Here is a 109,499-nt window from a genome sequence, read left to right as displayed (position 1 = left end):
AGGCTGATGGCCAGCGCTGACAGGGCGGGCGCCCGGCTTGTCCTAGTCGGTGACGTTAAGCAGCTCGGATCAGTTGGTGCTGGCGCGGCCTTCGCGCAGTTGCAGGCCGCCGGAATGGCAACGACCAAACTGGCCGAAGTCGTTCGCCAGACCAATGCCGGGACCCGCGAAGCGGTCATGGCATCGATTGAGGGCCATGCCGGGAAGGCGCTCGCCGCGCTGGATCGCGGCGGTGGGCGGGTGATCGAAGCCACCACGCAAAATGATCGCTTCGCGGCCATGGCGCGGCATTACCTGGCGCTGTCACCCGCCGAGCGGGCGCGGACGCTGGCCATCGAGCCTTCGCGCGAAGGCCGTGACACTCTCACCGGCATGATCCGCGAGCACCTGGCTTCGCGCGGCGAGTTGTCGGCAGACCGCCTGCAATTTGCCGCGTTGGAGGCCAAGGGCATGACCCGCGCAGAAGCGCGCGAAGCGGCCAGCTATGCCATCGGCGATCTGGTCCGCTTCAACCGCGACTATGTCGCCAAAGACGTTCGCCGTGGAGAGTCCCTGACCGTCAGCAGCGTCGAGCCTGAACGGGGCCGTATTGCCCTTGCGAGCCGCGATGGCCGGTCGATTGACTGGCATCCCCGGCAATGGGGTGCAGGCAAGGCCGAGGTGTTCGAGGCCAAACCCATGGAACTGCGCACAGGTGACCGAGTGCAGTTTACCCGCAACGACCGCGAGATGGGACGGATTAACGGGCTCGGCGGCACCGTGACCGGCATCGATCCTGCTACCCGTCAGGCCGCCCTGAAACTGGCGAACGGGCGCGAGCAGCGGCTTGACCTCTCTGATCCCCGCGACACCCATTTGCGCCACGCCTATGTGCAGACCGCACACGCCGCCCAAGGCCAGACCGCCGATCGGGTCCTGATCCACGCCGACAGCAGCTCGACCAATCTGGTCGACCAGAAGATGCTCTATGTCGCGCTGTCGCGGGCAAGAGGCGAGGCCGTCGTTGTCACCGATGACCGGGAGCGGCTCGTCCGGGCGATCACCGAGCGGGCGGGTGAGAAGCAGACCGCCATGGCAGCGACGCTGCCCGATGCTGGCAAGTCCAGGGCGATGGGGGCAGGTATAGGGTAAGCGCGGCCATAGCAGACGATAGGCGTATCCTCATTTTGCTTCGGCTATTTACGCCAAGTTTCTCTTTAAAATCAGTAGATATGGAACCCATACTCAACAACATTTCACTAATTTATTGCATATTGCACAAATGTGTGCGATATATGGCGCATATGGAGGCTTCTGTGGATAAGAAACGCGAAAATTTTGTCCGTCTTGTGGAGCAACGAGTGAATCGTGCGCTCAGAGAGATTCGACTGATCGGAAATCTTTCCAACCGATCGGCATATTCTTCGACAGATGAGGACGTGAAGAAGATCTTCCGTGCTCTCCAAAAGGAACTGGACACAGCGAAAGCGCGGTTCGGCGAAGGCGAAGGCGCTGGAGAATCTCTTTTCAAGCTCTGAAATCAGCCAAAGGCAGGAGGCCGAAATGACTAAAGGCGTATTGGAATTTCTGCCCAACCAGGCCGGTGAGAGCGAGGGGTTGGGCGATGCCGGAATTGAAACGTTTCGTGACAATCCATACGCCAGCTGCGGACGTGAGGCCGGGCAGAACAGTGCGGATGCAGCTGTCAGCCATCCGGTTCGGATGACCTTCGATGTCCTTGACGTGGAAACTTCCCAGGTCCCTGGCGTTGAGGTTCTGAGCCAGACAGTTGACAGGTGCCTGGCTGATGCAAAGCAGGAGAAGGACGAGGACTTTTTCAAGCAGGCCGCGAGTTTGCTGGCTTTGCCGACGACCAAGATTCTCAAGATCAGCGATTTCAATACCAAGGGTTTGGCAGGACCCTCGAGCGTGGAGGGGACGCCGTTTCACTCACTGCTGAAAGGCGCGGGTGTCAGCAACAACAAGACTGAAACGTCGGGCGGCTCGTTCGGGATCGGCAAGAACGCATCCTTTGCGATTTCGGACCTTCAAACGGTTTTCTATTCGACAGCCTATCGGGACAATGCGGGCGAGACGCGCTTTGCCGCACAAGGCAAAAGCCGGATGGTCTCACATGTTGATTGCAGCGGAGCGAAGCGCCGTGCGACCGGATACTGGGGAAATCCCGACGGGTATGTTGCCATTGAGGACCCGGAGCAGGTTCCGGAATGGATGCGCCGGACCGAGGTCGGAACCAGCATATTCTGCGCTGGATTCAGGCAAACAGAAGGCTGGGCCTGGTCCATCGCATATTCCCTGCTCACAAACTTTTTTGCGGCGTTGCATCGCGACCGGATGGCGTTTGAAATCAACGATGGGGAAATCAAGCTCAACCACAACACCGTCGCTGCCCTGTTCAATGATGCTCGTATTATCGCCGCCGCTGACGCGGACGGTCAGAGGGGCCAGCTCGATTTTTCGCGGGACCTGTTCAACTGCCTCATTTCCCCGGACGCGACGGACATCGAGCAGGATGTTCAAGGGCTTGGGAAGATGCATTTCCGTGTGCTTGTAGCCGACGGCTTGCCCAAGAGGGTCGGAATCGTTCGAAACGGTATGCTTATAACCTCTGAGCTTCAGCAATTCGGTGACAAGCTCCAGCGATTTGTCGGGACACGAGAGTTCGTTGCATTCGTCGAGCCGCTTGCTGACAAGGCAAGCAAGCTCATGAAATCCATTGAGAACCCGCGGCACGACAGCTTTTCCGCCAATCGGTTGTCTGACCCGGCCAAGCGGGAGGCTGCCGAAGTTGCAATGAAGCAGCTCATCCAAGAACTGCGGAGAAAGATCCAGCAGGCCGCTGCCATCGAAGAGGATGATGAAGTCACCCTCGATGAACTCGCGCGCTTCTTTGCCGAGGACGCGACCGGCCCGACCCCGCCTGATCCCAATGCCGAGAACGATCCGGAGAAATACATCTACAAGCCCGCCCGCAAGGCAAAGACACAGGCGCTTAAGCCACAGGAGAACGCCGGCGAGGACGGCGGTGGCGGGACCGGCGAAACGCAGGAAAAGGGTGGTCAGCGGTCAGGCGATCAGAAAGGGCCCGGCGCCGGAACGGATGGCACGGGCACGCACGGCAAGGTGCCCCCTCTCAGGCTTCGTGGTCTGAGAACGGCGATACCTGTTGGAGCGACGGACGCATTGAAGCGGACTGTATGGTTTACTCCGACGGTATCAGGAAATGCGTTGGTACAGCTTGAGGCAACCGGATTGAATTCCGGTGAGTTGCTTCCGGTCGTTTCCACCAGCTCCGGTTCGCTGCGCAAGGGCAACGTTGCGATCCAACTGACAGAGGGAGTCCGCGTTGCCCTCGAGGTCACCTTTGACGCGCCCTACTCGGGACCGGTTGAAGTGTTCGCCACAGCAGAGACGGAGATCGCAGCATGAAGTTTACTGATGACATGCGCTTTCCCCACCCCGTCCTGACAGACGAAACCGGAGATTTTGCGGAAGGCATCTTTGCGCTGGAAACCGAGGTCGAGGAAATTCTCGAAACCGGCAAGGTCAGCATCAACTACAGCATTGATTTGACCGAACCTTCAATCCGGAAGCTTGTCGAAGGGGGGCAGGCCACCGTCGGCATCTTCGTACGCTGCGGCGACACCTTCTACTCGGATCTTCGGGAGCTCGGCTGGCCGGAAGGCAAGGTAGAGTTTGAAAACGGATCGCTTCTTAATCGGGTTACAATCCGCCCGGTCATCTGGCTGTCGCAGCCCTTGCAACAATGGACGCCGGACAATGTGCATCCGGAATTCACGCTGCCCTTGAATCTGATTGCTGGCGACATTCTCGCATTCGATGACGAACAGGTGCTGAGTGTTGGACAGGCGAAGCTGGCTCCTATGGAGAGTATTTTCTCCCTGGTTGCGTCTCCTGATCAGCCCGAAGGCAGGCTGAGTGTGAAGCTGGACGCGGAAAAAATCACAATTCTTGCCGGAGACGGGACGTACAAGATGATCAATGGCCTTCGCCATTCCCAGGCCAGATCGGCTGTACTCAGCTCTGTCTATATGCCTGCCGTGATGGAGGTTCTCGACGCACTGCGGGCAAACCCCGACATGTACGAAAACCGGCGTTGGAAGCAGCCATTCGCGGCCAAATGCACGATCGCAGGTATCAACTACGAAGGAAGCCTCTTCGAAAATGCCCAGACATTGCTGGAACTTCCGGTCAGTCGGCTTGAGGCGATTGCGGAGGCAGGGGCATGAACAAGCTGAAATTCCTCTCGCAAGATGTGATGGATACGCTGGAGGCGCAGGTCGCCGAAAACCGTGTACGCTACGAAAGCGGAGACTTCCTCGATCTTGAACTGGGTAATGGCTGGGCGATCGAGGTGTCCTCTGTCTCCGTAGATGCTACTGCGCTGGCATCGCTGGACTTGTCTTCGACGAGTTCAGAGATCGAGGTGCAGAATTCACTCAAGGTGTTCAACGCGCTTCCCGGCATGAGCCCGGCGATTGCCCGTGAAGGGCGGATCTGGACCCGGCTGACGCACATCGAAGCGCTGGCCTATGGGCGGGCTCGCTGGCTTTCTGGCAAGACCGGGGAATCTTTCGACAAGGCCGTTGCCGATCACTTCTTTGGTACCGGCCTGACATCAGTGCGCGATGACAACGCGATCGGACGTCTGTGGTGGAATGCAAGGATTGCCAAGATCGCAGCTGGATCGGGCGATCACGAGCAGGCGTTGCTCCTTATCTTGAAGAGTGCCGACATCCGCAGCAATTTTGTTGAACGTTCACGAACGACAAGCCGGCCGAAGCTTGCCCAGGGATTGATCCGGATAATGAGTGCAGAGCCGTGGGTGACATCGGATGAAGCAAGTTTTCGCTATTTCATGAAGGTGTTGAATCGAAACGGGGGCGGCATCCTTTTCGAGGTCTTGAGCGATACGGAAGTGGACACATTTCTGGCCCAAACAGCTACCATCGCCATGAAGCAGGCCGAAAAGGAACTGGTGGCAGCCTGAGCTACCCTCACGGGTAACCTGCTCTATCCGCAGCTGCGGACCGGGCCTGTAGTCCCGGCCCATGCGGGTGACGATCAGGAGCATTTCCAGGCGGAGCGTGAATTCCGGAGGACGCACTCTGTCCCGCGCTTCACGCTCCTGAGGGTGCGGCGTTTCCTGTTCTGACCCGCTGGCACTCTTGCCTCTCTCATTGCCGGACGCCCGCTGGCCCACAGGCCCGCGCGCAGGGCGTCCGGCGGCTTCGCGCCGTTGCAAGGGTGCCCTTGTTATGCCGCGTCGCGGCAGCGGGAGCCTGATCGGCTCCGTTCATTTCACAGGCGGGAACGCCAAGGGCTTTGCCCTCTCGTTTCCCGAAGCGGAATAGCCGTCCCCGTGTGGCGGTCGCTGCGCGCCTGCTGGCCCGCGCCAGAACGGCGATTCCGCTTACCCTCCCCCTCCCATCCTCGCCGGAAGGCAGAGCCGCATGGCCGCAGGCAAGCGGCTTTCAGCCGAGGAAGGAGGCAAAAATGGACGATGTCCTGTTGATGTACCGGGCGTGCGGTGCGGAGTGCCGGGAAGACTGGTTGCGGTTGCTGGCCGACGAAAACGGCATGCCGCTGGCCGAAGTGCAGCGCGCGGCAGACCGGTTCGGCCCGGCCGGCGAGTTTGGTGCACTGGTCGACTTTTGCGAATGTCAGGGAGGGCGGCTGCAATGACCCGTTCGGTTTCTCAATCAACAAGCCGCGCCGAAGCTGTCGCCCGGCTCAACGATCTGGCCCGCAAGGCGATGGGCGTTGCCTGCACTGCCGTCGCCACATCTGGCTTTCGTTCGCTCGCCGCGTCCGATCAATCGCGGGTGCGCGAGCTTATCGAAGACTTCGATGCTTTTACGCCTGACAATGATCCTTATGGCGAACGTGATTTCGGCGCTGTCTATCAGGACAGCCGGGGGTGCTGGACGACCAGACGGCCCGGTGAATGCCGCGAGACAGTTTTCTGGAAAATCGACTGCTACGGACACTCGATGGAATGGGCGAGCGACAATCCGGCCAATCCCGCAGTTACGCGACGAGTTCTGACCATCATGCTTGCAGAGGAGTATTGAGTCTGTGGGGAGCTGGGGAAATTTTCCCAGGCTCCCCTTGCGCTTGTTCCACAAATGTTTCACCACTGGGTCGCAGTTGGACAGGTTGTCCGAAAGAGTCCCAGTGGAGAACGCCATGCTCGACCGCCGAACCGAATTTGCGAAGCTGCGTGAGCGGGCGGGACTTTCGGTTGAGGAGGCGGCGAAGCTGCTGCGGGTGACGGATCGTTCGATCCGGCGCTATGAAACTATGGGGCCTCGCGGCACCGAGCCGACGCCGCTCGCCATGGACCTGATGATGCGGATGGCCGAAGTCAGCGTACCGAGACTTCCGGCAGCCCGGCCAGCGTCCAGGTTTCGTTTCATTGACCTTTTCGCCGGGATCGGTGGCCTGCGGCGCCCTTTCGAGGAAATCGGCGGCAAATGCGTCTTTACCGCCGAATGGGACAAATACTCACGCCAGACCTATGCCGCCAATTTTCGCGACAATCCGATCGATCACGAGTTTGCCGGGGACATCCGTCCCTACGCGGAGGAACCCTGGCGGGTTCCGGAGCACGATGTTCTCCTGGCTGGCTTCCCGTGCCAGCCGTTTTCGATTGCCGGGGTGTCGAAGAAGAATTCGCTTGGCCGTCCGCATGGCTTCCTGTGTGATACGCAAGGGACGCTGTTCTACGACCTTGCCAAGATCATCGCCCATCACCGCCCGGCAGCTTTCCTGCTTGAAAACGTCAAGAACCTTGAACGGCACGACGGCGGGCGGACTTTCGCCACTATCATGCACGTACTGACGCAGGAGCTGGGTTACCAGGTCGACTATCGCGTGATCAGCTCTGCGCCGTGGGTGCCGCAGAAGCGCGAGCGGGTATTTATTGTCGGGTTTCGCGAGGGCTCCGACTTCAACTTTGACGATCTTGAGGTGCCGGAAGGCAGCGCACCGGTTCTGGGCGATATTCTGGAACGCAAGGTTGATCCCAAATACACGTTGACCGAGCACCTCTGGAACTACCTCCAGGGTTACAAGGAAAAGCATGCCAAGGCAGGCAACGGCTTTGGCTATTCGGTGTTCGGTCCCGGAGATGTCTCCCGCACCTTGTCGGCACGTTATCACAAGGACGGGTCTGAATGCTTGGTCCTGCAACCTGGCAACCGCCCCCGCCGGTTGACCCCGCGCGAGTGTGCCCGGCTAATGGGTTTTGAGGAGCCGCAAGGCAGCAAGTTTGAAATCCCGGTGTCGGACACGCAGGCCTACCGGCAGTTCGGGAACGCAGTCGTTGTTCCGGTGGTCCGCGCCGTTGCCACGATCATGGCCCCGCATATCCGGGCCGATGCAAGGCCGCCTGCCGTCGATGTGGCAGAGCAACGCGAGCCAATGATGGTGCATGGCTGACACTGTCTCTCCCGAGGTCCGCAGCCGGATGATGGCGGGAATCAGAGGGAAGGACACGCAGCCCGAGCTGACAGTCAGGCGCGCACTGCACGCACAGGGCTTCCGCTACCGGCTTCATGCAGCTGGCATTCCGGGCAGGCCCGATCTTGTGCTTCCGAAATATCATGCGGTGATCTTTGTCCATGGCTGCTTCTGGCACGGGCATGAGTGCCACCTGTTCCGCTGGCCCAGGAGCCGCGAGGAGTTCTGGCGGGACAAGATCGGACGCAACCGCCGCAATGACACGGCCAATGCCGGGCGGCTGGACGAATCCGGGTGGCGTCAGGCTGTCGTCTGGGAATGTGCGCTGAAAGGTAGGATGAAAATGCCGGTGGAGGAGGTGACGGACCAGCTTGCAGACTGGTTACGATCCGGTCAGTCCCGTATCGAGATCGCAGGCCGATCAAATTGAGTGCCGTCGGGAGTCGAAATGCCACAACAGTTTGACCTGTTTGCAGAAGACGACAGCAGCGGCTTGCTTGCCGGTGTGTTGCGGACTGCGACACAACTGTTCGTCAAGAAGCTGTCCAACAATGACCGTGACTGGGCACGTCTGATAAACAAGCACCAGGGCGGCGTGTACGTTCCGCCACGCGAACGGGACAGCGGGTTCTTTCCACCGCTGGTCGCCAAGGAGCGGGATAACCCCGAGGCCGACGAAATCAGGGAGGCCTGGTTCCGCACGGAATGGCCGCAGTTTGGCATCGAGAAGCAGACCCGCCTGGTTCATTACACCAGCAAGGGTCCGGAAACGCATATGACCCGCGTTCCGAAAGAAGCCTTTGCCAGCCTGTCCCCGGCATCGTGGCTGGTCATGGTCCGCGCCGACCGGGACGGCGCGCCGGGGTTCGTCTGCCTCACCATTGACTCAAATTCCGACGAGGCAATTGTCCTCGCCGATACGCTTGCGCTGGCCGCCAAATTTACATCGGAAATTCTCGATCCGATCGCCATCATGGCGATGGAACGCGACCGGATCATGGATTTCGCCGAGGAGGTCGCGCTTGCCTGGCTGGCGGGCAACATTGCGGGTTTCGCGGCAGACCGGGCGAAAATGCCGGTCACCGTGGACCTCGCGACCATGGCGCGGACCGCATTCCTCGAAAAATTCAAGCTTCCTGCCCTTAACCCATTCGAGATGGACCGCCCCGGCGACGCGATCCGCGAAATCAGCCGGGTGTTCGAATGGGACTTGTTCCGGGAGTTCCAGCGCCGCGAACGGGCAGTCGAACTGGTCAGAGCTGTTCTGGGAGACGATGCCGTCAAGCTCGACATGAAGGGTATCGTTCGGCGGCTGGTCGATGCAACAGGCGCAATCGATGCGATCATGCTGTCGGCCAGCCAGCAGCGGAAATCCCGCGCAGGCTACTCGTTTGAACACCAGATCGAGGCGATGCTGGTCGCTGGCGGAATCCCGTTTGCCAAGCAGGTCGTCATTGATGCGCGCAAGCGGCCCGATTTTGTGCTGCCGTCGCTGACCCACCTGCGCAAACCGCTTGAGGGTCCGGCGCGCGGCCTGATCCTGAGCGCCAAGACGACACTCCGCGAGCGCTGGAAGCAGGTCCAGCGCGAAATGGGCGGAAGCGACCTGTTCCTTGCCACTGTCGATGAATCGATTGCGGCGAACGCGATCGAGGACATGGCATCGATGGGAATTTCCCTTGTCGTGCCCGAAAGCCTCAAGACCTCGAAGGACACTGAATACGTCCGGCACGACAATGTGCTCGACTTCGAGACGTTCTTTCGCGGCGAGCTTCAGTTGCTAAGAATGCCCGCCTGGGCCTAGGTCGGCCGTCAAACGCCCGCCATTGGCCGTGCCCTGCTGTGCGAGTTTGCATTCGCATGGGGATTTCATGCGGCGGCCTCGTCGATTTCCGCACCGTGCACCCACTGCCGCTCCATTCATGTCTCGCCTCGTTTCAGCACCGGCACTGACCGCACGCGTTCAGCCGTCAATGCCCGGCCCGCGCCGGTTCGCATGCGCTCACCCGTGTTGGGCATGACGGCTGACCTTGGACGTGCGGCCTCTCGGTTTGGTGCAACGCGCCACCAGACACGAAAGGACAGTTCCATGGCCCGCAACAATTTCGCACCGGCAGCCGAAGCAAAGGCCCCGGATTTCATTTCCTGGCATGTAGCCAACCGGGGCGAGAAGGCATTCTGGACCAAAATCGGTGCCGCCTGGTTCCACCGCGACCGCAAGGGCATTTCCTTGCAGCTCGAGGTCGTGCCGATCAATGGCCGTATCGTTCTGCGCACGCCGCTCGACGATGAGAAGAAGGAACCGGGCGCTTAGCGCCCGGCTTTCGATTCAGCTGAGAGCCCAACCTCCACCGCCGGTAACATGGGCGTCACGTTCGCGCAGGTTGCGATCCAGGCCGAGTATGTCGTTGAAGTGTGATGCTGTATGTCCGAACAAGCGGTCCAGTGCCGACATCTCGCGAGGAAAACTTGCCGAAAGCTCCTCAAGCTGATCGATCAGTTCGCCCGCAGCCGTCCTCAGCAAGGACTTCGCACCCGCTGCCGGAATTCCGATGTCAGCGCAAAACGCAATCAAATCGTCCGAGGTTATGTCGTCAAAGCGTTTGGCCGCGCCCACGTTGAATGCCAGTTCGTCGGTATAGTCGCCGCCTGTCAGCACCGGCGTAAGGTCATAGAACGGAGCGAGTTGCACCGAGCCGCCGGAGGCCAGGATCAGACCGTTGTTCTTGGCATGGTTGTCGTTGTTACCGAGAAGCAGATTAAACAGCGTCATTCTCATGAATATGTTGCGAGCGAGAGCAGGCTGGTCCGTTGCGGCGAGTATTTTTCCGATTGTCGTCGCATCGAACCGGCGTCCCGCCTCTCCACGCCGCTCATACTTGAGATCGGATGGAAGGCCGCTTGCCTGGGCAAAGTCTTCGACATGCAAGCGATAAACCTTGTCGCCATCTATCGACCGATCGAACCGGTTAATGAGCAGGATTTCATGTTCGCTAATCTGGTCGGCCACACATGTGCCGACTGAGAAACCGCACTTTGCCGCCAGATCGGTCAGGAAGGCTTCGTCACGCGCTTCCTTAGGGGTCTGGCGATCCGGCAGCTTCAGAATGTGGGTCGTGGGCGCGCCCGTCCTATGCTTGGGAAGCGCGAAGCGTCCGTCCGGCAAGGCTGCGAGCGATACCTTCCGGCGAACACCTGCAACTGGCGAGGGGTCGCGCATCCCATCGGGTAGGGGCTTGCCTGTGGCGAGGCGCTCGACGATGTCCCGCAACGTGCCCTCGTCGAGCGGATCATAGTCTTCGCTCAATGTCCCAGGACGTTTCACCGGTGGCCGGTCAAGACCGAGCACGCTGACAGCGCCTGGGCAGTCCGCCCCCAGATGTTCCAGCAGCCCAGCGATGTCGCTGCGTTCGATTCCATAGCGCGCCATGGTCGTTTCGAGCTGGTCGTTTTCGTGGAGCAAATTTCCGAACCACGCGCGGACTGGAACGTCACCAAAGGGCTCTTCGCCCAATGGCAATGAGAGCGATAATGCGTGACTGTTCGGATCCGCCAGCCATTGGGAATTGTAAGTGAAGGACAGATCACCGTCGTCACCTTTAATAAGGTAGCCGACTGGCTCCATCGATGCTTCAAGCCAGACTTGCAGGATGAGCATCAGCGGTTGCGCAATCTGGCGTTGAAATCGATGCCGGCAGCCTGGGCACAGGCCATCACACGGTCGAATTCAAGGCTGGCTTTCCCGCCTTCGAGTTCGGAAACGAACCTTCGTCCGACGCCTGCATGAGCGGCAAATTCAGACTGGTTCATCTTCATAGCCTTGCGCGCGCGGCGGACCAGCGCCCCCAGTTCGGCAACCGATCGCACACGTTCGCCAGGAGGGGGAGCATGCGGCGTTTCAATTCGCGGCGCGGGCAACTTCGGAACGGAAATGCCGGAGGAAGCCTCCGACAACTGCCGAGCGATATCGATCGCCCGCTGATACTGTGGGGTGCGTAGCTGTTCGGAGAGTTTTCGTGCCGTGGCGCCCGGTCCCTCCATTAGGTCATTTATCGCACGATTGATTTTGTTGACGGAATCGAAGGCCGGATTCGTGGCGAGCTTGCGAAATGCCTGATCCTGTTCGTTGAGCGCTTTCAAGAGGCGCTGACTATCGGTCACCGGTTTCATCATTGATCCCTTTCGGGAGCAAAGTGACATTTCACACTCAAGAAGTCAAGAAATGATCCCGAACAGGCGCGAAATACTTCTTCGCCCGCTGAGCAGTGAGATTTGCCACCGTTCGGGAGCATTATCACCATCTGCGAATAGCGCGAGAGCCGCCGGAGTCCGAACAAGCCGCTTCCTCCGATCAGCCTGCCCGCAACCCATCAAGATAGTCGCTCCACCACTGAGCCATCCTGACACGCTCGTCCCAGTATTGGCCGCGATTGTAAGTGCCCCGGATTGCGTTGCTGTCGCCGTGAGCAAGAGCCCGTTCGATTGCGTCGGGATGCCACAGGCCGCTTTCGTTGAGCAGGGTTGACGCTGTTGAGCGAAAGCCGTGCGCCGTCATCTCATCCTTGGAGAAGCCCATGCGCCGAAACGATGCGTTGATGGTGTTTTCGCTCATCGGGCGTTTCCAGGTGTGAAACGCGGGGAACATGTAGCCGGTGCCGATCGTGACCGATTGCAGTTCCCGGAACAGTTCGAGCACCTGCCGGGACAAGGGGACTGCGTGTGTGCGGCGTGCTTTCATTTTGCCTGCCGGGATCGTCCAGATGGCCTTATCCCAGTCCAGTTCGCTCCAGTCGCCGTGACGCAGCTCGCCGGGTCGCACGAAGATATGCGGGGCGATCTTCAGAGCGAGCTTGGTGACCGGGTAGCAGTCAAAGTCGTCGATTGCCCGGAGCAACTGGCCCAGCTTCTCCGGTTCGAGGATGGCGGCATAATGCCGCGCCTTTGGTGTGATCAGTGCACCCTGAAGGATAGCGGTCGGGTCACTTTTGCAAAGACCCAGAGCCGCGCCATATCGGAACACCCGGCTGGAGAAGGATCGGCACTTCTTCGCCGTCTCAAGATTGCCCCGCGCTTCGAGCTTCTTGAGCGCCGCCAGCATCATCTGCGGATCAAGGTCATCGAGAGGCATGTTGCCGATAGCGGGCGACAGCAGTTCCAGAAACCATCGCGCCTTTTTGAGAGTTGCCTCCGCGCGATCCTCTCCGACCATCTTGTGTTCAATGTAGGAGCTCGCGACGACAGCGAAGGTGTTTTCGGCACCAAGCCTGATCTTTGCCTTCTCGCGCTTGCGCTCGCGCATGGGATCAATGCCGTCGGCGACCGAGATGCGCGCGCGGTCGCGCCGCTTCCGAGCTTCGGCCAAGCCTATTTCCGGGAACGCGCCGAATGGCATCTTCTTTTCGATTCCGCCGAATCGATACTTGAATTGCCAGAGTTTTGAACCGTTTGGCTTGACCAGCAGGTAGAGCCCCCCGGAATCGTATCGCTTGTAGGGTTTGGATTCGGGAAGAAAACCCTTAATTTCCTGTACGTTAAGGCTCATCTGGGGGCTCCGCACTCTCGCCGAGCCATATTTGGGGGCCTCAGTGCCCAACGGAGCCCCCAGACCGGGTGAAACTCAGTGGAACAAAGCGGAACGCCAATTACGGCTGGAAGGCGGAAATTGGCAGATTTCTGCCGTTTTTGCAACCCCTCGCAACGCTGCGATGAGAACAAATGGTGCCCAGAAGAGGACTCGAACCTCCACGCCCTTGCGAGCGCCAGCACCTGAAGCTGGTGCGTCTACCAATTCCGCCATCTGGGCACGGGGCAGTCAGGCCGAAGCGCCGCTGCCGGGTAGGAGGGCGCCACTAGCGGGGGGGTGCGGGGCTTGTCAACGCCTGTTTCGGGCGCGGATGAAGATAATCGCGCTGGCCCGGCGAAAATGGCTTGCCGGGGGCGGCCTGCTCTGAAACCAATTGCATAATGGGACCGAAACCGAGTCCAGCACGCACGAGAGGAAGCGGCGATGGCGCAGTATGACCTGATCATCCGGGGCGGGACGATCCACGACGGGACCGGGGCACCGCCGCTGGTCGGCGATGTCGCGGTGAGGGACGGGCGGATTGCTGCGGTGGGCGTTGTCGATGGCGAAGCCGACGAAGTGATCGATGCGGCCGGCAAGATCGTCACGCCCGGATTTGTCGATGTTCACACCCATTTCGACGGGCAGGTGACCTGGGAGAGCCGGCTGGCGCCCTCGTCGGGGCACGGGGTCACTACGGTGGTGATGGGCAATTGCGGGGTCGGCTTTGCGCCCTGCCGTCCAGCCGAGCGCGATACCCTGGTCAAGCTGATGGAGGGGATCGAGGACATTCCCGAAGTGGTGATGGTCGAAGGCCTGCCATGGAACTGGGAGACCTTTCCCGAATATCTCGACGCGCTCGCGCAGCGCCGGCTCGATATCGATATTGCCGCGCAGATCCCGCATTCGGCGCTGCGGGTCTATGTGATGGGCGAGCGTGCGGCGCGCAAGGAACCGCCGACCGCCGAGGACCTGGCGGCGATGCGCGCGCTGGTGGCCGAAGGCATCAGGGCGGGCGGCTTTGGCGTGACCACCTCGCGCAACGTGATGCACCGCACCCGCGCCGGAGACCTTGCCCCCAGCCTGTTCTCCGATGTCGACGAGCTCTGCGCGCTGGCCGGCGGCCTGGACGATGCCGGGGCCGGGGTGTTCCAGATTATCCCCGCGCCAGCCGAACCGGCCGAAGTCGAGTTCCCGATCCTGCGCCAGATTGCCGAGCAATCGGGGCGGCCGATCTCGTTCACCTTGCTTGAGGTGCCGGGGCAGGCGGGCGAGGGCTGGCGCTATCACCTCGCCGAGCTGGACCGGGCGGCCGCCGATGGCCTCAAGATGACGGGTCAGGTCGCGCCGCGTCCGGTCGGCATGTTCTTTGGGCTCAACCTCTCGCTGCACCTGTTCTCCAGCCACCCCAGCTACAAGCCGATCGCGCATCTGCCGCTGGGCGAGCGGGTCGCGATCATGCGCGATCCTGATTTCAAGGCCAGGTTGCTGGCTGAGCAACCAGAAGACAGCAACCCGACCACGCTGATGCTGATCGCTGCATTCCGGGCGACTTGCCCGTGGGGCGAACGGCCTGATTACGAGCCGAGCCGCGAAGATCGGGTCGAGGCGCGGGCGGCGGCGGCGGGCCTTTCGCTCGAGGAGTTCGCTTACGACGCGCTGCTCGCCGATGAAGGTCGGGCGGTGTTCTATCTGCCGGCGGCGAACTATGCCGAGGGTAACCTGAAAGCGGTGCGCGAGATGCTGGGCAGCCCCCATACGCTGATGGCCCTGGCCGACGGCGGGGCGCACTACGGGTTGATCTGCGATGCCAGTTTCCCGACCTATTACCTGCAGCGCTGGGTCCGCGATGCCGCGCCCGACGAGGCGATCGACCTTGCCGATGCCATTGCCGAACTGACCGGCCGCGCCGCCGCGCTGGTTGGCTTTGCCGATCGCGGGCGCGTGGCGGTGGGGATGAAGGCCGATCTCAACGTGATCGACCTCGAGGGCCTGACGCTTCACGTGCCGACGATCGAATACGATCTGCCGGCCGGGGGCAAGCGCATGCACCAGAGGGCTGAGGGGTTCACCGCTACGATCGTTTCGGGCCAGGTGACTTACCGCGACGGCGCCCACACCGGCGCTCTGCCGGGCCGGCTGGTGCGACGGCAGGATGCGGCAATGGCCGCTTGATCCAGCACACCAAGGGCGGGAAGCCGTTCATTGCCTGACTGATTGGTGCGGTCGAGAAGACTCGAACTTCCACGGGCTTTCGCCCACAACGACCTCAACGTTGCGCGTCTACCAGTTCCGCCACGACCGCTAAATCATCGAAGCGGAAAGGCCGCTCCGGGGGGGTAGGAGCGCGCCCTTAGCAAAGGGGGCGGGGGGCTGCAAGCGGGGAAAGCGGGTTAAGTTTTGCCGGGCGCTTGTCCCTGTGGGGGACGCCGCAGAACCGGCGGTTGCGGGTTTGGTGAATCCGGCGTTCACCATTCGCGATGATTGGCCCATTCGCCCTGATCCTTGCAGCCGCGACACCTATCGCTGCCGTGCCGGTGGCCGATGCGCCGGCGCGCGGCATTCAGGTCAGTGGGCGGGCCACGGCCGAGATTGTGCGGGCCGAAACTTCGAGCCCCGTAGCGGGCGAGGGCCGCACACGGCGGCAGGTCCGCAATCGCGGTTCAGGGCACTTCTCGGTCGAATTCGAATAGTGGTCAGCTGCCCGGCTTCCAGCCGTATTCGGCCTTGACCGCTGCCTTGGGCACTGGAACCAGCGCTTCGTTTATTGACACGCTTTCTCCCGGAGCCAGCACCCGTTTCGGCGGTTGGATCACGGAATTGTACACCACCCGTCCGCGCGCGTCGCGCAGCACCACCAGGATTGGCGGGACCGAGCGCGAAGTCTGCGAGATGTTGGTGACCGTTCCATTTGCTTCGAAGAACCAGCTCTGGTCGGGCAATTGGCGCTGGCCCTGGCGTTTTTCCGGGAAGTCGAGCCGAAGTCCGGGTTGCTCTTCGGCGAACATCGGCTGGGCGAACGGCATCCAGCTCGGCAGGCCGTACCAGGCCGCCGCCCCGACCGCGCCGAGCGCGACCACCGCGAACAGGCTGGCCGCGATCGTCCACATACGCGCAGGATTGCGGCGCGGGCGGAAGGGCGGCTCATAATCGAACTGCGAGGTCTGATCGTCGTCGTAATAGCTGCCGGCCGCCGGGCTCGCGATGGTCGGGGGCGGGGCGACGACATCATCTCCAAACCCGCCAAGCGGCGGGGGCGGAGAAGCAGGCTCGTCGAACCCGGGATCAACGGAAGCGGATGCAGCCGCTTCGGGCTCCGGCTCCGGTGCGGGCGGCACGCTGACCTGCGGTTGTTCCACCGGGGCGGGTTCGGGGGCAGGGGGCGGCGGTGTCGCAACCGGTTCCGGCGGTGCAGGATCTGCCAGATCGAGCACCGGGCCGTCCTGAAACCACGAATGGCGGCACTTGGCGCAGCGTACTGTGCGACCGTCCACGCCGATCGCCGTGTCGGGAACGACGTAACGCGTATTGCAGGCGGGACAGGCGATGATCATGGTACCGCGTTAAACATGGCCGGGTGCCATCCGGCAAGCATTGCCTGGGGACAGATGCGCGCCTATTCCCTTTTTTCCACATGGATTGGCCGCTATAGCCCGGCCAAGCCCAGCCACCCACCGGACAACCCCAAATCTCATGACCAACAGCACCGACGGGGAAATCGTCCATTTCGACAACGTCGGGCTGCGTTACGGCACCGATCGCGAGGTGCTGAGCGACGTTTCCTTCACCCTGTTCCCCGGCAGTTTCTATTTCCTGACCGGGGCGAGCGGGGCGGGCAAGACCTCGCTGCTCAAGCTGCTGTACCTGGCCCAGCGTCCGTCACGCGGAATGATCCGGATGTTCGGGACCGATGCGATCACCCTCCCGCGCGAACGCCTGCCGACCTTGCGCCGCCGCCTGGGGGTGGTGTTTCAGGAGTTCCGGCTGGTCCCGCACCTCTCGGCGTTCGATAATGTCGCCCTGCCGTTGCGGGTGGCTGGGGTGGCGGAGAAGGACCTGGTCAAGCCGGTTGCCGACATGCTCGAATGGGTCCGTCTGGGCGAGCGGATGCATGCGCTCCCGGCCCAGCTTTCGGGTGGTGAGCAGCAGCGCGTGGCGATTGCCCGGGCGGTGATCGGCCGGCCGGAGATGCTGATTGCCGACGAACCGACCGGCAACGTCGATCCCGATATGGCGATCAAGCTGCTGCGCCTGTTCGAAGCGCTCAACCGGATGGGGACGACCGTGGTGGTCGCTACCCACGATGTCCACCTGCTCAAGAAGGTGCCGGAATCGCTGATCATGCGGCTCGACAAGGGGCGTCTGTCCGATCCGACCGGGGCCTTGCGTTATCCGCCGCGGCCGCATGGCGGCTTTGGATCGCGGGGCTAAGGTCATGGCATTCTCGTTGTCCTCGCTGACCACCAGCCTGCGCACCCTGTCGCGCGGGACCGGGCCGGACCTGATGCCGCAAGGGCGGCTCGCCGGGCCAATGCCGTGGGTGATTGCCATCATGGTGGCGCTGACGGTGATCGCTGCCGCTGCGGGCCTTGCGCTCAGCAATACTGCCAGCAATGCCTCCGATGCGCTGTCGGGCGGAGCGACGGTCCAGGTGGTCGAAGCCAATCCCGCCGAACGCGACCGTCAGGCCAAGGAGGCTGCGAGAGTGCTTCAGGCGACCCCGGGGGTAATCGATGTCCGGATTGTCTCGCAGCAGGAAGTCGAAAAGCTGATTGAGCCGTGGCTGGGCGTGCGCACCGGCGAGGACGGCATTCCCGTGCCAGCGCTGGTCGATGTCCGGCTGCGCGACGGAGTCGATGGCGAAAAGCTGGGCCAGCTGCGGCGGCAGGTGCGCCAGGTGGCGCCGGCGGCGCGGGTCGATGCGCAATCGACCTGGCTTAAGCCGGTGTTCAGTGCGATCGATTCGCTGCAGTGGCTGGCCCTGGCGCTGGTCGCGCTGCTCGGCTTTGCCCTGGCCGCGGCGGTGCTGCTGGCGGTGCGGACGGCGCTGGGTACCAACCGCGAGACTATCGAGATCGTCCACCTGCTCGGCGGAACGGATTCGCAGATCGCGCGGATCTTCCAGCGCACCATCGGGTTCGACGCGGCTGGGGGCGGGGCGGTCGGCCTCGGGCTTGGCCTGGTGGTTGTGCTGTTGCTGGGCCAGCGGTTTGAAGGACTGGGTGCGGGGCTGGTTGATTCTGGTGCGCTCGATTGGATCGACTGGGTCTTGCTGGCGCTGGTCCCGATTGCCGGGGTCGCGCTTGCCATGGTCACCGCGCGGCTGACCGTGATCCGCGCGCTGCGCAAGATGCTGTGATGGTGATGCTGCGCCGGGTGATTTCCTTCCTTGTGCTGGCCTGGGCGCTTGGCTTCATCTGGTTTGCGATCGCCTTGCCGCAGCCGGCGGGGGAAGAGCGGACCGATGCGGTGGTGGTCCTGACCGGCGGGGCCGGGCGGATAGATCGCGGCTTGGAAGTGCTGCGTAGCGGCTGGGCGCCCAAACTGCTTGTTTCCGGCGTCGACCGCGAGGTCAAGCCGCATGAATTCGCGATCGAATACAAGATCGGCAGCCTGCAGATGGCCTGCTGTGTGACCCTCGGCTTCGCCGCGACCGACACCGCCACTAACGCTCGCGAAACTGCTGACTGGATCGAGCGGGAAAAGATCCGCTCGGTCCGCGTCGTAACCAGCGACTGGCACATGCGCCGGGCCGTGGCCGATCTTGAAAAGACCATTCCGGCCGGGGTCACGATCCTGCCCGATGCCGTTCCGACCCGCCCGACGCTCAAGATGCTGTTCCTTGAATACCACAAGATGCTGGCCCGCGTGGCGCTGCGCGCGGTGGGGCGCTGAAATGGCGCGTGTGTTCGATGTCCCGCGCTCGATCGCGTTCTACGTGGTGTTCTATTTCGGCAGCTTGTTGGTGGTGATCGCCAGCCTGCTGGCCCTGCTCGGCAGCAAGGAAACCTTCCAGCGCACGGTTGACAAGTGGGCCCGCTGGCACCGGCTGTGCATGCGGCTGTTTCTTGGGCAGACCGTGCGGGTGGAAGGGGATATCCCCCAGGGTCCGGTCTTCGTTGCGATCAAGCATGAAAGCTTTTTCGAAGCGATCGATCTGGCGCGGCTGCTTCACCGTCCCGGCGTTTTCGCCAAGGCCGAGCTGATGCGGATCCCGCTGTGGGGGCTGGTCGGCGATCGCTATGGATTGGTCGAGGTGCAGCGTGACCAGGGCGCCAAGGCGCTGCGCCATATGATGGCCGCAGCCAAGCGGCTGAGCGGCGAGGAAGGCCGGCCACTGGTGATCTTTCCCGAAGGCACCCGCGTTCCGCACGGACAGGCGCCCAGGCTGCAGGCCGGTTTCGCCGGGATCTACAAGCTGCTTGGCCTGCCGGTGGTGGCGATCGCGACAAATGCCGGACCGCTTTATCATCGCTGGTGGAAACGGCCGGGAGTGATAACGTACAAAGTCGTCGAGGTCATACCGCCGGGTCTTCCGCGCGAGGAAGCGGAGGAACGCGTGCGAATTGCCATCAATGCCCTCAACCCAGAGGCCGGGCTTTGAGCGAAGAGCGCTCGCCGCTCGAAGTGCTCGGCCCCGGGCTGGTAACCGGCGCGGCGGACGACGATCCATCAGGCATTGGCACTTACAGCCAGGTCGGCGCGCAGTTCGGCTATGGCCTCGCCTGGACGATGTTCTTCGGCTTCCCGCTGCTCGCCGCGATCCAGGCGATCTGCGCGCGGATCGGGGCGACCACTGGCAGGGGTATCGCCCAGAACCTGCGTGAGCACTATCCAAGGTGGCTGCTCCGGACGGTTGTGGTGCTGCTACTGATCGCCAACGTGATCAATCTGGGGGCGGATCTGGGCGCAATGGGCGCGGTGCTGGCCTTGGTGATTCCGGGACCGGTGCTGCTTTTCACGGTCGCCTTCGGAGTGGCCAGCGTGCTGCTGGAAGTGTTCGTCAGCTATTCGCGGTACGCCAGCATCCTCAAATGGACCACGCTGTCGCTGTTTGCCTACGTCGGCGTGGTCTTTGTGGCCGACGTTCCGTGGAGCGAGGCGATCTATGATATCCTCGTGCCGCAGATGGTCTTCGACAAGGATCACGCCATGGCAATGGTCGCGATCTTCGGCACCACGATCAGCCCCTACCTGTTCTTCTGGCAGGCCGGACAGGAAGTGGAAGAGCAGCACCGCCGCCATATCAAGCCGCTCCATGTCAGCCCGCGCGAGGCCGGGCCGGAACTGAGGCGGATCCGCACCGATACCTTGGTCGGGATGGGCTTTTCGCACCTGACCGCACTGTTCATCATCGTTGCCACCGCCGCGACTCTTCATGCCCACGGCATCAACGACATCACCAGCGCCGCGCAGGCGGCTGAGGCCCTGCGCCCGATTGCCGGCGATTTTGCCTTTGCGCTGTTCGCCGTCGGAATCATTGGCACCGGCTTGCTCGCGGTACCGATCCTGGCGGGGAGCGCCGCCTATGCGGTCAGCGAAACCTTCGGCTGGGTCGAAGGGCTGGACCGCAAGCCGCGTGAGGCCAAGGCGTTCTATGGGGTTATCGCCCTGGCAACCGCCGGGGGACTGGCGCTCAACCTGATCGGGCTGGATCCGATGCGGGCGCTTTACTGGGCGGCCGTGGTCAACGGCCTGCTTGCTCCGCCGTTGATGGTGGTGACCATGCTGATTGCCCGCAACCGCCGGGTGATGGGTGAACTGGTGATCCCGCGCTGGCTGGAGATCGGCGGCTGGATTTCGACCCTGGTGATGTGGGTGGTTGCGGGCGTCTTCCTGCTCAGCTGACGCGGGTTACGCTGACCCGCTGTTCGACCAGTTCGGCGATCCCGAAGCTCGACAGGAACGGAATGTCGGCCGCGTCGCGCCCGACTCCGATCTTCGCAACCTCGTTCGCGGCGGCCATTCCGGTCGCATCGACCAGATACCACTGCCCGGCCAGGAACACTTCGGCCACGGCATGGAAATCGGGCGGATCGACATCGGGGGCATAGACCGAGGCATAGCGCGCCGGGATCGAGGCGGCGCGGGCCAGGGTGATCAGCAAGTGGGCATAGTCGCGGCATACCCCGCGGCGCTGGATGAACGTGTCGCTGGCGCAGGTTCCGGCATGGCTCGCACCAGCCTCATAGGTTAGGTGTCCGGCGACCCAATCGCGCAGCGCACAAACCAGCTCGCCGCCGCCGATCGGGCCGAATTCCGATTGCACGAAATCGCTGAACCGGTCGGACGGGCAGAACCGCGACGGCATCAGGTAGTCGATCACCGCGCCGGGCAGACGGTGTGGCTGCGTCTCTGGCAGGGCGCTCAGATCGATTATCGGTCGGGCGATATCGACCTGCGCCTTGTAATCGAGCGCCAGTTCCCCTTCGACCCGGATCCAGATCCGTTCGCCGATCTCGTCATGGCCAGCGACGCGGCCGAAATGCTGGGTCGGGGTGAGCCACAGCTCGGGGGCGATCACCTGCTGATCGGGCAGGGTCGCTGCTTCAAGCTGAAGCAAAACGTCGGTCGGCTCGGCGAAAAGGTAGAACAGCCGGGCGTGGATCGACAGCGTCATGGCCGCCGCAGTCGTGGCTGGCGATCAACCACCATGGTCGCTTCGGCCGAAGTCGGGCCGGGCATCGTCCTGGCCCAGTTCGATGATCGAACGACGGATCGCGCGGGTGCGGGTGAAATGATCGAACAACTGGTCGCCGTCGCCGACCCGGATCGCGCGCTGCAGTGCGGTCAGGTCTTCGGTGAAGCGCTGCAGCATCTCCAGCACCGCGTCCTTGTTGGACAGGAACACGTCGCGCCACATGGTTGGATCGCTGGCGGCAATCCGGGTGAAATCGCGAAAGCCGCCGGCCGAATACTTGATCACTTCGCCCTCGGTCACCTCTTCAAGGTCCGACGCGGTGCCGACGATGGTGTAGGCGATCAGGTGCGGCAGGTGGCTGGTGACGGCCAGCACCATATCATGGTGCCGCGCGTCCATCACTTCGATCTTGGCACCAAGGGCCTGCCACAAGTCCGCCAGCGCCTTGACCAGCACCGGATCGGCGTCGGCGGGCGGGGTGATGATGCACCAGCGGTTCTGGAACAGGCTGGAAAAGCCCGCGTCAGGCCCCGAACGCTCGGTCCCGGCAACAGGGTGAGCCGGGATTACCGCGATCCCCGGCAAGGCTGCGACGAGCGCATTCGCGACCGATTGCTTGGACGATCCGACGTCGCTGACCAGCGCGCTGGGCTTGAGGTGCGGGGCGATCGCCTGGGCAGCGGCTTCCATCGTGCCGACCGGTACGCACAGGATAACCAGATCGGCATCGCGCACCGCGTCGCCCGGGCTGTCGCAGACTGTGCCGACGAGGCCACGCTCGGCCGCGCGGGTGCGGGCGGCTGGATCGGCATCGTATCCGGTGGTGACGGAGCCCGGCAGGTGTTCCTTCAGCGCCAGCCCGATCGAGCCGCCGAGCAGGCCAAGGCCGATGATCGCGATCCGCTCGAAGCTCATCGCGCGGCCTCTGCCAGATCACGCAGCAGCGCGGCAATCGCGTCCATCTGCTCGGCCGTGCCAATCGTTATCCTCAGGCCATGGCCCAGACCCTGGCCGGGCAGCCAGCGGGTGATATAGCCGGCCTCGGCCAGGCCGCTGTAAGCCGCTTCGCCGGTAAGCAGGCCTTCGCACAGCACCATCACGAAGTTTGCCTCGCTCGGCACCGTGCGGATCCCGTGATTGCCCAAGGCCTCCATCGCGGCAACGAAGCGGGCGCGGACGGCGCTGTTGTGCTCCCGCGAATGGCGGACGAAGTCCTGATCACCCAGCGCCTTCAGCGCCATCGCCTGGGCCTCGTTCGAAACGTTGAATGCGCCGCGCAGGCGGTTGAGCACTTCGACCACGGCCAGCGCCCCGGTGCCCCAGCCGACCCGCTCACCGGCCAGACCATATGCCTTGGAGAAGGTCCGGGTGACCAGCACGTTCGGCTGGCTGGCAGCGAGGTCGAGCGAGCCGTCGTCGGCAGCCGGGTCGACATATTCGGCATAGGCCTGATCCAGCACCAGCAGCACATCGCCCGGCAGGCCGGCGTGGAGCCGGGCAATCTCGGCGCGGGGCAGATAGGTGCCGGTCGGGTTGTTGGGGTTGGCAACGATCACCACCCGGGTGCGCGGGGTGACCGCGGCCAGCATCGCATCGACGTCGGTGCCATAGTCGCGGGCCGGGGCCTCGACCGGCTCGGCGCCGCTGCGCCGCGCGACGATATCATAAAGCGAGAACGAGTATTGCGAGAACAGCACCTCGTCACCCGGCCCGGCATAGGCGCTGGCGGCAAGGTAGAGCAGCTCGCCCGATCCCGCCCCCATGATGATCCGCGCGGGATCGATCCCGTGGAATGCGCCCAGCGCCTCGCGAAGTGCGGTGCTGTCGCCATCGGGATAGAGCGAGGGATGGACCGCCTCCGACCGCGCGGCCAGCGCGGCGGGGCTGCAGCCCAGCGGGTTCTCGTTGGCCGAGAGCTTGACTAGCGGCCGCCCGTCCGCGCCGGCGCTCTTGCCGGGGACGTAAGCGTGGATCCCTGCGATCCAGGGCTTGGGAGTGGGGCCGCTTGTCATTGCGCGCCGCCCTTAGCAGGCCTTTCGCCGATTGACAGCCCGCTTCTAGTCTACCAAGCGGCGGGAATGGCCGATGCCGCGATCAGAACCGCCAGCCAGGTGCTGGAATTGCCTGCGCCGCTGCCGCTGGACGGCGGGCAGAGCCTGAGCGGCGTGCGCGCGGCCTATGAGACTTACGGCACGCTCAATCCCGACAAGTCCAACGCGGTCATCATCTTCCATGCCCTGACCGGAGACCAGTGCGTGGCCAGTCCGCACCCGATCACCGGCAAGCCTGGCTGGTGGGTCCGCATGGTCGGGCCGGGCAAGCCGATCGACACCGACCGGCTGTTCGTGATCTGCGCCAATGTGCTGGGCGGCTGCTATGGCTCGACCGGACCGGCCAGCCTGGCGCCCGACGGTCAGCCTTATGCGATGCGCTTTCCGGTGATCACGATCCGCGACATGGTCCGCGCCCAGGTCGCGCTGCTCGATGCGCTGGGGATCGAGCAGCTTCACGCCGTGATCGGCGGTTCGATGGGCGGAATGCAGGCATTGAGCTTTGCCGCGAACTGGCCTGAACGGACCCGCGCCGCGCTGGTCATCGCCAGCACCGCCCGCCATTCGGCCCAGAACATCGCTTTCCACGAAGTCGGTCGCCAGGCGATCATGGCCGATCCGAAGTGGAAAGGTGGCGATTATTATGGTGCCAAGGGCCCTGACAACGGCCTCGCCGTAGCGCGGATGGCGGCGCACATCACCTATCTGTCCGAAGAGGGCATGCACGAAAAGTTCGGCCGCAAGCTGCAGGACCGTGATGCCAAGACTTTCGGCTTCGATGCCGATTTCCAGGTCGAAAGCTATCTGCGCCACCAGGGGCTGAGCTTTACCGACCGGTTCGATGCCAATTCCTACCTCTATATCACCCGGGCGATGGACTATTTCGACTTGGCCGAGGAAGTTTCGGGCGGCGAGGGGAGCGGACGGCTGGCCGATGCGTTCCGCGCCAGCAAGGCCCGGTTTTGCCTGATCAGCTTCGATACCGACTGGCTCTATCCCACGATCGAAAGCCGGACCATCGCCCATGCGCTCAATGCCGCCGGGGCACCGGTCAGCTTCGTCGAATTGAGCGCGCCGTTCGGGCATGACAGCTTCCTGCTCGATGTGCCCGCGCTTGACCGGGTGATTGCAGGGTTCCTGGCGCAATGACCGCGCTGCGCCCCGATCTGGCGGTGATCGCCGCCAATGTCGCGCCGGGCAGCCGGGTGCTCGATATCGGTTGCGGCGATGGCCAGCTGATGGCGGAGCTGCGCGATCGCAGCGGGATTGACGCGCGCGGGATGGAACTCGACCCTCACGGCGTGGCGGACTGCGTCGCCAAGGGGCTATCGGTGATGCAGGGCGATGCCGATACCGACCTTGCCGACTATCCCGATGCCGCGTTCGATTACGCGATCCTCAGCCAGACCTTGCAGACTACCAAGCGGCCCGATCTGGTGCTGGATGAACTGCTGCGGGTCGGGCGCAAGGCCTTTGTCTCGTTCCCCAATTTCGCGCACTGGAAGGTCCGGGCCAGCCTGCTGTGGAACGGGCGGATGCCGGTAACGCGGCTGCTGCCGATTGCCTGGTACGAAACGCCCAACATCCACCACGTCACGGTGCGCGACTTCCGCGAACTGGTGGTGGCGAAGGGTTATGGCATCGAGGGCGAGTGGTTCCTCTCGGGCGACAAGTACATTGGTCCGGCAGCCGCTGCATGGCGGGCGGAACACGCGGTGTTCCTGCTGTCACGCTGAGGCGTCGTTGACCAGGGTCACTTCATCGTCGCGGGCGAGCACCCACAGGCTGAGCCCGGCGGACTTGCCGCGCGCCACCGCCATCGAGGTCGGGAGCGAAACCGTGACCAGCGTTGTCGCCCCGGCGCGGACCGCCTTCTCGACAATCTCGAAGCTGCAGCGCGCAGTCGACAGGACGAAGCCGGGTGAAAGCGCCTGTCCGCACCGGGCCATGGCCCCGACCAGCTTGTCGAGCGCATTGTGCCGCCCGACATCCTCCCGGACCAGGCCGATCGCTCCATCCGCAGCGACATGGGCCGCGGCATGGGCGGCTCCGGTTGCCCGGCCCAACGGCTGGTGATCGCGCAGCTGCGCGAGCGCGGCGAAGATCGCGGCGGGTTCGATTGCGCGGTGCGGAGGAACGACGGGCAGGGCGCGGGCAACTTCGGCCAGGTTCTCGATCCCGCACAGCCCGCAGCTCGATTCTGCAACGCGGCTGCGGACCCGTTCGGTCAGCTTGTCGATGCCAAGACCGCTGAGCGCGGCGCGGACAATCCAGCCCTGTTCGACTTCAGCCACGGCAATGTCCGCAACTTCGGCAGGGCTGGCGGCCAGACCTTCGTTGAGGGCAAAGCCGATCGCGAAGTCTTCCAGGTCCTGCGGCGTGGCCATCATCACCGCATAGGAAAGACCATTGAACTCAAGCGCCACCGGCACCTCCGGCACCCAGCTGCGAGTTACCCCGCGGCTGGAGCCGTCGGGCCGGATGGCGCTGGCAGAGTCCATTACATCCGCTTGAGCGCGCAGAGCTTGTTGCCGTCGGGATCGCGCAGGTAAGCCAAATAAAGCGCGCCCATGCCGCCCTCGCGCACGCCCGGCGGGTCTTCACAGGTGGTGCCTCCGGCTGCAACACCGGCCGCGTGCCAGGCATCGGCCTGCTCAGGGCTGTCCATCGCAAAGCCGATCGTGCCGCCGTTGGCGTGTGTTGCGGGTTCGCCATTGATCGGCGCGGTAACGAGGAAGATTCCGCCATTGTGCATATAGATCAGACGGCCCTTGTCATCCTGGATCGCTTCCTTGCCGCCGATCGCGGTGAACAGGGCATCATAGAAGGTCTTCGATTTGGCCAGATCGTTCGATCCAACCATGTTGTGGCTGTACATGCGCGCTCTCCTTCGCGGTTCGGTTGCGATTCGATACGTGTATCGACTGCCAGCCTGTGGTCAATCGCGCTCGCGACGCGATGACAGTTGCGGTTCAGGATTGCGGCGCTAGGCAGAGCGCCATGAAGCCTCTTTTCCCAGTCGCAATTGCGGCCGCCGCTCTTGTTCTCCCGCTTGCTGCTCAGGCTGAGACAGCCGTGACGCCTATCGATCTCGATGCTCAGGCGCGCTGCGCCGCGTTGTTCGCGATTGTCGCAAATGAGCAGCGCCGCAATGCACCGGGATCGGAGAAGTTCCCGCCAATGGCCGAACAGGGCCGCGAATTCTTCGTTCAGACCGGCTTGCGGCTGATGAAGGAGCGCGCCTTGGGCGAGGATGCAATCAAGCCCTTTTTCATGGAGTTGGTCGGAAAGATCCAAAAGGAATATGCGGACTCTCCGGATGCCGGGACCCGTTTGGACCAGGAGATGGGCACTTGCATGGCCATGAAGAAGACGGTCGAGGCAGATGTTCCCAAGGAGTGAGCAGCCGGTCGCGGCATAATCGCTGCCGCGAGATTCTTGCTGCCGCTTGCAATGTACGTTCAGCCGCGTGAAAGCGGCCTGTCAGTATTGCGCGCCGGTCCCCGTTCTTCGGGCTCTGGAGGGTTGCTGTGATGTCCGTTTTGAAGGTTCTGCCGCTCGCGGCGCTGTCTGCACTCATGCTCGTTCCGGTCCCGGCCCAGGCCAAGGCCGATCATCCGCTTTCGCAAGAATTGGCCGATCCGCGCAAACAGCAGGCAATCGGTGACATGCTTGGTGCCCTAATCGGCGTCATGCTTGATATGCCGGCCGACCCATTGGCCCGCATGGCCGAAGCAGCGGGCGATCGCGGTGCCGCACGCAAGTTTCCGCGTGGAGCCACGCTTGGCGATCTGGCTGGACCGGAGGCTCGCCGGCTGCCACGCGAAGTGCGCCGCCGCGCTCCGGCGATGGTCGGTGCGATGGGTGAACTGACCGCCGTCCTGGAAGACATGGCGCCTGAATTCGAACGGATCGGCCGCGACTTTGAGCGGCGGATGCAAGAGGCCGATTGAGCCTGCCGGCCTGAAAATAACCAAACCACCCGCACCTGTCTCAAAACGGGCAGGGGCGGGTGGTTGCGGATTGCCAAATCCTTCGGTTTCTGCATCCTTGCCCAAACCAAGGGGAATCGGGTTGCATGGCGGTAATCGCCGTCTACAGCATGAAAGGCGGCGTCGGGAAGACCACCCTGGCGGTTGAACTCGCGCGCCGGTCAGCGCTCGTTTCCAATCGCCGCACCCTGCTGTGGGACCTTGATCCGCAGGGCGGCTCCGGTTTCCTGCTCGGCCAACCCGATCTTGCCAGAAACCGTGCGGTTTCGCTGTTCCAGCGTGATGGCAAGCCGCGCCAACTGGTGGAGCCGACCCGGCATCCCAAGCTTGATCTGTTGCCGGCCGATAGTTCGCTGCGCCAGCTTCCACTCCAGCTCGCGCGGATCGGCATGCGCACGCGGCTGGCGATGATGACCAAAGCGCTCAAACCCGACTACGAACGGATTGTACTTGATTGTCCGGCAGGGCTGGGCGAACTCTCGGATCAGGTGCTGGCCGCAGCCGATCTGGTGATCGTGCCGCTGCCCGCGTCGCCGCTGTCTTCGCGAGCGCTGGAAATGCTTCGCAAGGACCTGTTGCAACAGCATCATCGCCACCCGCCGATCCTGCCTGTGCTTTCAATGTACGATGCGCGGCGGCCTCTGCACCAGGATGTGCGGGCCGGGCTTGCCGCCAATTGGCCAGTGATCCCATTGTCGACCCACCTCGAGCAATTGTCAGTGCGTCATTCCCCGCTTGATGAGTTCGCTCCGAAGAGCCCGGCCGCGGTTGCCTTGCGGAGGCTCTGGGCTGGGATCGAGGCCAAACTGGGCTCACCCATCGCGAAGTTGAGCTGCGGCGGAGCCGAAGACGCCGTCGCCTTTTCGGTCGAGGCTTGAGACAGTTCGGGATAAATTGAGGCTGCCACTGGTCAGCCATTGGCTGCACCCCTACCGTTCAGCCATGTCCCGCAAGGCTCGGCACGCCATAATCGATATCGGTTCCAACTCGATCCGGCTGGTGGTGTTCGGCGGTGCGCGCCGGGCCCCGCAGATACTCTATGACGACAAGCTGATGGCCGGATTGGGCCGCGGAGTGACGGCGCGAGGCCTGCTCGATCGGCGCGCGATGGATCGGGCGATCGGCGAACTGGCTCGCTATGCCGCGCTTATCCGACTGATCGAACCCGATAGCCTTCAGGTTGTAGCAACTGCTGCGGTGCGTGATGCCGCCAATGGCTCGCAGTTTCTTGACAGGGTCAGGGCGCTGGGCCTGCCCGCGCGGTTGCTGTCTGGCGAAGAAGAGGCCCAGGCATCGGCGTGGGGCGTAATCGCCAGCCATCCCGGGGCAGTCGGACTGGTCGCCGATCTGGGCGGCGGCAGCCTCGAGCTTGCCCGCATCAAGGATGATATGGTTTACGAATGTGCCTCGTTTCGGCTCGGGATCATGCCGGTTGCGGCGATCCGGGCGACCGGGCGCGGGATCCTCCGCGGCGCGCTGAAGCGCGAGCTAGCCGCGCTTGACTGGTTGGAGCCGGCGAAAGGACAGACGCTGTTCCTGGTTGGCGGAGCCTGGCGCGCGCTGGATAAGGCCAGGGTGCACCTGTTTGGCGGCACGCCCGGAGAGGCGTTTCCGGTCGAGGACACCCGGCGCCTGAAGGCCACGATCCGCGATTTGACTGTGCAGCGGCTTGTCGCGATGCCCGGAATCAACACGGCGCGCGCGCCGCAACTGGGACATGCCACGGCCCTGTTGCATGCATTGGTAGCCGAAACACGGCCGGCAAGCGTTGCCGTATCGAGCGCCGGCTTGCGCGAAGGGTTGCTGTTCAAGGGGCAGCGCTGAGTTTTCCACCTCTATTCTCGCTCTGCCGGGTCGCCGATGGGTTGAAGCGCGAATCGCGCTCCGCCATTGGGGACTGTCATGTGGCAACTTTATCAATTCCCGCTCTGTCCGTTCAGCCGCAAGGTTCGCCTACTGCTGAGCGAGAAGGGCGTCGGCTATGACCTGTGGCGCGAAAATCCGTGGGAGGGGCGGGACGAGTTCCTGGCCTTGAACCCGGCTGGCCGCACTCCGGTACTGCACGATCCGGCCAAGGGCATCACTCTGGTCGATAGCCGGGCGATCTGCGAATATTTCGAGGAAACGGTCGACAAGAACCCGATGATCAACGGGACGGCGGCAAGCCGCGCGGAGATCCGCCGCCTGGTCGCCTTGTTCGACGAGAACTTCTTCGGCGACGTGACTGGGCCGATGTTGCACGAGCGGATGAAGAAGCGGCTGGTCTATCGGCTTTCGCCCGATAGCCGGGTGCTGCGCGAAGCGATGAAGCTGGCGCACGAGCATCTCTATTATATCGACCACCTGATCGATCACCGTCCCTGGCTGGCTGGAGCGTCGATGAGCCTGGCGGATCTGGCTGCGGCGGCGCAGATTTCGGTCGCGGACTATCTTGGCGCGCTGGATTGGACCGGGCATGAACAGGCCGCTGGCTGGTATTCGGTGTTTAAAAGCCGTCCCAGCTTCCGGCCTTTGCTGGCCGAACGGATGGAAGTGATCCAGCCGCCCAGCCACTATGCTGACGTAAACGCCTAAAACGCAATCAGGTCGCTCAGTACCTTGCCGAAGCTGGTAGTCAGGTCGGCCACCGGATCGCCCAGGCAACGCCGCTTGCGGACATAGACGCGCTCATCCCCCAGCGGAATGTGCTGGAAAGCATCCCACGGCTCGTCGCCGGTGTCGAAATCGACCAGCACCGGCAACGGCAGGCTGCGGGCGATTTCGAGTCCAAGGATTTCCGCACTCTGCTCGCGCCTGGTTATGGCGGCAAGATCGACGAAGTCGACCACCTCGGCCTCGCCGCCGGTCCAGCGAATCTGCCTGTCGCTGCTCGTAACACCGCCGCCGCTCTGCACCATGTCCTCGTCCGCCAGCAGCGTCCCTAGCTCAAGCCAGACCTGCACGGGATCGATCAGAAGCACTTCGCCGGTCTGATGATGCGGGGTGCCGTCACGGGTGACGAAGAAGCCGGGCCAGCTGGCCACTGTGAAGGCGTCCACCAGCCGCCGTGCCGGGGGCGACAGACTTGAAGCCAGGACGGGTTCCAGCACGTCGCCCCCGATCGTCGCATCGCCGCTGAGCAATAGCAGGGTCTGGCCCGGACTGCGCCCAACCAGGTGGATCGTCAGCAGGCCGGGAATCAGCCCGAAGCCGTGGATCGCAAGGTCATAGCGCTTCATGCTGACCCTGCTTTCACATGCTGTGAACGCTCGCAAGCGCTTTGGCGCAAAAGGTTAATTTCCAAGGGGATGACCGAATCGATTCGGTACCGATTCGCGTGGCAGGAATGCCACAAGCCCTTCATTTATCTTCGACGTTGACCATTTCCCGAAAGGCTGAGGGCCTTGTCGAGGCGAAATCGGGCAAATCTCAAGTTCTTGATTTTCAGCAGTCTGCCACGCCGGGAGTCGCAAATATCCAAGGCTTTGATGGTTAACAAAAACCCGCAAAAAGAATCTTCTTGGCATTACCCCCCCCTCGATCGGTCAACTTAGCTCCGCAACACCGGACGATCACAGTATTTCGCGATTTTCCGGTGTGTGCTTGCAGTCTTGCTAGGCCGTGATAGCCTGCCAGAATGGGGGAATTGGGCCGCGCCGTGCCGGATCTGGAAATCGTTCGCTCCGCTTTCGGCTGCGGAGACGCCTTGGCGCGGACGATTGCCGATCTGGCCCGCAGCAGCGCCCATCAGCGCGGCGCACAGCTTTGGCCGCTGGGTGACCGTGACGAGACCACCCTGCTAACCCAGGGTCAGGCCCAGGAAGTCGCCTATGGCCGCGAAGGGGCAATGCTGGTTCTGCTGCCGCTCGGCCCTGGGGACTTCTATGGCAATTTGGCCGGGGCGGGGGATGGCGATGCCCAGGTCGAAGCAAACAGCGACGGCGCGGGGGCTCATTTCGGCAGCGGCACCGTGGTCCGGCTGATGGAGAGCTATTCCTGTGTGGCAGTGGCTATTACTCGGCATTTGTCGCTGCGGTTGATTACAATGCGGCGGCGGATGGTTGAAGCTGCGATGCTTTCCGCAACCGGACGGGTCGCTGCCGAACTGCTGCGCCGAGCCGGCCGGGATCCTGACCGGGTAATCCGCCCGATGCCGGTCTTCGCCGAGCTGGCGATTACAGTCCAATCGACCCGTGAGACGGTTTCGCGGACGGTATCGCAATGGGAAAAGCGCGGGCTGGTCCTGCGGATCGAAGGCGGGCTGCAGATCGTTGCTCCGCACCGGCTGGAAGAATTGGTCTATTGAACCTTGCGCAGCAGGTGCGCCGATCCACCAAGTTCGGTTTCATCAGGCAGGTATAGCTCGGTCGCAAAAGTGCCGATCGACCGGGCGGCCAGTGACACGGCCAGGGGATCACTGACGAGCACGACCCCGGCGGGAGCCTGCAGCATCAGATTTCGGGCGGTTTGAGCTGCCAAGCCATAGGCTATCAGTGTGCCGGTGGCCGGATCGGGGAGCACAGTCGAAATCGCCAGATGCGCGCCGATCGCGGGTGGGGGCGTGCCGGCAATGCGGCAAGCATCGCCGATTGCGGTCAGCGCGGCCAGGCCGAGTTCGATATCTCCGCTGACCAGGTTCCATTGACCGACATCAGGCCGGACCGAACCCGGAGGCAGCAAGTCGAGTGCCTGCGCAACCGGCGCAACCATGGCCGCGATTTCTGGCGGCGAAGGCGGAGGATCGCTGGCCAGTTCATCGACTGCGATGGCCGCCACCAGCACCAGGCGCCGCGACGTTTGGTCCTGTTCTGGCGGAAACAGGGATTCAACCACCGCGTCGCGCGGGATCGTCAGACGCATCTGTTTGCCAAGGCTTTCGCGCCACAGGGCGGCCTGCCGCGCGGTGTTGCGTCCGCCGCCATCCTGATCGGTGACAATCAGTTGCGCTGCCTTTGCGCTCAGCCGCGCGGCGTTGAGCACGGTGCCGCCAATCGCCAGCTCGCCCGCATGCGCTGTGGCGAGCGGATCGTGGACCGTGGTGGAATAGGGGCAGGCCACCCGCAGGCTGGCGCAGCGCGGCAAGACCGCGCGAAACCGGGCGGCCCATTCGGCCCCGGCCGGGGCAACCGATTGCGCTTCGAACTCGGCGGCGGGGCAGGGCAAGACGGCGTGAACCTCGCAGCCTGCCGCCAGCAATCCTTCAGCAATGATCAGGTCGGCCCCGGCGGCGAGCGCCCCCCAGGCAAAGCCGGGGCGCAGTTCGGCCAGTCGGTCGGACAATTCCTTGGTCAGACGCGCCTCGGCAGGGCCGCCCGCAGCAATTCCCATATGCCCGGCAAAATGAAGACTGGTTGGCGGGGCATAGGAATCCAGCCAGGCCGCATCGGCGTGTTGTGCGACGGCGATCTCACGCATCTGACCGAGAGTCGCGGCGCGATCGTCCCAGCCATCGGGATCGCGCCGCACCGCTTCGGCCAGCGCCTGTTCGGCTGCATCGCGCTGGCCGAGCAGCAGCAAGGCCTCGGCCCTGGTTGCTGCGAGGAAATAGGGCGTGTCGGTTGGCTCCCCGGGGGCGTCGAGCAGGTTGAGCACAGCGCGGGCACTCTCAATCGCCTGATCGGGCTCACCGGCCAGCAGTTGCAGCGTCGCGGCGTTGATCGCCAGATAGGGAGCCGGGGCCAGCCGATGCGCGGCACCGTAAGCCGCAGCCGCCTGAGCCATCAGCGCCTGCCGCGCCTGGCCCGCTACCAGCCGCGCCCTGGCCTTGAGCAGGCGCCCCTTGACCGCCAGCGCGACCGGATCGTCAAGGCGGGCAGCATGGCCACCCGCCTCGAACAGCTCCCACCCACGCTCCACCGCTCCGGCGCGGGCCAGTGCGGTGATGGCGGGGAGGGTGGGGGTCATAGAGTCGATTTGGCTATGCTAGTGGCTGTGACGGGCTGACGGACTCTCTGGGGAGTCTGCCTCGCCCGCCGTGTGTTGCGAAGTGTGCCGCAATTCAGCCCGCATTCGGATCAGTCGTGAATCGCAGCCGTAGCAATTTGGATGAATTCCGCCGTGGGTGAATGCGGCTTCGACGCTGGCAATGGTTGGTCCCACCGCAGAACCTTCGTAAACGGATTTTGCGCTTGCAGGTGCCACACCGAGCATTGCGAGAGCTGTGCAAGCAACGGTGATTGAATTTCGCTTCATGATTACATCCATAATTTCAAATAGGCTGCAATCGCGATGACGGTTGGCAGGTTAACCAAAATCGAACTCCTGCGTTGTGCCTAACATGTCCCGTTGCGGCATAGCGGTCATTTGGAGGTATGCACAATTGGAACTCGAGCACCTTTTCTGCATTTTCGGCCTCCAACAGGCGGCGGGTTTTTTATGTCTGGATCGATCGCTAGCGGGTACGCGTCACCTAGCCGCTGCTTGGCGAGGACGTAGAAAGTGAAGGGATGCCTTTCATCTTCACCCGCGTTGCATTGCGGCACCCCGGTTGGAGTGACATGCAGCTCAATCTCCATCAAGGGATCGGAATTGTGATCGTATTTCAAATGATAGAATCGTGCCGAGTCTTGCTTCTTTAAGCCGACAATCCCTGCGGCCTTGTCAAATTGCCACTTGGTGCCAGATTTAAGCCTGATCTTGATGATCGAACGCTGTGTAACAGCAACATATCGTTCGCCCTGATAGTAATGGATGAAGTTGCCAACAATGTCCCTCATCCCAAAATTTAAAACTCCCCCAGAGAGGCTGACAGAGATCTCGATTTCACCTCTCGCTATCCCGCTCCCCTGAAGTTCGCTTCCGCTAGGAGGGTAGTTTGGTTGCGAGGTTACAGATCCATTTACACTGCTCATCTGACTAACTCCCTTTTTGCAATACGAATCTCGATTTCATCAATTTGCTTTTCCCAAACCCGCCAATATCGGTTGGCAGGGTCTTTGCCACGAAGTCTGTCGGCTGCGGCTCTCGATTCACCGGCCGCGAGTCCGGCAGCCTTCCATTGACCTTGCTTGGCAAGATCATCCGCAAGGCTGAGCTCCGCAAGCATGCGCGCCTCCCAGGGTCTGGTATCCTCGGGAAATGAGTTCTGGAGTGCTGCAACGATTGAAATCTGCCTCTTTCGTAGAGCGAGCGCCCTTTCCGGCTGGTCATTAGAGAACAATGCTTCTGCTTCCCACGAGAGCCGATTTGCAAAGTCAAGCGCTGAAAAAAGGTCGGGCTTTCTCTTGTAAAGCGCTTCCATGGCCGCACGTGCCGAACCGCAAAATTTTAACGCCTTTCCGGAATCACCGTGATCTTCAAGTATAAGCGAGCAAAGAGTCCCATCGGCGTATGCAAGCTCTTTTTGCCACTTGTCATTGTCAGGCTGCAGATCAACCAGCATTCTAACAAGACCACGGTAATTATTGAAGTGTTTGTATGTTTCTGGATAATTGGCCTGTTGTGCATTCACCCGATTTAGGTAATGACCATATCCAAGAAAAAATTCGCTTTGAGAATGCGCGAAAATTGCATCCAGGTTTTGAGGCTGTCTTGCGAATATTGCATTTGTCATTTGCCATGCTTGCCGGGATTTTTTCAATCCTTGCTCTATCCGGCTGCCCAATTCGTTGGGGCGTCCGGTGTTGGAATAGTCATCTTCGGCCATTGCATGTAGCAATCTCGCGCGCCGAATTATTTCTTCGGAACCTAGCGAGCGATAGCCGAAATCGCTTTGATACCGCTCCATCACACGCTGGTTCACCGCATCCATCACATCGAGCCGGCCCACGCCCTTCAGCTTGTCCCTCAAATCGGTCAGCATGAACTCCACCAGCCCTTCCGCCTCAGCCCTCTGGCGCTCAGCCTCTGCGCGGGCGCGCAGGGCCAGGACCAGCAGTCCGGCGAGTATTAGGCTAAGGAATACTGCGCCCGCCGTGACGGCCATCACGCGGCGCTGGCGGGCCTGGGCATCGCGCTGCACCAGACGGTCGAGTGGCTGATCGCTTAGCCCCGCGACGATCTTGAGCAGCCCGAGTCGCTTGCCATCCTGGCCTTTGCGAAAATCGGCGGCGAGCGGCTCGAGCGCTGTTCCTTGGTGCTGCAGCAGGGCGTCGGGAAAGGCTTCGTCCGGCTCACCTTCGATCAGGGCGGCGAGGACCGGGCGATCAGGGTGCAGCTGACGGAACAGCGCGATCTCCTGACCGACCCAGCGGCTGGCCTTTGCCGCGGGGCTGGCGATCACCAGCAAAGCCGCCGATTCGGTCAAGGCATCGCGGACCTGGGCGGAAAGATCGGGCCCTGCTGCCAATTCCGCCCGATCGATAAAGAGCGGAACCAGGCGGGTCCCGTCAGGCAGGCGGCTGGCCTCAAGCTTGCGGTGAATCCATGTGGCCAGCCGGTCATCGCGGTGGCAATAGCTCACGAACGCCCGGTAACGGGGCGCCGCAGCGGCGACCGGCTCCTGTTCCATATGGCACCCCACCTGTTGGGCAGAGAATGTCTTATTTTCCAAAGCTTGGCAACGGTCAGATCGGCGCAAATCCAAGGCTGAGTGCGGGCTTTGTCCCGCCGGGGGACTGTGGCGCTTGGGTTACGCTTGCCCCTTGATCTAACCAATCGATTAAAACGGGTTGTCAAGCAGGCCAGACGGTGTTCTATTCGGATGCGCAACCGCCCGGGTAAGGGACGGGCACAATGAGGAGAGTGGGCTAATGAGGGGTAAGTTGACCCTGCTTGCCGGCGTCTGCGCCGGGGCAATCGCGTTTCCGGCCTATGCACAGGATGCGGCAGCGGCAGAAGAAGAAAGCGGTACCGAAATCATCGTTACCGCACAGCGCAACAACCAGCGCCTGCAGGACGTTCCGATCGCGGTCAGCGCCTTCAACACCGAAGCGCTCGAAAAGCAGCAGATCAAGAACACGTCTGACCTTCAGCTGTCCCTGCCCAACGTGACGTTCACCAAGACGAACTTCACCGGCTCCAGCTTCACCATCCGCGGGATCGGTGACCTGTGCGTGGGCGTGACCTGCGACCAGGCCACCGCCATCCACATGAACGACGCGCCGCTGTTCGCCACTCGCCTGTTCGAAGGCGAGTTCTATGATCTGGCGCAGATCGAAGTTCTGCGCGGACCGCAGGGCACTCTGTTCGGCCGCAACGCGACTTCGGGCGTTATCAACATCCGTTCGGCCCGTCCCAACCTGACCGGCGTTTCCGCCAATGCCGAGCTGGAATACGGCAACTACAACCACGTCAAGGCCAAGGGCATGGTTAACCTGCCGCTCGGTGACATTGCAGCCGTGCGCGTGGCGGGATTCTATCTTAATCGCGACGGTTATACCAAGAACATCTTCGACAATTCACAGATTGACGATCGCGATATGTGGGGCATGCGCGGCTCGATCCGGCTTGAGCCGGGTTCGGGCACGACGGTCGACCTCGTCGTCCAGTACTTCCACGAAAAGGATAGTCGCCTGCGCATCCAGAAGCAGATGTGCCAACGCGACCCGACCGGTGTGCTGGGTTGCCTGAACGGAAAAAATCAGTTCCAGGTGACCAATGCGAACACGACATTGGCTTCGGTGCTCACTTCGCGTGAATTTTTTGCCATGCAGGGCATCCCGACCGCCTTCGCGCTGGGCAGCCTCTATGGCGCCGACGTCTATTCGTGGCCTGGCGCGGCCAATCCCGCCGATTCCAGAACGGTCAATACCGACTACCCCCCCTATTATTTAGCAGAAGAATGGATCGTTCAGGGAGCGATCGAACAGGATCTTGGTGGCGGGTTGAGCCTCAGGGTCCAGGGAAATTGGCAGGATACCTCGGTCGATGCGGGGCAGGACTATAACCTGTCGGTGCAGAATCGGGCAAATTATCTGCCTGGCCTGACTGCGCTCAACACGGCAGGCACCACCGGTATTCCTGGACTGCCCGTTTCCTATTTTGCGCCTGTCCGGAACGCTCTGATCCCCAATGGACCGGGCAACGTCATTTGCACGTCCTTGTCCGAGGAAACGAATACCGGGGCATATGGCGGGCACCGCATCTGTTCGATGACCCCCCAGGATTTCGACCGGTCGAATGCCTATCAAAGTAGCTGGACGGCTGAGGCCATCATTTCTTCCAAGTGGGATGGCCCTTTCAATTTCCTGCTGGGCGGCATTTACGGCAAGGCCCACTTGGAAGAAAGCAGCTACTACGTAAATGCCTTCGGTCTTGACTATGCCGCCGGCATACTCGGTGCCTTCAATGCGTTGGGTCGGGCTCCGCTTGCCGGAATTGGCGCGACACCGCCACCGCCCGGCTTCCTGGGTTCGCCGTTCTACCGTAATCACAGTGATGATTTCCGGCTCGAATCTTACGGCTTGTTCGGTGAGCTGAACTATAAACTCACCGATACGCTTAAAATCACGGCGGGGCTGCGTTACAATCATGACAAGAAGGCGTTCTCCGCGCGAAACACATTTGCTAATTCGCTTGTGCCATTTGGTTCGACGGACATGTTTAATTCGCCGTATATCTACGGCTTTGCAGTCACTGGGGCGCCAACATCTTCTTATCTGCAGCCTTTTGACGCAGATAGTTCGACGAACTGCACCATTACCGGTACGACAGCATCGGGCACTTTGACCGCTGCCAACTCCACCGGTTGCGAGCTGTTTGCCTCAAGCAATGTGACTTTCAACGAGATGACTGGCAGGTTCGTCGTCGACTGGAATGTCACGCCCGATAACCTTCTCTACTTCAGCTATTCCCGGGGTTATAAATCCGGCGGGATCAACCCGCCCATTCCTTCGATATTCAACGTTCCTTCGACGTTTTCTCCGGAATTCGTCAATGCCTTCGAAATTGGTTCGAAGAACAGCTTTGCCAACGGCAAGATTATCCTGAACGTCACTGCGTTCTACTATGATTACAAGGATCTGCAGCTCTCGCGCATCGTTGCCCGTACCTCGGTCAACGACAACGTGGGCGCCGAGATCTACGGCCTGGAAGCCGAAGCCATCCTGCGTCCGGCCGATGGCCTGACGCTGAACTTCGGGGCCAGCTACCTGCACACCGAAGTTTCGCAGGACAAGCTGCTTTCCAATCCGCGTGACTTTGGCGCGGGCCGGGCCGATGCGGTGATCATCAAGGACATCACCAATTCTTCAAACTGTGCCGTGGCATCCAACACCGGCAACGTTGCGGGGGTCAACGCCTTCGTCAACGGGGTGAACAACCTGATCAACGCGGGTGTGGTGACCGGCAATGCCGGGGCCGGCCTTCAGCCGACCACTGCCTTCCCGTCGGGTTCGGGGATCAACTCGACCGGTGCCTTCAGCGTTTGCGCAGCTCTGGCGGCGGGTGCGGCCGGTGCCTTCATCCCGGCGGGTCTCGACCCGGCGGCGCTCGGCGGCGTGACGGTCTACACCTCGGGTATTCCGACCAATATCAAGGGCAACAAGCTGCCCGGCGCACCGGACTACAAGTTCTCCGCCGGCATCCAGTACGAAGTGCCCGTTGGTGACCTGACCGTGACCCCGCGTGCGGACTTCATCTACACCGGCAAGTCCTATGGCAACATCTTCAACGGCGCGATCAACGAGATCCCGAGCTACACCCAGGTGAACGCTCAGCTCCAGATCGACGGGCCGGACAAGAAGTGGTTTGCCCGCGTGTGGGTGCAGAACCTGTTCGACAAGGACTCGATCACCGGTCTTTACGTGACCGACCAGTCCTCGGGTAACTACACCAACATCTTCACCCTCGAGCCGCGCCGTTACGGCCTGACCGCGGGTATCAAGTTCTAAGTTCAAAGCACTCCTGGGAGGGATGCTTAATCTGGGGTCCCGGACAATGTCCGGGACCCTTTTTTTCTGGGAGGGTCAGATGGACCGATCGATCCCGCGCCGTACAGCGTTGGGGCTGATCTCGGCAGCGCCGCTTGCTGCTGGTGTGCCCACAGTCCGGCCCTATTCCGAAATGACGGTTTTCGAAGCCCGGCGGTTCGTGACGATGGAGCCAGCCCGACCGGCCTGCCGCTTTGTCGCCGTGGCAGACGGCGTGATCCTGGCGCTCGGCGACAGTCTGGTCGAACTTGAGCCGTGGACCAACGGCCGCAAGGTCACAGTCGACCGCCGCTTTGCCGGCAAGGTTCTGCTGCCCGGCCTGCTCGATCCGCACCTGCATCCGATCCAGGCCGCGATCATGCTCAACGTGCCGTTCATCGCCCCGGACGACTGGAAGTTGCCCAGCGGCACCTCACCCGGCGCGCTGACCCCGGCGGCCTATCGCGCCCGGCTGGCCCAGGCGCTCGCAAAATCGAGCGACAACCCGTTCATCACCTGGGGCTATCACGAACTGTTCCACGGCCCGCTCAGCCGAGCCGATCTCGATGCCATGGCACCGGGTCGCAAGGTGTTGGTGTGGCAGCGCAGTTTTCACGATATCATCGTCTCGACCGCGATGTTGCAGGACTGGGGGATAACCGGCGCCGACGATTTCGCCGCCTTGCTCAAGACGGCACGGGCCGATCCCTCGCATGGCGACTATGCCCGCGGACTGTTTACTGAAACCGGCCTGCTCGCGGCCCTGGCCAAACTGCGCCCGGTGCTCATGGGACCAGGCAAGGTCCAGCGCGGAATCGGCATGCTGCAAGCCATGATGCGGCAAAGCGGGGTGACCACTGCATCCGACATGGGAACCGGGATCTTCGCGGATTTTGGCACCGAAGCCGGGCTGATCCGGGCCGGTTTCGAAGGCCCGGGCATCCCTGCGCGGATGATGCTGATGCCGCTCGCGTCGCAGCTTGATGCTGTGCCCGATCTCGACGCCTGGCTGGGCAACGCTACAAGCACTTTTGCCGGCACTCATGTCCGGCTCGACCGGCGGGTGAAGTTGCTCGCCGACGGCGCCTTCTTCGCGCTCAATATGCGGATGAATGCGCCGGGCTATATCGACGGCCACGAAGGGCGCTGGATCACAGAACCTGCGCCGCTGCACCGACAGATGCTGCGCTATTGGGAGGCGGGCTTCTCATTCCATATCCACGTCAACGGCGATGAAGGACTTGATGTGGTGCTGAGCGGGCTGGCGGCGCTGTCGCGGCGCGCAGGCCAGACTGTCACGCTGGAGCACCTTGGCTATTCGACCGAGGCACAGAACCGCCGGATCGCGGCGATGGGCCTGATGGTTTCAGCCCAGCCGAATTGCATCCGCGTGCTTGGAGATGCCTATGGCCGCGAAGGCCTGGGGCCGGGCCGAGCCGAAGCAATCAACCGGCTCGGCTCGCTCGAGCGCAAGGGTGTGCCGCTGGGCCTGCACAGCGATTTCAACATGGCTCCGGTCGATCCGCTCTATCTGGCCTGGATAGCCGCCAACCGGATCACCGTGGAAGGCAAGGTCAAGGCCCCGGATGAGCGCCTCAGCCTCGACAAGGCCTTGCGCGCGATCACGATCGAGGCCGCGCAGGTGATCGGGATGGATGCAATTGTCGGCTCGCTGGCTCCGGGCAAACGCGCCGACTTCGCGGTGCTTGATCGCGATCCTTACGCGGCCGGCGCGGCGGGCCTAAAAGACATTAAAGTCGAAGGCGTGGTGTTCGAAGGGCGGTACACCCCAGCCTGAATCCAAAAAAAAAGCGCCCCGGTCGGGAACGGTGGCCGGGGCGCAGTTGGGATCGGGACGATTGGTAGGGTAAGACTTTCCTTCCAGGTTCGTGCGACCGTTGCCGGGCGCAGGTCCAGATCTAGGGATGCCAGCCTAAGGTGGGGTGTGGTCAGTCCTAAGCACTTTACCGGATCAGGCGACCAGCGAGGCTTCGATCGCAATCCGGATCGCCTCGCTGGTATGGTGGGCGCCCATCTTGGTCAGCATATTGGCGCGGTGGATCTCGACCGTGCGCGGACTGATCTGAAGCCGCTCGCCGATCAGCCGGTTGGATAGCCCACCGGCCACGCCCTCCAGCACCTCGCGCTCGCGCCGGGTCAGTTTCTGGACACGGCTGCGGGCCCGGGCCTCGCGCAGGCGCAGGCTGCCGATGCTGGCGGCAGCGCTTTCGGCCAGTTCGATCGCGGTGATGATCCGGGCGGTGTCGCAGGGCCATTCGAGGTAATCGAGTGCACCGGCCAGCACGGCGCGGACCACTTTTCCGGTATCGGGTCCTTCCGAGAAAGCGATCAGCGGCAGCCATTCTCCGTGGTCGGTCATATGCGCGATCAGATCCTCGACAGCGCAGTCCTCGTCAGCGACCAGGACCGCCCCGCCGCGCGGCCAGCGCATGGTTAGTTCGAATATGTCTTCAAACGGTTCTACATGGATTGCGCCGCCAGCCAGGGCATGGCTGATCGCGGCGCGGCGGCGAAAGTTGCTGTCGATCAGGGCAAGGCTGCGGCGTCTTTCCATCGGGGTCCCCCTAGTGATTTCCGCCTAGGGAATTAGGCCGATGTTATGCCGCCCGCGCGCCGACTTGCGTCCAGATTCGAAACATTGGTTAGGGGTTTCCCCGCATCCAGCGGGCAATGTTTGGTCAAGCTGCGGCGCGGACGACATATCCATTTTGGAGGCTATCCCGCGTCGACAGCATTGGCGCGGAAGGCGTCTGCGATGTCGCAGACATCGCTGCGCAGCGCAGCGAGCGCGGTGGCATCAAATTGCAGCACGGAATCGAGTACGGTTCTGCGCGCGCCTTCAAACAGCGCAGCCAGGGCCCCGGCAACCGGTCGATCGTGATCGAGTCCCATCTGCAAGGCCGTCAAGGCGGATAGTGCCCGCGTCAGGCTGGCGCTCTTCGCAGCATTGTCGCCGCGGGCATCGGCATGAATCGCGGTGCCCAGCGCGCTGGCCAGCTGCTCATAGCAGACCAGCACCAGCTGCACCGGATCGGCCCCGGCGACGCGGGCGTCGAAATCTACCTTGCGGTAGGCTTCCTGGGGGGAGCGGAGCAGGTGCATGTCAGTTGGCCTTCGCGTTCCAGGCGTCGATCTGGTTCTGCAGGAACGACAGGGTGGATTTGGAGCGGGTGACCCGCCCTTCGGTGCCGGAGAACTGGACAGCGAGCCGCGCGCGCAGCTTTTCCTGGGCTTCGGCCAGCTTGCCGGCCTCCTCGGTCAGGGCCTTCTTCTGCGCATTGAGCCGGGTGAGCGATCCAGCGAGCGTCCCCGGGTCGGTTGCGGAAGTCAGCCGGCGGCTGAGCTTGTCGAAGCTGGCATAGACCCCGAACAGCCCTGTGGTGAACATCGCCGCCACGCCTTCTGGCGCGGCCTTCTGGGTGGCAGTCAGCCGCGCCGTATCGAGCCGGAAAGTGCCATCACGGTTGGTGGCCAGGCCGAGGTCGGCCAGCGTCGCCGGTTCGCCGCCTGCCGCCCCCGGCATGACCACCGTGCCAGCCAGCTGCGACAAGGCCCGCCGCATCGCCCGCGCGCCGTCGTCGCGGGCCAGATCGCCCGAGAGCGGATCGGTCTGGGTGTTAAGCTCGCCCGCCAGTTCGTTGAGCGCCGAAACCAGGTCCGCCATGAAGGTCGAGACCGCAGCGCCGGGGTCGGAGAAACGGATCGTGGTCGGCGCGCCGGGGTTGGTCCCGGCCAGGATCAGGTTGAGGCCGGGGACGAGATCGGCAACCGTGTTGGAGGCGCGAGTCATCGCCAGGCCGTCCAGTTTGAACGCGGCGTCCACTGCTGTCGCGGTCAGCTGGGCCGGGGCGCTCGCGGGGTTCCAGGCCAGCGCGGCCAGGCCTTCTTCGCCCAGCGTCTCGCTGGCCGTGATCGTAAAGCCGTTCGCCGCGCCTTCCTTGCCCTTCAGCATCAGGTGCGCGCCGCTGGTGCCGCTGGCGACATAGGCGTTGAGGCCGATGCCGGCCGCGTTGATCGCCGCTGCGACATCGGCCAGGCTCGCGCCGCTGGGCACGGTGACAGTGGCCGGAGACTGGCCAGGATCCGCAGCGAAGCTCGAACCGGAAACGGTGCCGAAGGTGAAGGTGAGGGTGCCCGAGCCGGTCGGCGCGGCGGCCGAGGCAAAGGCGGGGCTGGACAGGACCTGGCTGGCGGCCAGCCGGGTCACCTCAAGTGAATAGGAGCCGCGCCCGCTCAGCGTCCCGCGCGAAACCGTGGCGACCGATGCATTGCCGATCAGCGGCTGGCTGGACAGATCGCCCGAGCGAACCCGGTCGCCGATCGAGGACGACAGTTGCAGCAGCGAGCTCTTGAGCGTCGAGGCCGCTGAAATCTGCCGTTCAACCGTTTCGGCCCGCACGGTGTTGCGGTCGATGCGGGGGGCGAAGCTGGCTGCGGCCAGGTTCTGCGCCAGCCCGGCGAAGTCGATCCCGCTGCCCGCACCCAGCGTGGCGATGATCGAAGAGGTTGCAGAGGTGGTGGTGCTGCCCGGCATGGTCGGTAGAACGACCCGCTTGCCGCGCGATTAAGGGCTTTCCTCGGGGCGGCCCTCGGCGTCGAAGCGCAGGGCCAGCGGCACCTCGATCGGCGGCAGCAGCCGCGCTTCGCCGCGCCGCAGCGAAAAGACATAGGCCAACACGGCGGCGACTGCGGCGTAGAGCTCCTCGCGGATCATCTGGTTCTCGCGAGTGGTGAAATAGACCGAGCGGGCGAGGGCAGGGACTTCCAGCAGCGGCACCCCCAGTTCGCGGGCCAGATCGCGCATCGCCAGCGCCTTGTCGCCGCGTCCCTTGGCCAGCACGATTGGCGCGCCGGCCTTGCCCGGATCATAGCCCATCGCCACCGAGAAATGAGTCGGGTTGGTCAGCACGAATTGCGCCTCGCGCATCGCCTTGGCCACTGCGCCGCTGGCATATTGCCGCTGGCGGTGGCGCTGGGCAGCCTTGCGCTCGGGCGAGCCTTCGGCCTCCTTGTGCTCGTCGCGCATTTCCTGCTGGCTCATCCGCAGACGCAGGAACCGGCGCAGCCACTGGATCGGCCAGTCGATCAGCGCGATCACCACCAGCCCAGCGGCGAGCGCGAACAACAGCGCGGTCAGCGCGTCCCAGCTTTGGCGCAGCGCTCCGCCGAGCGAGGCCGCTCGGCCCAGGCCGAGCAGGTCGGCCAGACTGCCCTTGGCCCAGGCGTAGCAGATCGCGCCGAGCAGCGTGACCTTGAGGATGCCCTTGCCCACCTCGATCCAGCCCTGCGCGCCGAACATCCGCTTGAGCCCGGCCAGCGGATCGAGCCGCGAAGCCTTGGGCAGGGCATTGCCGCCGACCCAGCGGCCATCGGCCGAGCCAAGCTGGCTGGCGCTGACGGCGAGCATCACCGCAAGGGCCAGAGTCAGCAGCGGCGGGAATACGCCCAGCAGCAAGTCGATCATCGCCGCGCCTGGATTGAAGTCTTCCAGTGCGGCGCGGTCCCAGGCGAGGCCGCTGCGCAAGGCCCCGGTCATGCGCTCATAGAGCCAAGGCCCGGCGAATTTCAGCCAGGCCGCGCCGATCAGCACGGCGATGGCGGTCGCGGCCTCGCGGCTGCGCAGTACATCGCCTTTTTGCGCGGCCTCGCGGCGGCGCTTTTCGGTTGGGGCGAGGGTCTTTTCCTCGCTCATCGCAGTAACACGGCCCCGGCCTGCTGGACTGCTTCCTCGCTCAAGGTAGCGAACTGATCGGCATAGAGCGGCGCGACCGCGATCAGCGCAGCAAGGCCTGCGAGAATGCCCGCCGGCAAGCCCAGCGCGAACAGGTTGAGCGCCGGGGCCGAGCGGCTCAGCACACCGCTGGCGATCTGGACCAGCAGCAGCACCAGCGTGACGGGCAGGGCAATGGCGACCGCAGCGACGAACATTTCTCCGGCGAAGCCTACGATCCGTTCAAGCTGCTCCGGCCCCAGCCAGGCATTGCCGGGCGGAAACACGGTGTAGCTCTCCACCACCAGCCGCAGCCAGGTGAGGTGCGCGCCGAGGCCGAGGAAGATCAGCGTCAGCATTACGGTGAAGTATTGGCCGAGGATCGGCGAGTGGGTGCCGTTCACCGGATCGGCGCTCGAGGCGATGCTCATCCCCATTGCCCCGCCGATCTGCTCGGCGGCCAGCACCGGCGCGGCGAACGACAATTGCAGCACGAAGCCGAGCGCGAGACCGACCAGCACTTCGGCAAACACCGCCATCAGCCCGGCCAGCGAGAACAGCGCGGGTGGCACGCTCACCGGCACCCAGGCCGAGACCAGCACCGCGATCGCCCCGGTGATCGCCACCCGCAATTGCACCGGCACGGCGGCGGCAGAAAAGAACGGCGCGGCCAGCAGCGCGGCCCCGATCCGGGTCATCAGGAAGACCAGTTTCCACAGCTCGGCCTCGACCGCGCCGAACCCGAAATCGAGCGCGATCACCGCCCCAGGCTCGCGATCTGGGCGAAGATTTCCTGCATGAACTCGCCGACCAGCGCGAACATCGAGGCGCCCAGCACGACCAGCACCAGCGCGATCACGCCCAGTTTGGGGACAAAGGTCAGGGTCTGCTCGTTGACCGAAGTCGCCGCCTGGATGATCCCGACGATCAGGCCGACCGCCAGGCTGGCCAGCAGCACCGGCGCGGCAACCAGCGCGGTAACCCACAGCATCCGGTCGACCAGCGAGAGCAGGGCGGCGGTTTCATCCATGGCGCTACCCGAAGCTCGCCACCAGACTGCCCATCAGCAGCGCCCAGCCATCGACCAGCACGAACAGCAGCAGCTTGAAGGGCAGACTGACGATCGTCGGGCTCATCATCATCATCCCCAGGCTCATCAGCACTGAGGCGACCACCAGATCGATCACCAGAAACGGCAGGAACAGCATGAACCCGATCTGGAAGGCGGTCTTGAGCTCGCTGGTGACGAAGGCTGGCAGCAGAATCGAGAACGGGATGTCTTCCGACCGCGCAAATTTCGGAGCCTTGGCCATTTCGGCGAACATCTTCAGGTCGTGCTTGCGGGTCTGGCGGACCATGAAGGCGTGGAATTCCTTGCCACCTGCGGCAATCGCCTGTTCAGCGTTGATGGTCCCGGCGGAGTAGGGCGCGATCGCCTGAGCGTTCACCTTTTCCAGCGTCGGGGCCATGATGAACAGCGAGAGGAACAGGCTGAGCCCGATCAGCACCTGATTGGGAGGGCTTTGTTGCAGCCCCAGCGCCTGACGCAGGATCGAAAGCACCACCAGGATCCGGGTGAAGCTGGTCATCATCAGCAGCAGACCGGGGAGCAGCGTCAGCAGCCCCATCATGATCAGCAGCTGAAGCGACAGGGTCATGCCCTGTCCGCCGGTCCCACCGGTCGCCCCGAAGGCGCGGTCCAGCGCGCCGGGGATTGCGGTCTGCGCGCTCGCCAAGGTGGGGAGCAGCACGGCGGGCAGGGCGAGGAGCCAGCGATTCATGGCCGCACCTCCCGCGCCGGAGCCTCGGCCAGCCGGGTCAGCCCCTGGCGCGATGCCGAGACAAGTATCTCCCGCCCGTGAAACTCGATCACCGCCAGCTTGAGCGTGGGCGAAAGCATCGTCGTCTCGATGATCCGCACCGCCTTGCTGCCACCCTGCGCGCCGCCGATCCGGGCCTGCATCTTCTGCGCCAGCTTGAGGCTGCCCCAGGCGAGGCTAGCGATCAGTGGCAGCAGCACGATCAGCTTGAGAATGTAGAACAGCATCAGGCCGCTCCTTCTGCCGGGGCGGTGGTGCCGGCCATTTCGACGATCCGCAGGCCAAAGCGATTGCCCTGCGCGATGATCTCACCCCGCGCGATCAGCTTGCCGTTGACCATCACGTCGAGCAGTTCGTCGGTCAGACGGTCGAGCATGACCACGCTGTCTTCGCCCAATGCGAGCACGTCTTTCAGCTTCATGTCGGTGCGGCCGAGTTCGACCGATAGGCGGACGTCAACTTCCCTAAGGAGGTCGAAGCCGCGGGTATGGATGGTCATCGCTGGGGGTCCCTTCAGGCGATCTGGGTGAGTTTGACCGCGACGCGGTCGTCATTGGAGCCGATCGTGCCGCGTGCCAGCACCGCGCCGCCGATCGCGATCGGCACAGCCCGCGCCACAGCGACCGGCAGCACCATGCCGGGTTCGAGCGCGACGAGTGCGGAAAGCGGCACTCGCATGTCGACCAGGGTGGCGGTCAGCGGCAGCGGCATCTCGGCAAAGGGTGCGGCGGCGGGATCGGCCGAGCCGGTGCGGCGCGGTGCGGCGCGCTCCAGCCCGCCGGTGCCGAGCAGCCGGGGCAGATGTTCCAGCGGCAGCGCCGCAAGCAGGTTCCAGGGCTTTCGCCCGGCCTCGCCGATTGTCAGCCGCAGCACGGCCAGGCGGGCCTGGGCTGGAAACGCAGCGAGATCGCCGATCCGGCAATCCCGGCGCAGCACGCCAAGATCGGGCAGGCCAAGCTGTTCGGCCAGCACCGCGGCAACCGCATCCTCGATCCGCGCGATCAGCATTTCGGCCGAAAGCGGAAACCGGTCCGGCAATGGTCCCGACAGCTCGCCGCGGCCGCCAAATGCACGGTCGACCAGCCGCAGTGCCCCGGCACCGTCGATCGAGGTCAGCAGGCTCAGGCCCCCGGTATCGCTGGCAAGCAGACTGTTTGCAGCCAGCGGACCGATCGCTTCGATCAGGTCGGCCAGGTCTGACTGCTCGGGCTGCCCGGCTTCGATCTCGAGCGTCTCGGCCCCAACCAGCGGGGCGAGCGCCGGAGCCAGCGCGCGGGCAATCCGCTCACCACTGCGCGCCAGCGCGGGCAGCAGCTCGGCCGGCGGGGGACCGCCGCGCAGCAGTTCGGCGCAATGCTGCGCCGCCGCGCGTTCGGCGACGAAGGAATGCTGCGTGTTCACTGGACGAGGAAACTCTTGAAATAGACCTTGTCGACCCCGCCGAACCCTTCGGTATCGGTCAGCACCTGGTTGATGGCATCGGTCAGGCGCTTGGCCAGCCGCTGCTTGCCCTCCGGAGTCAGAACCTCTTCCTCGGGCGTGTCGGCCAGCACCACCAGCACCGCGCTGCGGATCGCCAGCTCATGCTTCTTGAGCCACATCAGCACCCGGCCGTCGCGGCGAGTCGAGCAGGCCAGGCTGATCTGGACCAGCGCGGTCGAGTTCCTGAGGTTGGAGGTGAAGTCGTCGGTAAAGTTGTAGTAGCTGGTCTTGTACTCGCTGCCGCCTTCGCCCTCGACTTCGGCCGGACCTTCGCCCTCTTTGCCCTCGGCTTTGACTGCATAGGGATCCTCGTCACCCTTCTTGAGCAGCTTGGGCAGATCCTTTTCCTTGGGCTTTTCCTCGCCGTGTTCGCCCAGCATCCCGGCTTTGACCGCCATGAAGGTGCCGCCGCCACCGGCTCCGACCAGCACCAGACCAAGCACCAGCTTGACCATCAGCCCCTTGCCCTTCTTCTTCCTGGGCTCGCCATCGCCCTCGGCCTTGTCATGCATGTTTCAATTCCCCTTCGATTGCGCTGCTTCAGGCGAAGATGCCGCTGCGTTGCGCGGCCGAGCGGCCCGCTCCGCGCCGCTCGGCCTGGCCCTGCGGCTGGTGTTGCTGTCCGTGATGCTGTTCGCGCCGCTCGGACGATTGGCCGCGCGACTGGGTGAAGCCGCCTTGCTGAGACGGGGCACCTTCACCGCGTTGCTGCAGGGCTGAACCTGCCTGTTCGCTCGCCGAAGTCGGAAGGACCGGGGCGGGCTGGGCCGCGGCGGCTCGGGCAAAATCGGGATCGGCGCTGGTCATGGCGACCGACAGCCCGGCATCCTCCGGCCGGAAATGCAGCCGGACCGGGCCGAATTCCTGATGCGCGACGGTGATCGATACCGCTTGCGGGGCCATGGCCTCGCGCGCGGCGGAAAGGCGATCGATCAGCGCGGCGAAATCGTGCTGACGGACCTGGGTGACGGGCGCGGAGGAGATTGTCTGCGCGGCAGCGGCGGGCTGGAGCGAGCCTGGGCCGGTCAATGACGGGCTGGAAGAACTGTCTGTCTCGATTGCAGCGCCGATCCTCGTCTCTTCGCGCTGCGCGAGCAGTGTCGCCGCGCGGGGCAGCGAGACCGCCAATCGAATTTCCTCGGCGGGTAGGGGGGCGGGCACGACAGGTTGCTCGGCCGGTTTGGTCACTGCCAAAACGCGCATCACCGGAATGACAATGCTCGGCGCCGCCGGGATCTGGGCTCGCCGCCGTTCAAGCTGTTCGTGTGCCCGCGTGCTGGCCTGTTCGGGCAGATCGGGCAAGGTCCGCTGGATCGGACCCTGACCCTTGAAGGCCGCTTCTGGCGGAGTATCGTCCTTGGGTTTCACAGCGATGTCGTCGGCGACCGGGAGCACCTCGGCCGGTTTGACGGCCAGCACATCGGCAACAGGTGGAACTTCGGCCGACTTGACCGGAATGACCTCGGCGATGGGAACCACGTCAGCAGGCTTGGCCGGTATGCCATCGGCAATGGGCACAACCTCGGCCGGCTTGACGGCGATCGGATCGGACACCGGAACGGGATCACCATCCTTGACCGGCAAGACTTCGCTTACAGGGACAGGATCGCCCTTCGCCCGCTTCGTCACGGGGTGCGGATGGTCGGGGACGGGTTTGGCCGTACGGGGCTTCGATTGGGGGAGCACTTCTGCAACCGGGAGCGGTTCGTCAGCGGGATCTGCCGCTTCGGCAACCGGCAACCCGGGCGGCAAGATCTTGCCGTCCGTTGCCGGACTGTTCGGCAAAGACGAGGGCGAAATTGCCGCGCCAGAAGTGGCGGGGAGCAAGGCAGGGTCAGCGCTAGCCTCTTCTCCCTGATTAGCATGTATCTCGAGCAAGGCACTGAAATCTGAGCTTTCTCCGCCTTCCCTGGCTGAGGTTGCAGTGGAAATTCCAGGCATGACACCCGTCGGTGAGCTGGTTGCTGGGGTAGACTGGATCATGGGCAGGCTCCTTGCGCGCGGGTCTTGCCCGTCACTATTCAAGGCCCGTGCCAACTGCCCGGCGACTGCCGAGCACCGGGGTCTGGAGCCGCTGCGCCAGCGCCCGTTCGCCGAGCCGGGCGCGGTCTTCCACCGCGACGCGGCGGCGCTCGGCGAGGGCCAGTTCCTGCTGCTTCGCATCGGCGAGCTGTTGCGCCTGAAGGGCATCACCACGAGTGGTGTTGTTTATCCCCGTAAGCCCAGCGACGAACTGGCCGAGCTGGCGCAATTCCAGCCCATCGCGCAGCCCGGTGCGGCCGCGATAGTCGGCGGCCATGGCCTCGGTCCGCGCAGCCAGTGCTTCAAGTTGAGCCAGGGTCACTTCGGCTCGCGCAGCCTCCAGCGCGGCGGCCTGCTTGGCATGGGCACGTACCTTCTCGAGGCGCTGCAGCCGCCGGACCCGCGCCGCCTCAGCCCGCATGGCCGAGCAGCTCTTGCAGCGCGGTCACGCTGGCGGGAAGGTCCACGGTGCTGCGCGCCGGCTGGCACAGGAACCGGGTCAAGGCGGCATGCATCACGATCGCGCGGTCGAGCTGGGGATCGGCTCCGGCGCGGTAGGCACCCATCAGAACCAGGTCGCGGTTTGCCTCATAACTGGCTGTCAACGCGCGAAATTCACGAGCCAGCTCGGTGTGGGCCTCTGGCACGATGTCGGCCATGACCCGGCTCAACGAAGCGGCGATGTCGATGGCCGGATATTGCCCGCGCTGGGCCAGTTCGCGGCTCAGCACCACATGTCCGTCGAGGATCGAGCGGGCCGTATCGACCACCGGATCGTCCTGGTTGTCGCCGTCTGCGAGCACGGTGTAGAGCCCGGTGATCGATCCGCCGCTGGCGGCCGAATTGCCTGCCCGCTCGACCAGCTTGGTGATCGCGGCGAGGGCGGACGGGGGATAGCCCCGCGCCGCACCGGGCTCACCCAACAACAGCGCGATCTCGCGCGCGGCGTGGGCGACGCGGGTCAGGCTGTCCATGATCAGCAGTACCTTGCGGCCCTGACTGCGGAACTGCTCGGCCAGGCTGGTGGCCAGCAGAGCTCCGCGCAATCGCAGGTTGGGGGCATGATCGGCGGGGACCGCGACGACGACGGTACGCTCGCGTTTGCTACCGGTCATATGGCGTTCGACGAAATCAGAGACTTCGCGGGCGCGTTCGCCGATCAGGCCGACCACGACGATCTCGGCTTCGGCCCCGGTAGCGATCATGTCGAGCAGGACCGACTTGCCCACGCCGGACCCGGCCATGATCCCGATCCGCTGGCCCACCCCGAAGGTGGTAAGCGCATTGAGGGCGCGCACGCCGGTGTCGAATGTTTGTCGCACCGGACTGCGATCGAGCGCACCGGTGCGGACGCCGCCAGCGGGCCAGGCCAAGCGCGAATGGACCGGTCCGCCGCCGTCGATTGGCTTGCCCTCACCATCGACCGCGCGGCCGAGGAAGGCAGCACCCACTGGGAGCATACCCGGACGCCCTTCGAGCCGCACCCGCGCGCCGGGCCGCAGCATTACGGTATCGCCCAGCAGCATCATCAAGGTCCGGCCGTTGCGAAAGCCGATTACCTCGGCGGTCAGCGGCTCGGCCGCGCCATGCGCGACCCGGCACAGCGCGCCGACCGGGGCGGCCAGGCCCGACACCTCGAGCAGCCCGCCATCGCAGGCGGTCAGTAGGCCGTAGCGCCCGGGGGAGAGATCGATCCGCGCTTCGGCAAGATCGCGCAGCAGGGTCAGCATTGCGCCAGGGCTTCGGTGATCGCGCGGCGCCAGTGGGCCGGGCCATCCTCAACCCCGCCGGCCTGTGTCTCGATCCGCAGGGCACCACGTTCCAGGGCGGGATCTTCGCCGACTTCAAGATCTTGTGGCAGATGTTTGGCAACCAGCGCGAGGTCCTTCGGGTGCAGGCGCAGGACCTTGTCGTCATCGGCGCGGGCCAGCATTGCGGCGGCGATCTCGACCCGGCGGAGCAATGCGGCGCGGTCCAGCGCCAGCGGTGCTAGGGTCGCTTCGCACAGCGCGGCGACAGTATCGACCAGCCGCTGGCGCAATTCTTCACCCAGTTCGTCATCGAGCCGGGCCAGGCTCAGTTCGATCCGGGCGCGGGCTGCGGCCTCGGCTTCAGCGAGGGCCTGGGCTTCGGCGCGGGCCTCGGCCAGGCCGGCGGCGTGGCCGTCCTGCCAGGCCAGGGCCAGCGGATCGCCCGGTGCGGGCTGTGGGGCCGGCCCCGGGTCAAAGCGCTGATCGTTCTGGAATCCGACAAAGCGGCCGAGTTCGGCGAAGGGCAGGCTAGACATATTCGTCGTCGCCCCCGCCGATCCCGAACTGGATCAGTCCTTCGCCGGCCAATCGCCGCGCGATCGCGACCACGGCCTTCTGGGCCTCCAGCACTTCGGCGACCTTGAGCCGGCCGCGCGCGGCGATCTCGTCCTTCACGCCGTCGGCGGCGCGGCTCGACATCGCGGCGAAGAACACCGCGCGTTCGTCCTCGCGAATGCCTTTCAGTGCATCGATCAGGACTTCGCTTTCAACCTCGCGCAGCAGCGTGCCCATCGCCTTGGGATCGAGCGCGAAGAGGTGTTCGAACTTGAACATCTCGGCCTCGATCGTCCGGGCCAGCACTTTGTCGAGCTTGGTCAGCTCGGGCATGATCCGCTTTTCGGCGGCCTTGCCGGCGTTGTTGATGATGTCCGCAGCCTCCTTGGGACCGCCCATCGCCAGTGCGGCGCGGCCGTGGCGCGCGGCGATCCGCTGTTCCAGCAGCGCCTCGAGCATCCTGACCGCCTCGCCCGAAACCGGACCGAGCGTGGCGACGCGGTGCATCACCTGCGGTTGCACTTCGGGGGGCAGGGCATGGAGCACCTGCGCGGCGACTTCGGGATCGAGCTGGACCAGCAACACCGCGATCGCCTGCGGGTGTTCGTCGCGGATCAGCGGAATCAGCGCCGCAGGGGTAAGCCAGCGGGCCAGTTCGATCGCCGGGCCGCTATCTTCGCCCAGGGGCAGGATCCGCTGCATCAGGCTGTCGGCCTTCACATCGCCGACCGCGCGGGTCATCAGGCTACGGACCTGAGCCGCGCGGCCACGAGCGCTGATCCCGCTTTGCCCGGTGTGGCCGACGAAGCCGGAGATCGCCTGGGCAATCTGGTCCGGTCCGATATCGCCGAGCAGGCACATCTTCTCGCCCAGCAGCTGCAATTCAGCCGGGCCAAGCTGGCGCAGGATTTCGGCCGCCTGATCTTCCTCCAGCAGCATGATCATCACTGCGGCGCGCTCGGCATCGCCAAGGCCGACAATCTCGGCGGCGGCGCTCATCGTGCGGCCTCAGCCGGCTGCGCGCCGAGCATCTGGCGCAGCGCCAGCAGCGCGTCCTCGGGCTTTTCCTCGACGATCCGCTGGGCCAGCCCGACCTGCTTGCCGAGCATCGCGGCGTCCGTGGCGGGGGCTGCGGGCGGGGGCAGCGCTTCGCCGCCGGGTACATCCGCCTCACCGCGCGGCTCGCGCTTCAGGGCGCGGACCAGCGGGCGCACGCCCATCAGCAGCACCAGCAGCACCGCGATCAGCGCCATCGCATAGCGCACCACCATCGCAAACCACGGCGCTTCCCAGAATGGCGGCGCTTCTTCGGCCACGGGTTCGAACGGGCGGACCAGGACCTGAACCTGATCGCCGCGCGCGGGATCGGCCCCGGTCGCGGCAGAGACCAGTGCCTTGATCTGCTCCAGATCACCAGGCTTGGCCTTCTTCATCGCGGTCTGGCTGATCGCGACCGCGACCGATACGCGTTTGATCTTGCCCGGCTGCGAATTGGCGACCGAGACCTGCCTGCCCAGTTCGTAAGTGCGCGAGGCCGAACTTTCGCCGGTGGTCGGGGCGGTTGTGGCTGTGGCCCCCTGCGGAGGGCCGCCCTGCGGCGGACCCGGGGTGGCCTGCGTGACCGGGGGCGGGGTGTTGGACAGCGCGCCGGGAATGCCTGCGCCTTGCGGCGGCGTGCCCCCTGCAGCCTGCGACTGGGCCGAAGTCTCGCTGCGGACGACGCCGTCCTTGTCATAGCTTTCGCGGGCCAGGGTGACCTCGTCCATGTCGAGTTCGACCTGAATCTCGCTGGTGAAATTGCCCATGCCCAGCATCGGGGTGAGCAGTTGATCGAGCTGCGCGCGCAGCTTGTCTTCCAGCCGCGCCTGCAGTTCGATCCGGTCATTGCCCTTGGCGCTGGGATCGGACAGCAACCGCCCGTGCTGATCGACCACTCGCACCGCATCGGGGGAAAGGCCGGGGACCGATCCGGCGACCAGGTTGACCACCGCCGAGACCTGCGCCTCGCCCAGTTTGCGACCTTTGGCCATGCGGACCATCACCGAGGCGGTCGGCGGGGAATCGTCGCGCACAAACACGGATTTGCTGGCTTCGGCCAGATGGACGCGAACGCTTTCGACCCCGTCGATTTGCTTGATCGTCATCTCCAGCTCGCCCTGCCGCGCGCCGCGCAGCCGTTCCCCTTCCAGCGTCCTGCTGGCACCGAGCGGCAGGTTGTCGAGACTGGCGGCGGGATCGGGCACGGCCAGCGCCCCGTCGGAGGCGACCAGCATACGGGCCTTGTAAAGATCGTCCTCGCCAACGGTCAGCGCGCCGGTATCCGGATTGATCGTGTAGGCGATCCCGGCCTTGTCGAGCGAGGAGACTACCCCGGCGCGCTCGGCATCGCCAAGTTCGGCATAGAGCACGCGCTGCGGGGCGGGGGAGAACGCGGCCCAGGCAAGCCCCGCCCCGCCGATCGCGACGAGGCCGAGGAACCATGGCAGCACGCGGCGCATCGCCGGCTGCGCGGCGAGGGTACGGACCCGTTCGAGCGGATTGCCGGGCGGGATCACCGCGGGCGCGCCGGTGGAGGAGGGAGCAAGCTCAGCCATTCATCACACTCCCATCCGCATGATGTCCTGGTAGGCAGACAGCAGGCGGTTGCGGACCTGCAGGGTCGCTTCGAAGGCGATCCCGGCCTCCTGGCGCGCCAGCATGACCTTTGCGATATCGGTCACATCGCCGCGCTCGTAAGCCGCCGAAAGGCCTTCGGCGTTGCGCTGGGTTGCGGTCACGCCGTCGAGCGCGGATTTGAGCGCATCGGTGAAGGTGCCCGCCGGGCTGGCCGTGGTTTCCTCGACGCTGCCCGACGCCTGCGCGGCGCTGTGCACGTCCTTGAGCAGGGCGTTGCGATCGAGGATCTGCTGGCGCATCTGCAGGATCTGCTGGATCCCGCCGCCGCCGCCAATGCCGCCGATCCCGCTCATCGCCGAGCTCCGGCGACGGCAAGGCCGGCCTCACGGAAAGCGGCGAGGCGGTAGCGCAGCGTGCGTTCGGAAATGCCGAGCGCGCGGGCCGCTTCGATCCGGCTGCCGCCACAGGCATCGAGCGTCTGCATGATCGCCTTGGCTTCGCTGATCTGGACGATGTTGGACAGGCGCGAGGCGGTAGGCTCGACCATCTGGCCGGCGGGTTCGGAAACCAGCCGGGCTGGTTGGTCGAACACGATATGACCCGCGCCGATCTCACCCGCGCCATCGGCGAGCAGCAGCGCGCGGCGCACCACGTTTTCCAGCTCGCGGACATTGCCGGGCCAGCCGTGCAGCTTGAGCATGGCCAGCGCCGCATCCGAAATCCATGGGATCGGCTTGCCCGGCGCGGTGTGGCGCAGGACCAGCGCGAAGGCCAGCGGGGCAATATCCTCAACCCGTTCACGCAGCGGACGCAGCGCCAGCGGGAAGACGTTGAGGCGGTAGAACAGGTCGGCGCGGAACCGCCCTTCGGCGACTTCGGTCGGCAGGTCGCGGTTGGCGCAGGCGATCACCCGCACGTCGACCTTGATCGCCTGGGTCGCGCCGATCGGCACCACTTCGCCTTCCTGCAGTGCGCGCAGCAGCTTGGCCTGGAGCGAGAGCGGCATTTCGGCGATTTCATCGAGCAGCAGGGTGCCGCCGTCGGCAGCGCGGAAAAAGCCTTCGTTTGCCTCGCTCGCCCCGGTGAAGGCGCCCTTCTTGTGGCCGAACAAAAGCGCTTCGAGCATCGCCTCGGGCATGGCAGCGCAGTTGACCGCGACGAAGGGCTTGTCCTTGCGGGGGGAGCGGGCGTGGATGAAGCGGCTCAGCACTTCCTTGCCGGTACCGGTGGGACCATTGATCAGAACCGGAATCTCGCTCGCGGCGAGCCGGTCTGCCAGGGCGAGGATCGAAAGGGTCTCGGGATCGGCGGCGATCGGCATGCCGGGCTGGGTCAGCGCGGCGAGCAGCGCGGCCAGTGGGGCATCGCCGACCGGATCGCGGTAGCTGAGCGTGAATTGGCCGCGCTGGCCCTCGCGGCGTAGCTGGTTGGCGGCGCCGCGTTCCAGCAGCACGCTGGGGCCGGGGCCGGGTGGAACCGGATCACCTTTGCCGCGCAACACGGCATTGGAGCTGCCGGTGGCTGATCCCAGGATTGCCGCCGCCCGTTGCACAAGCGGCGCGTTGGCCCGTGCCACATTCTCGCTTGCTGCCAGTCCGCTCATCAAATTGCCCCTTCGCATTAACCATGCTGCGTGAGGCAGTTCTGCGCGTGTAACGTCAAAAGCTTCGGTAATTTAAGGGCAGGGGGAAGTGCGTAATTGTCCGCCTGACGGCGGTGCGGAAAAGCCGTCCGGCTTTTCCCGACCTGGCCGGCCCGCTCCCCCGGCCCAACCACCCGTTGCATGGTACCCTTGGGGTGGTTGGGCCGGGGGAGCGGGCCGGCCAGGTCAAGCCAATCGCGGATGCGATTGGTGCACCAGACCAAATCTCCCCCACCCTTAACTTTGCGCCGTTCCCGTCGCTCTTCCCTGTGGCAGCCGCCCCGGATGGTCCGGACGGCTTGCGACACGGGACTATCCACGGGAGTCACACATGGCTGTTATCAACACCAACATTAGCGCGATCCGCGCTGCCAATGCCTCGAATTCCGCCAACAAGATGCTGGGCAGCGCGATGGAGCGCCTGTCGACCGGCAAGCGCCTCAACAGCGCCAAGGACGATGCCGCCGGCATGGCAATCGCCACCAGCATGACCGCTCAGGTTCGCGGCATGAACCAGGCGATTCGCAACTCGAACGACGGGATCGCCCTGGCGCAGACCGCCGAAGGGTCGCTCACCGAAGTTACCAACATGCTTCAGCGGGTCCGCGAACTGGCGGTCCAGTCGGCCTCGGGCACTTACCAGGACACCACTGACCGCGCCTATATGCAGACCGAAGTCGATGAACTTACCGCGCAGATCGATCAGGTCATCACCAACAGCAAGTTCAACGGCGTTGCCATGTTCGATGGCACCACCGCCACTGTCACGGTGCAGACCGGCGCGAATGGTGCGGACACGGTCGACCTGACCATGGCTGACCTGACCACGCTGGCGGCCAGCGGCGGCGCGGCAGGTTCCTATGACGTCTCCACCGCGGCGGCGGCCAACACCCTGCTCGGCACGCTCGACACCGAACTCGATTCGATCTCGAGCGCCCGAGCCTCGCTGGGTGCCGGACAGAACCGGCTGGAATCGGTGGTCAACAACCTGACCAGCAATGCCACCAACCTGTCCGACGCGCGCAGCCGGATCGAGGATGCCGACTATTCGGCCGAAACGACCGCGATGGCCAAGGCCCAGATTCTCTCGCAGGCTTCGACCGCGATGATCGCCCAGGCCAACCAGAGCCAGCAGAACGTCCTGTCGCTGCTGCGCTAAATGCAGTTACCCAACGCCTGACCCCTTCCAGGCGCGGCCCGGCGATCTTCGGATCGCCGGGCCCTTTTGCTTGCGCTGCCCCCTCGACAAGCGGCGGGGCCGCGGGCAGATTGGCGCCATGGTGCAGCGGAGCCTTTCCCTTGTTTTGTCAGGCCTTGCCGCAGTGGCAAGCGGATCCGCCTTCGCGCAGGGTGCGCCCGCGCCGGTGACCGCTACGGCCCCGGCCGTTGCCAAGGCGCTTCCCGCCAATTCGGTCAGCTGCGTCTATGATTCCCTGTCTGACGAAGACCGCGAGATTTCACTGCTGCTGATCGCCCGCGAGATTGTCGATGGCGGCTCCTTCCGTAAGACTTCGAAGAATGTGCAGGGGGTCGACCGGCTGATCGAGGAAGCGCACCAGAAATGTCTGGCCCGTTATAACTGGTCGATCGGTCGTTCGTTTTCTGCCACCGACTATGCTTTAACCGCGATCATGCATGATGCGCTGGCGCAGGCGATGGAGGCGATCGGCTTTCCCGCCAGCCCGCTCGGTGAATTCTACCGCGACAACCTGCCAGCCCTGGCTGGCAAGAGCAGACTTTCGGCGGCCGATCAGGCGCGGCTGAAAGAGCAGTTGAAAGCCAAGGGCTGGGACAAGGCCAATGAAGCGCAGTTTGCCCTGGCCGGTTTCTACATCGAAACGATGATGCTCAAGGCCGAATCGCAGCGCCGCTTCAATTCCTTCGGTGGCACCGGTCGCCAGCCTATTCGGCGTCCTCCCATCCCGGCATCGAAAGCAAAGCGCGGTAAGCCGTAAGCCGCTTTTTCTTGGGCAGGGCATCGATCGTCTCGAAAGTGATGAAGCCGATCCGGCAATCCGCCTGCTTGCCTGACTTGTAGCCCGATCGATAGGCCCAGGTCATCTTGGGCAGCACCTCACGAGAGAAGATCCGCATCGCTTCAGACTTCTCGATTGCCGGAACCCATGCCTCGGTCATCAGGAAGTCGATCAGCAACGCATCTTCGTCGCGCATGAAGGCAAGATCGCCGGGCTCGCTGGTTTCAGGCATGTCGCCCGGTTCCAGCCGGCAGGCGGGATAGCCCAGTTCGCGCTGGGTCTTGGCCAGCCCGGCATGGAGCAGCAACGCGCGTTCGAGCAGCGCGTCGGGCGCGCGGGCCATGGCGTGGGTGCCGGTGACGACCAGCTTGGTACGTCCGTTCTCTCTGGCCTGGGTCAGATTGTAGCCGCTGTTGGCCGAGCGCCAGACATCGTCGAGCGCCGCCTCGGTGGTCTTGGGCAGCCGCGCCAGTGCCGCGCGCCACAGCGGATCCTGCAGCAGCCCTGCGCGAATCTCATCGCGCGTGCCGCTGCCACCGGGCGGACCTGGTAGCTCCGCGCGTTCGGCGCGGCGGGTGACGATCCGCGCCGCGATCATCTCCTCGGTTCCCGGCCGCCACATGTTTGCGTGGCCATAGCTGAGCGCTTTGTCGATGAAGGCCTGGTCAACTCCGGCCAGTTCGTAAGCGAGTCGCAGGGTATCGTTACCGTTGACCCCGAACACCGTTGTCGAGGTCAGCTTGCGGTCGGTCACCGGGCGCAGGCTCTTCACCGCCGATGCGGGATCGATCGAGATCGCCTGATGAAAGCCGAGTTCTCCATGTGGGCCGAGCACCCGCTCGCGCCCGGCGGCGAAGATCTGGGTGCAGGCCGAAGCGCAATAGTATTCAACATAGGTATCGAGCTTGCGCTTGCGCACCAAGGCGGCGATCAGCCGGGCCTCGATCGTGTATCCGCCCGACGAAGACAGATGCACCCGCCTCGCCTTGGGCGCACCGCGCAGCACCTCGTCAAAGCGGTGGAACGATCCGTCGAGGATCATGCCAACCAGGTAGATCGTCTGCCCATCGGCGGAAAGCTGGACCTTGAGATTGGGCTTGAGTTTGGAAGCAGGCGTTACCGGTTTGGATTCGACCGTGACTGGCGCAGGCGCGGCCGGCCTTGTCTCGATCCGCGGCGGCGGAGTCACCGCGACCGGCGCGACCGTTCCGGCCTTGGTCGCCGCGCGGGAATCCGTCTGGCTTTGCGCGAAGAGGCCGCTGGCAGGGAACACGCCCAGCAGCGCCGCGGCGAGCGGGAGCGCAGCGCGCATGCTCCAAGAATTCCGCTTGCGATCCATTACCCCATCCTTGCCGCAACGGTCGATCTTGGCAAGCTATCGCTGGTTGCGAAAAAGGCGGATTGTGAAGCGCCCGGCGGCCATGCCATAGCGGGTGCAAAGGGGAGACGGACTACACCATGGCAGGCTATATCGGCGCGATCGACCAGGGCACCACCAGCACGCGTTTCATCGTCTTCGATGCGGGCGGGCGGATAGTATCGGTGGCGCAGAAGGAACACGCCCAGATCATGCCGCAGCCCGGCTGGGTCGAGCATGATCCAATCGAAATCTGGACCAATACCCGCGAGGTGATCGGCGCCGCGCTGGCCAAGGCCGATCTTGCCGCGCACGATCTTGCCGCCGTGGGAATCACCAACCAGCGCGAAACCACACTGCTGTGGGACAAGGCCAGCGGCAAGCCGGTGCACAATGCCCTGGTCTGGATGGACACCCGGACCGAGCGGCTGGTGACCGAGTTCGAGGGGCAGGGCGGGCAGGACCGCTTCCGGGCCCAGACCGGGCTGCCGCTGGCAACCTATTTCTCGGGCCTCAAGCTGCGCTGGCTGCTCGACAATGTCCCCGGCGCACGGGCCGGGGCCGAAGCCGGGCAATTGCTGTTCGGCACGATCGATACCTGGCTCGCCTGGAACCTGACCGGGCGGCATGTCACCGACGTAACCAATGCCTCACGCACCCAGCTGATGGATCTGGAAACGCTTGACTGGAATGACGACCTGCTCGCCCAGTTCGGCATTCCGCGCGCCTGCCTGCCGCAAATCCTCTCATCGAGCGAAGTTTATGGCGCGTGCCATTCCGTCCTCGAAGGGGTGCCGCTGGCCGGGATCCTGGGCGATCAGCAGGCCGCGCTGTTCGGTCAGGCCTGTCTGGCCCCTGGTGAGGCCAAGAACACCTATGGCACCGGCTGCTTCATGCTGATGAACACCGGCGAACAGCCTTTCCACTCGCGTGCCGGACTGCTGACCACCTTGGGCTACAAGCTGGGTCCGGCCCCGGCGGTCTATGCGCTGGAAGGCTCAATCTCGATCTCGGGCGCGCTGGTCCAGTGGCTGCGCGATAACCTGGGGCTGATCGCCAACGCCAGCGAGATCGAGGCGCTGGCCGCCAGCGTCGAGGACAATGGCGACGTCTATTTCGTGCCGGCCTTCTCGGGCCTCTATGCCCCGCACTGGGATGCCAGCGCGCGGGGGGTGATCGCCGGGCTGACCCGGTTTGCGAGCAAGGGCCACCTCGCCCGCGCGGTGCTCGAGGCGACCGCGTTCCAGGTCCGCGAGGTGCTTGATGCGATGACCGCCGACAGCGGTGTTGCGATCACCGAACTGCGCAGCGATGGCGGCATGGTGGTCAATGAACTGCTGATGCAGTTCCAGTCGGACCTGCTCGGCGTGCCGGTGGTTCGCCCCAAGGTGATCGAAACCACCGCGCTCGGCGCCGCCTATGCCGCGGGCCTGGCGGTCGGCTATTGGGCCAGCCCGGCCGACATCACGGCCAACTGGGGCGAGGACAAGCGCTGGACCCCGACCATGTCCGAAGACCGCCGCGCCGCGCTTTACGGCAAGTGGAACAAGGCGGTGGCGCGGAGTAGGGATTGGGTCGACTAAGCAGGTGGCAAAGAAATTCGATATGAAAGCGGACAACCGGACCCGCAGTGACCTGCTGGCGCGGCTGGAGCCCTATTGGAAGATGGAGGCAGGAAATGCGGTGATCTTGCCGCTGGTGGCCTTGCTGCTGAGCAAGGGCAAGGTCAGTTGGGTAGGTTTGTTGCCGATGGCGGCGATGGTCGTACTGCTGGTAATCGGGGCGCTCTATTGGCGCGGCAAGGTCAGGTTGTTGAAACAGGAAGCGGACGAATGGCCGGGCCTGATGCGGCTGCTGGCCCGCTCGCAATGGCCTGCCCTGATCCTGACCTTGCTGGGCTGCGCGGCGATGCTGGCCAGCTGGATACTGCCCGGCCTGGCGCTTGGAATGGCTGATCGCTGGGTGGCGACAGGCTGCGCGGTTCTGGCTTTGCTGGAATACATCAACTATTACCACCGACAGTTGCAGCACTTCGACAACAAGGCCGATTTCCGCCGCATGCTGGCCGGCCAGGGCTTTCGCCAATCGTCGATGGCGCGCGATCTGGCCGCTTGGCGAAAGGGAGAAGCCCGCTAACGCATCAGCAGAATAGATATCCGCCGGTTCCGGGGGTCCTGCGGGTTGGCCTGGATCAGCGGTTCGCGATCGGCCACGCCTTCGATCTTGCGGAAGCGGTTCTCGCCGATCCCGCGGCCGATCAGGGCCTGGCGGGTCGCTTCGGCGCGGCCGGCCGAGAGCGACCAGTTGTTCGCGCCCGCACCGCCGTTCCACGGCAAGGCATCGGTATGGCCGCGGATCGAGATTCCGCCGAGTTCGCCGCTGAGCATTCCGGCAATCGCCTCGAGCAGCGCGGAGGCATCGGGGGTCAGCACCGTAGTGCCGAGCTGGAACATCGAGAAATCAGCATCGTCGACCAGGTCGATCCGGATTCCCTCAGTGGTATCGACCATCCGCACCTGCTTGGCGAGGCGAGCCAGGCGCGGGTTGGATTCCAGCTTCGCCGCAAGCCGGTCCTTCATCGCCTGGACCTTCTTGATCCGCTCGCCGCCTTCCTTCGGGCCGCCAGTGGTGTCGCGCGGGATGGTCATCGCGCGGTTGCCGGTCTGCCCGGCGCGGTTGGGATAGCTGTCGGCATCGGTGATCGATGATCCGCCCAGCATCCCGTTTGATCCGGCGCTTTCCTGCTTCAGCTTGACCAGGGTTGGGGTGAAATAGTCGGCGATGCCCTTGCGCTGCTTCTCCGTGGTCGCGCCGAGCAGCCACAGCAGCAGGAAGAACGCCATCATCGCGGTAACAAAGTCGGCATAGGCTACCTTCCACGCGCCGCCGTGATGCCCGGCGGCGACGACGGTGACCTTCTTGACGATGATCGGGGTCGGCAGCTCGTTCTTGCCGCGCTTGGGCTTTTCAGCAGCCATTGCCGGGTACCCTGTTTGGAATTGAGAGGGCTAGCGATGCGCGGAAGAAGGAGGAATTTCTCACGCAAAGGCGCAAAGGCGCAAAGAGGCGCCGCCGCGCCGCAGGCGAATCTCCTCTAGTCTGACGACGAGTAATTTGCAGCCTGTGAAGGGAAGGCGGCTTTGCCGCAAGCGCGACACCTTGGCGCCTCTGCGCCTTTGCGAGAGTCATTTCCCTCACCGCCCCCGCAGCGCGTCGAGCAACTCGCTCAGCCCCGGGCGGAAATCGTGGCCCAGGCCGGAGCGTGCGCTTTCCACCACCAGCGGCTGCGGCCAGCCGTGCAAGCTCGCGATCACCACTTGTTTGACCGCATGAAAGATCTGCTCGTCGGCCTCGATGATCTGCTTGAGCCGCCCGGCCATCGGCGCGACCATGCCATAGGCCAGCAGAACCCCCAGGAAGGTCCCGACCAGCGCCGAGCCGATCATCCCGCCCAGGATCGCCGGCGGCTTGTCGATCGAGCCCATGGTCTTGACCACGCCGAGCACCGCCGCGACGATCCCCAGCGCGGGCAGCGCGTCGGCCAGGCCGGTGATCGCGTGCTGCGGCTCGTGCAGCTCGTGGAAATGAGTCTTCATCGCATTGTCCATCACCTCCTCGACCGCGTGGACTTCGAGCGTGCCCGATGAAACGACGATCAACGTCAAGGTGTCACAGATCAGGTCGGTCAGCGGCTTGTTGGCCAGCAGGCGCGGGAATTCGGCGAAGATCGCGGAATTCTCCGGCTCGGTCACATGGCTTTCAAGCGCGACCGGGCCTTCGGCGCGCAGCAGCTTCATCAGCTTGGTGGTCAGCACGATCGCGTCGATGTGATCCTGCTTGGTGTGGCGCGGGCCCTTGAATACCTTGACGAACCCGCCGCCCAGGCCCTTCAGCCCGTGGAGGTTGTTGCCGGTGACCAGCGCGCCCAACGCCGCCCCGCCGATGATCAGCATCTCGTGCGGGATCGCGTGGAGCACCGGGCCGAGCGAGCCGCCGGTCAGCGCGAAGCCGCCGAAGACCATGATAATCAGGATGACGATGCCGATCGCGGCGTACATTGTGCGGCCCCCTATGCTTCAGAACGGTGCTTGCGCTGGATCAGCGCAGCATCTCAAACAGGCTGAGCGAAGCGAGCCGGGCGAAACTGGCCTGGCTGGCCTCGAGAATGGTCATGGTCTGCTGCAGCTGCGACACCGCCTGGCTGAGGTCGGTCCCGCCGACGTCGGCCTCTTCCTGGCTGCGCAGCTCGGCCATCTGGGTCTGGCGCTCGACATTGAGGTCGATCCAGTTGAGCCGGGTGCCGACCACGGTCTGGCGGGTGGCAACGGCTTCAAGCCCGCTATCGAGCGCGTCCATGGCGTCGCGCGCCGATTGCGCGGGATCGCTGCCGGAAACCAGCGCTGTGGCCAGATCCTTCACCACCGCGAACAGATCGGTTGGCACGGCCCCGACGGTGAAGCTCAGGAATTCGGGCCCGGTCAGCCCGCGGGTCACCTTCTGGCCTTCGCCCAAAGAGAGTTCACCGGCGCTGCCCGTGCCAATATAGCTGACATTGCCGAGGGCATCGACCGCATAGGCATCGCCCGAAGTCTCTCCGCCGAACAGCGCGTGTCCGGCGCTGTCGCGGCTGTTGGCGAGGCGGACCAGCTCGCTGGAAATCTGCTCCAGCTCGGTCGCGATCCCGGCGCGCTGCTGTGCGGTCAGCATGCCGTTGGCGGCCTGGGTCGCCAGTTCCTTCACCCGGATCACCGAATCCGCAAAGCTTTGCAGCGTGCTGTCGGTCAGCATCAGGTCGGCACTGGCACGGGCTGCGATCGTCAGGTCGATTGCGGCGCTGGCATCCTTGCTGCCCAGCATGCGCAGGCGGGAGGCGGCAACCGGATCGTCGGACGAGCGGCCCAGTCGCTGCCCGCTGCCGATTGACGCCTGCAAGGCATCGGCGCGGCGGCGCAGGCCGCTCATGTCGAGGTTGAAGCGGTCGTAGAAGGCCTGGGTGCTGACTGTGGGCATCGGCTTGGTCCTTTGCGCGCTAACGGATCGCCAGCAGGGTATCGAACAGGTCGGACGCGACCTGGATAGCCTTGCTGCTGGCCTGGAATGCCTGCTGGAACCGGACCAGGTTGACCGCCTCCTCATCGAGGTTGACCCCGGCCTGGGCATCGAGTGCAAGCCGGGCCGAACCGGCGATAGCGTCGAGCGCCTCGGAGGTGATCTGGCGGCCCTGGGTGGCGCTGGAGACCTGAAACAGCAGTGCGTCGATCTGGCCGGAGATGTCATTTCCGCGCAGCGCAGAGCGCAGTGCAGTAAGCCCGGCAGGATCGCGGCTGCCGGCCAGCGCGCCGGCGGGGGCCGTCGCCAGTTCGGCGCCGGTATTGAGACCCAGCACAATGTTCGCCGCGCTGGTTCCGCCGAACAGCGGTTGACCGGGGGTGCCGTCGAGCGCGGTGTTGGCGGTCTGCGCGGTGTTGGCGGCGGCGATCAAGCTGGCGGCGATGCCATCGAGCTGGGTGAGACTATCGCGGACCATCACCAGGCCCTGCCCCTGTCCGGCCAGTGATCCGGCCGAGAGGGTGATTGCTCCGGCACTGGTTGCGAACGAAATCGTGCCATCGGCAGCGGTGGCCATAGTGAGGCTGTCGGTGGCTCCGCCGCTGACCAGCACCGGCCCGCTGCTCCCACCGATCCGGACCTGGACCGTCTGATCGGGGGCCAGGCTGGTGGCAATATCGGCATAGCCCGAGATCTGCCCGAGCAGGCTGTCGCGAGAATCGAGCAGCATCACATGGTCGGCAGTGCCGGGGGTCGATCGGGCCAGCTGGAGGTTGACCCGGCCCAGCTCACCCGCCAGCCGGTTTACTTGCTCGACCCCGTCGGCGGCGGAAAACTGGAGCGATTCCGCAGCCGTTTCCAGCGACGCACTGGCGAGATGGAAGGTGCGGGTCAGAGTCCGCGCGGCTTCCAGCGCGGCGGCGCGCAGGGCCGGGTCGGTGGTGTCGGTGGTCAGCTGCTGCAGTGCGGTTTCGAACCCGGTCATCGCCGAGAACAGCCCCGATTGCTCAAGCGCGGCTTCGACGTTCTGGTAGGCCCCCAGTTCGGCCCCGGCGCGGGCTGCATCGGCCCCGGTGCGGCGGACTTCGGCCTGGCGGAAGCTGTCGACCGCGCGGCTCATCCCGACGACCCGGACGCCAGAAAACGAGAGGTCGCCGATCCGGTTGAAGCCGCCTGCCGAAGCCAGCTCGCTCAATTGGACCGAGCGGCGGACATAGCCCTGCGTTCCCGCATTGGCGATGTTTTGCGCGGTCACATCCAGCGCCACGCGGGCGGCGCGGACCCCGGAGGAGGCGATATGGAGGAGGTCGGTGGACATCGCGGACTATCCTTCGCGTACCGGCGGTGAGGGAGAAATCTGCGTCGCCAATTGGCGCTCGATCATCGCCGCCAACCCGAAGGCACCCGTGTTTGAGGCGAGATCGGCGAAGTGTTCGTCCTGCATGGTCCGGAAAGTATCGAGCCCCTGGCCGCCAAACAGCTTCTCACCGCCGAAATCGGCCTTGCGCGCGGCTGCCAGCATCTGGCGCAGGAAGATCGCCTCGAACTGCTTGGCCGCAGCGGCGAGCTTTTCGCGGTCGCTGCCATGGCTGGCGGTCAGGCTGCCCGTGGCGAGCAGCGGGGCGGAGACCGGGTTCATATCACCACCATCTCGGCCTTGAGCGCCCCGGCCTGCTTGAGCGCCTCGAGGATCGCGACCAGATCGGGCGGGCTCACGCCCAGCAGGTTGAGCGCGTCGACCAGCTTGGCCAGCGAAGCGCCCGGCTTGAAATGAACCACGCGGTCGCCCTGCTGATCGATGTCCAGCGCCGAATCCTGCTGCACCGCGGTCTCGCCGCGGCTGAACGGCGCGGGTTGGACCACCTTGGGGCTTTCATCGACCCGCACGGTCAGCTTGCCGTGGCTTATCGCTGCCGGATAGAGCCGCACCGCCGAGTTGATCACGACCGTGCCGGTGCGCGAGTTGATCACGACCCGCGCGGAAGACTCGGCCGGGGTCACCTCGATCATCTCGATCGCCGCCATCTGGCTGGCGCGGGCATCGGGCTCGGCTGGCAGGCGCAGCGACAGGGTCACCCCGTCGACGATCGTGGCGCTGGCGGGCCAGCGCTTGTTGACCGCGTCGCGGACCCGGGTCGCGGTCAGGAAATCCGACTGGTAGAGGTTCCAGCGCAGGTTTTCGCCGGCATCGTAGCCGGTCGCTACGGCGCGTTCGACGCTGGCACCGTCGGCGATCCGGCCCACAGTGGGGACATTGACCGTCAGCTTGGATCCGTCAGCGCCCGATACGCCGAGCCCGCCCACCGCGAGGTTGCCCTGCGCGATAGCATAGACCTGGCCATCGGCGCCATAGAGCGGGGTCATGATCAGCGATCCGCCGCGCAGGCTCTTGGCCTTGCCGATTGCAGAGACCGTCACGTCGATCCGTTGGCCCGGCTTGGCAAAGGCGGGCAGCTCGGCGGTGATCATCACCGCGGCGGCGTTCTTGAGCGCCGGATTGACCCCGGGCGGCAGTTGTACCCCGACCCGGCCCGAGACCCCGTGCATGGCTTGCGTAAGATATTCGAGGCTGTCGTCGCCGGTGCCCGACAGGCCAACGACCACGCCGTAGCCGGTCAGCTGGTTGGTCCGCACGCCCTGGAACGCGCCCAGATCACGGATCCGTTCCGCCTGGGCGGGGGTAGCTAGTACCAGCGCGCAAAGCGCGGCTGCCCACAATTTTCCCACCCGCTTGCGGGAGGGGAGAAGGCGGACGATCGCCTGCGGGATCGAAAGTATGGCCATCAGAACGGGCTGATCATGTTGAAGAACTTCGACAGCCAGCCTTCCCGGCTGGCGCGGCTGACCGGGCCGTTGCCGGCATATTCGATCCGCGCATCGGCGACCCGGGTCGAGGCGACGCGGTTGTCGGGATCGATGTCGGACAGCCGGACAATCCCGGAAACCTGCACCCATTCCTGGCCCTGGCTCAGCATCAGACGCTTTTCCCCGCGAACCAGCGCGGTGCCGTTGCCCCGCACTTCGACGATGGTGACCGAAACCTCCCCCGCAAGCGTGCTCGATTGCGAGGCGTTTCCATCCCCCTTGAACGACGTTTCGCCGCTCATCTTAAGGCTGTCGGGCTTGATGAAGCTGAGCGGGCCGGTGGCAGGTGGGGTGACCCCGAACCCGCCCGACTTCTGGCTTTTCGATCCGGCCGCCTTGCTGGTGGTGATCTTTTCGACCAGCACAATCGTCACCGGATCGCCGACCTTGCCGGCGCGGTGGCCCTGATAGAGCGCGGCATAGCCATCGCCAGCGTTGAAGATCGAGCCATCGGCCTGTTTGGGCGCAGCAGGCGGCGGGGGCAGGGCGGCTTCGAAACCCGGCGCGGGCTTGGGTCCGGCGCAGGCCGGGAGCGCAAAGGCGAGCGCGAGCAGCGGCGCGATCCGTTTCATCAGGGTCCTCACAGTGTCTGGTTGGCGTTGCGCAGCATCTCGTCGACGGCGCTGATCATCTTGGAGTTGATTTCGTAGGCGCGCTGGCACTCGATCATGTCGACCAGTTCCTCGACCACGTTGACGTTCGAGGCCTCGAGCATGCCCTGGCGGATCGCGCCGCGCGTGCCGTCACCGGCCGCGCCGACTTGGGCCGGGCCGCTGGCAGCAGTCTCGGCAAGGAAGTTGTCGCCCAGCGCCTGCAATCCGGCCGGGTTGGCGAATGCTGCCACGGTCAGTTGCCCGATCTCGGTCGGCGCGGCGCTTCCCGCAGTGGTGACCGAAACGGTGCCATCGTTGCCGACCGTGATCCCCGATGCATCCTCCGGGATCGAGATCGCGGGCTGGACTGGATAACCTTGCGCGGTGACGAGCGCGCCTTCGGCTGAGCGGCTGAAATTGCCCGCGCGGGTGTAGGCGAGCTTGCCACCGGGTAGCTGGACCTGGAAGAAGCCGGGCCCGTCGAGCGCCATGTCAAAACCATTGCCGGTAACGCTGAGCGTCCCCTGCGTGATGATCGAGGTGGTCGACTGGACCGAGACCCCGGTGCCGAGATTGAGTCCGGTGGCATATTGGGTTTCGTTGGAGCTTTGCTGCCCGGCCACGCGGCTGTCCTGATAGGCCAGGGTCGCGAAATTGGCGCGGTCGCGCTTGTATCCGGTGGTGCCGATATTGGCGAGATTGTTGGCAATCACACGCATCCGCGCGTCTTGCGCTTCAAGGCCGGTACGAGCGACGTGCAGGGCGGAAGTGGGCATCAGAATACTCCTTTGAAGGTCACGACATCCGCAGCAGGCTGGCGCCGCCTTCATCGACCGACTTGGCCGTGGCGATCAGCTGGGTGCGCATTTCGAACAGGCGCTGGGCCTCGACCATCTCGACCAGCACTTCGCTGGGTTTTACGTTCGATTGCTCGAGCGTGGCGGGGACCACGCGGGCTTCGGCATCTGCCGGCAGCGCGCCGCCGTCCTTCACCCGGAACAGGCCGTCGAGACCCTTTTCGATCCGGCTGCCGCGCCACGAGGCGAGCTTGATCCTGTCGACCTGCTGGGGCGGCTGATCGGGCGCGGCGGGGTCGCTGACCAGCACCGCGCCGTCAGCTCCGATGCTGACCATCGAACCGGGAGCAAGCGAGATCGGGCCGCTTTCGCCGATCACAGCAAAGCCCTCGCCATTGGTGAGCAGTCCAGTGGGCGAGACTGAGAGATCGCCGCGCCGGGTATAGGCTTCGTCGCCGTCCGGGGCCTGAACCGCCATCAATGCTTCGCCCTGGATCGCGATGTCGAGCGCACGGCCGGTCGGGGTAAAGGCCCCCTGTTCCATCTGCGCGCCGAACACCGTGGCGCTGGTCATCGACCGGGCCTGCAGGCTCGGCCCGACCAACGTCATCGGGGTCTGGGCCATGACTTCGGCGCGAAAGCCGACCGTTTGCGAATTGGCCATGTTGCTGGCGATCATCCGCTGCCGGTCCATCGACGCGTTCATGCCGGTGACGGCGGTCCAGATCAGGCGGTCCATGGTCTTGACTCCTTGCCCCATGGTCCGCTCAGCCTGAGCCTGTCGAAGGCCCTTGCGTCCGAACGCGGGGGCTTCGACAAGCTCAGCCTGAGCGGGTTGGGGCGTTACGTGCGCAGGTTGACGATGGTCTGCGACAGCTGGGTGGCGGTATCGATCGCCTTGGCGTTGGCCTGGAAATAGCGCTGGGCGGTAATCAGCCCGACCATTTCCTCGGCAATATCGACGTTGGACTGCTCAAGGCTGCCCGAGAGAATGTTGCCGAAACGGCCGGCCCCGGCCTGGTTATAGGTCGCCGCGCCGGAAATCCCGGTCGCTTGCCAGTCCTGGTTGCCAACTTGCAGCAGTCCGGTCGGCGCGACGAAGGCAGCCAGCGCGACCTTGCCGATCGAGGTGACCGAGCCATCGGCATAGGAGGCCACTACCGACCCGTCGGTCTTGACCGTCACGCCGACGAATTCGCTGCCCGCACCGTTGGTCAGCGGGGCGATTGCGTCCTGCGGGGTGAAGGCGGTGACATTGCCGGCGGCATCGACCGGCAGGATCTGCATGCGGTTGCCGACGGTGTCGGTAATGAACCCGGCCCCGTCGATGTCGAAGTTGCCATTGCGGGTGTAGAAGGTCTTGCCGGTGATCGGGCTGACCTTGGTGAAGAAGCCTTCGCCGTCGATCGCCAGATCGAGCGCGGCGCCGGTCTGCTGGATCGGGCCGAGCGAGAAGTTCTGGTCGATCGACTGGACGGTTGAGCCGATCCCCTTGACCAGCTTGGGGTTGGTCGAGGCGGCGCTGGAAACGATGTCGGAAAAGTTGATCCGGCTTTTCTTGAAGCCGGCGGTTTCGGCATTGGCCAGATTGTTGGCGATGACCGACAGCTCGGTCTGCGCGTTCTTGAGGCCATTGAGCGAGGTGTAGAACGACATGGGGTCTTCTCCTTAAGCGACGGGGCTAATGGTGGGATCTGCGGCGGCCTGGGCGGACAGGATCGCATCGAGCCGGGCGGAAATGCCCTGCAGCGTCGAATTGACGTTCTCGATCCCGGACAGGGTGGAGAACTGCGCCATCTGCGCGATCATCTCCTTGTTATCGACCGGATCGGTCGGGTCCTGCATCTTCATCTGGGTGGTCATCAGCCGGATGAAGTCGGATTGGCCCAGCGTCTGGCGGACGGCGGTTCCGGCATTGGTGCCGGTGGTGTTGGTGATGGCTCCTACGGTCATTTCATCCTCCCAAAATCACTTCATTCTCAGGGTTTCGAGCATCAGTTGCTTGGCGGTGGAGAGCGCCTCGACCAGGTTCTGGTACTGGCGCGAGGCGTCGAGCATCTCGACCATCTCGGCGCTTTCATCGACCGGCGCGGTCCAGACGTTGCCCTCGCTGTCGGCCAGCGGATGCTGGGGGTTGTACTGCTTGACCGGGGCGGCGGTGGAGCGGACCACGCTGCTGACCCCGACGGTGGAAAGCCCGGTGGCGGCATCGTATTGCTCGGCGAAGACCGGGCGGATGGGGCGATAGGCTTCGCTTTCGGTACCGGTCACCGAACCGGCATTGGCCAGGTTCGAAGCGGCGGCGTTCATCCGCACCAGCTGTGATGACATCGCCCGCTGGGCCACGCCGAACAGGGTCATCTCGCCCACCGTCATTCGCCCTTGAGCGCGCGGGTGAGGGTTTCGACCCGGCCGCGGATGAAAGTGAGGGTGGCCTGATAGCCGGTGGCGGTTTCGGCGAAGGCGACCTGCTCGGTCGCCATCTCCACGGTGTTGCCGTCCATCGCCGGCATCACCGGAATCCGGTAGCGGGTGGCGGCGCTGGCGGCCTTGTCGATGTCTGCGCCCTGCTGGCTGGCCTTGAGCGCCGCGCCGAAATCGATATCGCGCGCCTTGTAGCCGGGGGTGCCGGCATTGGCGATGTTGCTGGTGATCAGCCCGAGCCGCTGCGAGCGCAGTTGCAGGGCTTGGCCATGAATTCCGAACAGGGTGCTGCCCATCGGGCTACTCCTTCGCGTGGATAGGCCGTCCATTCCGCAAGCACCGTGCCAATTGCCTTATTGGCGGAAATGCGCGGGTTCATGCACGCACATCCGGCAAGTTCCTGCCGGTCGGCGGCAAAGTTCGGCCAGTGGCTGAAAAAGCTGCCCGCCGGTCGTCCTTCGCCCTGAAGGAGTTTCCCGCGCGATGAACCTGATGTCCTTGGTGGATGGCCCGTCGGCTGCAATCGTCTTTGGCGGAACCTTGGTCGCGACCGTGCTGCGTTCGGGGCTGGGCGATTGCCGTCACACGCTGGTCAAGCTGGCGCAGCTCGGCGGGAGGCGCTTCGACGCCGATGCGGCGCGGGCGGAACTGGCCCAGCAGGTGCAGGAGATCCGCAAGGACGGGCTGCTGCGCGCGGTGCCGCACCGCTACAATGACAGCGAATTCGACGAGGCGACCGAGGCATTGATCGGCGGCCGCTCGGTCGAAGCGCTGTTGACCGCGCACGAGCGGCACAAGGCGCGGCGACTGGGCGAGAGCACCCGCGCGGTGCGGACGCTGGCTCAGGCGGCCGAGCTGGCTCCGGTTTTCGGGCTGGCCGGGACGCTGGTTTCGCTCAGCCAGTTGCCCCGCGACGGCCTTGCCCAGGGCGCGGTCGGCGGCGCGATCTCGATGGCGGTGCTGACCACATTGTACGGCCTGCTCGCCGCCAACCTGCTGCTCGCCCCGCTGGCGCGGTTGGTCGAGCGCAAGGCGCTGGCTGAGGAGCGCGCTCGGCAGAACCTGATTGACTGGCTGGCCGACCAGCTTTCCGATGCCTGCCCGCCGCGCAGGATGCAGCGCGATCTGCACCGCAGCCTCCAAGCCGAGGCATCATGATCGCGCGCACCGGCAGCGGCTGGCAGACGGTGCTGGCCGACCTGTCGCTGATCCTGTTCATGGTAATGGCGGCGGCGGTGAACGAGGCCCCGGCTTCCGCGCCCGCCGCGCCATCTCAACCCGTGGTCCTGCCCGCACTGGGCGATCCGGTGGCGCTGTGGCGGCAGGCTCCGGGTGCGCCTCGGCTCAAGGACTGGCTGGCGAGCTCCGGGCCAGATCCGCGCATGCGTCTGACAATCCTTGCTGCGCCCGATGCCGCGAACGAAGCGCTGGTACTGGCGGCGGGAGCGGGCCGACCGGCACGGTTGCTGATCGAACCCGGAGCCACTGGGATCAGCGCTGCGCTGACTTACGACCAGGCGCTGGCACAGCCCTTGCAGCAGGTGGGGGCGAAGGAGACTACCCGATGATCCGTACCCTTGCTCTGGTCGCAACGCTGGCCGCCACGCCTGCGCTGGCTCAGTCCGCCCATGCCGACCTCAATGCGATCGACAGTGCCATCGCGCAGTTCACCGGCCTGCCGCAGGGCGCGCCGGGCGGCGCGGCGATGCCGGTCGACCGGCGGCTGCGGCTCAATCCGTGCCGGGTGCCGCTGGCGCTCGGCTGGTACGGCGCAAGGCGCGATACGGTCGAGGTATCCTGCCCGGTTGCGGGCGGTTGGCGGCTCTACGTGCCGTTGGCGGTGACCACCCAGGCGGCTGCCTCTTCACCGACCGTTATCAAGGGAGACAGCGTGACGATTACGGTCGCCAGCGAAGGCTTCGCCGTCTCTCAACCGGGCGAAGCGCTGGAGAGCGGCCCGCAGGGGGCATGGATCAAGGTCCGGGGCCTTGGCGCCGCTGCCCCGGTGCTGCGCGCGCGGGTGATCCGCCCCGGGCTGGTCGGCATCGATTTGCCGTAACCCGGCAGGGCCTTGCCGCCAGCCCTTAAAAGATCTGCGCGGCGGCCGTCCTATGGTTCGATAGTCAACCAAGGAGCGGCAAGATGCCTTCCATCGAATTCGGCCCGAAAGGACCCCATGCGGCCCGCGCCGTCGGCGCGGTTGACGTGAAAAAGCTGCCGAGCAAGCCGGTCGGCAACGACCGCGCCGCGCAGGTTGCCAATGAACACTCCGCCGTGGTCCGCAGTCGCGAGCTCGATCCAGGCCAGCCGCCGGTCGATGCCGAACGGGTCCAGGTGATCCGCAAGGCGATCGAGGACGGGACCTATCCGATTGTCCCGGCCAAGGTGGCCGATGCGATCATCGCGGCGGGACTGCTCTTGAGGACCGGCAAGTGAGCGGCTCCGACCTGATGCGCGAGAACCTGCGGCAGATGATTGCCGTGCTGCAGGCCGAGCGGCTGGCGCTTGCCGGGCTCGATCTCGATGCGATCATGGGCTGCGCGAACGAGAAGGTTGCGCTGTGCGGCACGCTCGATGCCTGCGGGCCGTTCGCCGATGGCTCTGCGATGGACGAGGAATGCCGCGGCCTGCTTGATGCTGCGCGGCGCATAAACGAGGTAAACCGCCAGGTTCGCAACCTGATCGCGGCCAATGTCTCGGCCCGGCTTGATGCCCTGACCGGCAGTCCGTCGCTCTACCGCGCGGGCGGGGTAGGGGCCTCGCCCTATGCCTATGCGGGGACCCGCGCCTGATTTGGCACGGGGCTTGCTGAAAGCCTCCTGAATGCAATCCGCATCGGGAGCAAGGCTTGAGCGATCCCACACCCATCGGCCCGGCCACATCGCCGCAGCGCCCCGACGTGCGCGCAGCGATCGCGCGGGCATCGCAGGCGACCGGGATCGATTTCGATTACCTGCTCGGCCAGGCCAGGCTCGAATCCAGCCTCAACCCCAATGCCCGCGCCGGCACGTCCAGCGCGGCGGGGCTGTATCAGTTCACCAAGGGCACCTGGCTCGACACGCTTGACCGCCACGGCGCGGACCACGGCTATGGCTGGGCCGCTGCGGCGATCCAGAATGGCAAGGTCCGCGATCCGGCCATGCGGCGCGAGATCCTGGCGATGCGGTTCGATCCCGCCGCCGCCGCGTTGATGGCGGGCGAACTGGCTGGCGATAACCGCGCGGCGTTGACCGGCGTTCTGGGGCGTGAGCCGGATGCTGCCGAGCTCTATCTCGCCCATTTCCTGGGGGCCGACGGGGCAGGGCGGTTCCTCTCATCGCTGGCCGCCAATCCCGGACAAAGCGCAGCCGCGCTGTTTCCCGAGGCCGCCGAAGCCAATCGCGGAATCTTCTTCAACCCCGGCGGCGCACCGCGTTCGCTGGGTGAGGTGATGGGCCTGATGCGCGGCAAGATGGCGCGGGCGATGGGCACCGAAAGCCCCTCCCCTTCAGGGGAGGGGTTGGGGTGGGGCCTGTCTGCAGAGCCGGCGCTTGGTTGGGCCAACATGCCCCACCCCCCGACCCCCTCCCCTGAAAGGGAGGGGGAGATAGCTTCCCCCCGCCCCTCAATGGCCGACACCCTCGCCGCAACCTTCGGCGGTAGCGCATCTTCGGCTCCGCCCAATGTCCGCGCCGCCTATGGCAAATTGCGGGCGTTCGGGCTGTGAGCGGGCTGCTTTCGCGCTTCCCGATCAGCGCCTTTGCGCTGCCGGCCGGGATTCTGACGCTGATTGCGCTGATGGTGGTGCCGACCCCGGCGCTGCTGCTCGATGTGTTCTTCGTGCTCAATATTGCGCTGTCGGTGGCGATCCTGATGGCGGCGATGAACGCGGAGAAGCCGCTCGATTTCTCGTCGTTCCCCTCGGTCCTGCTGTTCGCCACGTTGCTGCGGCTGGCGCTCAACGTCGCCTCGACCCGCGTGGTGCTGGTCAATGGCCACGAGGGCGGGGCGGCGGCCGGCCACGTGATCGAGGCCTTCGGCGCATTCCTGGTCGGCGGCAACTTCGCGGTCGGGCTGTTCGTGTTCATGATCCTGATGATCATCAACATGGTGGTGGTGACCAAGGGTGCGGGCCGGGTTTCCGAGGTTTCGGCGCGCTTCACCCTTGATGCCCTGCCAGGCAAGCAGATGGCGATCGACGCCGATCTTGCCGCTGGCCTCCTCACCGGTGACGAAGCCAAGGCCCGCCGCCGCGAGGTCGCGACCGAGGCCGATTTCTATGGCTCGATGGACGGTGCCAGCAAGTTCGTGAAGGGCGATGCGATCGCCGCGCTGTTGATCCTGGGGGTCAATATCATCGCCGGCTTCGTGCTCGGCATGGTCAGCCACGGGCTGAGCGCGGGTGAGGCGGCGCAGGTCTATATCACGCTTGCGGTCGGCGACGCGCTGGTCGCGCAGGTGCCGTCCTTGCTGCTGTCGATCGCGGCGGCGGTGATCGTCACCCGCGTATCCGATAACCGCGATCTTGCCGGACAGATCGGTGGACAGCTGGCCAGCCCCGGCACCTGGCTGCCGGTGGCGGTGATCCTGGCCGCGATCGGGGTGATTCCGGCGATGCCGCAGACGATCTTCCTGCCTGCCGCCGCGCTGGCCGCATGGCTATGGCATGGCCTGAGCAAGCGCGCCGCGCGGCCTGCTCCGGCAGCCGAGGCACCGCCGCCACCCGATCCCGGCCGGATCGCGCTGGAGGATGTTTCCGACCACACCCTGGTCACGATCGAGCTCGGCTATGGCCTGGTCCATCTGGTCGACGATCGTCGCGGTTCGCCGCTGGTCGCGCGGATCACGGGGGTGCGCAAGCAACTCAGCCAATTGTTCGGCTTCGTCGTCCCGCAGTTCCGGGTCCGCGACAGTCTTGACCTTGCGCCCAACGACTACCGAATCCTGCTCGGCGGGGTGCCGCTGGGCGGGGGCAACCTGCGCGCCGACAAGGTGCTGGCGATCGACGCCGGCGAGGTGCGCGACGGCGCCCGGATTGCCGGCGAGCAGACGCTCGATCCCAGCTTCGGCTGCCCGGCGCTGTGGATCGATCCGGCCCAGCGCGATCTTGCCATCGCCGAGGGTTATCTGACGGTCGACGCCTCGACCGTGGTCGCGACCCAGCTCAACCAGCTGCTCGGTGAACGGCCGCAAGCGCTGTTCGGCCCGGACGAGATGAAAGCGATCCTCGACGGGGTGAAGGAACATTCGGCCGCGTTGGTCGAGGCGCTGACCCCGCAGCCGCTCAGCCTCGCTGCGCTGACCCGGCTGTTCCGCAGCCTGCTCGAAGATGGCCTGCCGATCGCGCACCCGCTGCCGATCCTCTCGGCGCTGAGCCAGGCCGTCCAGCAGAGCCACGAGCATGACCGGCTGGTCGAGCTGGTCCGCGGCGAACTTGGCGGGATGATCGTCGGGCGGATCTGTGCGCCGGGGGATCGCCTGCCGGTGCTGACGCTCGACGCCCAGCTTGAAGGGGCGATTGTCCAGGGGCTGAGCGATCCGGTCACCGGCCAGCCGGTGATCGAGCCTGACCTGGCTCGCGCCATCGGTGAGCACGTTGCGACGCTGGTAGCCGAACGCGGCGCCGGGGCTGCTCCGCTCGCGCTGGTGGTTCAGCCGCGCGCGCGCCGGGCGCTGGCCGCCTTGCTCAAACAGCGCGCGCCCTCGGTGCTGGTGATCTCGATTGCCGAGCTTCCGGCGGCCCAGCCAATCGAAGTCCTGGCCGTGATCGGTGCCCCCGCGCCGCAGCCCCCCGCGCTGCCACCCGCGACGCAAACCCCTGAAACCGAGAGTGTCTTTGCATGATTCAAGACCACAAGAGCCTGACCGCCGCCTATCGCGGCGACAATGCCGAGCGGATCCGCCGCTTCGTGCCGATGGTCCGCCGCCTCGCCTGGCACGTCCACGGCGGCGGGCGGCAGGGGATCGAACTGGAAGATCTGATGCAGGCCGGGATGGTCGCGCTGACCGAAGCGGCACAGCGCCATGCCGGGCCGGGCGAGGATGGCTTTGCCGCCTATGCCAAGCTGCGGGTGCGCGGGGCGATGGTCGATCTGGTCCGCCGGGCTATCCCGGGATCGCGCGGCGGGGCCGTGCGGCGACGACAACTGCGCGAGGCGGAGGAGGCGCTGCGGCTTGAACTGGGCCGCGAACCGGCTGCGTCCGAGCTGGCTGCGGCGCTCGGCTTGTCCGAAGCCGAATTGCTGGCGCTGCGCCAGGCGGCCGAACCGGTGCGGGTCGAATCGCTGGATGAGACCTATTCGGACAGCGATTCGGCCTATGCCGATGACCGCCCCGATGCCTTTGCCATGCTGGCTGACGCGGAATTGCGCGAAAGCCTGATCGCGGCGATCGGCGCGCTGCCCGAGCGGCTGCAATTGATTGTGCAACTTTACTTCGTGGAAGAGCTGAACCTCTCGGAAATCGCGGAAACACTAGGCGTTTCGATCCCCCGGGTACACCAGCTCAAGGCCCAGGCGCTGGAGCGGCTGCGCGCGGCCCTGGCCGAGGTGGCAGCGATCATCTGACTTGAACTTTGCCGGGCGGGGGCGCAATGGAGCGCTATGTCCGCCTGCGATACCTGTGTTGTCCGCAACCGTGCGATCTGCGCCTCGCTCGATAGCGAGGAGCTGAAAGCGCTAAACAATATCGGCCGCCGCCGAATGCTGGAGCCCGGCGAATCGCTGATGTGGGAGGGTGAGGACTCAGTCCTGGTTGCCAATGTCATCGATGGGGTGCTCAAACTTTCGACCGGAACCGAGGATGGGCGCGAGCAGATCGTCGGGGTGGTCTATCCTTCCGATTTCATCGGCCGGCCGTTCGGATCGACCTCCGGACACGGCGTTACGGCCCTGACCGAATCCAAAGTCTGCGTCTTCTCGCGCCGCGATTTCGATGCTTTTGCCCGCGAACACCCGGCGCTGGAGCACAAGCTCTTGCAGCGTACGCTTGCAGAGCTTGACCGGACCCGGCGCTGGATGCTGCTGCTGGGCCGCAAGTCGGCTAGTGAGAAGCTGGCGACCTTCCTGCTCGAAATGTCGGAGCGGCTGGTCCAGCCGGGATGCCATGATGCGCCTGACACACCGCTGAAACGCTTTGCCTTGCCGTTCTCACGTCAACAGGTGGCCGACGTGCTGGGGCTGACGATCGAGACGGTCAGCCGCCAGTTCACCCGGCTCAAGGCCGAAGGGGTGATCGACCTGCCCTCGCGGCGGGAAGTGGTGATCCTCAACCGCGAGGCGCTGGCCGCAGAAGCGGGCTGAACCAACCGGTCCAGCCCGCCTCGCTACCTCAGAACCGGAAGTAGACGCCGCCCGAAACGACCCACGGGTCGAGCTTGTGGTCGGTCGACAGCACTTCGGTGGTCCCCGCATAGAAATGCGTGGTGGCCTTCATGAAGTACTTCTTCGCGTCGAGGCTGATGCCCATGCCCGAATCGTTGACCGGAACGTCAACCCCGGCCTGCAGCGCGAAGCCCAGCTTGTTGTCCATCTTCAGGCTGGTTGCGCCCAGCGCCTGCGGCACGGTGCCCGGCTTTTCATCGAAGTAGAAGAACACGGCGGGACCCGCACCGACGTAGGGTTTGATCGCGCCGGCATCGAGATGCGCTTTCAGCGTCACGGTGGCGGGCAGGATCAGCACGTGGTTGGCGATGTTGGCGCCGTTGATCGAACCGGTCCCGGTCACGGTGTGTTGGGTAAAGCAGCAGATCGTCTCGATCGAGATGTTCTTGGTGGCGTAGTACTCGACCGCCAGCGTCGGCACCCAGTTGTCGTTCGCCTGGGTATCGGGCGTGGCGCCCAGCGCGGCGGCGACCGCCGGAGCGGCGAGGTTGATCTTGTCGATCTTGCCGTCCGGCAACACGCCGGTGGCCAGAACCTTGACCTGCAGCTTGCCTTCGGCATCGCCGGCCTGAGCCGGAGTGGCGAGCATGGTGGCGGCCGTAAGCGCCGCCGCGATCGTCAGCTTCTTCATATTATCCCTCATCGCGCCGCAGCGGCTGCCCCTTGCAGCCCAGGGTTATTGCGGCGTCGGTGGTGCCTTTGCGCTCATGTTGCAGGTGCAAACATTGATCCCGCGCAATTTTCGGCTGTTTTCCGGGAATTTCTGCACAGGCCTGCGCAATTTGATCCCGGTCAATGCCGCATTGCAATGGGGCGGCGAAAGGGACTGCGGACCAATGTCTGTAATGCAAATCCTTATCAACCCATCTTGAGGGGAAGGGGCCGATGGAATCTCTAGTAGCCCGCGCTGGCTGGTGGCTGGCAGCGCTTCTCTTCGCCGTGTTCATGTTCGCAAATGCCCTCGATACGGGCTTCGCGGTGCACATGGCGATTTTCGCACTCGCGGCGCTTGCCGGGCTGGTGATCAGCCTGCGCAAGACCGACTACAAACTCGCCGCAGCCGGAATAAAGCTGCCGACCGACCAATCGCGCTATGACGACGATCTGGTCCGCGCCGGGGTGATCCTGACAACCTTCTGGGGCTGTGTCGGCTTCCTGGTCGGACTGGTGATCGCCCTGCAGCTGTCGTTCCCGGCGCTCAACCTGGGGTTTGAGTACACGACTTTCGGACGGCTTCGCCCGCTCCATACCTCGGCCGTGATCTTCGCCTTCGGGGGCACCGCGCTGATCGCGACCAGTTTCTACATCGTCCAGCGTACCTGCCGCGCGCGGCTTGCCTTCCCGGCGCTCGCCCGGTTCGTTTTCTGGGGCTATCAGCTGTTCATCGTGCTGGCCGCGACTGGCTATGTTCTGGGTGTGACCCAGGGCAAGGAATATGCCGAGCCCGAATGGTATGTCGATCTGTGGCTGACCCTGGTCTGGGTCGCCTACCTCGTCGTTTTCGTCGGGACGATCGTCAAGCGGACCGAGCCGCACATCTATGTGGCCAACTGGTTCTTCCTCAGCTTCATCCTGACCGTGGCCATGCTCCATCTGGTCAACAACGTGAACCTGCCGGTTTCGGTGTTCGGATCGCTCAGCTATCCGCTGTGGGCCGGGGTCCAGGGCGCGCTGGTGCAGTGGTGGTACGGCCACAATGCGGTCGGCTTCTTCCTGACCGCCGGCTTCCTGGCGATGATGTACTACTTCGTGCCCAAGCAGGCCGAACGTCCGGTCTATTCCTATCGCCTGTCGATCGTGCACTTCTGGGCGCTGATTTTCCTCTACATCTGGGCCGGTCCGCACCACCTGCACTATACCGCGCTGCCCGACTGGGCGCAGACGCTCGGCATGGTGTTCTCGGTGATGCTGTGGATGCCCAGCTGGGGCGGGATGATCAACGGGTTGATGACGCTCAACGGCGCCTGGGACAAGGTCCGCACCGATCCAATCATCCGGATGATGGTGATGAGCATCGCGTTCTACGGGATGAGCACCTTCGAAGGCCCGATGATGTCGATCAAGTCGGTCAACAGCCTGTCGCACTATACCGACTGGACGATCGGCCACGTCCACTCCGGCGCGCTGGGGTGGAACGGGATGATCACCTTCTCGGCGATCTACTTCCTGGCGCCGCGCCTGTGGGGCCGGACACGGATGTATTCGCAGCGGATGATCAACTGGCACTTCTGGCTGGCTACAATCGGCATCGTTTTCTACGCCGCTTCGATGTGGGTTGCCGGGGTTACCCAGGGTCTGATGTGGCGCGAATACGGTGCTGACAATTATCTGGTCAACTCGTTCGCCGAAACCGTGGCTGCACTGCACCCGATGTACTTGGCCCGCGCCTTCGGGGGGATCCTGTACCTCTCCGGCGCGCTGATCATGGCCTGGAACGTGTGGCAGACCGTGGCCGGCAACCTCCGCCAGGAAGAGCCGCTGCGCCAGCCCGCCTATGACCCCGCAGCCGACCGCCCGCTGGTCGCCGTGCCTGCCGAATAAGGGGACTTCGACATGACAACCGAAACCAAGAAAGAACCCTGGGCCCGGCACAAGAAGCTGGAAAAGAACGTGGCCCTGCTCGGCGTGCTCGCCTTCGCGGCGGTCACGGTCGGGGGGATCGTGGAAATCGCACCGTTGTTCTGGATCGACAACACGATCGAGAAGGTTGACGGGATGCGGCCCTATACCCCGCTGGAGCAGGCCGGGCGCGACATCTATGTCCGCGAAGGCTGCTATGTCTGCCACAGCCAGATGATCCGTCCGTTCCGCGACGAGGTCGAACGCTATGGCCACTACAGCCTTGCTGCGGAATCGATGTACGACCATCCGTTCCAGTGGGGCTCGAAGCGCACCGGACCCGATCTGGCGCGGGTCGGGCTGAAGTATTCGGACGAATGGCACGTCCAGCACCTCAAGAACCCGCAAGGGGTGGTGCCGGAATCGGTCATGCCGCAATATGCCTTCCTGGCCGAACGCGAACTGAAGATCGGCGATCCGGCGGCCCGGTTGACCGCGCTCTACCGGGTCGGCGTGCCCTATACCGCGACCGACCTCAAGCAGGCCGAAGCCGATCTCAAGGGCCAGGCCGATCCGCTGAATGCCAGCGCCGACCTGCAGGAGCGCTATCCGAAGGCCCAGGTGCGGGACTTTGACGGGCAGCCCGATCGCCTGACCGAGATGGATGCGCTGGTCGCCTATCTCCAGGTCCTGGGGACCCTGGTCGATGTCAATGCGCCGGCGGCGCAGGAAGACCTTGCCAAGGAGAAGGGCCGGTGACCGGGCATTCGACCTATGAAACGTTGCGGCACTTCGCCGACAGCTGGGGGCTGGCGATGATGGTCATCGCCTTCGTCGGACTGGCCGCCTGGCCGTTTCGGCCCAGTGCCCGGCAGGACAACGAAGCAGCCGCTAACATGATCTTCGCCGAAGACAGCCTTGGGGGTGACGACAATGGCGAATAAGAAAATCGACGAGCCCACCGGCATCGAAACTGTCGGCCACGAATGGGACGGCATTGAAGAGCTCAACAACCCGCTGCCGCGCTGGTGGGTTCTGACCACCTATCTGACGATCATCTTCTCGATCGGATACGTGATGGTCTATCCCGCGATCCCGCTGCTCAACAAGGGCACCGAGGGGCTGTGGGGCTGGTCCAGCCGCGGCCAGCTGGCCGAGGAAATGGCCGAAGGCACGGCCAAGCGCAAGGCGGCGACCGATGCGATTGCGGCGGTCTCGCTCGAAGCGCTGGTCAAGGACGACAAGCTGATGCCGCTGGCGGTTGCGGGCGGATCGGCGGCGTTCAAGCAGAACTGCGTGCAGTGCCACGGCTCAGGCGCGGCCGGGGGAATCGGCTATCCGAACCTCAAGGACGATGACTGGCTGTGGGGCGGCACGATTGCCGATATCCACACCACGCTGGAACACGGCATCCGCGCCGCCGACGATCCGGCCACCCGGACCAGCCTGATGCCGAGCTTCGGGAAGGACGGGGTACTGACCCCGGCGCAGGTCAGCGACACTGCGGCCTATGTCCTGTCGCTGTCGGGCAAGCATCCCAATGATGCTGCCGCCCAGCGCGGCGCAACCAACTTCGCCGCCAACTGCGTTGCCTGCCACGGGACCGACGGGAAGGGCTTGCGTGCATTCGGCGCGCCGAACCTGACCGACGCGGTCTGGCTCTATGGCGGCAAGCCCGAGCAGGTTACGGCATCGATCAACAAGGCCCATGCCGGGGTGATGCCGGCATGGAGCAAGAAGCTCGATGCCGTGACGATCAAGATGCTGGCAGCCTATGTCTACTCGCTGGGGGGCGGGGAAGAAACTGTGAGTGCCCCTGCCGCGCCTGCGAGTGGAACCGGAAATGCAAAGCCCTGACCAGATCCCCACCAGCCTCTATGCGAAGCGTGAGCCCGTCTACCCCAAAGCGGTAGACGGGCGCTTTCGCCGCTTCAAATGGGCGGTGATGATCCTCACCCTCGGGATCTACTATATTACCCCGTGGCTCCGCTGGGACCGCGGACCCTATGCCCCGAACCAGGCGGTACTGGTCGATCTGGCTCACCGCCGCTTCTTCATGTTCGGGATCGAGATCTGGCCGCAGGAGTTCTACTTCGTTGCCGGCCTGCTGATCATGGCCGGGATCGGCCTGTTCCTGATTACCAGCGCAGTCGGCCGGGCCTGGTGCGGCTATGCCTGCCCGCAGACGGTCTGGACCGACCTGTTCCAGCATGTCGACCGGCTGGTCGATGGCGATCGCAACGCGCAGATGCGGCTCGATGCCGCACCGTGGGGGCCGCACAAGCTGTTCAAGCGCGGACTCAAGTGGTCGATCTACCTGTTCATCAGCTTCTGGACCGGCGGGGCATGGATCATGTACTTCGCCGACGCGCCCACCCTGACGGTCGATTTCTGGACCGGCCAGGCCGCGCCGGTGGCCTATGCGACCGTCGCGGTGCTGACCGCCACCACCTTCGTGCTCGGCGGGTTCATGCGCGAGCAGGTCTGCGTCTACATGTGCCCCTGGCCGCGGATCCAGACCGCGATGCTCGATGAAAAGAGCCTGATCGTCACCTACAAGGACTGGCGCGGGGAAAAACGCGGCTCGGTCAAGGCGGCGGCCAAGGATCCCGAGATCGGCGACTGCATCGATTGCAACGGCTGCGTCAATGTCTGCCCGACCGGCTATGACATCCGAAACGGGCCCGACATTCGCTGCATCACCTGCGCCTTGTGCATCGACGAATGTGACAAGGTAATGGCCGCGATCGGCCGCCCGCGTGGGCTAATCGACTATGCTACGCTGGAAGACTGCGAGGCGGAGCGCAAGGGCGGCGAACCGCGCCCGATCAGCAAGGCGCTGTTCCACACCCGCACGCTGATCTACACCGGGATCTGGGCGGCGATCGGCTTTGCCCTGCTGTTTGCGCTGGGCACGCGCGACCGGATCGACATCAAGGTCCAGAAGGACCGCAACCCACCCTATACCGTCCAGTCGAGCGGGGAAATCCGCAACGACTACACGGTCAAGCTGCTCAACATGCAGTCGCGCCCGCGGCAGATGCAGGTCAGTCTTGACGGTCTGCCCGGCGGCAAGTTCTGGACCAGCGAAATGCCGCGCGACAAGGCGGCGCGGGCGCTGACGCTGACCGTCCCGGCCGATCAGGTTCAGCCGCTGCGGCTCTACGTTGTGGCGCCCGACGGGACCGAGCGGCAGGAGTTCACCATCAACCTCAAGGCGCTCGACGGTGACGGCGAAGCCGATCACAGCACCGTGCATTTCGATGCGCCCGGGAACGACGACGAAACGGGAGAAAGCGAATGAAGGCCTTCACCACCGGACCGTTCACCGGCCGGCACTTTTCCGTGATCATCGTGGCGTTCTTCGCCGTGGTGATCGGCGTCAACCTGTTCATGGCCCGCGCCGCAACCTCTACCTTTGGAGGTGTGGTGGTGGAAAATTCCTATGTCGCCAGCCAGCAGTTCAACACCTGGCTGGATGAGGCGGCGAAGGAAAAGGCCCTGGGCTGGACCGCCACCCCCAGTCGCCGCAAGGATAACCGGATCGCGGTGACGCTGACCGGCGCGCCGCTTTCCGGGCTGGACCTGAACGCCACCGCGCGTCATCCGCTGGGTCACCAGCCCGATCAGCGCCTCACCTTCGAGCGCCAGAGCGATGGTGCCTTCGTCTCGCGCGATCCGCTGCCCGCCGGTCGCTGGCGGCTGCGGATCGAGGCTGCCGCCGGGGATACCCATTGGCGGACCGAACAGGACGTGCGGTGAACGCGCTTTCTCCCATTCCGGCCGAAGCCGCACCGGAAACGACTGTGCTGGTCGTACCCGGGATGCATTGCGCCGGGTGCATGGCCAAGGTCGAACGGGCGCTGGCGGCGGTTCCGGGGGTCAGCTCGGCGCGGGTCAACCTGACTGCCAAGCAGGTCCGCGCCGAGCATGCTCCGCAGGTTGAGGCTGCCGATCTGATCGCCGCGCTCGATGCAGTCGGCTTTGCCAGCCAGCCGCGCAGCGATGAGCTGAGCAAGGCCCCATCGGCGGTCAAGCCGCTGCTCGCCCCGCTCGGCGTCGCGGCATTTGCCTGCATGAACGTGATGCTGCTGTCGGTCTCGGTCTGGTCCGGGGCCGAAGGCTCGACCCGCAGCCTGTTCCACTGGATTTCGGCGCTGATCGGGATCCCGGCGATTGCCTATTCCGGCACGCCGTTCTTCAAATCGGCGCTGGCGGTGCTGAAGCGCGCGCGAACCAACATGGATGTGCCGATTTCGATCGGGATCGTGCTGGCGACCACGCTGAGCTTCTATGAAACGCTGACCGGCGGGCATGACGCCTATTTCGACGGCGTGCTGATGCTGATCCTGTTCCTGCTGGCAGGGCGGACGCTCGACGCGATGATGCGCGACCGGGCGCGGGCCGGGGTCGATGCGCTGCTCAACCAGGCCGCACCGGGGGCGAGCGTGGTCTCGCCCGATGGCGCGCTGCAATGGGTTGCCGCGGCGGACCTCGCGCCAGGCATGGTGATGCGGATCGCGGCGGGCGAGCGGCTGGCCGCCGATGGCGAGATTGTCGGCGGGTCAAGCGCCTTTGACCAGTCGCTGCTGACCGGCGAAAGCGCACCGGTGGCGGCAACGATTGGAGCGACCGTCCACGCCGGAACGCTCAACCTCGATGCGCCGGTCGATGTGCGGGTGACTGCAGCAGGGCCCGATACCTCGCTGGCCGAAATCGCCCGCCTGATGGACGCGGCCGAGCAGCCGCGCTCGGTCTATGTCCGGATCGCCGACCGTGCCAGCCGGCTCTATGCGCCGGCGGTCCACACCTTGGCCGCGTTGAGCTTTGCCGGGTGGATGATCGCCGGGGCGGGGATCTACCAATCGACCGTGATCGCGATTGCGGTGCTGATCATCACTTGCCCCTGCGCGCTCGGGCTGGCGGTGCCGGTTGCCCAGGTGGTCGCCTCGGGCGCGCTGATGCGCGAAGGCGTGATGGTCAAGGACGGCTCGGCGATCGAACGGCTGGCGACGATCGACCGGGTCCTGCTCGACAAGACCGGATCGCTGACTCTGGGCCGGCCCGAGCCCGATCCGGCGGTGCTTGACCGGCTGGGCGGCGATGCCGCCAGCGTGGCGCTGGGCCTGGCCTCGCACAGCCGCCACCCGCACTCGCGCAGCATCGAGGCAGCGCTGCTGGCCCGCGGTCACCGTGCGGTGCGGGTTGATGGCGTGGCCGAAGCCGCCGGGATCGGCCTGTCGGGCCTGTGGAATGGCCGCAAGGTCTCGCTCGGCCGCAGCGATGCTGCCGATGGCATGTCGACCACGCTGCGGATCGAGGGCCGCGACGACTTGCGGATCCCGATGGTCGATCGGCTGCGCCCCGATGCACAGGCGGCGTTGGCCCGGCTCAAGGCCATGGGCCTCGAAGTATCGCTGCTGTCGGGCGACAATGCTGCCGCCGTGGCCGAAGTCGCGCGCGAAGTCGGGCTGTTCGGTCAGGCTGCCGCCGATCCGGCGGCCAAGCGCGCCGCGATCTCCGCGCTGCAGGCGCAGGGCCGCAAGGTGCTGATGGTCGGCGACGGGCTTAACGACGGCCCTGCGCTCGCCGCTGCCGATGCCTCGATCGCGCCGGGTTCGGCCAGCGATGTCGGGCGGCAGGCGGCGGACCTGGTTTTCCTGGGGGATTCGCTCAACGCCCTGCCGCGCAGTGTGCTGGCGGCGCGGCGGACGATGCGGGTGGTGAAGCAGAACTTCGCGCTGGCGATCGGCTACAACGTGCTGGCGGTGCCGCTGGCGATCGCCGGATATGTCAACCCGATGATCGCGGCGGCGGCCATGTCGGGCAGCTCGCTGGTGGTTGTCGCCAATTCGCTGCGGCTGGTGAGGGCGACGAAATGAACGGACTGCTGTTCCTGCTGCCGATCGCACTGGGGCTGGGCCTGCTGGGTCTGGTCGCGTTCTTCTGGGCGCTGCGGCGCGGACAGTTCGAGGATCTGGACGGCGCTGCCAACCGCATCCTCTATGATGACGAAGAGGGGCCACAGGGATGATTGGCGCACAGTTCGGGATTGTCGCTTTGATCCCGGCCATGCTCAACTTGACGGTGGTGAGCGGCGGCCAGACCATCGCGGTGCAGATCTGCACCGGGGATGGCCTGGTCCACACCGTGCAGATGCCGCTTGAGGGGCAGGGCAAGAACGATCCCGCGAGCAAGGGTCTGTGCTGCGCCAAGGGGTGCCACAGCGGCGGCCAGCGCAAACGCGTTGCAAGTCGAAATTGAGCCAGCGCAATGAAGCCCGCCCATCGATCCGGCATGTGAACTGCAATGTGGACCTATTACCCCGATCTGCTTGAAACGCCGGTGCCGCGCTACACCAGCTTTCCCACCGCCGCCGAATTCGGTCCGGGGGTGAGCGCAGCAGACTATGCCGCAGCACTGGAGACCTCGCGCGGCGAGGTTTCGCTCTATCTCCACGTCCCGTTCTGCGAGCAGATCTGCTGGTATTGCGGCTGCAACACCGGCAAGGCCAACAAGACCCAGCGGCTGGCGAGCTACCTCGACGCCTTGCACCGCGAGATCGCGATCACTGGCGTGCGGCTGGATCGCGAAGTCCGGGTCCGCCGGATCGCCTTTGGCGGCGGCAGCCCCAATGCGATCAGCCCGACCGACTTCGTCCGCTTGATTGACGCCCTGACCCTGCACATGCCGCTTGACCGCCCGGTCTGGTCGATCGAGCTCGATCCGCGCACACTGACCCGCGAATGGGGGCAGGTGCTCGGCGTGGTCGGGGTGACCCATGCTAGCCTTGGGGTGCAGACCTTCGATCCCGCATTGCAGGCCGCGATCGGGCGGATTCAGCCCGATGCCGAGATCGCGAGCGCGGTGGATCTGTTGCGCGGCAACGGGATAAGCTCGCTCAACTTCGATCTGATGTACGGCCTTCCGGGGCAGTCGCTCGCCATGCTCGAGGCAACCCTGCAGCGCACGGTCGAGCTGGGCGCCGACCGAATCGCGCTGTTCGGCTATGCCCACGTGCCGCACATGCTGCCGCGCCAGCGCCGGATCGATGCCAGCGCGCTGCCCGGTCAGGCAGAGCGCTTTGCCATGGCCGAGTTCGGCCTCGGCCTGCTGACTGCAGCCGGCTATGTCCCGATCGGGTTCGATCACTTCGCCAGGCCCCAAGATCCGATGGCCCGGGCGCTGCAGGCCGGGACGCTGCGACGCAATTTCCAGGGCTTTACCGACGATCCGGCGCGGAGCCTGATCGGCATGGGCGCATCGGCGATCGGCTGCTTCCCCGATCTGCTGGTCCAGAACGAAAAGAACGCCGGCCGCTACCGCATGCTACTGTCGCAGGACGTGCTGCCCGCCACCCACGGGATCCGCCGCAGCGCCGATGATCAGCGCCGCGGCGCGGTGATCGAGGCCTTGCTGTGTTTTGGCCGGGCAGAGCTCGATCCCGATCTGGCCGCCGAAGCTGCCCTCCGGCTCGCCCCCTTCGCAAAGCGCGGTCTCGCCCGAATGCAAGGCAGCACCCTGTCGATTGCCCCCGCAGGCCTGCCCTATGCGCGCACTATCGCCGCGCTGTTCGATCCCTATCGCCAGGATTCGCTGCGCCGGTTCAGCTCGGCCGTCTGATCCAAAAAAATGAGCGGCCATCGCTAGGATTGACCGCTCCAGGTGGGGAGAACCGTTGAAATTTGCGTGGTTCCGGCTGCGCCGTTCCCTTCCTTGCCGTCACCATCGACGCGATCTGCCGGGCCTGCCTTGACGGGGATCAAAGATGTCAGAATTTCGTAGGCCTTACATACGAAACCAGCGAAAGACTTGCGCAGCTTAACCGCTCGGTTAAACGGAGCAGCAAGGGAGACTGGCATGGAACTTTCGCTGGCTGGACGCATCGCACTGATCACGGGTGCGTCATCGGGCTTTGGCGAGCATTTCGCCCGGCTGTTCGTGCGCGAAGGTGCGCGGGTGGTGATCGGGGCGCGGCGGGTCGAGCGGCTTGCGGCTTTGGCCGAAGAGCTGGGGGACGCCGCGCTGGCTGTGGCCATGGACGTGACTGACGAAGCCTCGATCATCGCCGCCTACGATACGGCCGAGGCCAAATGGGGCACTGTCGATACGGTGGTTGCCAATGCCGGGATCGCCATTGCCGGTCGCTCAATCGATCTCCCGTTGGACGATGTCGGCAAGGTCATCGGCACCAATTTCACCGGGGTCTATCTGACCGCGCGCGAAGGGGCACGGCGGATGATCGGCGCGGGTTTCAAGCAGCACGGCCGCGGTCGGGTGGTACTGATCGGTTCGATCACCGCAGAAATGACCGGGCAAGGCGACAGCGCCTATGCCGCGACCAAGGCTGCGGTGGCGCACCTGGGCCGCCAGTTCGCCCGCGAATGGGTCCGCCAGGGGATCAACGTCAACACGGTCCAGCCCGGCTATGTCCGCACCGAGATTGACGGCGAATGGTTCGATAGCGAGGGTGGCAAGGCCCAGATCGCGGCTTTCCACCGCAAGCGGATGTGCCCAATCGAAGCGCTCGACGCGCCGGTGCTGCTGCTCGCGTCAGATGCCTCGGCGCATATCACCGGGTCGACCATTACCGTCGATGACGGGCAGGTGCTGTGATGGATCCCAATACTCCGGTCATCATCGGCGTTGGCCAGCATTCTGAGCGGGTCGGCGAGGAGGGCTACCGCGAGCTCAGCCACATGGACCTGGGCGGCGAGGCGTTGAAGGCGGCCTTTGCCGACGCGCGGGCCAAACGCAAGTTGGGCCCGGCGCTCGATACGATTGCCGCGATCCGCCAGTTCGAGATTTCGGCGACCCGGTATTCCGCGCCGTTCGGCCACTCCAACAATACCCCGCGATCGATCGCGCGCCGCGCCGGGGCCAATCCCGAGCGCGCGATCCTCGAAGTCGTTGGCGGGCAGGGACCGCAGCGGCTGGTTGGCGAGCTGGCGGCGGAAATCGCTGCTGGGCGATCCAGGATGGCAGCCGTGGTCGGGGCCGAGGCGATCTCGACCATGCGCGCGCTGCTGGCACGAGGCGAGAAACGCGACTGGTCGGAGCGGCGGCGCGGCAGCCTTGAGGATCGCGGGCCCGGCTATGAAGGCGTAGTCGATCGCACCGCGATCAAGCACGGGGTGGGCGCGCCGATCGCTGGCTATGCCATTGCCGAGAACGTCCGGCGTGAGCGGCTGGGGCTGAGTCTGGCCGATTACCGGCTGGAGATCGGAAAGCTGTTTGCACCGTTTACCCGCGTTGCCGCTGCCAATCCGCACAGCGCAGCGCCGACCGAGCGGACCGCGGAGGAACTCGCCACGCTGACCGAGCGCAACCGGCTGGTGGCCGAACCCTATGGGCGGCTGGTGGTGGCGCGCGATCAGGTCAACCAGGGCGGGGCCGTGGTGCTGGCCTCAGTGGCCGAAGCGCGGCGGCTGGGCGTGCCGGAAGAACGCTGGGTCCATATCCACGGTGTGGCCGATTGCGCCGAGCCTGCGATGTTCAGTCGCGCCAGTCTGGAGCAGAGCCCGGCGGCGGTTGCGGCAATCTCAACTGCACTTGAGCTTTCCGGCAAGAGTTGGGAAAACATAAGCGCGGTCGACCTTTATTCGTGCTTTGCAATCCCCGTTTTCAACTTGCTCGATGCCTTTGGGCTGGACCGCGATGATTCGCGCGGCTGGACCTTGACCGGGGGGCTGCCGTTCTTCGGCGGGGCCGGGAACAACTATTCGGCGCATGGCATCGCCGAGGCCGTGCAGCGTTGCCGGGCCGCGCCGGGCAGCTTTGCCCTGGTCGGCGCCAACGGCGGGATCATGAGCAAGTACGCCGCCGGGGTCTATTCGACCGCGCCGGCCGACTGGCAGGAAAGCCGCTGGCAGAGCCTCGACAAGATCAAGCCGGCATTCGACGTGCTCGATGCGCATGACGGCGAGGCGGTGGCGGAAAGCTTCACGATCCAGCCGGGCAAGACGGGCGAAGTGGCGACGATCGCGGCACGTCTTCAGAACGCCCGCGTCCTTGCCAACAGCACCGATCCGGCGATTTGCGCTGAGCTGCGCAGCGGAAAAGTCGCCGGTCGCGCGGTGCGGATTGAGGAGGGCGAGGGCGGGGTAAACCGCTTCTGGTTTATCTGAACCGGCGCTACGCCCAGCCTTTGCACCCATCAAAGTCGTCACCCTGAACTCGTTTCAGGGTCCATTGCGCCGTTTGCCCCGCCGATGCCGGGGACTACTAAGCCCTGCGGTTGGTGGGCGCGCGATGACGATTGGCTTAGTCGCATGATGGACCCTGAAATGAGTTCAGGGTGACGGGATTTGTTATGTGAAATGTAGAAATCTACTTCACCAGCCCGGTCAGCGTCCCTACCGTCAGCACTTGCGGCAACTGCTGCGGCTCGCCGTTCGCCGGATACCACATGTAGAGCGGCACACCGGCCGCGCCCTGCGCGGTCAGGTAGCGGGTGATCGCTGCGTCGCGGCGGGTCCAGTCGCCGCGCAGGACGACGACGCCAGCCTTCTCGAATGCGGCGCGCACTTCTTCGCGTTCGATCGCGGCGCCTTCGTTGACCTTGCAGGTCAGGCACCAGTCGGCGGTCATGTAGACGAACACCGGCTTGCCACTGGCGCGGGCCTGGCTGAGGGTTTGTTCGCTGAAGGGCTGGCTGGGGAGGATTGATTCGACTGCGCCGCCGCCTTCGCGGACCATTCCGGGCAATCCGAATACGCCGAACACCAGTACAGCTGCCAGCAACACCCACCACCGCGGTCCGGCAGCCAGACCATGTCGCTGACGGCGCCCGAGCAGAACCAGCAGGGCGATCACGATCAGCGCGAGCAGCCCGGCGCTCAGCGCGAAGCCGCCGCCGGCGAGGCGGCTTGCCAGCCACAATAACGCCAGCGCGGTCAGTCCCATCGGTACGGCCATGGCCTTCTTGAACTTGACCATCCAAGCGCCCGGCTTCGGCAGCATCGCCCTGAGGCGCGGGATGTAGGCAATCGCCAGGAATGGCAGCGCCAGGCCCAGTCCCAGCATGGCGAACAGCGCCAGCGCCTGGGCCACCGGCAGCAACAGCGCCGCACCCATCGCCGCAGCCATGAACGGCCCGGTGCAGGGCGTCGCGGCGAAGGCGGCGAGTAAGCCGGTGGCGAAGGCGCCCTGCGGCGATCCCTCGCTGGCAAAGCCCGGCACGGCGAATTCGAACAGGCCCAGCAGGTTGGCGGTGATCGTAACGGCCAGCAGCAGCAAGGCCGCAACCACCAGCGGCTCTTGCAGCTGGAACGCCCAGCCGACCTGCTCCCCGCCCGCGCGCAGTACCAGCAGCAACACACCGAGCGCGAGACAGGCGAGCACTACCCCGGCGGTATAGGCCAGCCCCTCGGCGCGGGCCTGGGCCTGGCTTTCCCCGGCGCGGGCCAGGCTCAGCGCCTTGAGGCTGAGGATCGGGAATACGCAGGGCATGATGTTGAGCAGCAGCCCCCCGGCGAGCGCCGAGAGCAGCAGCGCCCAGAGCGGCGGGGTGGCCGGCCCTGCGGTGTTCAGCGGCGTGCTACCGGGCGGAACCGTTCCGGCTTCCGCCTCGATCACCACACCGTTGCCGGCAGCGTCCATCCGCAGCACGGCAGTCAGCCTGGCCGGGCTCAGCGGCTCGAATTTCGCCCGAGGCATTTCTACCACCACCCGGTCGCCATCGCGGAAGAAGCGCTGCGGCGCGGCATAGTCGGCCACGCGGTGCGCACCCAGGAACAGGTGCGGGCGGTCCAGCGAGACTGCGGCAGGTAAGGGCACCGCAATCCGCACAGTGGTAGCGTCGATTGCGAAGATGGCCTTCGCGCCCAGCGGGGCGGGCAGCGCGGCGCGCCAGGCATCAAAGCGGGGATCGGGTGCACCCGGGGTGCCGACCACAACCTCGGCGCTGAGTTCGGTCTGCTCGGGCACGCAGACCTGATCGGTGCAGGCCAGCCAATCGAGTTTGACCCGGATCGGCAGCCGCGCACCGGGGCGGGCCGTGCCGGGCAGGGTCAGCGTCGTCAGCACCGCATAGTCATGCTCGTAGACATGGTTCATCAGCCCGGCGACCAGCAGCGTCTGCGGCACCGGATAGCGCAGCTCTCCTGCGCTGGCTCCGGCGGGCAAAGTCCAGGTCGGGGTCAGGCCCAGACCGGCATCGCCGGGGTTGAACCAGTACCCGTGCCAGCCCTTGTCCGGCTTCATCAGGAAGGCCAGCGTGACCGTGCTGCCCGGCGCAGCGGGGCCTTCAACCAGCAGCTCGGGCTTGATGTGCGTCGGCTCGGCCAGCGCGGGCGCGGAGAGCAGCAGCGCGCAAAGCTGCAACAGCAATGCAACAAGGCGGCGGTAGCTGCGTGTCACTTGGGACATCTCCTTCCAGCGCCCCTTGCACTTGCAGCGCGGCGGGGGCAACAGGGCTGTGCGTTCATATGATCCAAATTCAAGGAACCCCGATGCGCCGCTTTGCCGCTCCCTTTGCCCTTGCCGCCTCGCTTGCCCTGGGGGCCTGCGCCGGGACTGCGGCCAAGGCGCCGTCCAGCGTGGCCGAGGCACCCGCACCGAAGGGCCCGCCGCGGCTGGTGGTCGCGGTCTCGGTCGACCAGTTCAGCGCCGATACCTTTGCCCAGTTCCGCCAGCATTACACCGGCGGGTTCGTGCGGCTCACCGGCGGCGCGGTGTTTCCCTCGGGCTTCCAGTCGCACGCCGCGACCGAGACCTGCCCCGGCCACTCGACCCTGCTGACCGGCACGCGCCCGGCCCGCAACGGAATCGTCGCCAACAACTGGTACGAGCCCGATGGTCCGCGCGGGGACAAGCCGATCTACTGCGCCGAGGATGAAACCGATCCCGCCAGCTCCCCCCGCAATCCGGTGGTTTCGCCCGGGCACCTCAAGGTCCCGACTCTGGGCGAACTGATGAAGAGCGCCGATCCCGCCACCCGCAACGTCGCCGTTTCGGCCAAGGACCGTGCGGTGATGATGATGGGCGGGCACAAGATCGACCAGGCCTGGTGGTGGAAGAACGGTGCCTTCGTGACGCTGAAGGGTCGCGCTTCGACCCCGGCGGTCGACAAGGTCAACGCCGCTGCCGCTGCCACGATCAAGTCCGGTGCCCCGGCGCTGCCGATCCCGGCCTGGTGCGCTGCGGCCGATCATGCCGTCGCGGTCGGCAATACCACGCTCGGGACCGGACGGTTCGTGCTGGAACCCGGCAAAGAGCCGCAGTTCCGGGTTTCGCCGCGGATGGACAAGGCGACCGTCGATCTGGCGATCGCGCTGACCGACGAGATGGGCCTGGGCCAGGGCTCCGCGCCCGATGTTCTGTCGGTCTCGCTCTCGGCGACTGACTATGTCGGCCACGCCACCGGGGTTGCCGGCGCGGAAATGTGCATCCTGCAGAACCAGCTTGATCAGGATCTCGGCCGGCTGTTCGCGCATCTCGATGCCAAGGGGATCGACTATGTGGTGGTGCTGAGCGCCGATCACGGCGGGCTCGACATGCCCGAGCGGATGGACCAGCAGGCCTTCCCCAAGGCCGAGCGCGTTGACGTTTCGCTGATGCCCGAAGCCTTGTCCAAGGCCGTCGCGGCCAAGACCGGCATTGCGGTTGAAGGACCCTTGGTATTCGGCGATGCGCCGATGGGCGATCTCTATGTCAGCCGCAAGATCGACGCCGGTCAGCGGGCCAAGGCGGTCGCGGCGCTGGTCGGCATCCTGCGCGCCCATCCGCAAGCGGCGGCAGCCTTTACCGGTGAAGAACTCGCCAAGACCCCGCTGCCGAGCGGCAACCCCCAGGACTGGAGCCTGAAAGACCGGGCCCGCGCTTCGTGGCATCCCGGCCGCTCGGGCGATGTCGTGCTGCTGCTCGATCGCGCGGTAACGCCGATCCCGGTGGCCATGCCCGGTGCCTATGTCGCCACGCATGGCAGCGCCTTCGACTATGACCGGCGCGTGCCGATCCTGTTCTGGCGGCGCGGCATGCGCAATTTCGAACAGCCGCAACCGGTCGAAACCGTCGATATCGCGCCGACCTTGGCCGCGGTGCTCGGCCTCAAGGTGGCGGACGGCACTTTCGACGGGCGCTGCCTCGATCTCGATGGCGGCTCCGGCAACACCTGCGCGCAGTGAGGCGGACATGAGCGACAGGCGCGATCTGGTAATCCTCGGCGGCGGGCTGGTCGGCATGACGCTGGCGCTGGCTGCCGCCCGGCAGGGCATCACCAGCCACGTGATCGACAAGGCCACGCCAGAGGAACTGACTGCCGAGGGAACCGACGGGCGCGCCTCGGCGATCTCGACCGCCAGCTGGAACCTGTTCTGCAACATCGGTCTGGAAGAGCGGCTCAAGCCGCTCGGCTGCCCGATCGAATCGATCGCGGTAACTGACGGGATGAAGCCCGGCCGGATCGACTTCAAACCCGAGCCCGGCGACGGCACGCTCGGCCGGATGTATGCCAATCGCGATATCCGCCTGGCGCTGTTCGAAGCCGCGCGGGCCGAGCCCGCGATTGCCTGGTCGAGCGGTGTCGAACCGGTCCAGCGCGAGCGCGGCGAGCACGGCGTGGCCGTCACGCTTAGCGATGGGCGCACCGTCGAAGGCAGCCTGCTGATTGGTGCGGAGGGCCGGCAGAGCCCGACCCGCAAGGAAGCCGGGCTTTCCTCGGCCCGCTGGGACTACAGCCACCGCGCCTTTGTGACCGGGATCACCCATGAAAAGCCGCACGGCGGCGTGGCCTGGGAGATCTTCTATCCGGCCGGGCCACTGGCCTTGCTGCCGCTGCTCGACCTGCCCGACGGGCGGCACCGCAGCGCGGTGGTCTGGACTTTCGATGAGAAGGACGCTCCGGGCGTCGCTGCGCTGAGCGATGCGGTTTTCATCGGCGAAATGGCCAGCCGGCTGGAAGGGATCTTCGGCAAGATCGAGCTGGCTGCGCCGCGGATGAGCTATCCGCTCAACTTCCATCACGCCCCCAGGATCGTCGCGAACCGCCTCGCGCTGGTTGGCGATGCCGCACACGGGATGCACCCGATCGCCGGGCAGGGTCTCAACCTGGGCCTGCGCGATGTCGGCGCGCTGGTCGAGGTGCTGAGCGAAGGGATGCGGCTGGGGCTTGAGCCGGGCGATGCCCAAGTGCTCGCCCGCTACGAGCGCTGGCGCAGCCTCGACAATACCACCGTCATGGCCACCACCGACGCGATCGTCCGCCTGTTCGGTGTGCCCGGCCGGATGCCCAGCCTGGTCCGGCGGATCGGTATGGCCGGTGTTCAGCGCTCAGGCTGGCTCAAGCGCTTCTTCATGGACGAGGCACGCGGCATGTCGGGCGACCTGCCGCAGTTGCTGCGGGCCCAGAGCCATTAAAAGCTAGGTTGCACTTAGAAAGCCCTTCCCCTTGGAGAAGGGATGGGATGGGGGTTCTGCCCTCTCGTGGCTGGGAACCCCCACCCCCAGCCCCTCCCCGCCGGGGAGGGGAGCATTGATAGTAGGAAGACTTTTTCTAGAACGTCGCTTCGCGCGTGGCGGGGGTGGCCGTTGAGGTGGGCGTGGGCGTAACCGCCGGACCGGGCTGGCGAACTTCCTCGCCGGTTCCGGCCTTGAGCTTTTCCGGCTCGGCCAGCGCGGCCTGCTCGATCTGGTCGAGCGCTTTCATTGTTTCGGAATAGCGCCTCGCCTTTTCGATCCAGTCGCCCGCCGCCTTGGCTCCCGGCATGGCGGCGATCACGTCGATCGCGGCGTCGACCTGGCCGGAGCGGAGCAGCAGTTGCGCCTGGGCCAGCCGGTTCTGCGGATCGCTGGTCCCCGGGGCATCGCGGTGAACGACGAACAGGCCCGAAATCTGGCGGCGGAACCGGGTCCAGGGGCCATCGTCGGGACCTTCGCCACGCAGCATGGGCGAGACGGTTTCCAGATCGGCGGCGAGCTGGGCCAGCGTCAGGGGCTGGCGGTTGGCGGCGATCACGGTGTTGACTGCGGAAGGACGGGCCGCGCCAAAGCGCAGCCGCAGTTGGTCCTCGAGATAGCCGAGCGGAACCCCGCGCTCGACCGCGCGGCGTGCGGCCAGCGCAACCAGCATGGCTTCAGCCCGAGCGGTATTGCCTTCGGTCGCAGCGGTTTGCAGATCGATCCGGGCGAGCCGCTGTTCCAGCGCTGCAATCTGCAGCTCAAGCCCCTGGGTGGTCGTGGTGGCGGCTCCATTGCCGGAGGCCGGGAGTGGGGCGGAATTCGTACCGGCGGCAACCTGCGCCGTCGCTGGTTCACGTCCGGGCAGCGCGATCCGTCCGTCCCAGATCAGCCAGCCAATCAGCGCCGCGCCAGCGATGAAGGCGAGCAGCGCCGTGCCGAGCACCGCGCGGAAAATACCCCCGGATTGCCGCGTCGTCGCGGGCGAAGAGCTGTAGTATTCGTCAGGCATTCATCGCCTTTGCTTTACCGACCTGCAGCGCGACCCGCAGGCCAGGGGTCTTGGCACATCTGCCGGCCCAATGCCAGCAATGCCTTGTCCTCTGGGTAGGGTACCGAGGCGACTTCGCCCCAGCCGTCACCCGCCGCGGCCGCGATCCGGGGCGATAGCGCGGCGATCCGCAAAGGTGCGCGGCGGATCCCGTGCCGTACACATTGCGCCGACAGATGCCGCACCGCTTCGGCCGAATGGACTGCGACGATTGCCGGCTCGCGCAGCAAGGCGATCAGTTCCGGCGACATCTCGCGCGGCATGCTGGCATAGACCACACGCTCTTCCATGGTCACGCCCTTGGGCAGGGTCAGGCTGACCCGCTCTTCCCCGGCCAGGCGGAGCAGCCGGCGATGCTGCGGATCCAGTTCGGCAAGCGCGCCCTGCAAGGCGCCGCCGCCCTGATGGAACACCTCGAACCCGGCATTGCGGGCCGCCGCCGCCGTCACTTCACCCACGGCATAGACCGGCAGGCTCTTGAGCACGGCCAGTCCCCGGCCGCCATGGCGGAACACCGCCGGGCTGCCGATCAGCAGGGCGTCGACCTGATCCGGAGCGACAGCCTCCCAGCTGCGCGGACTTACTTCGAACAGGGGGTGGCCGTGAATTTCCAGCCCGGGCATCGTCCGGGCCGTCGCCAGGCTGGCGCTGCAGCCGGGTTCGGGGCGGATGATGACCAGCGGGACGGCCATGGTTCAGCTTTCAGGAGGATCGAAATGCGCGGCGATGGCAGGCGATGCCTGCGCCAGCAGTTGTGCGGCCAGCCGGGCCGGTCCGTCAAGGTCCGCCGCAGCAAAAGTCGTGGTGGCGTCGACCCGTTCGGCCCCATCGGGGGAAAGCAGCGCGGCCTTCATCGTCAGATTGCCGCCGTCCTGCGAAGTCAGCACGGCGATCGGGCTGTGGCAATTGCCGCCCAATGCGGCGAGCAGCGCCCGTTCGGCGATCACCGCGCGGTGGCTGGGGGCATGATCGATCGCGCTGAGCAAGGCGCGGGTGCTTTCGTCCGCAGCGCGGGCTTCGATCGCGATGGCGCCCTGGCCGGGGGCGGGCAGCCAGACCTCAGGATCGAGCGGCGTGCCGTAATGGGCCATGCCCAGCCGGTTGAGCCCGGCCATGGCCAGCAGGGTGGCATCGGCCTCACCCGCCTGCAGCTTGGCCAACCGGGTCTGGACGTTACCGCGGATGCCCACCACCTGGCAGTCGGGCCGGGCATGGAGCGCCTGCGCGGCGCGGCGCGGGGCGCTGGTCCCGATCCGCGCGCCGGGGGGCAGCGCAGACAAGCTTTCCACGCCGACAAGCACGTCGCGGACATCCTCACGCGGCAGGATCGCGGCGATGGCGATGGCGAGCGGGCGGATCGTTTCGACGTCTTTCAGCGAATGGACCGCAAAGTCGATCTCGCCGGCCAGCAGCCAGGCATCGAGCTCCTTGGTCCACAGCGCCTTGCCGCCGATCTCGGCCAGCGGCCGGTCGAGCACCTTGTCCCCGCTGGCGGTGACCGGGACGATCTCTACCTCCAGCCCGGGGTGCGCGGCACAGAGCCGGTCGCGCGCTTCGTGGGCCTGGGCCATGGCCAGCGGAGAGGCGCGGGTTCCGAGTTTCAGGGGACGGTCAGGCATCGCGCCTTGTCCTATTGCGCAATCCGTCTAAGGGAAAGCCAAGATGGGGATTGTCCTCGGAATTGAATCATCCTGCGATGAAACCGCAGCCGCGCTGGTCGACAGCGAGCGGCGCATTGTCGCGCAGCGGATCGCCTCGCAGGACGATGCGCATCGCCCCTATGGCGGAGTAGTCCCCGAAATCGCCGCCCGCGCCCATGCCGAACGCGTAACCCCGCTGGTCGCTGCGACGCTCGCCGACGCCGGGATGACGCTGGCCGATGTCGATGCCGTGGCTGCCACTGCCGGTCCGGGGCTGATCGGCGGGGTGATGGTCGGGCTGGTCAGTGCCAAGGCGCTGGCCATGGCGAGCGACAAGCCGCTGATCGCGATCAACCACCTCGAAGGTCACGCATTGTCGCCGCGGCTGGCCGATCCCTCGCTGCAGTTCCCCTATCTGCTGCTGCTGGTTTCAGGCGGGCATTGCCAGTTGTTGCTGGTCGAAGGCGTAGGTCGCTATCGCCGGCTCGGCACGACGATCGACGACGCGCTGGGCGAGGCGTTTGACAAGACCGCCAAGATCCTCGGTCTCGGCTTTCCGGGCGGTCCGGCGGTGGAGCGGCTGGCGCTTACCGGTGACGCGCGCAAGGTCCCGCTGCCGCGCCCGCTGCTGGGAAGCGCCGAGCCGCATTTCAGCTTTGCTGGCCTCAAAAGCGCGGTGCTGCGGGCCAAGGATGCCGGCATCCACGCCGACGCCGATATCGCCGCCGCGTTCCAGCAGGCCGCGATTGACTGCGTGATCGACCGGACCCGCAAGGCGCTCCTTCGACAAGCTCAGGATGAGCGGATTGCGGTCACCGCGCTGGTCGTGGCCGGCGGAGTAGCCGCCAACCAGGCAGTGCGTTCGGGGCTGGAAGGCCTGGCCGGAGAATATGCCTTGCCGTTTGTCGCCCCGCCGCTGGCGCTGTGTACCGACAATGCCGCGATGATCGCCTGGGCCGGGATCGAACGGCTCGGCCAGTCGGACCCGCTCGATTTTGCCGCCCGGCCGCGCTGGCCGCTTGATCCCGATGCCGCGCCGGTGCGCGGAGCAGGGGTAAAGGCATGATCCCGGATCAAATCCAGGGCAGGCCCATTGGCGTGATCGGAGCCGGGGCCTGGGGCACGGCCATCGCCCAGGCCATGGCCAGCGACGGCACCACGGTGCGGCTATGGGCGCGCGAAAGCGAAGTGGTCGCGGCGATCAACCAGACGCGCGAGAACACAGCTTTTCTGCCCGGTATCCCGCTGGCCGGGGAGATCGAGGCCACTTCGGATCTGGGCGCACTGGGCGATTGCGCCGCACTGTTCGTGGTTACTCCCGCGCAGCACATGCGCAGTGTTCTGGCGGCCTTGCCGCAGGTGGCCGCGCCGCTGATCCTCTGTTCGAAAGGGATCGAGGCGGGTTCGTTCAAGCTGCTCCACCAGGTTGCGCACGAGTCGGTGGCCCATGCCCCGATCGCGGTCATGTCCGGCCCGACCTTTGCGCACGAAGTGGCGCGCGGCCTGCCGACGGCGGTTACCCTGGCGGCGGAGCAAGCCGAAGTCGCTGCTGCACTGGCCGAGCTGATCGCCCGCCCGGCGCTGCGCCCCTACATCTCGACCGACCTGATCGGGGCCGAGATTGGCGGCGCGGTGAAGAATGTCCTCGCCATCGCCTGCGGCGTGGTAGACGGGCTGGGGCTGGGCCAGAATGCCCGCGCCGCCCTGATTGCGCGCGGCTATGCCGAGATGGTGCGGTTTGGGCTGGCGCTGGGGGCGCGGGCCGAGACCATGGCCGGGCTTTCGGGCATGGGCGATCTGGTGCTGACCTGCTCGTCCACCTCGAGCCGCAATTTCTCGCTCGGCAAGGCATTGGGCGAAGGGCAATCGGCGGCAGAGGCCTTGGCCGGCAAGACCAGCGTGGCCGAGGGCGCCCATACCGCCCCGGTGCTGGCCGAACTCGCCGCCAGCCGGGCCATCGACATGCCGATTGTAGAGGCGGTCTGCCGCCTGCTTGAGGGCGCGATCCCGGCGCGGCAGGTGGTAGCCGGGCTACTCGCGCGCCCGCTCAAGGCCGAAGGGGAAGGCGCTTGAGCGAGGCATCCCGCACCGAGGCGCAGGATATCCAGGCCCTGGCGAAGGGCGGGCGGACCAACGTGTTCGGTTTCCTGCTGCGGCTGGCAGGGCGGATCCCGTTCCTGTTCATCGCCGGCCGGCTCTATGGGGCCGAGGCGCTCGGCCGCTTTGCCTATGCCCTGGCGATCGTCGAACTGGCGGTGCAGCTTTGCACCCTGGGGCAGAAGCGCGGACTGGCGCAGGAACTGGCGCGCGAGGATGCCCGGCCGGCCAATGTCGTCGCCGACGGGATGCTGCTCAGTGGCACGCTCGCCGCAGTGGTTGCGCTGGGGTTCTACCTGTTTCCGCTGCCGGTCTTCCCCAGCGGGCAATACAACTGGATCGACCGGCTGGTCCCGTTGGTAATGGTGCCGATGGTGCTGACCGACATCGCGCTGTCAGCGCAGGCCTATCGCTTCGACGTTGCAACCACGGTCCGCGCCCGCGCGCTGGTTGAGCCGTGGACGCTGTCGCTGCTGGCCGGGGCGCTGTGGTTCGTCATTCCCGAAAGCGGAATGATCGTGGCCTATATCGCCTCGGTATTTGCTGCGGCGGTTGTCGCACTGTGGCCGGTCTATCGTACCTACGGCCTGCCGCGCGCCTGGCATCCGCATCCGCTCAAGCTGGCAAAGCTTGCCCTGGCCAACCTGCCGATCGCGGTGGCCGATGCGGTGGAATGGGGCACCCGGCGGCTCGACCTTGCGATCTTGGGGATCTTCGCCTCACCGGCCACGGTCGGGATCTATTACGTCGCGCAGCAGATCGCCTCGCTGCCGCAGAAGTTCAAGACCAGCTTCGAACCGGTGCTGGGGCCGGTCATCACCCGCAACCTCAAGGAAAAGAACTTTACCGCGATTGCCCAGCAGGTCTGTCAGGTCGGGTTCTGGATCACCGCCGCGCAGGTTGGGGTGGCGCTGGCGCTGGGTCTGCCCGGCGAAGGGGTGATGGGGCTGACCGGACCGGCCTTCGTTGGCGGCACGGCCGCGATGATCTTCCTGCTTTCGGCCGAAGTTGTCGCCTCAACCGCGGTGGTTGCCGAAGCGGCGCTGATTTACATCAACCGGATGCTCAACCTGTGGGTTTCACTGGCCACAGTGGTGGTGCAGATCATCGCCTCGGTCGCGCTGATCCTGCTCGCGCAGGAATTTGGCAAGGGTGAGCTTTATTGGGCCGCAGCCGTCGCCGCAGGGCTGATGGTGGCGCTCGGCTTCGCCTCAGTGGTCAAGTCGCGGATCCTTGCGCGGCACCTTGGCGAATCGACCAACCCGTGGCGCTGGTCGCTGGTCTGGGCGGCGGCACCGGCCTTGGTGGTCGGCTGGTTCTTCACCCGGTTCCTGCCCGAATGGGCCGAATTGGCGATCGGCGTCCCGGCGATCCTGCTGGCCTATGGCTGGATGATCTGGACCCGTGGTTTCGGCCCTGAAGATCGGGTCCTGTTTCGCAAGAACGTCGGCGGATGACCGCAGGAGCAGGGCAGCTTTGGTAAGTCCACTTCTACGATTGACTTCAAAATGTGATGGTATAACATCGCAAAAATAAGGAGAGAGTCAACACGAGAGGAGAGTCGTGATGAACCTGCCAAACCGGACCCAGCTTGCCAGCGGCGCACTTGCCCTGGCGCTTACTGTCGGAACCCTTGGCTGTGTGATGCGTGAGCAGACCCGGCTGGTCGACACTGCCAAACAGTCCAAGGCGCATCGGGTCACCACGGCGGATCTGGCCCCTCCTCAGAACAAGTTCGGCTTTCGCGAGGCGCTGGCCCCCGGACCCTTCACCCCGGCCGAGCCGGAGGCGGCGGCAGCGCCGGCCTATTCGATCCCGGGCGATTATGTCGGTCCGCAAGAAGACCGCGAGCGCTATGACGGGCAGGAAGTCTCCCCGATCCGGATTGCCGCGAAGGACCCGGTTTCGACCTTCTCGATCGATGTCGATACCGGGGCCTATGCCAACAGCCGCCGCTTTGTGCGGATGGGCCAATTGCCGCCCAAGGAAGCGGTGCGGACCGAGGAACTGATCAACTATTTCCGCTATGACTATCCACTGCCGGGGGATCGCAGCCAACCGTTCAGCGTAACCACCGATCTCGCCGCGAGCCCGCGGAACCCCGAAACCCGGCTGCTGCGGATCGGGCTGCGTGGCTATGATCTGGCCGCTGCGGCGCGCCCGGCGGCGAACCTGGTATTCCTGGTCGACGTTTCCGGATCGATGGACGAGCCGGACAAACTGCCGCTGGTCAAGGCGACCCTGAACACGCTGGCCGAGCAGCTTGGCCCGCGCGACCGGGTTTCGATCGTGGTCTATGCTGGGGCGGCGGGCGTGGTGCTGGAGCCGACTGCGAGCAAGGCCGCAGTGCGCACCGCGCTGGACCGGCTTCAGGCCGGCGGATCGACCGCCGGGGGCGAGGGGATCGACCTGGCCTATGCCATGGCCCGCAAAAGCTTCATCAGGGGCGGGGTCAACCGGGTGATCCTGGCCACAGACGGGGATTTCAACGTCGGGATTACCGATGCCAAGGCGCTGATCGGCAAGATCGAGCGCGAACGCGACAGCGGGGTGACGCTGACCACGCTGGGCTTTGGCGATGGCAATTACAACGAAGCGATGATGGAGCAGATCGCCGATCACGGGAACGGCAACTATGCCTACATCGATAGCGCGATGGAAGCACGCAAGGTGCTGGCTGAAGAGATGTCCTCCACCCTGTTCACCATTGCCAAGGACGTGAAGATCCAGGTCGAATTCAACCCGGCCGTGATCGCGCAATACCGGCTGATCGGCTATGAAAACCGGGCGCTGCGCGAGGAAGATTTCGACAATGATCTGGTCGATGCCGGGGAAATCGGGGCCGGGCACCAGGTGACCGCGCTCTTTGAAGTCGTGCCGGTCGGAGCCAAGGGCTGGGTCGGCCCGCATCGCTATGGCACGCCGGCGGCCAAGGCGCAGGGCGGGGGTGAGCTGGCCTTTGTCAAGCTGCGCTACAAGCTGCCGCAGGGCGGGGCATCACGGCTGATCGAACGGCCGGTCGCAGCAGCGGGGCTGGCCGCAGCGCCGCCTCCGCGCGGTGACATGGCCTTTGCCGTGGCGGTGGCCGCCTATGGCCAGAAGCTGCGCGGCGATCCGCTGCTCGGCAAGTTCGGCTGGAACCGGGTAGCCGCCCTGGCCGGGCCGCAGCAGGCCCCGTGGCGGCGCGAATTCCTCGAACTGGTTGGCCTCGCCGGGTCGCTGCAGGCGGGCTGATCCAGCTGCGCGCGGGATTTCGGCCATTGAGGGCTTGAAATCCCGCGCGCTTTGCTGCTCACCTTGCGCCGATGCGGCGGGCGGTGCCCGTTTTCGCGAAAGGTGATGCGATGGAACTGATTGAAGCCAACTGGGCGGTCTTCGTGGTGGCCCTGCTGGCCGTGCTGCTGGTCGGCTGGCTGCTGCTGCGCCGGGGCCGGTCCGCGCCAAAGCGGGAGTACAAGCCCGACGTGCTCGATCAGGGCGCCAGCTCGGTCCATCGCAACCAGGCGCTGATCGACGCGGCCCCCGCCGCACAGATCGTGCCGCCTGCGCTGGGTGCGACCATGGCCGGGGTGGCCGAAGCCGTGGCTGTTGGCGCGCAGGATGTGGTCGAGGAAATGGAAGCCGCAACGCCTCCGCCACCTCCGCCGCCCCCCGCGCCAGAGATCGAGCCGGCCGCACCGCCGCCGCCTGCTCCCGCTCCGGTTCCGGAAGTCGAGCCTGCCCCGGCTCCCGAGATCGAACCGGCTCCTGCGCCCGAGGTGGTGCCCTCAACCGAGCCAATCCCCGCGCCGACCCCGCCGACCGCCGCGGTGCTGGAGGACAGCCGCCCGCAGGTGCCGGAAGAAGAGCCACTACCGAGCAATCCCGAGCCCGAGCCGCAGCCCGGCCAGGCCCCGGTACCCGAACCGCAGCCGAGCCAGCCGGTGAATCCCGGCGGCGCGGCCGACGACCTGTCCCGGATCAAGGGCCTCGGGCCAAAACTCCAGGCGCTGCTGCCCACTCTGGGCCTCAGCACCTACGCCCAGATCGCCGCGCTGACCGAGGCGGACCTGGCCGAGCTCGACGGCAAATTGGGCGCGTTTGCAGGCCGCCCGGCCAAGGACAGCTGGGTCGAACAGGCGAAATACCTCGCCGCCGGGGATGTGGCGGGCTTTGAGGGGAAGTTCGGGAAGGTTTAGCGCGCCTACTTGCGCATCCAGCGCGGGTCAGGAGCAGCGCAATAGTGCTTGCCGTCCTTCTCGGAAGACCATGCGCTATCCAGATCCCACGGGCGCCCGGCAAAGTGATCACCATCCAGCGTCTGTTCGAGCACCTGCTTGACGCGGTGGCGCAAGCGGCGGGCAACCTGCTTTTTCCAGGGGTGATCGGTTTCCGCAGTAGTATTGCCGAAAATCGGTGTCTTGCGGCGGGAACGGGACATGACTGTGCTCCTTGCGAAGCCGCAAGCGCCAGCCGGATCGGAATTGAACGGTGGCTTGCGGATTATCGCAAGCGCGTGCGGGGGTGGGACATGGTCAGATCATCCTCTCAACTGCGATCACGCGGTGGCGTCTGTGATGCATTTCAGCAGGATATAAAAATGGCATTCGAGAGCAAGCGCAACTGCATCCGATTTAGCGGTTGCGCAGGAGGCACCATTACTTAAGCTCTTACCACTTGAGCAATTCGCGTGAGGCATGACAAACCCGCCTATGCTGAGCTTGTCGAAGCACTGTCCTTTTCTTCGTGCTTCGCGCACAACCGCCCGAAGAAAAATCAGTCCTTCGACAAGCTCAGGATGGACGGATTTGGGGGAGCCCTGTGCTTGCGATTCAGGCGAGGCGATTGGCCCCTCCCCGGCGGGGAGGGGTTGGGGTGGGAGCTGCCCCGCTAGCGTGGCGACCCACCCCGCTGCGACTAGGCGGCCTTCGACAAGCTCAGGACTCGCCAAGTCTCGCTGCCCCTCCCGAAGCGGGAGGGGTGGGGATCAATTGTGCATCATTCATCATCATATTCATCTGCATCCTCAAGTCCAAGTTCTTCGGCCATGGCTTGGTCACTTGTGGAGTTCCATTCCGGGAAGGTAGATCTCAAGGTGGCGCTTGGCGCGCCTTCAAAAGCAGAAATTGCAACGATAGCGAAACCACCTCGATCAAGCCGAAACATCATGGCCCCATAGTCTTCGAGCAAAGCCTTTACGTTTGTGATGAGCGCATCTCTGAGTGTCGATCGACCGCTGATTCTCTTGAAGGTTTTTTCGCTGATGCGTATTCGCGTGGAACTTGAACGGTTCAGCACAACTGCGAGAACCAATGCGATTGAATGGTATGGGCGATACTTCATGGGTAGACTCCAGTAGCGGGATTACTCGCCTACTGGTTAGAAAGGATGATAGCAATCCTAAATTAGGATTAATGTAATCCTACCGCCCCCACTTCCGCGTCTCGCGCCCAAACCGGCCCTTCCGAGTCCCCGGCTTACCCTCGTTGCTCCGTCCGACCACCGGCGCGACCCGCTCACCCTCCGGAAGTCCCAGCTCACTCGCCTCCAGCCGCCGGATTTCATCGCGCAGCCTGCCGGCTTCCTCGAACTCCAGGTCTGCCGCCGCCGCGCGCATGCGGCCTTCGAGTTCCTCGATGTACCCGCGCAGGTTATGGCCGACGAGGTTGTTGCGGGTGTCGTCCTCGATCTCGACCAGCACGCCGTCGCGGCTGGCGGTATCGGCGACGATGTCGTGGATGTTGCGCTTGATGCTTTCGGGGGTGATCCCGTGTTCGAGGTTGAAGGCGCGCTGCTTTTCGCGGCGTCGGTCGGTTTCGGCGATCGCGCGCTCCATCGATCCGGTCATCCGGTCGGCATAGAGGATCACCCGCCCGTCGACGTTGCGCGCGGCGCGGCCGATGGTCTGGATCAGCGAGGTTTCGCTGCGCAGGAACCCTTCCTTGTCGGCATCGAGGATCGCGACCAGCCCGCATTCGGGAATGTCGAGCCCTTCGCGCAGCAGGTTGATCCCGACCAGCACGTCATAGACCCCAAGCCGCAGGTCGCGGATCAGTTCGATCCGTTCCAGCGTCTCGACATCGGAGTGCATGTAGCGCACCCGCAGCTCCGCCTCGTGCATGAATTCGGTCAGGTCCTCGGCCATCCGCTTGGTCAGCGTGGTGACGAGCGTGCGGTAGCCCGCCGCCGCGACCTTGCGGCATTGCTCGATGCAATCCTGCACCTGATCCTCGACCGGGCGGATCTCGACCGGCGGGTCGATCAGCCCGGTGGGGCGAATCACCTGCTCGGCGAAGACCCCGCCCGATTGCTCCATTTCCCACGAACCCGGGGTGGCCGAAACCGCCACGGTCTGCGGCCGCATCGCATCCCATTCGTTGAAGCGCAGCGGGCGGTTGTCGATGCAGCTCGGCAGGCGAAAGCCGTATTCGGCCAGCGTAATCTTGCGGCGGTGATCGCCCTTGGACATCGCGCCGATCTGCGGCACGGTCTGGTGGCTTTCGTCGACGAACAGCAGCGCATTGTCGGGGAGGTATTCGAACAGCGTCGGCGGCGGCTCGCCGGGCAGGCGGCCGGTGAGGAAGCGCGAATAGTTCTCGATTCCCGCGCAGCTACCTGTCGCGGCGATCATCTCGAGGTCGAAATTGGTGCGCTGCTCCAGCCGCTGGGCTTCAAGCAGCTTGCCCTCGGCCTCCAGCTCCTTGAGCCGCTCGGTCAGCTCGAACCGGATCGCGTCGGCGGCCTGCTTCATCGTCGGCCCCGGGGTGACATAGTGCGAATTGGCATAGACCCGCACCGCGTTCAGGCTCGCGCCCTTCTTGCCGGTCAGCGGATCGAACTCGGCAATCTCCTCGATCTCGTCGCCAAAGAAGCTGATCCGCCAGGCCATGTCTTCGTAGTGCGAGGGAAACAGCTCCAGATTGTCGCCCCGCACCCGGAAGGTGCCGCGCGAAAAGGCGGCGTCGTTGCGCTTGTACTGCAGCGCCACCAGCTTGCGGATGATCTCGCGCTGGTCCTCGCTCGCGCCCTTTTTCAGGTCGAAGATCATCGCCGAATAGGTCTCGACCGAGCCGATGCCATAGAGGCACGAGACCGAGGCGACGATGATCACGTCGTCGCGCTCCAGCAGCGCCCGGGTGGCCGAGTGGCGCATCCGGTCGATCGCCTCGTTCACCGAGCTTTCCTTCTCGATGTAGGTGTCGCTGCGCGGCACATAGGCCTCGGGCTGGTAATAGT

General features: G+C 65.0%; 115 protein-coding genes and 2 tRNA genes (1 of these 117 running past the window's edge). 61 read left to right on the top strand and 56 right to left on the bottom strand.

The features are described from left to right. The 11 genes from mobF to B2V17_RS06830 all read left to right on the top strand — a co-directional run. On the top strand, positions 1–1,131 hold the final stretch of the coding sequence (gene mobF, locus B2V17_RS06880) for a MobF family relaxase (protein WP_292996501.1). The gene continues 1,617 nt to the left of window position 1, outside the view; 1,131 of the gene's 2,748 nt are visible here — the last part of the coding sequence; the start codon falls outside the window, past its left edge; it ends in the stop codon at positions 1,129–1,131. Positions 1,132–1,295: 164 nt separating this feature from the next. Further along, positions 1,296–1,517 carry a hypothetical protein gene (locus B2V17_RS06875; protein WP_292996499.1) on the top strand — a complete coding sequence of 74 codons (222 nt, stop codon included), beginning with the start codon at positions 1,296–1,298 and terminating at the stop codon, positions 1,515–1,517. A gap of 25 nt (positions 1,518–1,542) precedes the next feature. Continuing rightward, on the top strand, positions 1,543–3,429 hold the full coding sequence (locus B2V17_RS06870; RefSeq protein ID WP_292996497.1) for a hypothetical protein: 1,887 nt from the start codon (positions 1,543–1,545) through the stop codon (positions 3,427–3,429). Further along, complete coding sequence (locus tag B2V17_RS06865; RefSeq protein ID WP_292996495.1) at positions 3,426–4,250, top strand: hypothetical protein; 825 nt, start codon at positions 3,426–3,428, stop codon at positions 4,248–4,250. The genes B2V17_RS06870 and B2V17_RS06865 overlap by 4 nt, the downstream gene beginning before the upstream one ends. Continuing rightward, positions 4,247–5,011, top strand: coding sequence for a DUF6339 family protein (locus tag B2V17_RS06860; RefSeq protein ID WP_292996493.1), 765 nt, complete (start codon positions 4,247–4,249; stop codon positions 5,009–5,011). Before B2V17_RS06865 ends, B2V17_RS06860 begins: the two co-directional genes overlap by 4 nt. 506 nt (positions 5,012–5,517) lie before the next feature. Continuing rightward, positions 5,518–5,706 carry a hypothetical protein gene (locus B2V17_RS06855; protein ID WP_292996491.1) on the top strand — a complete coding sequence of 63 codons (189 nt, stop codon included), beginning with the start codon at positions 5,518–5,520 and terminating at the stop codon, positions 5,704–5,706. Further along, entirely contained in the window at positions 5,703–6,095 is a 393-nt protein-coding gene (locus B2V17_RS06850; RefSeq protein ID WP_292996489.1) for a DUF3768 domain-containing protein, read from the top strand. Before B2V17_RS06855 ends, B2V17_RS06850 begins: the two co-directional genes overlap by 4 nt. A 115-nt stretch (positions 6,096–6,210) precedes the next feature. Further along, a complete protein-coding gene (gene dcm / locus B2V17_RS06845) occupies positions 6,211–7,464 on the top strand; it encodes a DNA (cytosine-5-)-methyltransferase (RefSeq protein WP_292996487.1) in 1,254 nt (417 codons plus the stop codon). Continuing rightward, positions 7,457–7,915, top strand: a complete 459-nt coding sequence (locus B2V17_RS06840; RefSeq protein ID WP_292996485.1) for a very short patch repair endonuclease — start codon at positions 7,457–7,459, stop codon at positions 7,913–7,915. Before dcm ends, B2V17_RS06840 begins: the two co-directional genes overlap by 8 nt. A gap of 18 nt (positions 7,916–7,933) precedes the next feature. Beyond that, positions 7,934–9,289, top strand: coding sequence for a type II restriction endonuclease (locus tag B2V17_RS06835; RefSeq protein ID WP_292996483.1), 1,356 nt, complete (start codon positions 7,934–7,936; stop codon positions 9,287–9,289). Between the two features lie 285 nt (positions 9,290–9,574). After that, positions 9,575–9,799 carry a hypothetical protein gene (locus B2V17_RS06830; protein WP_292996481.1) on the top strand — a complete coding sequence of 75 codons (225 nt, stop codon included), beginning with the start codon at positions 9,575–9,577 and terminating at the stop codon, positions 9,797–9,799. Positions 9,800–9,814: 15 nt separating this feature from the next. Here the strand turns inward: B2V17_RS06830 and B2V17_RS06825 are convergent, their stop codons facing one another. From B2V17_RS06825 to B2V17_RS06810, 4 genes are all read right to left on the bottom strand, one after another. Beyond that, on the bottom strand, positions 9,815–11,143 hold the full coding sequence (locus B2V17_RS06825) for a type II toxin-antitoxin system HipA family toxin (RefSeq protein WP_292996479.1): 1,329 nt from the start codon (positions 11,141–11,143) through the stop codon (positions 9,815–9,817). Then, a complete protein-coding gene (locus B2V17_RS06820; protein WP_292996477.1) occupies positions 11,143–11,655 on the bottom strand; it encodes a helix-turn-helix transcriptional regulator in 513 nt (170 codons plus the stop codon). The genes B2V17_RS06825 and B2V17_RS06820 overlap by 1 nt, the downstream gene beginning before the upstream one ends. Positions 11,656–11,836: 181 nt before the next feature. After that, the gene (locus B2V17_RS06815) at positions 11,837–13,027 is read right to left on the bottom strand and encodes a tyrosine-type recombinase/integrase (protein ID WP_292996475.1); all 1,191 of its coding nucleotides are present in this window, start codon (positions 13,025–13,027) and stop codon (positions 11,837–11,839) included. A gap of 174 nt (positions 13,028–13,201) precedes the next feature. Then, positions 13,202–13,288 (bottom strand) — tRNA-Leu (locus B2V17_RS06810). Between the two features lie 204 nt (positions 13,289–13,492). On the opposite strand from B2V17_RS06810, the gene B2V17_RS06805 reads away from it, so the two are divergent. Continuing rightward, positions 13,493–15,223, top strand: coding sequence for an N-acyl-D-amino-acid deacylase family protein (locus B2V17_RS06805; RefSeq protein ID WP_292996473.1), 1,731 nt, complete (start codon positions 13,493–13,495; stop codon positions 15,221–15,223). 43 nt (positions 15,224–15,266) lie between these two features. On the opposite strand, the gene B2V17_RS06800 is transcribed toward B2V17_RS06805, so the two are convergent. Beyond that, positions 15,267–15,353 (bottom strand) — tRNA-Leu (locus B2V17_RS06800). A gap of 175 nt (positions 15,354–15,528) precedes the next feature. Here B2V17_RS06800 and B2V17_RS06795 point away from each other — a divergent pair. Then, a complete protein-coding gene (locus tag B2V17_RS06795; RefSeq protein WP_292996471.1) occupies positions 15,529–15,741 on the top strand; it encodes a hypothetical protein in 213 nt (70 codons plus the stop codon). A gap of 3 nt (positions 15,742–15,744) precedes the next feature. Here the strand turns inward: B2V17_RS06795 and B2V17_RS06790 are convergent, their stop codons facing one another. Continuing rightward, positions 15,745–16,602 (bottom strand): zinc-ribbon domain-containing protein, encoded by an 858-nt coding sequence (locus tag B2V17_RS06790; RefSeq protein ID WP_292996470.1) that lies wholly within the window; start codon positions 16,600–16,602, stop codon positions 15,745–15,747. Positions 16,603–16,741: 139 nt separating this feature from the next. Here B2V17_RS06790 and ftsE point away from each other — a divergent pair, with 139 nt between their 5' ends. The 5 genes from ftsE to B2V17_RS06765 are packed head-to-tail and all read left to right on the top strand — an operon-like array spanning position 16,742 to position 20,896. Next, entirely contained in the window at positions 16,742–17,479 is a 738-nt protein-coding gene (gene ftsE, locus B2V17_RS06785; RefSeq protein WP_292996468.1) for a cell division ATP-binding protein FtsE, read from the top strand. Between the two features lie 4 nt (positions 17,480–17,483). Then, positions 17,484–18,407, top strand: coding sequence for a cell division protein FtsX (locus B2V17_RS06780; RefSeq protein ID WP_292996466.1), 924 nt, complete (start codon positions 17,484–17,486; stop codon positions 18,405–18,407). Beyond that, a complete protein-coding gene (locus tag B2V17_RS06775; protein WP_324475487.1) occupies positions 18,407–18,943 on the top strand; it encodes a YdcF family protein in 537 nt (178 codons plus the stop codon). The genes B2V17_RS06780 and B2V17_RS06775 overlap by 1 nt, the downstream gene beginning before the upstream one ends. Before the next feature lies 1 nt (position 18,944). Then, on the top strand, positions 18,945–19,652 hold the full coding sequence (locus B2V17_RS06770; protein WP_292996465.1) for a lysophospholipid acyltransferase family protein: 708 nt from the start codon (positions 18,945–18,947) through the stop codon (positions 19,650–19,652). Then, complete coding sequence (locus B2V17_RS06765; RefSeq protein WP_292996463.1) at positions 19,649–20,896, top strand: NRAMP family divalent metal transporter; 1,248 nt, start codon at positions 19,649–19,651, stop codon at positions 20,894–20,896. Before B2V17_RS06770 ends, B2V17_RS06765 begins: the two co-directional genes overlap by 4 nt. Here B2V17_RS06765 and B2V17_RS06760 read toward each other — a convergent pair. From B2V17_RS06760 to B2V17_RS06750, 3 genes are read right to left on the bottom strand one after another with little or no spacing between them, the layout of a single operon-like run. Continuing rightward, positions 20,889–21,668, bottom strand: a complete 780-nt coding sequence (locus tag B2V17_RS06760; protein ID WP_292996461.1) for a transglutaminase-like domain-containing protein — start codon at positions 21,666–21,668, stop codon at positions 20,889–20,891. The genes B2V17_RS06765 and B2V17_RS06760 overlap by 8 nt on opposite strands. 24 nt (positions 21,669–21,692) lie before the next feature. Then, positions 21,693–22,604, bottom strand: coding sequence for a prephenate/arogenate dehydrogenase family protein (locus tag B2V17_RS06755; protein WP_292996460.1), 912 nt, complete (start codon positions 22,602–22,604; stop codon positions 21,693–21,695). Beyond that, positions 22,601–23,701 (bottom strand): pyridoxal phosphate-dependent aminotransferase, encoded by a 1,101-nt coding sequence (locus B2V17_RS06750; protein WP_292996458.1) that lies wholly within the window; start codon positions 23,699–23,701, stop codon positions 22,601–22,603. Before B2V17_RS06750 ends, B2V17_RS06755 begins: the two co-directional genes overlap by 4 nt. 66 nt (positions 23,702–23,767) lie before the next feature. Between B2V17_RS06750 and metX the strand changes: the two genes are divergently transcribed. After that, on the top strand, positions 23,768–24,889 hold the full coding sequence (gene metX, locus B2V17_RS06745) for a homoserine O-acetyltransferase MetX (protein ID WP_292996456.1): 1,122 nt from the start codon (positions 23,768–23,770) through the stop codon (positions 24,887–24,889). Then, positions 24,886–25,476, top strand: a complete 591-nt coding sequence (gene metW / locus B2V17_RS06740; RefSeq protein WP_292996455.1) for a methionine biosynthesis protein MetW — start codon at positions 24,886–24,888, stop codon at positions 25,474–25,476. Before metX ends, metW begins: the two co-directional genes overlap by 4 nt. Here metW and fdhD read toward each other — a convergent pair. Together fdhD and B2V17_RS06730 are read right to left on the bottom strand one after the other, a co-directional pair. Continuing rightward, positions 25,468–26,241: a formate dehydrogenase accessory sulfurtransferase FdhD gene (gene fdhD / locus B2V17_RS06735; protein ID WP_292996453.1), complete on the bottom strand. Its 774-nt coding sequence runs from the start codon at positions 26,239–26,241 to the stop codon at positions 25,468–25,470. The genes metW and fdhD overlap by 9 nt on opposite strands. Further along, positions 26,241–26,618 carry a VOC family protein gene (locus B2V17_RS06730; RefSeq protein WP_292996451.1) on the bottom strand — a complete coding sequence of 126 codons (378 nt, stop codon included), beginning with the start codon at positions 26,616–26,618 and terminating at the stop codon, positions 26,241–26,243. The genes fdhD and B2V17_RS06730 overlap by 1 nt, the downstream gene beginning before the upstream one ends. 80 nt (positions 26,619–26,698) lie before the next feature. On the opposite strand from B2V17_RS06730, the gene B2V17_RS06725 reads away from it, so the two are divergent. The 5 genes from B2V17_RS06725 to B2V17_RS06705 all read left to right on the top strand — a co-directional run bounded on the left by B2V17_RS06725 (position 26,699) and on the right by B2V17_RS06705 (position 30,306). Continuing rightward, the gene (locus B2V17_RS06725; protein ID WP_292996450.1) at positions 26,699–27,142 is read left to right on the top strand and encodes a hypothetical protein; all 444 of its coding nucleotides are present in this window, start codon (positions 26,699–26,701) and stop codon (positions 27,140–27,142) included. A 131-nt stretch (positions 27,143–27,273) separates the two neighbouring features. Next, entirely contained in the window at positions 27,274–27,693 is a 420-nt protein-coding gene (locus B2V17_RS06720; protein ID WP_292996448.1) for a hypothetical protein, read from the top strand. A 125-nt stretch (positions 27,694–27,818) separates the two neighbouring features. After that, positions 27,819–28,610: a ParA family protein gene (locus B2V17_RS06715; protein WP_292996446.1), complete on the top strand. Its 792-nt coding sequence runs from the start codon at positions 27,819–27,821 to the stop codon at positions 28,608–28,610. A 64-nt stretch (positions 28,611–28,674) separates the two neighbouring features. Beyond that, positions 28,675–29,556 carry a hypothetical protein gene (locus B2V17_RS06710; RefSeq protein ID WP_292996445.1) on the top strand — a complete coding sequence of 294 codons (882 nt, stop codon included), beginning with the start codon at positions 28,675–28,677 and terminating at the stop codon, positions 29,554–29,556. A gap of 78 nt (positions 29,557–29,634) precedes the next feature. Continuing rightward, a complete protein-coding gene (locus B2V17_RS06705) occupies positions 29,635–30,306 on the top strand; it encodes a glutathione S-transferase family protein (RefSeq protein ID WP_292996443.1) in 672 nt (223 codons plus the stop codon). On the opposite strand, the gene B2V17_RS06700 is transcribed toward B2V17_RS06705, so the two are convergent. Beyond that, entirely contained in the window at positions 30,303–30,950 is a 648-nt protein-coding gene (locus B2V17_RS06700) for a hypothetical protein (protein ID WP_292996441.1), read from the bottom strand. The genes B2V17_RS06705 and B2V17_RS06700 overlap by 4 nt on opposite strands. 407 nt (positions 30,951–31,357) lie before the next feature. On the opposite strand from B2V17_RS06700, the gene B2V17_RS06695 reads away from it, so the two are divergent. After that, complete coding sequence (locus B2V17_RS06695; RefSeq protein ID WP_292996440.1) at positions 31,358–32,017, top strand: Crp/Fnr family transcriptional regulator; 660 nt, start codon at positions 31,358–31,360, stop codon at positions 32,015–32,017. On the opposite strand, the gene B2V17_RS06690 is transcribed toward B2V17_RS06695, so the two are convergent. From B2V17_RS06690 to B2V17_RS06680, 3 genes are all read right to left on the bottom strand, one after another. Beyond that, on the bottom strand, positions 32,011–33,615 hold the full coding sequence (locus B2V17_RS06690; protein ID WP_292996438.1) for a tetratricopeptide repeat-containing protein: 1,605 nt from the start codon (positions 33,613–33,615) through the stop codon (positions 32,011–32,013). The genes B2V17_RS06695 and B2V17_RS06690 overlap by 7 nt on opposite strands. A 395-nt stretch (positions 33,616–34,010) precedes the next feature. Continuing rightward, positions 34,011–34,562, bottom strand: a complete 552-nt coding sequence (locus B2V17_RS06685) for a nucleotide synthetase (RefSeq protein ID WP_292996436.1) — start codon at positions 34,560–34,562, stop codon at positions 34,011–34,013. Beyond that, positions 34,559–36,160 (bottom strand): toll/interleukin-1 receptor domain-containing protein, encoded by a 1,602-nt coding sequence (locus B2V17_RS06680; RefSeq protein WP_292996435.1) that lies wholly within the window; start codon positions 36,158–36,160, stop codon positions 34,559–34,561. Before B2V17_RS06680 ends, B2V17_RS06685 begins: the two co-directional genes overlap by 4 nt. A 241-nt stretch (positions 36,161–36,401) precedes the next feature. On the opposite strand from B2V17_RS06680, the gene B2V17_RS06675 reads away from it, so the two are divergent. Further along, positions 36,402–39,482, top strand: coding sequence for a TonB-dependent receptor (locus B2V17_RS06675; RefSeq protein WP_292996433.1), 3,081 nt, complete (start codon positions 36,402–36,404; stop codon positions 39,480–39,482). Positions 39,483–39,561: 79 nt separating this feature from the next. After that, entirely contained in the window at positions 39,562–41,298 is a 1,737-nt protein-coding gene (locus tag B2V17_RS06670) for an amidohydrolase (RefSeq protein WP_292996431.1), read from the top strand. 174 nt (positions 41,299–41,472) lie between these two features. Here the strand turns inward: B2V17_RS06670 and B2V17_RS06665 are convergent, their stop codons facing one another. From B2V17_RS06665 to B2V17_RS06575, 19 genes are all read right to left on the bottom strand, one after another. Further along, positions 41,473–42,075 carry a response regulator transcription factor gene (locus tag B2V17_RS06665; RefSeq protein ID WP_292996429.1) on the bottom strand — a complete coding sequence of 201 codons (603 nt, stop codon included), beginning with the start codon at positions 42,073–42,075 and terminating at the stop codon, positions 41,473–41,475. Between the two features lie 161 nt (positions 42,076–42,236). Next, positions 42,237–42,623, bottom strand: coding sequence for a flagellar export chaperone FliS (gene fliS / locus B2V17_RS06660; RefSeq protein ID WP_292996428.1), 387 nt, complete (start codon positions 42,621–42,623; stop codon positions 42,237–42,239). 1 nt (position 42,624) lies between these two features. Continuing rightward, positions 42,625–44,055 (bottom strand): flagellar filament capping protein FliD, encoded by a 1,431-nt coding sequence (gene fliD, locus B2V17_RS06655; protein ID WP_292996426.1) that lies wholly within the window; start codon positions 44,053–44,055, stop codon positions 42,625–42,627. A 30-nt stretch (positions 44,056–44,085) separates the two neighbouring features. Beyond that, entirely contained in the window at positions 44,086–45,213 is a 1,128-nt protein-coding gene (locus B2V17_RS06650; protein ID WP_292996425.1) for an EscU/YscU/HrcU family type III secretion system export apparatus switch protein, read from the bottom strand. Then, on the bottom strand, positions 45,210–45,992 hold the full coding sequence (gene fliR / locus B2V17_RS06645; protein ID WP_292996423.1) for a flagellar biosynthetic protein FliR: 783 nt from the start codon (positions 45,990–45,992) through the stop codon (positions 45,210–45,212). Before fliR ends, B2V17_RS06650 begins: the two co-directional genes overlap by 4 nt. Beyond that, a complete protein-coding gene (locus tag B2V17_RS06640; protein WP_292996422.1) occupies positions 45,989–46,261 on the bottom strand; it encodes a flagellar biosynthetic protein FliQ in 273 nt (90 codons plus the stop codon). Before B2V17_RS06640 ends, fliR begins: the two co-directional genes overlap by 4 nt. A gap of 4 nt (positions 46,262–46,265) precedes the next feature. Further along, positions 46,266–47,012 carry a flagellar type III secretion system pore protein FliP gene (gene fliP, locus B2V17_RS06635; RefSeq protein WP_292996420.1) on the bottom strand — a complete coding sequence of 249 codons (747 nt, stop codon included), beginning with the start codon at positions 47,010–47,012 and terminating at the stop codon, positions 46,266–46,268. Beyond that, positions 47,009–47,278: a flagellar biosynthetic protein FliO gene (locus B2V17_RS06630; RefSeq protein ID WP_292996418.1), complete on the bottom strand. Its 270-nt coding sequence runs from the start codon at positions 47,276–47,278 to the stop codon at positions 47,009–47,011. The genes fliP and B2V17_RS06630 overlap by 4 nt, the downstream gene beginning before the upstream one ends. After that, entirely contained in the window at positions 47,278–47,550 is a 273-nt protein-coding gene (gene fliN, locus B2V17_RS06625) for a flagellar motor switch protein FliN (RefSeq protein WP_292996417.1), read from the bottom strand. The genes B2V17_RS06630 and fliN overlap by 1 nt, the downstream gene beginning before the upstream one ends. A 14-nt stretch (positions 47,551–47,564) precedes the next feature. Next, positions 47,565–48,452, bottom strand: a complete 888-nt coding sequence (locus B2V17_RS06620) for a FliM/FliN family flagellar motor switch protein (RefSeq protein WP_292996415.1) — start codon at positions 48,450–48,452, stop codon at positions 47,565–47,567. After that, a complete protein-coding gene (locus tag B2V17_RS06615) occupies positions 48,449–49,045 on the bottom strand; it encodes a flagellar basal body-associated FliL family protein (protein WP_292996414.1) in 597 nt (198 codons plus the stop codon). The genes B2V17_RS06620 and B2V17_RS06615 overlap by 4 nt, the downstream gene beginning before the upstream one ends. Before the next feature lie 28 nt (positions 49,046–49,073). Then, entirely contained in the window at positions 49,074–50,162 is a 1,089-nt protein-coding gene (locus B2V17_RS06610) for a hypothetical protein (protein ID WP_292996412.1), read from the bottom strand. Between the two features lie 388 nt (positions 50,163–50,550). Next, positions 50,551–50,976, bottom strand: coding sequence for a hypothetical protein (locus B2V17_RS06605; protein WP_292996411.1), 426 nt, complete (start codon positions 50,974–50,976; stop codon positions 50,551–50,553). Then, entirely contained in the window at positions 50,966–52,285 is a 1,320-nt protein-coding gene (locus tag B2V17_RS06600; protein ID WP_292996409.1) for a FliI/YscN family ATPase, read from the bottom strand. Before B2V17_RS06600 ends, B2V17_RS06605 begins: the two co-directional genes overlap by 11 nt. Continuing rightward, on the bottom strand, positions 52,279–52,842 hold the full coding sequence (locus tag B2V17_RS06595) for a FliH/SctL family protein (RefSeq protein WP_292996408.1): 564 nt from the start codon (positions 52,840–52,842) through the stop codon (positions 52,279–52,281). The genes B2V17_RS06600 and B2V17_RS06595 overlap by 7 nt, the downstream gene beginning before the upstream one ends. After that, a complete protein-coding gene (gene fliG, locus B2V17_RS06590) occupies positions 52,835–53,860 on the bottom strand; it encodes a flagellar motor switch protein FliG (RefSeq protein WP_292996406.1) in 1,026 nt (341 codons plus the stop codon). Before fliG ends, B2V17_RS06595 begins: the two co-directional genes overlap by 8 nt. Then, positions 53,857–55,455, bottom strand: a complete 1,599-nt coding sequence (fliF, locus tag B2V17_RS06585; RefSeq protein WP_292996404.1) for a flagellar basal-body MS-ring/collar protein FliF — start codon at positions 55,453–55,455, stop codon at positions 53,857–53,859. Before fliF ends, fliG begins: the two co-directional genes overlap by 4 nt. Positions 55,456–55,458: 3 nt before the next feature. After that, positions 55,459–55,830, bottom strand: a complete 372-nt coding sequence (gene fliE / locus B2V17_RS06580; RefSeq protein WP_292996403.1) for a flagellar hook-basal body complex protein FliE — start codon at positions 55,828–55,830, stop codon at positions 55,459–55,461. Continuing rightward, positions 55,827–57,080 carry a sigma-54 interaction domain-containing protein gene (locus tag B2V17_RS06575; protein WP_292996401.1) on the bottom strand — a complete coding sequence of 418 codons (1,254 nt, stop codon included), beginning with the start codon at positions 57,078–57,080 and terminating at the stop codon, positions 55,827–55,829. Before B2V17_RS06575 ends, fliE begins: the two co-directional genes overlap by 4 nt. Before the next feature lie 370 nt (positions 57,081–57,450). On the opposite strand from B2V17_RS06575, the gene B2V17_RS06570 reads away from it, so the two are divergent. Together B2V17_RS06570 and B2V17_RS06565 are read left to right on the top strand one after the other, a co-directional pair. Further along, complete coding sequence (locus B2V17_RS06570; RefSeq protein ID WP_292996399.1) at positions 57,451–58,278, top strand: flagellin; 828 nt, start codon at positions 57,451–57,453, stop codon at positions 58,276–58,278. A 163-nt stretch (positions 58,279–58,441) separates the two neighbouring features. Further along, positions 58,442–59,074 carry a hypothetical protein gene (locus tag B2V17_RS06565; protein ID WP_292996398.1) on the top strand — a complete coding sequence of 211 codons (633 nt, stop codon included), beginning with the start codon at positions 58,442–58,444 and terminating at the stop codon, positions 59,072–59,074. Here B2V17_RS06565 and B2V17_RS06560 read toward each other — a convergent pair. Continuing rightward, a complete protein-coding gene (locus B2V17_RS06560) occupies positions 59,022–60,434 on the bottom strand; it encodes a hypothetical protein (protein WP_292996396.1) in 1,413 nt (470 codons plus the stop codon). The genes B2V17_RS06565 and B2V17_RS06560 overlap by 53 nt on opposite strands. 119 nt (positions 60,435–60,553) lie before the next feature. Here B2V17_RS06560 and glpK point away from each other — a divergent pair, with 119 nt between their 5' ends. Both glpK and B2V17_RS06550 read left to right on the top strand, forming a co-directional pair. Continuing rightward, entirely contained in the window at positions 60,554–62,035 is a 1,482-nt protein-coding gene (gene glpK / locus B2V17_RS06555; protein ID WP_292996394.1) for a glycerol kinase GlpK, read from the top strand. A 22-nt stretch (positions 62,036–62,057) separates the two neighbouring features. Continuing rightward, positions 62,058–62,588 carry a hypothetical protein gene (locus tag B2V17_RS06550; protein ID WP_292996393.1) on the top strand — a complete coding sequence of 177 codons (531 nt, stop codon included), beginning with the start codon at positions 62,058–62,060 and terminating at the stop codon, positions 62,586–62,588. Here the strand turns inward: B2V17_RS06550 and B2V17_RS06545 are convergent. From B2V17_RS06545 to flgB, 13 genes are all read right to left on the bottom strand, one after another. Beyond that, positions 62,585–63,430, bottom strand: a complete 846-nt coding sequence (locus B2V17_RS06545; RefSeq protein ID WP_292996391.1) for a flagellar motor protein MotB — start codon at positions 63,428–63,430, stop codon at positions 62,585–62,587. The genes B2V17_RS06550 and B2V17_RS06545 overlap by 4 nt on opposite strands. 216 nt (positions 63,431–63,646) lie before the next feature. Continuing rightward, positions 63,647–64,510 (bottom strand): flagellar motor stator protein MotA, encoded by an 864-nt coding sequence (gene motA, locus B2V17_RS06540; RefSeq protein WP_292996390.1) that lies wholly within the window; start codon positions 64,508–64,510, stop codon positions 63,647–63,649. A gap of 40 nt (positions 64,511–64,550) precedes the next feature. Further along, a complete protein-coding gene (locus B2V17_RS06535) occupies positions 64,551–65,462 on the bottom strand; it encodes a flagellar biosynthesis protein FlgL (RefSeq protein WP_292996388.1) in 912 nt (303 codons plus the stop codon). A 19-nt stretch (positions 65,463–65,481) separates the two neighbouring features. Continuing rightward, on the bottom strand, positions 65,482–66,819 hold the full coding sequence (gene flgK, locus B2V17_RS06530) for a flagellar hook-associated protein FlgK (protein WP_292996386.1): 1,338 nt from the start codon (positions 66,817–66,819) through the stop codon (positions 65,482–65,484). A gap of 6 nt (positions 66,820–66,825) precedes the next feature. Then, on the bottom strand, positions 66,826–67,140 hold the full coding sequence (locus B2V17_RS06525) for a rod-binding protein (protein WP_292996384.1): 315 nt from the start codon (positions 67,138–67,140) through the stop codon (positions 66,826–66,828). Continuing rightward, complete coding sequence (locus tag B2V17_RS06520; RefSeq protein ID WP_292996383.1) at positions 67,137–68,285, bottom strand: flagellar basal body P-ring protein FlgI; 1,149 nt, start codon at positions 68,283–68,285, stop codon at positions 67,137–67,139. The genes B2V17_RS06525 and B2V17_RS06520 overlap by 4 nt, the downstream gene beginning before the upstream one ends. Continuing rightward, positions 68,285–68,938, bottom strand: a complete 654-nt coding sequence (locus B2V17_RS06515) for a flagellar basal body L-ring protein FlgH (RefSeq protein ID WP_292996381.1) — start codon at positions 68,936–68,938, stop codon at positions 68,285–68,287. Before B2V17_RS06515 ends, B2V17_RS06520 begins: the two co-directional genes overlap by 1 nt. A gap of 8 nt (positions 68,939–68,946) precedes the next feature. Then, on the bottom strand, positions 68,947–69,735 hold the full coding sequence (gene flgG / locus B2V17_RS06510) for a flagellar basal-body rod protein FlgG (protein WP_292996379.1): 789 nt from the start codon (positions 69,733–69,735) through the stop codon (positions 68,947–68,949). Between the two features lie 19 nt (positions 69,736–69,754). Then, positions 69,755–70,495, bottom strand: coding sequence for a flagellar basal body rod protein FlgF (locus tag B2V17_RS06505; RefSeq protein WP_292996377.1), 741 nt, complete (start codon positions 70,493–70,495; stop codon positions 69,755–69,757). Positions 70,496–70,599: 104 nt separating this feature from the next. Continuing rightward, the gene (locus tag B2V17_RS06500) at positions 70,600–71,412 is read right to left on the bottom strand and encodes a flagellar hook-basal body protein (RefSeq protein WP_292996376.1); all 813 of its coding nucleotides are present in this window, start codon (positions 71,410–71,412) and stop codon (positions 70,600–70,602) included. 12 nt (positions 71,413–71,424) lie between these two features. Next, the gene (locus B2V17_RS06495) at positions 71,425–71,709 is read right to left on the bottom strand and encodes a flagellar hook assembly protein FlgD (protein WP_292996374.1); all 285 of its coding nucleotides are present in this window, start codon (positions 71,707–71,709) and stop codon (positions 71,425–71,427) included. A 15-nt stretch (positions 71,710–71,724) separates the two neighbouring features. Further along, the gene (gene flgC / locus B2V17_RS06490) at positions 71,725–72,117 is read right to left on the bottom strand and encodes a flagellar basal body rod protein FlgC (RefSeq protein ID WP_292996511.1); all 393 of its coding nucleotides are present in this window, start codon (positions 72,115–72,117) and stop codon (positions 71,725–71,727) included. 11 nt (positions 72,118–72,128) lie between these two features. Beyond that, positions 72,129–72,476, bottom strand: coding sequence for a flagellar basal body rod protein FlgB (gene flgB / locus B2V17_RS06485; RefSeq protein ID WP_292996373.1), 348 nt, complete (start codon positions 72,474–72,476; stop codon positions 72,129–72,131). A gap of 187 nt (positions 72,477–72,663) precedes the next feature. Between flgB and B2V17_RS06480 the strand changes: the two genes are divergently transcribed. From B2V17_RS06480 to B2V17_RS06440, 9 genes are all read left to right on the top strand, one after another. Beyond that, complete coding sequence (locus B2V17_RS06480) at positions 72,664–73,338, top strand: MotA/TolQ/ExbB proton channel family protein (protein ID WP_292996371.1); 675 nt, start codon at positions 72,664–72,666, stop codon at positions 73,336–73,338. Further along, the gene (locus B2V17_RS06475; protein ID WP_292996370.1) at positions 73,335–73,748 is read left to right on the top strand and encodes a hypothetical protein; all 414 of its coding nucleotides are present in this window, start codon (positions 73,335–73,337) and stop codon (positions 73,746–73,748) included. Before B2V17_RS06480 ends, B2V17_RS06475 begins: the two co-directional genes overlap by 4 nt. Then, the gene (locus B2V17_RS06470) at positions 73,745–74,239 is read left to right on the top strand and encodes a flagella basal body P-ring formation protein FlgA (protein ID WP_292996368.1); all 495 of its coding nucleotides are present in this window, start codon (positions 73,745–73,747) and stop codon (positions 74,237–74,239) included. The genes B2V17_RS06475 and B2V17_RS06470 overlap by 4 nt, the downstream gene beginning before the upstream one ends. Before the next feature lie 83 nt (positions 74,240–74,322). Then, positions 74,323–74,616 (top strand): flagellar biosynthesis anti-sigma factor FlgM, encoded by a 294-nt coding sequence (flgM, locus tag B2V17_RS06465; protein ID WP_292996367.1) that lies wholly within the window; start codon positions 74,323–74,325, stop codon positions 74,614–74,616. Further along, positions 74,613–74,972, top strand: a complete 360-nt coding sequence (locus tag B2V17_RS06460) for a flagellar protein FlgN (RefSeq protein ID WP_324475520.1) — start codon at positions 74,613–74,615, stop codon at positions 74,970–74,972. The genes flgM and B2V17_RS06460 overlap by 4 nt, the downstream gene beginning before the upstream one ends. A 56-nt stretch (positions 74,973–75,028) precedes the next feature. Beyond that, positions 75,029–75,886 carry a lytic transglycosylase domain-containing protein gene (locus B2V17_RS06455; protein ID WP_292996365.1) on the top strand — a complete coding sequence of 286 codons (858 nt, stop codon included), beginning with the start codon at positions 75,029–75,031 and terminating at the stop codon, positions 75,884–75,886. Continuing rightward, positions 75,883–78,003, top strand: a complete 2,121-nt coding sequence (locus B2V17_RS06450; protein ID WP_292996364.1) for a flagellar biosynthesis protein FlhA — start codon at positions 75,883–75,885, stop codon at positions 78,001–78,003. The genes B2V17_RS06455 and B2V17_RS06450 overlap by 4 nt, the downstream gene beginning before the upstream one ends. Beyond that, positions 78,000–78,725 carry a sigma-70 family RNA polymerase sigma factor gene (locus tag B2V17_RS06445; protein ID WP_292996362.1) on the top strand — a complete coding sequence of 242 codons (726 nt, stop codon included), beginning with the start codon at positions 78,000–78,002 and terminating at the stop codon, positions 78,723–78,725. Before B2V17_RS06450 ends, B2V17_RS06445 begins: the two co-directional genes overlap by 4 nt. Positions 78,726–78,761: 36 nt before the next feature. Further along, on the top strand, positions 78,762–79,460 hold the full coding sequence (locus B2V17_RS06440) for a Crp/Fnr family transcriptional regulator (protein ID WP_292996360.1): 699 nt from the start codon (positions 78,762–78,764) through the stop codon (positions 79,458–79,460). Positions 79,461–79,488: 28 nt separating this feature from the next. Here B2V17_RS06440 and B2V17_RS06435 read toward each other — a convergent pair whose 3' ends face one another. Further along, on the bottom strand, positions 79,489–80,172 hold the full coding sequence (locus B2V17_RS06435) for an OmpW/AlkL family protein (RefSeq protein ID WP_292996359.1): 684 nt from the start codon (positions 80,170–80,172) through the stop codon (positions 79,489–79,491). On the opposite strand from B2V17_RS06435, the gene B2V17_RS06430 reads away from it, so the two are divergent. The 13 genes from B2V17_RS06430 to B2V17_RS06370 all read left to right on the top strand — a co-directional run bounded on the left by B2V17_RS06430 (position 80,129) and on the right by B2V17_RS06370 (position 92,227). Then, the gene (locus B2V17_RS06430) at positions 80,129–80,413 is read left to right on the top strand and encodes a hypothetical protein (protein WP_292996357.1); all 285 of its coding nucleotides are present in this window, start codon (positions 80,129–80,131) and stop codon (positions 80,411–80,413) included. The two genes, B2V17_RS06435 and B2V17_RS06430, sit on opposite strands and share 44 nt — an antisense overlap. Before the next feature lie 13 nt (positions 80,414–80,426). Continuing rightward, on the top strand, positions 80,427–82,082 hold the full coding sequence (gene ccoN / locus B2V17_RS06425; RefSeq protein ID WP_292996356.1) for a cytochrome-c oxidase, cbb3-type subunit I: 1,656 nt from the start codon (positions 80,427–80,429) through the stop codon (positions 82,080–82,082). Positions 82,083–82,094: 12 nt separating this feature from the next. After that, positions 82,095–82,859, top strand: coding sequence for a cytochrome-c oxidase, cbb3-type subunit II (gene ccoO, locus B2V17_RS06420; protein WP_292996354.1), 765 nt, complete (start codon positions 82,095–82,097; stop codon positions 82,857–82,859). Further along, on the top strand, positions 82,856–83,044 hold the full coding sequence (locus B2V17_RS06415) for a cbb3-type cytochrome c oxidase subunit 3 (RefSeq protein WP_292996353.1): 189 nt from the start codon (positions 82,856–82,858) through the stop codon (positions 83,042–83,044). The genes ccoO and B2V17_RS06415 overlap by 4 nt, the downstream gene beginning before the upstream one ends. Beyond that, positions 83,034–83,957 carry a cytochrome-c oxidase, cbb3-type subunit III gene (ccoP, locus tag B2V17_RS06410; protein WP_292996351.1) on the top strand — a complete coding sequence of 308 codons (924 nt, stop codon included), beginning with the start codon at positions 83,034–83,036 and terminating at the stop codon, positions 83,955–83,957. The genes B2V17_RS06415 and ccoP overlap by 11 nt, the downstream gene beginning before the upstream one ends. Continuing rightward, positions 83,944–85,404 (top strand): cytochrome c oxidase accessory protein CcoG, encoded by a 1,461-nt coding sequence (ccoG, locus tag B2V17_RS06405; RefSeq protein ID WP_292996350.1) that lies wholly within the window; start codon positions 83,944–83,946, stop codon positions 85,402–85,404. The genes ccoP and ccoG overlap by 14 nt, the downstream gene beginning before the upstream one ends. Further along, positions 85,401–85,862, top strand: a complete 462-nt coding sequence (locus tag B2V17_RS06400) for a FixH family protein (protein ID WP_292996348.1) — start codon at positions 85,401–85,403, stop codon at positions 85,860–85,862. The genes ccoG and B2V17_RS06400 overlap by 4 nt, the downstream gene beginning before the upstream one ends. A gap of 62 nt (positions 85,863–85,924) precedes the next feature. Next, complete coding sequence (locus B2V17_RS06395) at positions 85,925–87,982, top strand: heavy metal translocating P-type ATPase (RefSeq protein WP_292996507.1); 2,058 nt, start codon at positions 85,925–85,927, stop codon at positions 87,980–87,982. Next, positions 87,979–88,134, top strand: coding sequence for a cbb3-type cytochrome oxidase assembly protein CcoS (gene ccoS / locus B2V17_RS06390; protein ID WP_292996346.1), 156 nt, complete (start codon positions 87,979–87,981; stop codon positions 88,132–88,134). The genes B2V17_RS06395 and ccoS overlap by 4 nt, the downstream gene beginning before the upstream one ends. Then, a complete protein-coding gene (locus tag B2V17_RS06385) occupies positions 88,131–88,364 on the top strand; it encodes a hypothetical protein (protein ID WP_292996345.1) in 234 nt (77 codons plus the stop codon). The genes ccoS and B2V17_RS06385 overlap by 4 nt, the downstream gene beginning before the upstream one ends. Positions 88,365–88,409: 45 nt before the next feature. Further along, a complete protein-coding gene (hemN, locus tag B2V17_RS06380; RefSeq protein ID WP_292996343.1) occupies positions 88,410–89,723 on the top strand; it encodes an oxygen-independent coproporphyrinogen III oxidase in 1,314 nt (437 codons plus the stop codon). A gap of 237 nt (positions 89,724–89,960) precedes the next feature. Continuing rightward, the gene (locus B2V17_RS06375; RefSeq protein WP_292996341.1) at positions 89,961–90,716 is read left to right on the top strand and encodes an SDR family NAD(P)-dependent oxidoreductase; all 756 of its coding nucleotides are present in this window, start codon (positions 89,961–89,963) and stop codon (positions 90,714–90,716) included. Beyond that, positions 90,716–92,227, top strand: coding sequence for an acetyl-CoA acetyltransferase (locus B2V17_RS06370; protein ID WP_292996340.1), 1,512 nt, complete (start codon positions 90,716–90,718; stop codon positions 92,225–92,227). The genes B2V17_RS06375 and B2V17_RS06370 overlap by 1 nt, the downstream gene beginning before the upstream one ends. Positions 92,228–92,429: 202 nt before the next feature. Here B2V17_RS06370 and B2V17_RS06365 read toward each other — a convergent pair whose 3' ends face one another. Next, entirely contained in the window at positions 92,430–94,469 is a 2,040-nt protein-coding gene (locus tag B2V17_RS06365; RefSeq protein ID WP_292996338.1) for a protein-disulfide reductase DsbD family protein, read from the bottom strand. Between the two features lie 59 nt (positions 94,470–94,528). On the opposite strand from B2V17_RS06365, the gene B2V17_RS06360 reads away from it, so the two are divergent. Both B2V17_RS06360 and B2V17_RS06355 read left to right on the top strand, forming a co-directional pair. Then, entirely contained in the window at positions 94,529–96,226 is a 1,698-nt protein-coding gene (locus B2V17_RS06360) for an alkaline phosphatase family protein (protein WP_292996336.1), read from the top strand. A gap of 7 nt (positions 96,227–96,233) precedes the next feature. After that, the gene (locus B2V17_RS06355; protein ID WP_292996335.1) at positions 96,234–97,457 is read left to right on the top strand and encodes an FAD-dependent monooxygenase; all 1,224 of its coding nucleotides are present in this window, start codon (positions 96,234–96,236) and stop codon (positions 97,455–97,457) included. A 136-nt stretch (positions 97,458–97,593) separates the two neighbouring features. On the opposite strand, the gene B2V17_RS06350 is transcribed toward B2V17_RS06355, so the two are convergent. Genes B2V17_RS06350 through hemC form a run of 3 tightly spaced genes read right to left on the bottom strand, consistent with a single transcriptional unit; the run spans position 97,594 to position 100,166 of the window. After that, the gene (locus B2V17_RS06350; RefSeq protein WP_292996333.1) at positions 97,594–98,508 is read right to left on the bottom strand and encodes a hypothetical protein; all 915 of its coding nucleotides are present in this window, start codon (positions 98,506–98,508) and stop codon (positions 97,594–97,596) included. A 14-nt stretch (positions 98,509–98,522) separates the two neighbouring features. Beyond that, positions 98,523–99,239, bottom strand: coding sequence for a uroporphyrinogen-III synthase (locus B2V17_RS06345; RefSeq protein ID WP_292996331.1), 717 nt, complete (start codon positions 99,237–99,239; stop codon positions 98,523–98,525). A 3-nt stretch (positions 99,240–99,242) separates the two neighbouring features. Beyond that, positions 99,243–100,166 (bottom strand): hydroxymethylbilane synthase, encoded by a 924-nt coding sequence (gene hemC, locus B2V17_RS06340; RefSeq protein WP_292996330.1) that lies wholly within the window; start codon positions 100,164–100,166, stop codon positions 99,243–99,245. A 43-nt stretch (positions 100,167–100,209) separates the two neighbouring features. Here hemC and tsaD point away from each other — a divergent pair, with 43 nt between their 5' ends. The 5 genes from tsaD (at position 100,210) to B2V17_RS06315 (ending at position 106,462) form a co-directional block, all read left to right on the top strand. Continuing rightward, complete coding sequence (gene tsaD / locus B2V17_RS06335) at positions 100,210–101,253, top strand: tRNA (adenosine(37)-N6)-threonylcarbamoyltransferase complex transferase subunit TsaD (RefSeq protein ID WP_292996328.1); 1,044 nt, start codon at positions 100,210–100,212, stop codon at positions 101,251–101,253. Then, entirely contained in the window at positions 101,250–102,260 is a 1,011-nt protein-coding gene (locus tag B2V17_RS06330) for an NAD(P)H-dependent glycerol-3-phosphate dehydrogenase (protein WP_292996326.1), read from the top strand. Before tsaD ends, B2V17_RS06330 begins: the two co-directional genes overlap by 4 nt. Beyond that, entirely contained in the window at positions 102,257–103,741 is a 1,485-nt protein-coding gene (locus tag B2V17_RS06325) for a lipopolysaccharide biosynthesis protein (RefSeq protein WP_292996325.1), read from the top strand. Before B2V17_RS06330 ends, B2V17_RS06325 begins: the two co-directional genes overlap by 4 nt. 109 nt (positions 103,742–103,850) lie before the next feature. Further along, positions 103,851–105,518, top strand: coding sequence for a vWA domain-containing protein (locus tag B2V17_RS06320; RefSeq protein WP_292996323.1), 1,668 nt, complete (start codon positions 103,851–103,853; stop codon positions 105,516–105,518). A 110-nt stretch (positions 105,519–105,628) separates the two neighbouring features. Then, positions 105,629–106,462, top strand: a complete 834-nt coding sequence (locus tag B2V17_RS06315) for a hypothetical protein (protein ID WP_292996321.1) — start codon at positions 105,629–105,631, stop codon at positions 106,460–106,462. Positions 106,463–106,467: 5 nt separating this feature from the next. Here B2V17_RS06315 and B2V17_RS06310 read toward each other — a convergent pair whose 3' ends face one another. The 3 genes from B2V17_RS06310 to uvrB form a co-directional block, all read right to left on the bottom strand. After that, entirely contained in the window at positions 106,468–106,704 is a 237-nt protein-coding gene (locus B2V17_RS06310) for a hypothetical protein (protein WP_292996320.1), read from the bottom strand. 557 nt (positions 106,705–107,261) lie between these two features. Continuing rightward, positions 107,262–107,606 carry a hypothetical protein gene (locus tag B2V17_RS06305; RefSeq protein WP_292996318.1) on the bottom strand — a complete coding sequence of 115 codons (345 nt, stop codon included), beginning with the start codon at positions 107,604–107,606 and terminating at the stop codon, positions 107,262–107,264. A 79-nt stretch (positions 107,607–107,685) separates the two neighbouring features. Further along, on the bottom strand, positions 107,686–109,499 hold a 1,814-nt coding region (gene uvrB, locus B2V17_RS06300), incomplete at its 5' end, for an excinuclease ABC subunit UvrB (RefSeq protein WP_292996317.1).

It is taken from the genome of Novosphingobium sp. UBA6272 (assembly GCF_002440635.1).
In the GTDB taxonomy this organism is placed as follows: Bacteria; Pseudomonadota; Alphaproteobacteria; order Sphingomonadales; family Sphingomonadaceae; genus Novosphingobium.
The sequence above is the reverse complement of the archived record's forward strand: the minus strand, read 5'-3'. Positions and strand labels throughout refer to the sequence as shown.

Excerpts from the sequence above, each read along its gene's own strand:
- B2V17_RS06630 (WP_292996418.1), bottom strand. The coding sequence starts at position 47,278 with ATGCTGTTCTACATTCTCAAGCTGATCGTGCTGCTGCCACTGATCGCT.
- B2V17_RS06710 (WP_292996445.1), top strand. The coding sequence starts at position 28,675 with ATGTCCCGCAAGGCTCGGCACGCCATAATCGATATCGGTTCCAACTCG.
- fliN (WP_292996417.1), bottom strand. The coding sequence starts at position 47,550 with ATGACCATCCATACCCGCGGCTTCGACCTCCTTAGGGAAGTTGACGTC.
- B2V17_RS06685 (WP_292996436.1), bottom strand. The coding sequence starts at position 34,562 with ATGAGCAGTGTAAATGGATCTGTAACCTCGCAACCAAACTACCCTCCT.
- B2V17_RS06615 (WP_292996414.1), bottom strand. The coding sequence starts at position 49,045 with ATGCATGACAAGGCCGAGGGCGATGGCGAGCCCAGGAAGAAGAAGGGC.
- B2V17_RS06730 (WP_292996451.1), bottom strand. The coding sequence starts at position 26,618 with ATGTACAGCCACAACATGGTTGGATCGAACGATCTGGCCAAATCGAAG.
- B2V17_RS06815 (WP_292996475.1), bottom strand. The coding sequence starts at position 13,027 with ATGAGCCTTAACGTACAGGAAATTAAGGGTTTTCTTCCCGAATCCAAA.
- B2V17_RS06360 (WP_292996336.1), top strand. The coding sequence starts at position 94,529 with ATGATCCAAATTCAAGGAACCCCGATGCGCCGCTTTGCCGCTCCCTTT.
- ccoN (WP_292996356.1), top strand. The coding sequence starts at position 80,427 with ATGGAATCTCTAGTAGCCCGCGCTGGCTGGTGGCTGGCAGCGCTTCTC.
- B2V17_RS06865 (WP_292996495.1), top strand. The coding sequence starts at position 3,426 with ATGAAGTTTACTGATGACATGCGCTTTCCCCACCCCGTCCTGACAGAC.
- B2V17_RS06400 (WP_292996348.1), top strand. The coding sequence starts at position 85,401 with ATGAAGGCCTTCACCACCGGACCGTTCACCGGCCGGCACTTTTCCGTG.
- B2V17_RS06650 (WP_292996425.1), bottom strand. The coding sequence starts at position 45,213 with ATGAGCGAGGAAAAGACCCTCGCCCCAACCGAAAAGCGCCGCCGCGAG.
- fliF (WP_292996404.1), bottom strand. The coding sequence starts at position 55,455 with ATGGCTGAGCTTGCTCCCTCCTCCACCGGCGCGCCCGCGGTGATCCCG.
- B2V17_RS06570 (WP_292996399.1), top strand. The coding sequence starts at position 57,451 with ATGGCTGTTATCAACACCAACATTAGCGCGATCCGCGCTGCCAATGCC.
- B2V17_RS06440 (WP_292996360.1), top strand. The coding sequence starts at position 78,762 with ATGTCCGCCTGCGATACCTGTGTTGTCCGCAACCGTGCGATCTGCGCC.
- B2V17_RS06505 (WP_292996377.1), bottom strand. The coding sequence starts at position 70,495 with ATGGACCGCCTGATCTGGACCGCCGTCACCGGCATGAACGCGTCGATG.
- B2V17_RS06435 (WP_292996359.1), bottom strand. The coding sequence starts at position 80,172 with ATGAAGAAGCTGACGATCGCGGCGGCGCTTACGGCCGCCACCATGCTC.
- B2V17_RS06445 (WP_292996362.1), top strand. The coding sequence starts at position 78,000 with ATGATTCAAGACCACAAGAGCCTGACCGCCGCCTATCGCGGCGACAAT.
- B2V17_RS06715 (WP_292996446.1), top strand. The coding sequence starts at position 27,819 with ATGGCGGTAATCGCCGTCTACAGCATGAAAGGCGGCGTCGGGAAGACC.
- motA (WP_292996390.1), bottom strand. The coding sequence starts at position 64,510 with ATGTACGCCGCGATCGGCATCGTCATCCTGATTATCATGGTCTTCGGC.
- flgC (WP_292996511.1), bottom strand. The coding sequence starts at position 72,117 with ATGACCCTGTTCGGCGTGGCCCAGCGGGCGATGTCATCACAGCTGGTG.
- fliP (WP_292996420.1), bottom strand. The coding sequence starts at position 47,012 with ATGAATCGCTGGCTCCTCGCCCTGCCCGCCGTGCTGCTCCCCACCTTG.
- hemC (WP_292996330.1), bottom strand. The coding sequence starts at position 100,166 with ATGCCTGACCGTCCCCTGAAACTCGGAACCCGCGCCTCTCCGCTGGCC.
- B2V17_RS06795 (WP_292996471.1), top strand. The coding sequence starts at position 15,529 with ATGATTGGCCCATTCGCCCTGATCCTTGCAGCCGCGACACCTATCGCT.
- B2V17_RS06330 (WP_292996326.1), top strand. The coding sequence starts at position 101,250 with ATGATCCCGGATCAAATCCAGGGCAGGCCCATTGGCGTGATCGGAGCC.
- B2V17_RS06825 (WP_292996479.1), bottom strand. The coding sequence starts at position 11,143 with ATGCTCATCCTGCAAGTCTGGCTTGAAGCATCGATGGAGCCAGTCGGC.
- B2V17_RS06820 (WP_292996477.1), bottom strand. The coding sequence starts at position 11,655 with ATGAAACCGGTGACCGATAGTCAGCGCCTCTTGAAAGCGCTCAACGAA.
- B2V17_RS06345 (WP_292996331.1), bottom strand. The coding sequence starts at position 99,239 with ATGGCCGTCCCGCTGGTCATCATCCGCCCCGAACCCGGCTGCAGCGCC.
- metW (WP_292996455.1), top strand. The coding sequence starts at position 24,886 with ATGACCGCGCTGCGCCCCGATCTGGCGGTGATCGCCGCCAATGTCGCG.
- B2V17_RS06790 (WP_292996470.1), bottom strand. The coding sequence starts at position 16,602 with ATGATCATCGCCTGTCCCGCCTGCAATACGCGTTACGTCGTTCCCGAC.
- flgM (WP_292996367.1), top strand. The coding sequence starts at position 74,323 with ATGCCTTCCATCGAATTCGGCCCGAAAGGACCCCATGCGGCCCGCGCC.
- B2V17_RS06605 (WP_292996411.1), bottom strand. The coding sequence starts at position 50,976 with ATGCGGGCTGAGGCGGCGCGGGTCCGGCGGCTGCAGCGCCTCGAGAAG.
- B2V17_RS06535 (WP_292996388.1), bottom strand. The coding sequence starts at position 65,462 with ATGCCCACAGTCAGCACCCAGGCCTTCTACGACCGCTTCAACCTCGAC.
- B2V17_RS06520 (WP_292996383.1), bottom strand. The coding sequence starts at position 68,285 with ATGGCCATACTTTCGATCCCGCAGGCGATCGTCCGCCTTCTCCCCTCC.
- B2V17_RS06495 (WP_292996374.1), bottom strand. The coding sequence starts at position 71,709 with ATGACCGTAGGAGCCATCACCAACACCACCGGCACCAATGCCGGAACC.
- B2V17_RS06870 (WP_292996497.1), top strand. The coding sequence starts at position 1,543 with ATGACTAAAGGCGTATTGGAATTTCTGCCCAACCAGGCCGGTGAGAGC.
- B2V17_RS06860 (WP_292996493.1), top strand. The coding sequence starts at position 4,247 with ATGAACAAGCTGAAATTCCTCTCGCAAGATGTGATGGATACGCTGGAG.
- flgK (WP_292996386.1), bottom strand. The coding sequence starts at position 66,819 with ATGTCCACCGACCTCCTCCATATCGCCTCCTCCGGGGTCCGCGCCGCC.
- fliG (WP_292996406.1), bottom strand. The coding sequence starts at position 53,860 with ATGAGCGCCGCCGCCGAGATTGTCGGCCTTGGCGATGCCGAGCGCGCC.
- B2V17_RS06850 (WP_292996489.1), top strand. The coding sequence starts at position 5,703 with ATGACCCGTTCGGTTTCTCAATCAACAAGCCGCGCCGAAGCTGTCGCC.
- B2V17_RS06670 (WP_292996431.1), top strand. The coding sequence starts at position 39,562 with ATGGACCGATCGATCCCGCGCCGTACAGCGTTGGGGCTGATCTCGGCA.
- fliD (WP_292996426.1), bottom strand. The coding sequence starts at position 44,055 with ATGCCGGGCAGCACCACCACCTCTGCAACCTCTTCGATCATCGCCACG.
- B2V17_RS06595 (WP_292996408.1), bottom strand. The coding sequence starts at position 52,842 with ATGTCTAGCCTGCCCTTCGCCGAACTCGGCCGCTTTGTCGGATTCCAG.
- B2V17_RS06600 (WP_292996409.1), bottom strand. The coding sequence starts at position 52,285 with ATGCTGACCCTGCTGCGCGATCTTGCCGAAGCGCGGATCGATCTCTCC.
- B2V17_RS06640 (WP_292996422.1), bottom strand. The coding sequence starts at position 46,261 with ATGGATGAAACCGCCGCCCTGCTCTCGCTGGTCGACCGGATGCTGTGG.
- B2V17_RS06525 (WP_292996384.1), bottom strand. The coding sequence starts at position 67,140 with ATGAACCCGGTCTCCGCCCCGCTGCTCGCCACGGGCAGCCTGACCGCC.
- B2V17_RS06320 (WP_292996323.1), top strand. The coding sequence starts at position 103,851 with ATGAACCTGCCAAACCGGACCCAGCTTGCCAGCGGCGCACTTGCCCTG.
- B2V17_RS06665 (WP_292996429.1), bottom strand. The coding sequence starts at position 42,075 with ATGGAAAGACGCCGCAGCCTTGCCCTGATCGACAGCAACTTTCGCCGC.
- fliS (WP_292996428.1), bottom strand. The coding sequence starts at position 42,623 with ATGCACCTGCTCCGCTCCCCCCAGGAAGCCTACCGCAAGGTAGATTTC.
- B2V17_RS06855 (WP_292996491.1), top strand. The coding sequence starts at position 5,518 with ATGGACGATGTCCTGTTGATGTACCGGGCGTGCGGTGCGGAGTGCCGG.
- B2V17_RS06385 (WP_292996345.1), top strand. The coding sequence starts at position 88,131 with ATGATTGGCGCACAGTTCGGGATTGTCGCTTTGATCCCGGCCATGCTC.
- ccoP (WP_292996351.1), top strand. The coding sequence starts at position 83,034 with ATGGCGAATAAGAAAATCGACGAGCCCACCGGCATCGAAACTGTCGGC.
- B2V17_RS06560 (WP_292996396.1), bottom strand. The coding sequence starts at position 60,434 with ATGGATCGCAAGCGGAATTCTTGGAGCATGCGCGCTGCGCTCCCGCTC.
- B2V17_RS06500 (WP_292996376.1), bottom strand. The coding sequence starts at position 71,412 with ATGTCGTTCTACACCTCGCTCAATGGCCTCAAGAACGCGCAGACCGAG.
- B2V17_RS06780 (WP_292996466.1), top strand. The coding sequence starts at position 17,484 with ATGGCATTCTCGTTGTCCTCGCTGACCACCAGCCTGCGCACCCTGTCG.
- B2V17_RS06315 (WP_292996321.1), top strand. The coding sequence starts at position 105,629 with ATGGAACTGATTGAAGCCAACTGGGCGGTCTTCGTGGTGGCCCTGCTG.
- ccoO (WP_292996354.1), top strand. The coding sequence starts at position 82,095 with ATGACAACCGAAACCAAGAAAGAACCCTGGGCCCGGCACAAGAAGCTG.
- B2V17_RS06355 (WP_292996335.1), top strand. The coding sequence starts at position 96,234 with ATGAGCGACAGGCGCGATCTGGTAATCCTCGGCGGCGGGCTGGTCGGC.
- B2V17_RS06680 (WP_292996435.1), bottom strand. The coding sequence starts at position 36,160 with ATGGAACAGGAGCCGGTCGCCGCTGCGGCGCCCCGTTACCGGGCGTTC.
- B2V17_RS06770 (WP_292996465.1), top strand. The coding sequence starts at position 18,945 with ATGGCGCGTGTGTTCGATGTCCCGCGCTCGATCGCGTTCTACGTGGTG.
- B2V17_RS06470 (WP_292996368.1), top strand. The coding sequence starts at position 73,745 with ATGATCCGTACCCTTGCTCTGGTCGCAACGCTGGCCGCCACGCCTGCG.
- B2V17_RS06840 (WP_292996485.1), top strand. The coding sequence starts at position 7,457 with ATGGCTGACACTGTCTCTCCCGAGGTCCGCAGCCGGATGATGGCGGGA.
- B2V17_RS06430 (WP_292996357.1), top strand. The coding sequence starts at position 80,129 with ATGGTGGCGGCCGTAAGCGCCGCCGCGATCGTCAGCTTCTTCATATTA.
- B2V17_RS06725 (WP_292996450.1), top strand. The coding sequence starts at position 26,699 with ATGACAGTTGCGGTTCAGGATTGCGGCGCTAGGCAGAGCGCCATGAAG.
- tsaD (WP_292996328.1), top strand. The coding sequence starts at position 100,210 with ATGGGGATTGTCCTCGGAATTGAATCATCCTGCGATGAAACCGCAGCC.
- B2V17_RS06705 (WP_292996443.1), top strand. The coding sequence starts at position 29,635 with ATGTGGCAACTTTATCAATTCCCGCTCTGTCCGTTCAGCCGCAAGGTT.
- B2V17_RS06775 (WP_324475487.1), top strand. The coding sequence starts at position 18,407 with ATGGTGATGCTGCGCCGGGTGATTTCCTTCCTTGTGCTGGCCTGGGCG.
- B2V17_RS06575 (WP_292996401.1), bottom strand. The coding sequence starts at position 57,080 with ATGAGCGGACTGGCAGCAAGCGAGAATGTGGCACGGGCCAACGCGCCG.
- B2V17_RS06310 (WP_292996320.1), bottom strand. The coding sequence starts at position 106,704 with ATGTCCCGTTCCCGCCGCAAGACACCGATTTTCGGCAATACTACTGCG.
- B2V17_RS06395 (WP_292996507.1), top strand. The coding sequence starts at position 85,925 with ATGCATTGCGCCGGGTGCATGGCCAAGGTCGAACGGGCGCTGGCGGCG.
- B2V17_RS06690 (WP_292996438.1), bottom strand. The coding sequence starts at position 33,615 with ATGACCCCCACCCTCCCCGCCATCACCGCACTGGCCCGCGCCGGAGCG.
- B2V17_RS06805 (WP_292996473.1), top strand. The coding sequence starts at position 13,493 with ATGGCGCAGTATGACCTGATCATCCGGGGCGGGACGATCCACGACGGG.
- B2V17_RS06550 (WP_292996393.1), top strand. The coding sequence starts at position 62,058 with ATGAAAGCGGACAACCGGACCCGCAGTGACCTGCTGGCGCGGCTGGAG.
- B2V17_RS06475 (WP_292996370.1), top strand. The coding sequence starts at position 73,335 with ATGATCGCGCGCACCGGCAGCGGCTGGCAGACGGTGCTGGCCGACCTG.
- B2V17_RS06835 (WP_292996483.1), top strand. The coding sequence starts at position 7,934 with ATGCCACAACAGTTTGACCTGTTTGCAGAAGACGACAGCAGCGGCTTG.
- ccoG (WP_292996350.1), top strand. The coding sequence starts at position 83,944 with ATGCAAAGCCCTGACCAGATCCCCACCAGCCTCTATGCGAAGCGTGAG.
- flgG (WP_292996379.1), bottom strand. The coding sequence starts at position 69,735 with ATGCCCACTTCCGCCCTGCACGTCGCTCGTACCGGCCTTGAAGCGCAA.
- hemN (WP_292996343.1), top strand. The coding sequence starts at position 88,410 with ATGTGGACCTATTACCCCGATCTGCTTGAAACGCCGGTGCCGCGCTAC.
- B2V17_RS06720 (WP_292996448.1), top strand. The coding sequence starts at position 27,274 with ATGTCCGTTTTGAAGGTTCTGCCGCTCGCGGCGCTGTCTGCACTCATG.
- ccoS (WP_292996346.1), top strand. The coding sequence starts at position 87,979 with ATGAACGGACTGCTGTTCCTGCTGCCGATCGCACTGGGGCTGGGCCTG.
- B2V17_RS06370 (WP_292996340.1), top strand. The coding sequence starts at position 90,716 with ATGGATCCCAATACTCCGGTCATCATCGGCGTTGGCCAGCATTCTGAG.
- B2V17_RS06675 (WP_292996433.1), top strand. The coding sequence starts at position 36,402 with ATGAGGGGTAAGTTGACCCTGCTTGCCGGCGTCTGCGCCGGGGCAATC.
- dcm (WP_292996487.1), top strand. The coding sequence starts at position 6,211 with ATGCTCGACCGCCGAACCGAATTTGCGAAGCTGCGTGAGCGGGCGGGA.
- B2V17_RS06700 (WP_292996441.1), bottom strand. The coding sequence starts at position 30,950 with ATGAAGCGCTATGACCTTGCGATCCACGGCTTCGGGCTGATTCCCGGC.
- B2V17_RS06365 (WP_292996338.1), bottom strand. The coding sequence starts at position 94,469 with ATGTCCCAAGTGACACGCAGCTACCGCCGCCTTGTTGCATTGCTGTTG.
- B2V17_RS06515 (WP_292996381.1), bottom strand. The coding sequence starts at position 68,938 with ATGAAACGGATCGCGCCGCTGCTCGCGCTCGCCTTTGCGCTCCCGGCC.
- flgB (WP_292996373.1), bottom strand. The coding sequence starts at position 72,476 with ATGGGCAGCACCCTGTTCGGAATTCATGGCCAAGCCCTGCAACTGCGC.
- fliE (WP_292996403.1), bottom strand. The coding sequence starts at position 55,830 with ATGAGCGGGATCGGCGGCATTGGCGGCGGCGGCGGGATCCAGCAGATC.
- metX (WP_292996456.1), top strand. The coding sequence starts at position 23,768 with ATGGCCGATGCCGCGATCAGAACCGCCAGCCAGGTGCTGGAATTGCCT.
- B2V17_RS06760 (WP_292996461.1), bottom strand. The coding sequence starts at position 21,668 with ATGACGCTGTCGATCCACGCCCGGCTGTTCTACCTTTTCGCCGAGCCG.
- B2V17_RS06545 (WP_292996391.1), bottom strand. The coding sequence starts at position 63,430 with ATGGCTGCTGAAAAGCCCAAGCGCGGCAAGAACGAGCTGCCGACCCCG.
- B2V17_RS06755 (WP_292996460.1), bottom strand. The coding sequence starts at position 22,604 with ATGAGCTTCGAGCGGATCGCGATCATCGGCCTTGGCCTGCTCGGCGGC.
- fdhD (WP_292996453.1), bottom strand. The coding sequence starts at position 26,241 with ATGGACTCTGCCAGCGCCATCCGGCCCGACGGCTCCAGCCGCGGGGTA.
- B2V17_RS06375 (WP_292996341.1), top strand. The coding sequence starts at position 89,961 with ATGGAACTTTCGCTGGCTGGACGCATCGCACTGATCACGGGTGCGTCA.
- ftsE (WP_292996468.1), top strand. The coding sequence starts at position 16,742 with ATGACCAACAGCACCGACGGGGAAATCGTCCATTTCGACAACGTCGGG.
- B2V17_RS06350 (WP_292996333.1), bottom strand. The coding sequence starts at position 98,508 with ATGCCTGACGAATACTACAGCTCTTCGCCCGCGACGACGCGGCAATCC.
- B2V17_RS06305 (WP_292996318.1), bottom strand. The coding sequence starts at position 107,606 with ATGAAGTATCGCCCATACCATTCAATCGCATTGGTTCTCGCAGTTGTG.
- B2V17_RS06830 (WP_292996481.1), top strand. The coding sequence starts at position 9,575 with ATGGCCCGCAACAATTTCGCACCGGCAGCCGAAGCAAAGGCCCCGGAT.
- B2V17_RS06480 (WP_292996371.1), top strand. The coding sequence starts at position 72,664 with ATGAACCTGATGTCCTTGGTGGATGGCCCGTCGGCTGCAATCGTCTTT.
- B2V17_RS06750 (WP_292996458.1), bottom strand. The coding sequence starts at position 23,701 with ATGACAAGCGGCCCCACTCCCAAGCCCTGGATCGCAGGGATCCACGCT.
- glpK (WP_292996394.1), top strand. The coding sequence starts at position 60,554 with ATGGCAGGCTATATCGGCGCGATCGACCAGGGCACCACCAGCACGCGT.